106 protein-coding genes, 1 tRNA gene and 1 other RNA gene (1 of these 108 cut by a window edge) are annotated in these 115,343 nt (G+C 44.4%); 39 read left to right on the top strand and 69 right to left on the bottom strand.

Annotated elements, in window-relative coordinates; genetic code table 11:
• Window positions 1-6 precede the first annotated feature (6 nt).
• Together ABD943_RS11410 and dnaX are read right to left on the bottom strand one after the other, a co-directional pair.
• Complete coding sequence (locus ABD943_RS11410; protein ID WP_345293310.1) at window positions 7-336, bottom strand: YbaB/EbfC family nucleoid-associated protein; 330 nt, start codon at window positions 334-336, stop codon at window positions 7-9.
• A 50-nt stretch (window positions 337-386) separates the two neighbouring features.
• The gene (gene dnaX, locus ABD943_RS11405; RefSeq protein WP_345293309.1) at window positions 387-2,702 is read right to left on the bottom strand and encodes a DNA polymerase III subunit gamma/tau; all 2,316 of its coding nucleotides are present in this window, start codon (window positions 2,700-2,702) and stop codon (window positions 387-389) included.
• A gap of 245 nt (window positions 2,703-2,947) precedes the next feature.
• Here dnaX and ABD943_RS11400 point away from each other — a divergent pair, with 245 nt between their 5' ends.
• Window positions 2,948-3,457, top strand: a complete 510-nt coding sequence (locus ABD943_RS11400) for a hypothetical protein (protein WP_345293308.1) — start codon at window positions 2,948-2,950, stop codon at window positions 3,455-3,457.
• Between the two features lie 121 nt (window positions 3,458-3,578).
• On the opposite strand, the gene ffs is transcribed toward ABD943_RS11400, so the two are convergent.
• From ffs to ABD943_RS11380, 4 genes are all read right to left on the bottom strand, one after another.
• Window positions 3,579-3,675, bottom strand: an RNA gene (gene ffs / locus ABD943_RS11395) — signal recognition particle sRNA small type.
• 99 nt (window positions 3,676-3,774) lie between these two features.
• Window positions 3,775-4,239, bottom strand: coding sequence for a hypothetical protein (locus tag ABD943_RS11390; protein WP_345293388.1), 465 nt, complete (start codon window positions 4,237-4,239; stop codon window positions 3,775-3,777).
• Between the two features lie 163 nt (window positions 4,240-4,402).
• Window positions 4,403-6,049 carry an alkaline phosphatase gene (locus ABD943_RS11385; RefSeq protein ID WP_345293307.1) on the bottom strand — a complete coding sequence of 549 codons (1,647 nt, stop codon included), beginning with the start codon at window positions 6,047-6,049 and terminating at the stop codon, window positions 4,403-4,405.
• 46 nt (window positions 6,050-6,095) lie between these two features.
• On the bottom strand, window positions 6,096-7,667 hold the full coding sequence (locus tag ABD943_RS11380; protein WP_345293306.1) for an alkaline phosphatase: 1,572 nt from the start codon (window positions 7,665-7,667) through the stop codon (window positions 6,096-6,098).
• Window positions 7,668-7,909: 242 nt separating this feature from the next.
• On the opposite strand from ABD943_RS11380, the gene rimK reads away from it, so the two are divergent.
• From rimK to ABD943_RS11355, 5 genes are all read left to right on the top strand, one after another.
• A complete protein-coding gene (gene rimK, locus ABD943_RS11375; protein WP_345293305.1) occupies window positions 7,910-8,824 on the top strand; it encodes a 30S ribosomal protein S6--L-glutamate ligase in 915 nt (304 codons plus the stop codon).
• A 33-nt stretch (window positions 8,825-8,857) separates the two neighbouring features.
• Window positions 8,858-9,271 carry an ATP-dependent zinc protease family protein gene (locus tag ABD943_RS11370; RefSeq protein WP_345293384.1) on the top strand — a complete coding sequence of 138 codons (414 nt, stop codon included), beginning with the start codon at window positions 8,858-8,860 and terminating at the stop codon, window positions 9,269-9,271.
• Window positions 9,272-9,557: 286 nt separating this feature from the next.
• Window positions 9,558-9,648: transfer RNA gene (locus ABD943_RS11365), tRNA-Ser, on the top strand.
• A gap of 286 nt (window positions 9,649-9,934) precedes the next feature.
• Complete coding sequence (locus ABD943_RS11360; RefSeq protein ID WP_345293304.1) at window positions 9,935-10,975, top strand: helix-turn-helix domain-containing protein; 1,041 nt, start codon at window positions 9,935-9,937, stop codon at window positions 10,973-10,975.
• 139 nt (window positions 10,976-11,114) lie between these two features.
• A complete protein-coding gene (locus ABD943_RS11355; RefSeq protein WP_345293303.1) occupies window positions 11,115-12,641 on the top strand; it encodes an amidohydrolase family protein in 1,527 nt (508 codons plus the stop codon).
• A gap of 178 nt (window positions 12,642-12,819) precedes the next feature.
• On the opposite strand, the gene egtD is transcribed toward ABD943_RS11355, so the two are convergent.
• The 5 genes from egtD to cysG all read right to left on the bottom strand — a co-directional run bounded on the left by egtD (window position 12,820) and on the right by cysG (window position 18,507).
• Entirely contained in the window at window positions 12,820-13,755 is a 936-nt protein-coding gene (gene egtD / locus ABD943_RS11350) for an L-histidine N(alpha)-methyltransferase (protein WP_345293302.1), read from the bottom strand.
• Between the two features lie 9 nt (window positions 13,756-13,764).
• Window positions 13,765-15,078: an ergothioneine biosynthesis protein EgtB gene (gene egtB / locus ABD943_RS11345; protein ID WP_345293301.1), complete on the bottom strand. Its 1,314-nt coding sequence runs from the start codon at window positions 15,076-15,078 to the stop codon at window positions 13,765-13,767.
• A gap of 42 nt (window positions 15,079-15,120) precedes the next feature.
• Window positions 15,121-15,915 carry a PhzF family phenazine biosynthesis protein gene (locus ABD943_RS11340; RefSeq protein ID WP_345293300.1) on the bottom strand — a complete coding sequence of 265 codons (795 nt, stop codon included), beginning with the start codon at window positions 15,913-15,915 and terminating at the stop codon, window positions 15,121-15,123.
• Window positions 15,916-16,059: 144 nt separating this feature from the next.
• Window positions 16,060-17,025 (bottom strand): cysteine synthase A, encoded by a 966-nt coding sequence (gene cysK / locus ABD943_RS11335; protein WP_345293299.1) that lies wholly within the window; start codon window positions 17,023-17,025, stop codon window positions 16,060-16,062.
• 3 nt (window positions 17,026-17,028) lie between these two features.
• Window positions 17,029-18,507 carry a siroheme synthase CysG gene (gene cysG / locus ABD943_RS11330; RefSeq protein WP_345293298.1) on the bottom strand — a complete coding sequence of 493 codons (1,479 nt, stop codon included), beginning with the start codon at window positions 18,505-18,507 and terminating at the stop codon, window positions 17,029-17,031.
• A 166-nt stretch (window positions 18,508-18,673) separates the two neighbouring features.
• Here cysG and ABD943_RS11325 point away from each other — a divergent pair, with 166 nt between their 5' ends.
• Window positions 18,674-19,684: a LysR substrate-binding domain-containing protein gene (locus tag ABD943_RS11325; protein ID WP_345293297.1), complete on the top strand. Its 1,011-nt coding sequence runs from the start codon at window positions 18,674-18,676 to the stop codon at window positions 19,682-19,684.
• A gap of 90 nt (window positions 19,685-19,774) precedes the next feature.
• Here ABD943_RS11325 and ABD943_RS11320 read toward each other — a convergent pair whose 3' ends face one another.
• From ABD943_RS11320 to ABD943_RS11285, 8 genes are all read right to left on the bottom strand, one after another.
• Window positions 19,775-20,488, bottom strand: a complete 714-nt coding sequence (locus ABD943_RS11320; RefSeq protein WP_345293296.1) for a phosphoadenylyl-sulfate reductase — start codon at window positions 20,486-20,488, stop codon at window positions 19,775-19,777.
• An 18-nt stretch (window positions 20,489-20,506) separates the two neighbouring features.
• Window positions 20,507-22,216, bottom strand: a complete 1,710-nt coding sequence (gene cysI / locus ABD943_RS11315) for an assimilatory sulfite reductase (NADPH) hemoprotein subunit (protein WP_345293295.1) — start codon at window positions 22,214-22,216, stop codon at window positions 20,507-20,509.
• Window positions 22,216-24,090: a diflavin oxidoreductase gene (locus ABD943_RS11310; RefSeq protein WP_345293294.1), complete on the bottom strand. Its 1,875-nt coding sequence runs from the start codon at window positions 24,088-24,090 to the stop codon at window positions 22,216-22,218. Before ABD943_RS11310 ends, cysI begins: the two co-directional genes overlap by 1 nt.
• A gap of 234 nt (window positions 24,091-24,324) precedes the next feature.
• On the bottom strand, window positions 24,325-25,101 hold the full coding sequence (locus ABD943_RS11305) for a ferredoxin--NADP reductase (RefSeq protein ID WP_345293293.1): 777 nt from the start codon (window positions 25,099-25,101) through the stop codon (window positions 24,325-24,327).
• A 179-nt stretch (window positions 25,102-25,280) separates the two neighbouring features.
• Window positions 25,281-26,219: a methylenetetrahydrofolate reductase gene (gene metF, locus ABD943_RS11300; protein WP_345293292.1), complete on the bottom strand. Its 939-nt coding sequence runs from the start codon at window positions 26,217-26,219 to the stop codon at window positions 25,281-25,283.
• Window positions 26,219-28,633 (bottom strand): bifunctional aspartate kinase/homoserine dehydrogenase II, encoded by a 2,415-nt coding sequence (metL, locus tag ABD943_RS11295; protein ID WP_345293291.1) that lies wholly within the window; start codon window positions 28,631-28,633, stop codon window positions 26,219-26,221. Before metL ends, metF begins: the two co-directional genes overlap by 1 nt.
• The gene (metB, locus tag ABD943_RS11290; protein ID WP_345293290.1) at window positions 28,626-29,813 is read right to left on the bottom strand and encodes a cystathionine gamma-synthase; all 1,188 of its coding nucleotides are present in this window, start codon (window positions 29,811-29,813) and stop codon (window positions 28,626-28,628) included. Before metB ends, metL begins: the two co-directional genes overlap by 8 nt.
• The gene (locus ABD943_RS11285) at window positions 29,782-30,873 is read right to left on the bottom strand and encodes an alpha/beta fold hydrolase (protein WP_345293289.1); all 1,092 of its coding nucleotides are present in this window, start codon (window positions 30,871-30,873) and stop codon (window positions 29,782-29,784) included. The genes metB and ABD943_RS11285 overlap by 32 nt, the downstream gene beginning before the upstream one ends.
• A gap of 230 nt (window positions 30,874-31,103) precedes the next feature.
• Between ABD943_RS11285 and metJ the strand changes: the two genes are divergently transcribed.
• Window positions 31,104-31,406 (top strand): met regulon transcriptional regulator MetJ, encoded by a 303-nt coding sequence (gene metJ, locus ABD943_RS11280; RefSeq protein WP_345293288.1) that lies wholly within the window; start codon window positions 31,104-31,106, stop codon window positions 31,404-31,406.
• Between the two features lie 145 nt (window positions 31,407-31,551).
• Here metJ and ABD943_RS11275 read toward each other — a convergent pair whose 3' ends face one another.
• The 4 genes from ABD943_RS11275 to ABD943_RS11260 all read right to left on the bottom strand — a co-directional run bounded on the left by ABD943_RS11275 (window position 31,552) and on the right by ABD943_RS11260 (window position 36,122).
• Window positions 31,552-32,460, bottom strand: coding sequence for a class I SAM-dependent methyltransferase (locus ABD943_RS11275; protein WP_425559472.1), 909 nt, complete (start codon window positions 32,458-32,460; stop codon window positions 31,552-31,554).
• A 37-nt stretch (window positions 32,461-32,497) separates the two neighbouring features.
• Complete coding sequence (gene nadA / locus ABD943_RS11270; RefSeq protein ID WP_345293287.1) at window positions 32,498-33,553, bottom strand: quinolinate synthase NadA; 1,056 nt, start codon at window positions 33,551-33,553, stop codon at window positions 32,498-32,500.
• A 158-nt stretch (window positions 33,554-33,711) separates the two neighbouring features.
• Window positions 33,712-34,839, bottom strand: coding sequence for a M14 family metallopeptidase (locus ABD943_RS11265; RefSeq protein WP_345293286.1), 1,128 nt, complete (start codon window positions 34,837-34,839; stop codon window positions 33,712-33,714).
• 95 nt (window positions 34,840-34,934) lie between these two features.
• Window positions 34,935-36,122 carry a TonB family protein gene (locus tag ABD943_RS11260; protein ID WP_345293285.1) on the bottom strand — a complete coding sequence of 396 codons (1,188 nt, stop codon included), beginning with the start codon at window positions 36,120-36,122 and terminating at the stop codon, window positions 34,935-34,937.
• A 340-nt stretch (window positions 36,123-36,462) separates the two neighbouring features.
• Between ABD943_RS11260 and ABD943_RS11255 the strand changes: the two genes are divergently transcribed.
• Window positions 36,463-37,152, top strand: a complete 690-nt coding sequence (locus tag ABD943_RS11255; protein WP_345293284.1) for a winged helix-turn-helix domain-containing protein — start codon at window positions 36,463-36,465, stop codon at window positions 37,150-37,152.
• Entirely contained in the window at window positions 37,152-38,582 is a 1,431-nt protein-coding gene (locus ABD943_RS11250; protein ID WP_345293283.1) for a sensor histidine kinase, read from the top strand. The genes ABD943_RS11255 and ABD943_RS11250 overlap by 1 nt, the downstream gene beginning before the upstream one ends.
• On the opposite strand, the gene ABD943_RS11245 is transcribed toward ABD943_RS11250, so the two are convergent.
• Genes ABD943_RS11245 through dapA form a run of 3 tightly spaced genes read right to left on the bottom strand, consistent with a single transcriptional unit; the run spans window position 38,579 to window position 41,301 of the window.
• Entirely contained in the window at window positions 38,579-39,343 is a 765-nt protein-coding gene (locus ABD943_RS11245; protein WP_345293282.1) for an MBL fold metallo-hydrolase, read from the bottom strand. The two genes, ABD943_RS11250 and ABD943_RS11245, sit on opposite strands and share 4 nt — an antisense overlap.
• Window position 39,344: 1 nt before the next feature.
• Window positions 39,345-40,436 carry an NlpB/DapX family lipoprotein gene (gene bamC / locus ABD943_RS11240; RefSeq protein ID WP_345293281.1) on the bottom strand — a complete coding sequence of 364 codons (1,092 nt, stop codon included), beginning with the start codon at window positions 40,434-40,436 and terminating at the stop codon, window positions 39,345-39,347.
• Window positions 40,420-41,301, bottom strand: a complete 882-nt coding sequence (gene dapA / locus ABD943_RS11235) for a 4-hydroxy-tetrahydrodipicolinate synthase (protein ID WP_345293280.1) — start codon at window positions 41,299-41,301, stop codon at window positions 40,420-40,422. The genes bamC and dapA overlap by 17 nt, the downstream gene beginning before the upstream one ends.
• A 254-nt stretch (window positions 41,302-41,555) precedes the next feature.
• Between dapA and ABD943_RS11230 the strand changes: the two genes are divergently transcribed.
• Together ABD943_RS11230 and ABD943_RS11225 are read left to right on the top strand one after the other, a co-directional pair.
• Window positions 41,556-42,023 carry a peroxiredoxin gene (locus ABD943_RS11230; protein ID WP_345293279.1) on the top strand — a complete coding sequence of 156 codons (468 nt, stop codon included), beginning with the start codon at window positions 41,556-41,558 and terminating at the stop codon, window positions 42,021-42,023.
• Window positions 42,024-42,061: 38 nt separating this feature from the next.
• Complete coding sequence (locus ABD943_RS11225) at window positions 42,062-43,486, top strand: PhoH family protein (protein WP_345293278.1); 1,425 nt, start codon at window positions 42,062-42,064, stop codon at window positions 43,484-43,486.
• A gap of 73 nt (window positions 43,487-43,559) precedes the next feature.
• On the opposite strand, the gene ABD943_RS11220 is transcribed toward ABD943_RS11225, so the two are convergent.
• Window positions 43,560-44,669: an AI-2E family transporter gene (locus ABD943_RS11220; RefSeq protein ID WP_345293277.1), complete on the bottom strand. Its 1,110-nt coding sequence runs from the start codon at window positions 44,667-44,669 to the stop codon at window positions 43,560-43,562.
• A gap of 150 nt (window positions 44,670-44,819) precedes the next feature.
• On the opposite strand from ABD943_RS11220, the gene ABD943_RS11215 reads away from it, so the two are divergent.
• Window positions 44,820-46,298 (top strand): M48 family metalloprotease, encoded by a 1,479-nt coding sequence (locus tag ABD943_RS11215; RefSeq protein WP_345293276.1) that lies wholly within the window; start codon window positions 44,820-44,822, stop codon window positions 46,296-46,298.
• 2 nt (window positions 46,299-46,300) lie between these two features.
• Here ABD943_RS11215 and ABD943_RS11210 read toward each other — a convergent pair whose 3' ends face one another.
• Window positions 46,301-46,762, bottom strand: a complete 462-nt coding sequence (locus ABD943_RS11210; RefSeq protein ID WP_345293275.1) for a TlpA family protein disulfide reductase — start codon at window positions 46,760-46,762, stop codon at window positions 46,301-46,303.
• Window positions 46,763-46,905: 143 nt separating this feature from the next.
• On the opposite strand from ABD943_RS11210, the gene ABD943_RS11205 reads away from it, so the two are divergent.
• On the top strand, window positions 46,906-48,495 hold the full coding sequence (locus ABD943_RS11205) for a hypothetical protein (protein WP_345293274.1): 1,590 nt from the start codon (window positions 46,906-46,908) through the stop codon (window positions 48,493-48,495).
• On the opposite strand, the gene ABD943_RS11200 is transcribed toward ABD943_RS11205, so the two are convergent.
• Complete coding sequence (locus ABD943_RS11200) at window positions 48,451-49,659, bottom strand: YihY family inner membrane protein (RefSeq protein ID WP_345293273.1); 1,209 nt, start codon at window positions 49,657-49,659, stop codon at window positions 48,451-48,453. The genes ABD943_RS11205 and ABD943_RS11200 overlap by 45 nt on opposite strands.
• 47 nt (window positions 49,660-49,706) lie before the next feature.
• Between ABD943_RS11200 and arsC the strand changes: the two genes are divergently transcribed.
• From arsC to ABD943_RS11185, 3 genes are read left to right on the top strand one after another with little or no spacing between them, the layout of a single operon-like run.
• Window positions 49,707-50,060: an arsenate reductase (glutaredoxin) gene (gene arsC / locus ABD943_RS11195; protein WP_345293272.1), complete on the top strand. Its 354-nt coding sequence runs from the start codon at window positions 49,707-49,709 to the stop codon at window positions 50,058-50,060.
• A gap of 8 nt (window positions 50,061-50,068) precedes the next feature.
• Entirely contained in the window at window positions 50,069-50,674 is a 606-nt protein-coding gene (wrbA, locus tag ABD943_RS11190) for an NAD(P)H:quinone oxidoreductase (protein WP_345293271.1), read from the top strand.
• A 7-nt stretch (window positions 50,675-50,681) separates the two neighbouring features.
• Window positions 50,682-51,083 carry a DUF2069 domain-containing protein gene (locus ABD943_RS11185; RefSeq protein WP_345293270.1) on the top strand — a complete coding sequence of 134 codons (402 nt, stop codon included), beginning with the start codon at window positions 50,682-50,684 and terminating at the stop codon, window positions 51,081-51,083.
• A 61-nt stretch (window positions 51,084-51,144) separates the two neighbouring features.
• Here the strand turns inward: ABD943_RS11185 and aroC are convergent, their stop codons facing one another.
• The 26 genes from aroC to ribF all read right to left on the bottom strand — a co-directional run bounded on the left by aroC (window position 51,145) and on the right by ribF (window position 79,773).
• The gene (gene aroC, locus ABD943_RS11180; RefSeq protein WP_345293269.1) at window positions 51,145-52,239 is read right to left on the bottom strand and encodes a chorismate synthase; all 1,095 of its coding nucleotides are present in this window, start codon (window positions 52,237-52,239) and stop codon (window positions 51,145-51,147) included.
• Window positions 52,240-52,264: 25 nt separating this feature from the next.
• The gene (gene aroA / locus ABD943_RS11175) at window positions 52,265-53,551 is read right to left on the bottom strand and encodes a 3-phosphoshikimate 1-carboxyvinyltransferase (RefSeq protein WP_345293268.1); all 1,287 of its coding nucleotides are present in this window, start codon (window positions 53,549-53,551) and stop codon (window positions 52,265-52,267) included.
• A gap of 48 nt (window positions 53,552-53,599) precedes the next feature.
• Window positions 53,600-53,842: a hypothetical protein gene (locus ABD943_RS11170; RefSeq protein WP_345293267.1), complete on the bottom strand. Its 243-nt coding sequence runs from the start codon at window positions 53,840-53,842 to the stop codon at window positions 53,600-53,602.
• Window positions 53,843-53,883: 41 nt separating this feature from the next.
• The gene (gene trpA, locus ABD943_RS11165) at window positions 53,884-54,705 is read right to left on the bottom strand and encodes a tryptophan synthase subunit alpha (RefSeq protein ID WP_345293266.1); all 822 of its coding nucleotides are present in this window, start codon (window positions 54,703-54,705) and stop codon (window positions 53,884-53,886) included.
• A 13-nt stretch (window positions 54,706-54,718) separates the two neighbouring features.
• A complete protein-coding gene (gene trpB / locus ABD943_RS11160) occupies window positions 54,719-55,936 on the bottom strand; it encodes a tryptophan synthase subunit beta (RefSeq protein WP_345293265.1) in 1,218 nt (405 codons plus the stop codon).
• A gap of 9 nt (window positions 55,937-55,945) precedes the next feature.
• The gene (gene trpCF / locus ABD943_RS11155) at window positions 55,946-57,337 is read right to left on the bottom strand and encodes a bifunctional indole-3-glycerol-phosphate synthase TrpC/phosphoribosylanthranilate isomerase TrpF (RefSeq protein ID WP_345293264.1); all 1,392 of its coding nucleotides are present in this window, start codon (window positions 57,335-57,337) and stop codon (window positions 55,946-55,948) included.
• Window positions 57,330-58,337 carry an anthranilate phosphoribosyltransferase gene (trpD, locus tag ABD943_RS11150; protein ID WP_345293263.1) on the bottom strand — a complete coding sequence of 336 codons (1,008 nt, stop codon included), beginning with the start codon at window positions 58,335-58,337 and terminating at the stop codon, window positions 57,330-57,332. Before trpD ends, trpCF begins: the two co-directional genes overlap by 8 nt.
• A complete protein-coding gene (locus ABD943_RS11145; protein ID WP_345293262.1) occupies window positions 58,321-58,935 on the bottom strand; it encodes an anthranilate synthase component II in 615 nt (204 codons plus the stop codon). The genes trpD and ABD943_RS11145 overlap by 17 nt, the downstream gene beginning before the upstream one ends.
• Complete coding sequence (locus ABD943_RS11140) at window positions 58,932-60,500, bottom strand: anthranilate synthase component 1 (RefSeq protein WP_345293261.1); 1,569 nt, start codon at window positions 60,498-60,500, stop codon at window positions 58,932-58,934. Before ABD943_RS11140 ends, ABD943_RS11145 begins: the two co-directional genes overlap by 4 nt.
• Window positions 60,490-61,524, bottom strand: coding sequence for a 3-deoxy-7-phosphoheptulonate synthase (gene aroF / locus ABD943_RS11135; protein WP_345293260.1), 1,035 nt, complete (start codon window positions 61,522-61,524; stop codon window positions 60,490-60,492). The genes ABD943_RS11140 and aroF overlap by 11 nt, the downstream gene beginning before the upstream one ends.
• A 385-nt stretch (window positions 61,525-61,909) precedes the next feature.
• Window positions 61,910-62,620: an AAA family ATPase gene (locus ABD943_RS11130; RefSeq protein WP_345293259.1), complete on the bottom strand. Its 711-nt coding sequence runs from the start codon at window positions 62,618-62,620 to the stop codon at window positions 61,910-61,912.
• 88 nt (window positions 62,621-62,708) lie between these two features.
• On the bottom strand, window positions 62,709-65,678 hold the full coding sequence (locus ABD943_RS11125; RefSeq protein WP_345293258.1) for a PilC/PilY family type IV pilus protein: 2,970 nt from the start codon (window positions 65,676-65,678) through the stop codon (window positions 62,709-62,711).
• 16 nt (window positions 65,679-65,694) lie between these two features.
• Window positions 65,695-66,252 (bottom strand): pilus assembly PilX family protein, encoded by a 558-nt coding sequence (locus tag ABD943_RS11120; RefSeq protein WP_345293257.1) that lies wholly within the window; start codon window positions 66,250-66,252, stop codon window positions 65,695-65,697.
• 4 nt (window positions 66,253-66,256) lie between these two features.
• Window positions 66,257-66,997 (bottom strand): PilW family protein, encoded by a 741-nt coding sequence (locus ABD943_RS11115; RefSeq protein ID WP_345293256.1) that lies wholly within the window; start codon window positions 66,995-66,997, stop codon window positions 66,257-66,259.
• Window positions 66,994-67,593: a type IV pilus modification PilV family protein gene (locus ABD943_RS11110; protein WP_345293255.1), complete on the bottom strand. Its 600-nt coding sequence runs from the start codon at window positions 67,591-67,593 to the stop codon at window positions 66,994-66,996. The genes ABD943_RS11115 and ABD943_RS11110 overlap by 4 nt, the downstream gene beginning before the upstream one ends.
• Before the next feature lie 177 nt (window positions 67,594-67,770).
• A complete protein-coding gene (locus tag ABD943_RS11105) occupies window positions 67,771-68,169 on the bottom strand; it encodes a type IV pilin protein (RefSeq protein ID WP_345293254.1) in 399 nt (132 codons plus the stop codon).
• A 19-nt stretch (window positions 68,170-68,188) separates the two neighbouring features.
• Complete coding sequence (locus ABD943_RS11100; RefSeq protein WP_345293253.1) at window positions 68,189-68,686, bottom strand: GspH/FimT family pseudopilin; 498 nt, start codon at window positions 68,684-68,686, stop codon at window positions 68,189-68,191.
• Window positions 68,676-71,723, bottom strand: a complete 3,048-nt coding sequence (locus ABD943_RS11095; protein WP_345293252.1) for a pilus assembly protein — start codon at window positions 71,721-71,723, stop codon at window positions 68,676-68,678. The genes ABD943_RS11100 and ABD943_RS11095 overlap by 11 nt, the downstream gene beginning before the upstream one ends.
• Window positions 71,724-71,733: 10 nt before the next feature.
• On the bottom strand, window positions 71,734-72,276 hold the full coding sequence (locus ABD943_RS11090; RefSeq protein ID WP_345293251.1) for a pilus assembly PilX family protein: 543 nt from the start codon (window positions 72,274-72,276) through the stop codon (window positions 71,734-71,736).
• A 14-nt stretch (window positions 72,277-72,290) separates the two neighbouring features.
• A complete protein-coding gene (locus tag ABD943_RS11085) occupies window positions 72,291-73,031 on the bottom strand; it encodes a PilW family protein (protein ID WP_345293250.1) in 741 nt (246 codons plus the stop codon).
• The gene (gene pilV, locus ABD943_RS11080; RefSeq protein ID WP_345293249.1) at window positions 73,028-73,642 is read right to left on the bottom strand and encodes a type IV pilus modification protein PilV; all 615 of its coding nucleotides are present in this window, start codon (window positions 73,640-73,642) and stop codon (window positions 73,028-73,030) included. Before pilV ends, ABD943_RS11085 begins: the two co-directional genes overlap by 4 nt.
• Window positions 73,643-73,790: 148 nt before the next feature.
• Window positions 73,791-74,726, bottom strand: coding sequence for a 4-hydroxy-3-methylbut-2-enyl diphosphate reductase (gene ispH, locus ABD943_RS11075; protein ID WP_345293248.1), 936 nt, complete (start codon window positions 74,724-74,726; stop codon window positions 73,791-73,793).
• Between the two features lie 105 nt (window positions 74,727-74,831).
• Complete coding sequence (gene fkpB / locus ABD943_RS11070) at window positions 74,832-75,281, bottom strand: FKBP-type peptidyl-prolyl cis-trans isomerase (RefSeq protein WP_345293247.1); 450 nt, start codon at window positions 75,279-75,281, stop codon at window positions 74,832-74,834.
• Window positions 75,282-75,310: 29 nt separating this feature from the next.
• Entirely contained in the window at window positions 75,311-75,856 is a 546-nt protein-coding gene (gene lspA / locus ABD943_RS11065) for a signal peptidase II (protein ID WP_425559477.1), read from the bottom strand.
• Window positions 75,857-75,958: 102 nt separating this feature from the next.
• On the bottom strand, window positions 75,959-78,754 hold the full coding sequence (ileS, locus tag ABD943_RS11060; protein ID WP_345293245.1) for an isoleucine--tRNA ligase: 2,796 nt from the start codon (window positions 78,752-78,754) through the stop codon (window positions 75,959-75,961).
• Window positions 78,755-78,789: 35 nt separating this feature from the next.
• Window positions 78,790-79,773 (bottom strand): bifunctional riboflavin kinase/FAD synthetase, encoded by a 984-nt coding sequence (gene ribF, locus ABD943_RS11055; protein ID WP_345293244.1) that lies wholly within the window; start codon window positions 79,771-79,773, stop codon window positions 78,790-78,792.
• A 190-nt stretch (window positions 79,774-79,963) separates the two neighbouring features.
• On the opposite strand from ribF, the gene ABD943_RS11050 reads away from it, so the two are divergent.
• Window positions 79,964-80,563 carry a hypothetical protein gene (locus ABD943_RS11050; RefSeq protein WP_345293243.1) on the top strand — a complete coding sequence of 200 codons (600 nt, stop codon included), beginning with the start codon at window positions 79,964-79,966 and terminating at the stop codon, window positions 80,561-80,563.
• 52 nt (window positions 80,564-80,615) lie between these two features.
• Here ABD943_RS11050 and murJ read toward each other — a convergent pair whose 3' ends face one another.
• Window positions 80,616-82,151 carry a murein biosynthesis integral membrane protein MurJ gene (murJ, locus tag ABD943_RS11045; RefSeq protein ID WP_345293242.1) on the bottom strand — a complete coding sequence of 512 codons (1,536 nt, stop codon included), beginning with the start codon at window positions 82,149-82,151 and terminating at the stop codon, window positions 80,616-80,618.
• Window positions 82,152-82,375: 224 nt separating this feature from the next.
• Here murJ and rpsT point away from each other — a divergent pair, with 224 nt between their 5' ends.
• Complete coding sequence (gene rpsT, locus ABD943_RS11040) at window positions 82,376-82,636, top strand: 30S ribosomal protein S20 (RefSeq protein WP_345293241.1); 261 nt, start codon at window positions 82,376-82,378, stop codon at window positions 82,634-82,636.
• Between the two features lie 87 nt (window positions 82,637-82,723).
• Here the strand turns inward: rpsT and ABD943_RS11035 are convergent, their stop codons facing one another.
• Window positions 82,724-83,152 (bottom strand): MarR family winged helix-turn-helix transcriptional regulator, encoded by a 429-nt coding sequence (locus tag ABD943_RS11035; protein WP_345293240.1) that lies wholly within the window; start codon window positions 83,150-83,152, stop codon window positions 82,724-82,726.
• A 206-nt stretch (window positions 83,153-83,358) separates the two neighbouring features.
• Between ABD943_RS11035 and ABD943_RS11030 the strand changes: the two genes are divergently transcribed.
• Complete coding sequence (locus tag ABD943_RS11030; protein ID WP_345293239.1) at window positions 83,359-84,699, top strand: DUF1329 domain-containing protein; 1,341 nt, start codon at window positions 83,359-83,361, stop codon at window positions 84,697-84,699.
• Between the two features lie 142 nt (window positions 84,700-84,841).
• Here the strand turns inward: ABD943_RS11030 and cgtA are convergent, their stop codons facing one another.
• The 3 genes from cgtA to rplU all read right to left on the bottom strand — a co-directional run bounded on the left by cgtA (window position 84,842) and on the right by rplU (window position 87,028).
• The gene (cgtA, locus tag ABD943_RS11025; protein WP_345293238.1) at window positions 84,842-86,047 is read right to left on the bottom strand and encodes an Obg family GTPase CgtA; all 1,206 of its coding nucleotides are present in this window, start codon (window positions 86,045-86,047) and stop codon (window positions 84,842-84,844) included.
• Between the two features lie 135 nt (window positions 86,048-86,182).
• The gene (gene rpmA, locus ABD943_RS11020) at window positions 86,183-86,437 is read right to left on the bottom strand and encodes a 50S ribosomal protein L27 (RefSeq protein WP_345293237.1); all 255 of its coding nucleotides are present in this window, start codon (window positions 86,435-86,437) and stop codon (window positions 86,183-86,185) included.
• Between the two features lie 3 nt (window positions 86,438-86,440).
• Complete coding sequence (gene rplU, locus ABD943_RS11015) at window positions 86,441-87,028, bottom strand: 50S ribosomal protein L21 (protein WP_345293236.1); 588 nt, start codon at window positions 87,026-87,028, stop codon at window positions 86,441-86,443.
• Between the two features lie 347 nt (window positions 87,029-87,375).
• Between rplU and ispB the strand changes: the two genes are divergently transcribed.
• Both ispB and pckA read left to right on the top strand, forming a co-directional pair.
• Window positions 87,376-88,344: an octaprenyl diphosphate synthase gene (gene ispB / locus ABD943_RS11010; protein WP_345293235.1), complete on the top strand. Its 969-nt coding sequence runs from the start codon at window positions 87,376-87,378 to the stop codon at window positions 88,342-88,344.
• Window positions 88,345-88,603: 259 nt separating this feature from the next.
• Entirely contained in the window at window positions 88,604-90,205 is a 1,602-nt protein-coding gene (gene pckA, locus ABD943_RS11005; protein WP_345293234.1) for a phosphoenolpyruvate carboxykinase (ATP), read from the top strand.
• 81 nt (window positions 90,206-90,286) lie between these two features.
• On the opposite strand, the gene ABD943_RS11000 is transcribed toward pckA, so the two are convergent.
• Together ABD943_RS11000 and ABD943_RS10995 are read right to left on the bottom strand one after the other, a co-directional pair.
• Window positions 90,287-91,180 carry a TolB-like translocation protein gene (locus ABD943_RS11000; RefSeq protein WP_345293233.1) on the bottom strand — a complete coding sequence of 298 codons (894 nt, stop codon included), beginning with the start codon at window positions 91,178-91,180 and terminating at the stop codon, window positions 90,287-90,289.
• A gap of 2 nt (window positions 91,181-91,182) precedes the next feature.
• Window positions 91,183-92,910, bottom strand: a complete 1,728-nt coding sequence (locus tag ABD943_RS10995; protein ID WP_345293232.1) for a pentapeptide repeat-containing protein — start codon at window positions 92,908-92,910, stop codon at window positions 91,183-91,185.
• 143 nt (window positions 92,911-93,053) lie between these two features.
• Between ABD943_RS10995 and ABD943_RS10990 the strand changes: the two genes are divergently transcribed.
• On the top strand, window positions 93,054-93,422 hold the full coding sequence (locus ABD943_RS10990) for a carboxymuconolactone decarboxylase family protein (RefSeq protein ID WP_345293231.1): 369 nt from the start codon (window positions 93,054-93,056) through the stop codon (window positions 93,420-93,422).
• On the opposite strand, the gene hda is transcribed toward ABD943_RS10990, so the two are convergent.
• The 3 genes from hda to ABD943_RS10975 are packed head-to-tail and all read right to left on the bottom strand — an operon-like array spanning window position 93,419 to window position 95,869.
• Window positions 93,419-94,114: a DnaA regulatory inactivator Hda gene (gene hda / locus ABD943_RS10985; RefSeq protein WP_345293230.1), complete on the bottom strand. Its 696-nt coding sequence runs from the start codon at window positions 94,112-94,114 to the stop codon at window positions 93,419-93,421. The two genes, ABD943_RS10990 and hda, sit on opposite strands and share 4 nt — an antisense overlap.
• Window positions 94,115-94,132: 18 nt before the next feature.
• Window positions 94,133-94,750, bottom strand: coding sequence for a CDP-alcohol phosphatidyltransferase family protein (locus ABD943_RS10980; RefSeq protein WP_345293229.1), 618 nt, complete (start codon window positions 94,748-94,750; stop codon window positions 94,133-94,135).
• Window positions 94,751-94,768: 18 nt separating this feature from the next.
• Window positions 94,769-95,869, bottom strand: a complete 1,101-nt coding sequence (locus ABD943_RS10975; protein WP_345293228.1) for a DUF2066 domain-containing protein — start codon at window positions 95,867-95,869, stop codon at window positions 94,769-94,771.
• A gap of 237 nt (window positions 95,870-96,106) precedes the next feature.
• Here ABD943_RS10975 and ABD943_RS10970 point away from each other — a divergent pair, with 237 nt between their 5' ends.
• From ABD943_RS10970 to ABD943_RS10935, 8 genes are all read left to right on the top strand, one after another.
• Window positions 96,107-96,679 carry a hypoxanthine-guanine phosphoribosyltransferase gene (locus ABD943_RS10970; RefSeq protein WP_345293227.1) on the top strand — a complete coding sequence of 191 codons (573 nt, stop codon included), beginning with the start codon at window positions 96,107-96,109 and terminating at the stop codon, window positions 96,677-96,679.
• A 172-nt stretch (window positions 96,680-96,851) separates the two neighbouring features.
• Window positions 96,852-97,517 carry a YiaD family glycine zipper/OmpA-like lipoprotein gene (locus ABD943_RS10965; protein ID WP_345293226.1) on the top strand — a complete coding sequence of 222 codons (666 nt, stop codon included), beginning with the start codon at window positions 96,852-96,854 and terminating at the stop codon, window positions 97,515-97,517.
• A gap of 200 nt (window positions 97,518-97,717) precedes the next feature.
• Window positions 97,718-98,755, top strand: a complete 1,038-nt coding sequence (purM, locus tag ABD943_RS10960; RefSeq protein ID WP_345293225.1) for a phosphoribosylformylglycinamidine cyclo-ligase — start codon at window positions 97,718-97,720, stop codon at window positions 98,753-98,755.
• A 14-nt stretch (window positions 98,756-98,769) separates the two neighbouring features.
• Complete coding sequence (gene purN, locus ABD943_RS10955) at window positions 98,770-99,417, top strand: phosphoribosylglycinamide formyltransferase (protein WP_345293224.1); 648 nt, start codon at window positions 98,770-98,772, stop codon at window positions 99,415-99,417.
• On the top strand, window positions 99,341-100,135 hold the full coding sequence (locus tag ABD943_RS10950) for a DUF3108 domain-containing protein (RefSeq protein ID WP_345293382.1): 795 nt from the start codon (window positions 99,341-99,343) through the stop codon (window positions 100,133-100,135). The genes purN and ABD943_RS10950 overlap by 77 nt, the downstream gene beginning before the upstream one ends.
• 26 nt (window positions 100,136-100,161) lie before the next feature.
• Entirely contained in the window at window positions 100,162-100,572 is a 411-nt protein-coding gene (locus ABD943_RS10945; protein ID WP_345293223.1) for a hypothetical protein, read from the top strand.
• Between the two features lie 94 nt (window positions 100,573-100,666).
• A complete protein-coding gene (locus ABD943_RS10940; protein WP_345293222.1) occupies window positions 100,667-101,218 on the top strand; it encodes a LemA family protein in 552 nt (183 codons plus the stop codon).
• Window positions 101,211-102,962, top strand: a complete 1,752-nt coding sequence (locus ABD943_RS10935; RefSeq protein ID WP_345293221.1) for a DUF2207 domain-containing protein — start codon at window positions 101,211-101,213, stop codon at window positions 102,960-102,962. Before ABD943_RS10940 ends, ABD943_RS10935 begins: the two co-directional genes overlap by 8 nt.
• Before the next feature lie 82 nt (window positions 102,963-103,044).
• On the opposite strand, the gene ABD943_RS10930 is transcribed toward ABD943_RS10935, so the two are convergent.
• The 3 genes from ABD943_RS10930 to apbC form a co-directional block, all read right to left on the bottom strand.
• On the bottom strand, window positions 103,045-103,632 hold the full coding sequence (locus tag ABD943_RS10930) for an outer membrane beta-barrel protein (protein WP_345293220.1): 588 nt from the start codon (window positions 103,630-103,632) through the stop codon (window positions 103,045-103,047).
• An 88-nt stretch (window positions 103,633-103,720) separates the two neighbouring features.
• Window positions 103,721-104,287 (bottom strand): dCTP deaminase, encoded by a 567-nt coding sequence (dcd, locus tag ABD943_RS10925; protein WP_223577881.1) that lies wholly within the window; start codon window positions 104,285-104,287, stop codon window positions 103,721-103,723.
• Between the two features lie 169 nt (window positions 104,288-104,456).
• Window positions 104,457-105,545, bottom strand: a complete 1,089-nt coding sequence (gene apbC / locus ABD943_RS10920) for an iron-sulfur cluster carrier protein ApbC (RefSeq protein ID WP_345293219.1) — start codon at window positions 105,543-105,545, stop codon at window positions 104,457-104,459.
• A gap of 411 nt (window positions 105,546-105,956) precedes the next feature.
• Between apbC and metG the strand changes: the two genes are divergently transcribed.
• Window positions 105,957-108,029 (top strand): methionine--tRNA ligase, encoded by a 2,073-nt coding sequence (gene metG, locus ABD943_RS10915; RefSeq protein ID WP_345293218.1) that lies wholly within the window; start codon window positions 105,957-105,959, stop codon window positions 108,027-108,029.
• A 90-nt stretch (window positions 108,030-108,119) separates the two neighbouring features.
• Window positions 108,120-108,662 (top strand): hypothetical protein, encoded by a 543-nt coding sequence (locus tag ABD943_RS10910; RefSeq protein WP_345293217.1) that lies wholly within the window; start codon window positions 108,120-108,122, stop codon window positions 108,660-108,662.
• A gap of 4 nt (window positions 108,663-108,666) precedes the next feature.
• On the opposite strand, the gene ggt is transcribed toward ABD943_RS10910, so the two are convergent.
• Window positions 108,667-110,391 (bottom strand): gamma-glutamyltransferase, encoded by a 1,725-nt coding sequence (ggt, locus tag ABD943_RS10905; protein WP_345293216.1) that lies wholly within the window; start codon window positions 110,389-110,391, stop codon window positions 108,667-108,669.
• Window positions 110,392-110,618: 227 nt separating this feature from the next.
• Here ggt and rsxA point away from each other — a divergent pair, with 227 nt between their 5' ends.
• The 6 genes in view from rsxA to ABD943_RS10875 are tightly spaced (at most 8 nt apart) and all read left to right on the top strand, a layout consistent with a single transcriptional unit that may run on beyond the window.
• Window positions 110,619-111,200: an electron transport complex subunit RsxA gene (gene rsxA, locus ABD943_RS10900; protein ID WP_345293215.1), complete on the top strand. Its 582-nt coding sequence runs from the start codon at window positions 110,619-110,621 to the stop codon at window positions 111,198-111,200.
• Window positions 111,201-111,208: 8 nt separating this feature from the next.
• Window positions 111,209-111,775, top strand: a complete 567-nt coding sequence (rsxB, locus tag ABD943_RS10895; RefSeq protein ID WP_345293214.1) for an electron transport complex subunit RsxB — start codon at window positions 111,209-111,211, stop codon at window positions 111,773-111,775.
• A complete protein-coding gene (gene rsxC / locus ABD943_RS10890) occupies window positions 111,775-113,415 on the top strand; it encodes an electron transport complex subunit RsxC (RefSeq protein ID WP_345293213.1) in 1,641 nt (546 codons plus the stop codon). The genes rsxB and rsxC overlap by 1 nt, the downstream gene beginning before the upstream one ends.
• The gene (gene rsxD, locus ABD943_RS10885; RefSeq protein WP_345293212.1) at window positions 113,415-114,509 is read left to right on the top strand and encodes an electron transport complex subunit RsxD; all 1,095 of its coding nucleotides are present in this window, start codon (window positions 113,415-113,417) and stop codon (window positions 114,507-114,509) included. Before rsxC ends, rsxD begins: the two co-directional genes overlap by 1 nt.
• Window positions 114,499-115,158 (top strand): electron transport complex subunit RsxG, encoded by a 660-nt coding sequence (gene rsxG / locus ABD943_RS10880; protein WP_345293211.1) that lies wholly within the window; start codon window positions 114,499-114,501, stop codon window positions 115,156-115,158. Before rsxD ends, rsxG begins: the two co-directional genes overlap by 11 nt.
• A protein-coding gene (locus ABD943_RS10875; RefSeq protein WP_345293210.1) for an electron transport complex subunit E crosses the window boundary here: on the top strand, window positions 115,155-115,343 show its 5' portion. 513 nt of this gene lie beyond the right edge of the window; the window shows 189 of its 702 coding nt (coding positions 1-189); the start codon lies at window positions 115,155-115,157; its stop codon lies off the right edge, out of view. The genes rsxG and ABD943_RS10875 overlap by 4 nt, the downstream gene beginning before the upstream one ends.

The raw sequence follows: 115,343 nt of genomic DNA, 5'->3' as shown, positions 1-115,343 counted from the left end.
CTTTAATTAAAAAGGTAAGTTCATACCTGGTGGAAGATTCATCCCCTCAGTCGCTCCCGCCATCTTCTCTTTCGTCGTCTCTTCAACCTTACGCACCGCCGCATTAATTGCTGCAGCAACGAGGTCTTCAAGTAACTCTTTCTCGTCGTCCATTAAGCTAGGATCAATCTCCACACGCTTAACATCATGGCGACCAGTCATCGTGACTTTAACCATTCCAGCACCGGCTTCACCAGTGACTTCTAGCTGAGCAATTTCTTCCTGTGCTTTCTGCATTTTTTCTTGCATTTGCTGGGCTTGCTTCATCATGTTGCCCAAACCACCTTTACCAAACATGGCTCTACCTCAATAATTAATGAATATGTCTTAGCTAATGCCTTGTGACTTTAGCTGTCTAAATAAGTGACCGACTGATGATCGATTTTTGCACCAAAATGTTGCTGTAACTGCTGACTAAACGGGTGTTGATTTAAATCTTCACACGCTTTTTGCAACTTCAGTTTAGCCTGGTGCTGCCAAATCTCTGCCGGAGTTTCAATGCTTGGCTGTTTTAGTTGCCACTCAATATTGATCGGCTTCCCTAAACACGCAGCCAAGGCATTATTAACATTATCTTTTGCGCTAGCAGTCAACAATACTTCCTGCTCTGGAGCTAACTCTAAGATTACATCCTGCTCAGAGCTCCAAATAGCACAACTGGACTGTGCTATTTGGTGGTAAGTCCCCTGTAATTCAAGCTTTTGTACTAAATTTGCCCATGCCATGGCCTCTTCAGGGACATCAAGCTCTGGAACAAACTCCAGTTCATCTGCCGTTGAAGCGCTTACTCCGCCTTGAGGAGCGTTCGGGCGCTCAGTTTCTTCAAAGTGTGCAGTGGCTGGCTCATTGCTTGACTCGTAACTTGCCTGCATTAAACGCTCAATGTCGCTGTCATAACTCTCAGGCCCCTCATAACTGGGACTCGAAGCCTGTTCAGCATTTTGCTCAACATCTATGTTTTCCACTTCTTCCAAGGTGTCAGCTCGTCCAGATTCAGCCACTACTTGGGACTGCAAGCTGTCACTATCTCCCTTAGCAGGCTCCTCTGAAGAACGCTCCTTTGAAGGATGCTCCTTTGGAACTGGCTTTTCTGGCATTTTATCTTTTTGACTAACATGACTTTGCCCATCTAAACTTAATCCAAGCGCTGAATGTAGGCTAGCTAGCGCTTCATCATCGTCGCTATGGTCCTTACTCTCAGGTTGCTCTGGGCTAGGTTTGGCTTGCTCGCTTTCTATCGGTGACTGACTATCAGCCTGATGATAAAAGTCAGAAGAGTCGTCTTCCTCACGGTCATCTTGTTGCATAAATTGCTCATAACCCGCAAGCTCTGGTTCAGAGCTTTTGGTCAAAGCAACTTCTGAAGTATCATCTTTAACTGGTTGTTTTTCCGGTTCTTTCGCCGTTTTGTTTGATTCAGCGCTTACAGGATGGTGCCCGGCCTCTCGCTCAGTCTCATTTAAAAAAACTTGAGTTTCAGGAGAGGTAGATTTCGCTTCCTCGGATTGATTCCGAGGGCTTGAGACGGTATCTGAGTTTAGATTAACTTTTTTTTTTGGCGTTGGGTTTGCCTGAGACGAGCCGGTATCCATTTGGAAGGCAAGCATTCTCAATAAGGCCATTTCCAGCCCCTGCTTTGCTGATGGAGCCCACTCCAAATCGCGACGAGCGTGTAACCCTAACTGATAGTACATTTGAAGATCAGCTGCATCGAAAATATCTGCAAACTCAGGGATATATGACGCTGCCGCATCAAGCATAACTTCGGTGGCTTGATAAACGGCAACCTGGTGGAGGCGACTCAGTAGTTCTTTCAGCGCGTCTGCAAAGTCCACCGGATAATGACTCATATCATGAACCGCTTTAATCGCCATTACGCTATCTTTACTGGCTAGAGCTTCTAGTAAGCGCACCATGAATTTATGGTCAATAGTGCCCAGCATGGTACGGATATCGTCTTCTAGGACTTTACCCTGGCCATAGGCAATAGCCTGATCAAGAAGGCTCAGAGCATCACGCATACTGCCTTCGGCAGATTGCGCAATCAGGCTTAGTGACGGCGCCTCAAACGCTATGGATTCCTGCTCAAGGATAAACTGAAGATGATTCGCAATCGTCTCTTCATCCATGTGCTTAAGATGGAACTGCAAGCAGCGAGATAAAACCGTAACCGGAAGCTTTTGCGGATCGGTCGTTGCCAATAAAAATATTACGTGCTCAGGTGGCTCTTCTAATGTTTTTAACAGCGCGTTAAAAGAGCTGTTAGAGAGCATATGAACCTCATCAATAAGGTATACCTTATATCGACCACGAGTTGGTCGGTACTGAACATTTTCGAGAAGTTCACGAGTATCATCGACTTTGGTTCTAGAGGCTGCATCCACTTCAATCAGATCAACAAAGCGACCTTGATCAATTTCTGAGCAGCTGCCACATTGTCCACAAGGTGTGGCTGTGACGCCTTCTGCTTCACAGTTCAAACACTTCGATAGAATCCGTGCGATGGTCGTTTTACCGACACCGCGTGTCCCGGTGAAAAGATAAGCATGGTGCAGTCGACCGCTTTCGATAGCATTGACCAAAGCACGACTGACGTGCTCTTGACCACGAAGTTCTTGGAAGTTTTTTGGGCGCCATTTGCGGGCGAGCACTTGATAGCTCATAAATTAATCAATATAGAAATGCTTATCGTTTTAGTGCAGAAACCATAGCACACTTTAAACCGATGGAAAATCTATTTGTCACAAACCGGCAGTGTATGCAAAACATTTAATTCATAAAAATCAAATAGATAGGCTTTTACCCAAGTTTTCCCAAAGACTCCCTCTTTTGCCCTAGATAACAATCGCTTCGGCCTTCGCCTCGCTCTACACTCAGTAACTGAATATGACAACAACGAGGCTTTCTAATGAAACACTTAAAAACAATCTTGATAACAGCAGCAGCCGTTGGCTTGGGTGCTACTAGCATAAACTCCTCTGCAGCATCTAACTGCGCGACTTGTGGCGGCTGGTTTTACACGGCACAACAGTATACGGGTAACTATAGCTACAATTATGACTCTCGGGGGCCATTCAGTACTGAAGAAGCGTGTAACTTAGCTCGAAACGCTGACTTTGGAGATGGCGACACTTGGTTACCGAGTGAGTCACTTGGAAATGGCTGCTCATGGCGCTTTGAAACCGATTATGCTGCTTATGAAGAAATTTTCGACTCATACAACCTAGCCTCACCGGGCGGTAATGGTGGTACTGGTTATGGTGACACCATTGGGGCGCTTATCAGCGATAAAGAATTGATTCGTGATATCACGACGTTACGCGACGTTTTCGAAGTTGATGCATATGAATCGAAATTGGAATCCATGATTGTCGATCCCAATAATGATGAAGACAGTGCTCGTGAACTAAAGCGCTAAGCTAGAGGGTTAAGTTCCTTTTCTTAGGGTAAAGAAAAAGCCGCTCAGTGTTTCCACTAGCGGCTTTTTTTAAATCTGACTCGGTCATCTAACGATGCCCTTAACCTATTGATGGTTAAGGCCCAGCTAGCCACACCCCGGCACACGAGTCGGCTGCTACCGTTGCTCCCTTCCGGGCCTGGCGGGATTCACAACGTATCGTTGCGGGGGGACCAGCTGAGTTGCGCGCATTATCGCTCAAAGCCTTGCAATAATAAAGCCCTAAAAAGGAAAAAAGTTAGTGCTTCAAAATGCGCATCGTTAGCGATAGTCCTGACTTAAAGCGCTCGAATAAATCCCTGCTGAATTAATTTACCTAGCATCGGATCCGCTTCATTGTCTCCAATGTCTGCATAGTCATAGGTTTTATAGTCACTCCACTGCTCCATGTGTTGTTGTACGGTTAACCCTGATTCGAGCGATGCCAGCTCAAACTGTTTAGCGTTAATCGCATGACTATCAACAAAGTTTCCGTGACTGATCAGTTGCTTCAGATCATCTAAAACCGACTGCATGTCCTGGCTAGCAAAGCGATCGAATTCAATGCGATAGCCAGCCTCAGAGTAGACTTGATAAAAACTGGGGTTATTGGTTTGCCATAAATGCCACACACCAACTTTGTTAGAGTCTTGCGGTGAAAATGCGAGCGTTTCATGGTCAAACCAAACGGTTAGTAAAGATGACGCAGCGCCTTTAGTCACAACAAACTCCGCCTTCTTGGCCGAGGATGAGGGTTGTGCCATGGATAAACTTGATAAGGCCAGAGCCATAAAACATAGTATGGCAGTTAGAGTAACGAGCTTATTCATTTGAAACATAATGTTCACTTCATACATCTGCTTTAGCTTTAATAATGTGGCACCCTCTTCCCAGTCAGAGAGTTAAGGGTGCCAATAAACGTGCTAACTATTGAGTTGCTTCAGCCTTTCCTACTAAATCAGCGATATGATTCATAGCATGGAAAATGTTGCTTTGCTCATGAGTACCACGCAGTAACTGTGCCCCAGGGCCAATGGCATAAATGCCCACATCTTCACCCGAATGAGTCTCAGAACCCAATGGAATCAATGCCTCTTGGTGGAAACCTGTTGACTCAGTATCAATACCTTCAAGGTCATGACGATGGGCAGCGGCTGGATCACCGTATCGCTGATCACCACCATTCCCGTCACCATAGTCGGCAAAGCCTAAGCCATTAGCGTAACCGACGGTGGTGTAAGGCATATCATCTTTAGCCATCACAGCTTCATCGTTAGGGTGTCCCGCCCCATCATTACCTTTGACCACGCCCAAAATTGGGTTGCCTCGCGTAGGATAGCCAGCCAAGGTAAATACATGACTATGGTCAGCAGTAACAATTATCAAGGTCTCGCTTAAATCAACTTTGTCGACAGCGGCTTGTACCGCTTGTGCAAACTCAACAGCATCTTCAAGCGCACGGTAAGCGTTACCAGCATGGTGACCATGATCAATTCGGCCTGACTCCACGGTTAAAAAGAAGCCTTTGTCATTTTTGCTTAAGATATCTATCGACTTTGACGTCATCTCGCTCAACGAAGGTTCGCCCGCCGTATCATTAGCGCGATCTGCTTCATACTCCATGTGCGATGAGTTGAACAAGCCAAGAACTTTGCTTGAATCAGCGCTCAAGGCATCAAAGCCAGCTTGGTCGTAAACATAACTACCTGAGGCATACTTTGCTTTCCATGAATCAATCAAGTTAACGCCATCAGTACGCTTTCCTGACTTTCCTTCTTCATCGGTCACGGTACTTGGAATAAAGTGACGACGACCGCCTCCCATGACCACATCAATACCATCGCCGTATGAGAAATCGACAAGCTGAGTGGCGATATCTTTACAGCCGTTTGCTTTTGCTTCGTCAGTCAGCTTGTCATCGCTTTCCCAGTTGCGCTCAGGAGACTTTGCGTAAGTTGCTGCTGGCGTGGCATGAGTGATACGTGCCGTCGAAACCACTCCAGTAGCCATTCCAGCCATTTCAGCTAACTCAACAGCAGTCACCAACTCATTTCCCTTCGCTGAACCACAGTCCGCTCTTAGAGCGCTTTCTGGATAACCGATCACCCCAGCTTTGGTTTTAACGCCGCTAATCATTGCGGTCATAGTGCCCGCTGAATCTGGCGTTTGCTGGTTGGTGTTATAAGTTTTCGCAAAGCCCGCCACTGGAAATTTATCAAAGCTTAGCTGATACTCTTCCCCTGTGTGACCTGCTTTTTGCCCTGCAAAAATACGAGCGGCTGTGACCGTCGAGACACCCATACCATCACCAACAAAAAGAATCACATTCTTCGCTGAACCCTTTACCAAAACTTCTTCAGTTTCAAGAGCTGCATCAACACGCGTTTTACCTTGATTAAACCACTGATTGGTTTTCGTCCAGTCCACGCTGGATACGGGTGGCTCAGGCTCTGGCGCCGATTCATCATCGTCATTATCACCGAAACATGCCGTTAACAATGTCGCTGATATCAAGGCACTTAATAGTGTGTAAGCATGCTTTTTAGAGTGCTGCTTTTTTTCAAAAATACTCATTGCTTTATCCTCAAATTAAATTCTGATCGCTGTTCATGACAAGCGCCTATTGATAAGCCGCACCACCAAGTTCCGCCGCTTGGTTGATGACGTGGAAAATAACGTTTTGTTCGATAACGCCTTGTAATAAGTGCGCACCAGGGCCGACAGCATGAACCGTAATATCTTCGCCCGCATGAGTTTCAGAACCTAAAGGCACCAATGCTTCTTGGTGGAAGCCTGACTGAGTCGTATCAGCGGATGTTAAATCAACACGGCCTACATGAGCATCGTCGCCATAACGTTGATCACCACCGTTACCATCCCCATAGTCGGCGAAACCTAAGCCGTTGGCGTAACCAACAGTTGTATAGGGCATGCCGTCTGAGGCTAAAGAAGGTTCTGACTTGGGTTGGCCGCTACTATCGGTAGATTTCACCAAACCCAAAATAGGATTACCGCGTTGAGGATAACCAGCAATGGTAAACACATGACTGTGATCAGCCGTTACAAGAATCAAGGTTTCCTCAGGATCCGTGTTATCCATCGCATACTGAACAGCGTTAGCAAACTCGATGGTGTCATCCAAAGCCCGGTAAGCATTGCCGGCATGGTGTCCGTGATCGATACGACCGGACTCAACCATCAAAAAATAACCCTTGTCATTCTTTTTAAGTACGTCCAAAGCACCTTGAGTCATTTCGGTAACCGTCGGCTCACCACCGACATCACTTAAACGATCGGTGTTGTATTGCATGTGCGAGGAATTAAACAAGGCTAATAATTTATCCGTATTGGCCAAATCCAAACCAGCGAAACCGGCTTGATCTTCGACATAAAAGGCCGACTGATCACTGTAACGCTCCAGCCACTCATTGGTTAAGTCGCGTCCATCCGTGCGCTTTCCGGTTTTTCCTTCCGAGTCAGTAACTGTCTCAGGAATAAAATGCCGACGACCACCGCCCATAATCACATCAATACCATCGCCAGCGTCCAATTCAACCAACTGGGCAGCAATGTCTTTGCAGCCAGTAGCTTTAGCCTCATCACTTAACTTATCGTCACTTTCCCAGTTACGTTCAGGCACTTTGGCATACGTCGCGGCTGGCGTTGCATGAGTCACGCGAGCGGTCGAAATAATGCCGGTTGATAACCCTTTTTCTTCCGCCATTTCCAGCGCTGTTTTAAGCTCATAACCGCTCGCTGTATCACAATTAGCACGGTCAGTATCTGGAGCGATGTTTATCACACCGGCCTTTGTTTTAACGCCAGTCATCATCGCCGTCATAGTGCCCGCTGAGTCAGGCGTTTGCTGGTTGGTGTTATAGGTTTTTACTTGTGCACTGTAAGGCATGGTTTCGAAGGAAAGTAAGTTCTCTTCACCGCTATTACCCAGACGCTGTCCGGCTAAGATACGTGCCGCGGTGATCGTCGACACCCCCATACCATCACCAACGAACAGGATGACATTTTTCGCTTTAGACTTTGGAGTTTGATTGAGTTGCTTCTCAATCGCAGCCTGACCATCGGTGAACCAAGGGCTGTTCGACTGAACTTCTGGAAGAACGGCAGAATGCGCGACAGAAACCAATCCGCATGATACCGCCGCAGCTATTATAGTTTTGCTTAGGCGTTGCATAAAATTTATCCTCAATGGAGTTTGTTTATTAAACGCCTATAGAGTATTTGTGGAAAATGACGCTCTGATGACAAACAAGAGTCATTCAGATTGCACCTTGATGACAATCGGGTTGCTCAAGGCCAGGCCGTGAAGCATGTCACTTTTGAAAGTGGAGACTATTTGCTATAAGGTTCTAATAAGCCTGTGTTATATTAAGTGCCATAAAAACACAATCCTCATAAAGCAAACCAAGGTATCCCATGAAAATCGGTATTCTCTCTCGTAACTCTAAACTCTACTCAACCAGCAGGTTAGTAGAAGCAGCTAAAGAACGCGGTCACGAACCTCAAGTGGTCGATGTCTTGAAATGCTTTATGAATATCACAGCCAACCGCCCCACGGTACACAGCAAAGTTAAAGGCGAAGTCACCCAGCTCAGTTTTGATGCCGTGATCCCTAGAATTGGCGCTTCGATTACCGCATACGGCACAGCGGTATTGCGTCAGTTTGAGGTTGGTGGCGTTTACTCGGTTAATGAATCCATCGCCATCACGCGCTCTCGAGACAAGCTTCGCGCGCACCAATTATTAGCGCGTAAAGGTGTTGGCATGCCAATCACCAGCTATGCTCACTCCGTTGATGCGACCGATGAAATTATCCAGTCGGTTGGCGGTGCTCCGCTGATCGTGAAGATCATAGAAAGTACTCATGGTAATGGCGTTGTGTTGGCTGAAACCAATAAAGCGGCGGAAAGCTTAATCAATGCTTTTAGAAGCCTCAATGCAGACTTTTTAGTACAAGAATTTATTAAAGAGTCGGGCGGCTCAGACGTTCGCTGCTTTGTTGTTGGCGATAAAGTTATTGCCGCCATGCAGCGTAGCGCAAAAGAAGGAGAATTCCGCTCAAACCTTCACCGCGGCGGTAGCGCTGATGTGACCAAGCTTAAGCCTGAAGAAAGAGCGTTAGCAGTAAGAGCTGCAAAAGTCATGGGGTTAGACGTGGCAGGCGTCGACCTACTTCGCTCAGCTCACGGCCCTCTCGTGATTGAGGTTAACTCGTCACCCGGACTCGAAGGTATTGAGAAAGCCACGGGCAAAGATGTTGCCGGTGCCATCATCAGACACATTGAAAAAGATGCTCTAAAAGGCCCGAATAAGCCTAAAGGCAAAGGTTAATTGGCTCACGCGAGGTAAATCAGAGTGACAAAAATGACGGTCGGCTGGAAAGAAGAAGCGAAACTTTCTGAGCTAAAGATAGATCCAATTAAAGTGAAAGTGGATACAGGGGCCAAGACCTCAAGCTTGCATGCGTTTGATATCCACTCCTTCGAAAAAAACGGCGTAAGCTTTGTCGAATTCAAGACTTGCCCGGACAAACGACACCCGAAAAAGGTTATTGAGTGTCACTGTGAAGTCATCGACTACCGCAAAATAACCAGCTCCAACGGGCAGACGCAGCTACGGTATGTCATTCGCACTCCCATTACTATTGGTGATAAGACCTGGGACATCGACATCACATTAGCTGACCGTAAGAAAATGCGCTATAAGATGCTTCTTGGACGAGAAGCCATGAAAAACCTTTTGGTCTCACCTCATAAGTCCTACCTTCAGTCCGACTAAGAGAAACTTGCCAACGCTGTAACTTTCCGCTATCTTACGCGGCCTAAAAGCACTCTTGTGCTAAAAAACTTACGGTGACGTGGCCGACGACTGCATGGAGGCAGGAGTTAGAGTAATTCAGGAGCAATTACCGAGTGGCTGACAAACCGCAGGTTTGAGTGCTGGAGCTTCGCGACAGCAACCCGGAGGGCGAGAAAGCGTCAGCTTTCGAGTAACGCGCAAGCAACAGTGCGCCGATTATATAAAGTTGTAGATGTCATAAAACATCTCAAAATAAAAAGTTTACGGTGAAGTGGCCGAGTGGCTGAAGGCGCACGCCTGGAAAGTGTGTATACGTTAGTAGCGTATCGAGGGTTCGAATCCCTCCTTCACCGCCAAACAATAAATACCCGCCCTGTGCGGGTATTTTTTTATCTGTGACCATAGGATATTCTGTCATGAATTGCGAAGCTTGGTTCGATAAAATCGTCAGAAGCGATTTTGAGCAGCAAAGCCAGTGAAAGGTAAAACACATGTCTGTTTTCAGTCAATTCAAATCGACATTAGAACCCTCAGTGGATAGACTTATCTATCCAGGTACTTTGAACTAAAACAAAAACAATGCTCTCACAAACTCAAACTTTTGTACTGGCCATTGGCGCGTTTCAAGGGTTTCTCTTGTTCATGCTTCTAATAAGTGACAAGCGAGTCAATTACGCCAGTAAACTACTGGGGCTACAATGTTTATTTATCGCCACCACTTTTGTCTTACCACTGATAGTAGCCGATGATCCTAGTAACTTTTCATGGCTGGTAGGCTTTTTAGTTTTTTTACCCGCCAGTTATGGTGCGCTAATTTACTTATACTGCCGAACTGCGATAACTGGTTCGCCCCTTAAATCAACCGACTTCTTGCACGCACTGCCGTTGTTGATTTGCTACTCACTCAATTACGACATCCTACTGTCCCCTGAAAAAGCACTAAGTTTTGTGCAAATGCCTGAAACAACACTTATTAGACACAGCATCACAAAGATCGTTTTTTACGGTCAAGCTCTGTTTTACTCGGTGTTATTGCTGAGGATGCTCAGTCGTTACCAAGCTCAAGCTAAACAAACACTGTCTTCCTATAATCCTGATATCTTTCGATGGCTCTGGAGCCTCGTCGCATTCACGGTTTCGATATGGACTTTAAAAGTCGCTTTCTACTTTTTAAACCTATCATCCGCTGTAAATACTCTTGCTGATTTGCTTCTGGTATTAATGGTTTACTTTATCGCCATTATTCAATGGCGTAACCCGAGTTTGTTTCACATTAAGCAACTCACGGAGCAACTAGAACAACAAGAGCCGCCACAAGCACAAGAGCCATCTCGTGGCTTATTAGACCTTGAAATGCGTTCGAATATTTTGCAATTGGTACAGGAACAGGTCAAAAAGGAAGCATTATACAGAAATAGTGAATTAACATTATCAACTCTAGCAGAGAAGGTAGGCGTTAGTGTGCATCAATTGTCCGAGACACTAAACCAATACGGTGGCAAAAATTTTAATCAATTTATCAACGAGTACCGGGTAGCCGAAGTTTGTCAGCGTCTTGACCAAAAGAGTGAGCAAAAGTTAATAGATTTAGCCATGGATGCGGGGTTTTCGTCTAAAAGTAGTTTCAATGCAATATTTAAAAAAGTCACAGGACGAACACCGAGCCAATACCGTTGCCAGTGATCTTACGCTTCTGTTTTGTTCATTTTTTAATCTATAACAGGTGTAAAACCAATATTGTACGTCTAATGTTATAAAACTGGACGAGTCAGCACCCCTTAGGTGTTGAAATTAGGCCATCATTAATTGATGGAATCTAAATATGTTAAAAACAATTTCTAAATGGCTTTTGGCCCTTATCTCAAGCATTGCGATACTGGCGACCGCCTATTTACTGTGGTTTAAAAACGGCGTCAACTTTATTTACGGTGCACACACTGAGTTAGTTGATCACACTGCTTTCGCCTCACCTATTGAGCTTACAGCCATTACCAACGTGAATGTGCTATCACCAGATGGTCAGTCGATGCTCTCTAACCGAACCGTAGTTATTGATGGCAAGGAAATTATATCCGTTACTGCCGAAGGTTCTGTTCCTGCCAACGCAAGAGTAATTGATGCTCGAGGAAAGTACATGATTCCAGGGTTAGTTGATTCTCATACTCATATTCTTAAGAGTCCCAACGACCTGCTGCTTTATGTTGCCAATGGTGTCACCCATATTCGTGACTTGGGTGGTCCCTCAAACCGCCTTGAAATACGCGAAGAGATCGAGCAAGGCCGTGTTGGACCAAGAATGTTCGTCGCCTCACCACCAATTGACTCGATGGATTTTCTGCAAGGTGCCTTTTGGGAGCTCATTACCTTCCATAAGAATACTCATGACGTTGAGCACGCAAAAGCCATGGTCAAAGAGTTTGCCGAACAGGGTTACGATGCCATTAAAATCTACCATCTAGATATGCCCACTTACCGAGCTGTAAACCAGTTAGCAACTGAGCTAAACATTACCACTACCGGCCATTTCCCTTTATCCATGGAGTTATCAGAACTTGCAACAACACAACAAAAGGAGGTGGCACACCTTGAGGAAATTGTTCGTGTACTCATTCGGGAGTTTGGGTCGATCAATAATAAAGGAACTGCGGCTTTTTATGCTCATGTAGAAGCCCGTAGCGATGAAATAATAGATGACCTTTTAGCTAACGAAATTACTGTGAACTCAGTGTTATGGTTTATGGAAAGTATTCATGACCAGTTCAGCGATCTTGAAAATGCTTTAAAGGAAGTTCCTATTGAGTATGCTAACCCCGGAATTCTCGAAGGAACCAAAGACTCTGAAGAATTCAAAGTTGGCTGGCTCCCAAGCTATAATCAATTTGAGGCTACCAGCAATCCTTCTGAAGAAATATATAGTAAAAACGATATTTTTTGGGCAGCTCGAGAAAAAGCACACCATATTCTTTTAAAAGCTATGATTCGACGAAGCGTTGATATTGTTGCTGGGACTGACTCTGGGGCCAATTTGGTTGTACCGGGATTTTCCCTACATGATGAACTGGAATCTCTTAATAACGCCGGCATGACCCCAGCTCAAACGCTTGCTAGTGCGACGATAAAACCTGCAGAATTAATGAATAGTAATGCTGGAATTATCGAAGCTGGCCGACGCGCTGACTTACTAATATTAAATAAAAACCCACTCATTAATATTCGTAACACTCGTACTATCGATACAGTGGTACTCGCTGGCCGCGTCATTGAACGCAATCAACTAGACGCAATGCTTGCCGCTATAAAAGAGGCGAATGAGAAAAGCCGAAAAATTAATATCGATAAGTATCTATAAGTCATAGCACAAGTCTTGTGGAGAAAGTAACACCAGAAGATATTATGTATCCACCGACTTTCTCAAAAGCCTTTTAAATAGGTACTAGAACATACCCTAAACAAAATACCCGCCTTTGCGGGTATTACTATAGTGACCTCTTTCTTGTAACACTTGGTTATTCTTACAAACCGTCAACTCAAACCGATTGTAGATAGTTCACGCTAAACAATTCGTTTTCATCAAGCCAGCTATGTTCCAAGGTAAACCCCGAAGAGTTTGCCAGTTGCCGGATACCGTCAATAGTATACTTATACGAGTGTTCAGTATGAATGAGCTCTCCCTGTTCAAACGTTATGAGCTCACCTAAAACTCGGTACTCTTGTGGCTCAGTGCTTTTTAAGTACATTTCAATCCGCTGTTTTTGTGAGTTGTACAAAGCCATATGTTCAAATTTTTGAAGCTCAAAGCCGGACGATAAAATATCGTTAATATGCGATAACGTATTAAGGTTAAACTCAGCGGTTACGCCTTCTTTATCATTGTAAGCTGCATGGAGGATGTCATTATCTTTATGCAAATCTACCCCTAAAATCATTCCACCACTATCACCAACCAGCGTTCTCATTTGCTTTAAAAACTGTAGCGCATCCTCGGGTTCAAAGTTGCCTATGGTGGAGCCTGGGTAAAAAGCATATTTACGGTACTTCCTCAGTCTCTCAGGGATGACAATCGGTTCGGAAAAATCACTAGCTACCGGCACTACATCAAGCCATGAATAGATCTCAGAAAGTCTTTGTGCGGACTGTTTGAGAAACTCTGCGGATACATCCTGTGGAACATAAACTTTGGGGTGAAGTGCTGGTAATAGATATTCGATCTTTTTGCAGCTCCCTGCGCCCGGTTCTACGATTAAAGCATCTCTTTCAATAAGGTTAGCAATATCTTCCGCTCTGGATTGTAAAATGCCACGCTCTGTTCGTGTCGGGTAATACTCATCAAGCTGGGTAATTTTTTCAAACAGCTTTGAGCCATGATGATTATAAAAGTACTTCGGGTTGATGTATTTTTGTTCAGCTTGCAACCCTTCCATGATTGCAGCTTGTTCTTCATTTAAAGTTAGCGACTTAGTCACAGAAACTCCTTAAAGGTCTTTCGCTAAGCGAATACCTGAAAACTGCCAACGGGCGTCAGGATAAAAAAAGTTGCGGTAGGTATGGCGCAGGTGACTTTGTGAGCTCACGCAAGAGCCTCCACGCAACACAAATTGGTTAGCCATAAACTTACCGTTGTACTCACCAACAGCTCCAGCTAAAGGCTGATAACCGGGATACGGCGAGTAACTGCTTGATGTCCACTGCCATAACTCTCCATACATCTGCGTAACGGCATGCCCTGTTTTTTCTGGTTGGGAAGGTGAATAGTTTTCCGACTCTAAGAAGCTACCTCTGACCTCCTGCTCCTTAGCAATTCTTTCCCACTCCTGCTCAGTTAATAGTCTCGCCCCTTGCCATTCAGCGAATGCCTGAGCTTCATAAAAACTCACATGAGCAACAGGCTCCTCACCAATGACTCTCTCAATACCATTGAACGTAAAGTGATACCACTCACCATTCTTTTTGAACCAGTACAGTGGAGCTTGCCAATCTTTGTGTTTCTTAGCCTCCCAACCATCGCTAAGCCAGAGTTCGGAAGCTTCATAACCACCCTGCTCAATAAATTCAATGTACTCTTCATTCGTCACTAAACGGTTAGCCACTTTAAAGCCGTTAATGAAGTGCTGATGTTGTGGCGTCTCATTATCGAACTTAAAACGAGACTGGTCACTCAAGTCGGCGCCAATAGAGCATAGCTCTGAGCCGAATTCAATCCACGCCATCTTTTCTGGCTGGCTCTGCTTTGCTTTGGATGGTGCTTGAGACAAGTAGCTTGGGTACAGTGGATTTTGATAGAAATTATACTTGAGGTCGGTTAAGAGTAGTTCTTGATGCTGCTGTTCATGATGAATACCAAGCACGATTAACGACAGCAATTCTACATCATACCCTGCACTAGGCTCTGCATCAGACTCAGCTCCCGACAAAGCTAACAGTTGATTAACTGCCTCAGTGACTTTTTGGCGATAATCAAAAATTTGCCCGACAGTTGGCCTAGATAGCAAGTGACGCTCAGGACGCCGAAACTGTTTACCCACAGCGTTGTAGTAGGAGTTAAATAAGTACTCAAACTGTGGGTGGTATGGCTCAAAGCTTTTAGCATAGTGTTTCAAGATGAACGTCTCGAAAAACCAAGAGGTATGGGCAAGGTGCCACTTCACTGGGCTGGTTTCTGCGATAGCCTGTAGATTGTAGTCTTCAACATCAAGACTTTGGCATAAGCGTTCGGTTAACTCTCGGGTTGAGTTGAATTGCTTTACAACTTCCCCTAGCTGAGTATTTGGCCTAACCTTGTCCAACATTCAACAACCTTATGTCTGTTTAAATGATTTGTTAATACTATATTACCGCTGAATATCAACATTACCAGATATCCAGACGTCCCCATTAACTACACGGCCAACTAATTCAGCGCCTTCTTTAGAGTATTGCCGTGCTTTAAAGTTACATTGATTTAATTGCTGGTGCCAATAACTCAGCAACACTCGATGCGCCGAACCTGTCGCTTTATCTTCGATAACACCATGCTGCGGTGCGAAGTAGCGAAAACCATAATCATAACCTTCAACCTGGCTTTTCTGAGTAACTATCAATGCGCGCTGAGTATTTTCAACCAATACTCTGGAATTAACGTTTAATTGGTCTAGGGCCGTAGATTGCGGCCAGCGCATAACCCAATAGCCGCTGTCTGGGCCAGCAAGGGAAGCTGCTTCAGGCGGTATATTAAAACAATCCTTGGCCCAAAGCGGGATATCAACGGCGTAGGATGGCAAGGCATCGAGTTGTATTTCTACACGCGTATCTTCTTGACTGACGTGCGCTTCAACTACGGTTTGCGGAGTATCTAACCTAAAACTTAAGGCATTATCGTATTCAGCTAAAACCTTAGCGCAAGCCAGTAAGCCATGGCCGCAAAGCTGTATCTCATGCGTTGCGTTGAAAAAGCGGACGTTACATTCTTGAGCAGAAACTTGATGAATAAAGCATGTTGCTGGGGCTTTGTCATTGCTTGCTATAGCTTGCATGTCAGAACTGGATAGGCTTTCATCAAGCCTATAAACGACAGCTGTTGTACCCTCGAGATCAGGAGTTGCAAATACTCGAACCAGATGTCTTGTTAATGGCTTTATTGGAGGCACAAAATCACCGCTAATACATGTGTGAATTCATTATGCTGAGATTGTTCTCGAAGTTCAAATGGTGACCATAAAAAAGCCCGCGGCACTATACAGTTTAGCGGGCTGGAGAGTCTCATTGGTATGACCCAATGATAGGCAAAGCTCTTAAGAGTTTAACGTTGCTAAAATATCGTCATCAGAACCTTCGTCAATATCATCAAACAGGAAAGTACTTAAGTAACGCTCACCAGTATCCGGAAGCATGGCTAAAATATTTGCCCCCTCTGGCGCATCTTTAGCGGCTTCAAGAGCAGCGGCGAAAGTCGCACCCGATGAAATACCACAAAAGATACCTTCGCTACGTGCTAGTGCCAATGAGGTATCACGTGCGACCTCATCCGAAATTGGAATCACTTGATCATAAACATCGCGGTTCATGACATCGGCCACAAAGTCTGGTGTCCATCCTTGAATTTTGTGGGGCTGCCACTCCTTACCTTGTAATAAGGAAGCAACTTCAGGCTCCGTAGCAATAATTTTGATATCTGGACGTGCAACTTTTAGCACTTCACCAACACCGGTGATAGTTCCTCCTGTGCCATACCCACTGACAAAATAATCTAATTTTTGATTGGCAAAAGCTCGTAGGATTTCTGGCGCGGTAGTATTGCGGTGATACTCAGGGTTAGCCAGATTTTCAAACTGTCGCGCTAGGAACCAACCGTTTTTGTCAGCCAGTTGTTCAGCCACTTTAACCATTCCCGTACCACGCTCAGCGGCAGGCGTCAGTACAACCTTTGCACCCAGCGCACGCATGATTTTACGTCGCTCAACTGAAAAGGTTTCCGTCATGACGGCGACGAAAGGATAACCTTTGGCAGCGCAAACCATTGCCAGAGCAATGCCGGTATTACCAGAGGTCGCTTCAACCACAGTTTGTCCCGGTTTTAACAAACCACGCTTCTCGGCATCATTGATGATTGCGAACGCTAAACGATCTTTAACCGACGCTAGCGGATTAAAATACTCCGCTTTGACAAACAAATTAACGTGCTTAGGGCCTAAGCGGTTAATTTTGACGATCGGGGTGTTGCCAATCGTATCTAAAATGGAATCATATATCCTAGTCATTCTCTATACTGCCTCTTTAACTTTTTCTTCAAAATTCGATTGCTTCTTCGTCTTTGCAGTTAAGTGCCTTACCGCTGAAGAAGCATCATTACAATGTTCCGCCGGAAGCAATTTGCTGTGCTCAAACCAGCTGAGTTTATTGGCCAGCGCTGTTACCTCACCAATAACGATGATTGATGGCGAAACAACCTGATGTTGTTTCACCAGTGATGGTAAATCCTGCAACCGTCCTGTCACTACCCGCTGCAACGGCAAGGTTCCATTTTCGATCACTGCAATCGGCGTATGGCCAGCGCGACCATGCTTCATTAATTGTTCGACCAATACCTCATTACGCAACAACCCCATATACACGACAACGGTTTGCTGCTCTCTCGCTAAACTTTTCCAGTTGAGCGTATCTTCTGATTGCTTACAGTGTGCGGTAATGAACATCACTGTTTGCGAATGCTCTCTGTGCGTCAAGGGTATACCCGCATAACTCGAACAGCCGGATGCTGCTGTAATGCCGGGAATTACTTCGTAGTTAACTGAGGCAGCTACTAGATGTTCAAGTTCCTCACCGCCACGGCCATAAATAAAAGGATCACCACCTTTTAGACGCACCACCGATAATCCCTGTTGCGCATAGTTAACCAATAGCTGGTTTGTCTCTTCTTGCACTACGCTATGTTTTTTTGCTCTCTTGCCCACGTTAACCAAAGTCGCATCACGACGCACTAACTCTAAAATAGCCTCTGACACCAGCGCATCATGCAACACAATATCCGCTTTTTGTAAGACTTTCAGCGCTTTTAAGGTCAGTAACTCGGGATCGCCCGGACCTGCACCGACAAGATAGACTTTGCCTCTATCGTCCGAAATACCTTCATAAGTCGCCACTGTTTCATCAAAGTCACGACTTAGGGTGTCCGGCTTCTCGATAGCATTTTCAATGTACCACTCTGAAAACGTTCGCTTAGCTTTTAAGTCTCTAAATTTTTTTTTTACTTTTGGCCTAAAATCTTTTAGCCGTTGCAATAAACCTCCTAAATTATTAGGCAAGATCCATTCAAGCTTTTCACGAATTTTACGCGCCAATACCGGCGACACGCCACCCGTCGATACCGCCACCAATAATGGAGAGCGATCAACGATTGCTGGCATGATAAAAGTGCTTAACTCAAGATCATCCACCACATTAATCCATATATTGTGCTGACGAGCTAAAACACTGACTTCACGATTAAGTGCGTTATTGTCAGTCGCAGCGACAATGAGGTAATTCCCTTTCACCAGCGATTCATCAAATGGCTGCTGATATAAAGTGAGCTGATGCTCTTTTGCTAACTCTCGAACTTCCGCATTAAACTCTGTGGCCACCAAGCTGACTTTAGCATGCGCCTTGAGTAAGCTTTTAAGTTTACGTGACGCGATCTCCCCACCACCCACAATGAGGCACTGCTGCTCTTGAAGTCGAACTGTTATTGGGAAATATTCCATAACGCTAACCACTGACCGTTTAGATGGCTATATCTAAACATTTATCCCCCTTTAACCAGAAATAATCTTTCGTCGCTTCCTTATAACTCAATGGAATAAGAAGGTTGCTTTTAGCCATCCATACGTATAACATCGGCTCTTTAAGGGGTTACAGAAAAATACCGTTATGAAGTTACAGCAGCTTAACTACCTGATTGCCATTGCTGATAATAATCTAAGCATTACTAAGGCAGCAGAGAAATTATATACCTCTCAACCAGGTATCAGTAAACAATTGCGCTTATTGGAAAGCGAGTTAGAAACCAAGATTTTCGAGCGTAACGGCAAACAGCTGGTAGGAATCACTGAACTGGGTGATGAAATACTGAATCGTTCTCGTAAGATCGTGCACGAAATTAATCACATTAAAAATATCACCAGTGTTGCGAACCAAAGCGACTCAGGAAACTTTTCTATTGCGACGACCCAGACCCAAGCACAATATGTGTTACCTAAAGTCTTTGCGAACTTTCATAAGCGTTACCCCAATTTAACCATTGATCTCCAGCAAGGGACTTCTGATCAAATTTTAACTCAGCTACAAAAACAAGAAGTGGATTTTGCCATCGCCTCTGGCAATATCGATCTAGGCGCTAATATCGTTAAAATCCCTTGCTTTCAGTGGGATCGGACCATTCTGTTCCCTCATGAGCACCCACTAGGCGACCTGAGAAAAATCGAGCTAGAAGATCTTGCGAAGTACCCTATCGTCACCTACCCCTTTATTGGTAGCGCCAAGAACTCAAGCCTTACCAGCGCTTTCAGGAAAGAAAAGCTGGAGCCCAATATTGTATTTACAGCGCGCGATGCTGACGTTATCAAAACCTACGTCCGAAATGGGTTTGGTATCGGCATTATCGCAAGCATGGCTTTTTCACCACAGCAAGATAGGGACTTACTGGGTTACTCGACCAAAGATATATTACCTCGATGCACAACTTGGTTAGCTTTCAATAAGAATATTTTTCTCAAAAAATACATGAAAGACTTTATCAATTATTTCGCGCCGCACATAACGAGTGAGCAGTTAAGTCAATATATCCATCAAGACTATACCTCTTCACTACAGCTGGCGAATAGTATTGAGGAGCGTGAAAGAGAAAAACCACTCCCGATGCATCAGATGTGGCACATCTAGCCGACATATAACCAATCAATATAAAGACCAACAAAGGCAGCCCTAGAGCTGCCTTTTTATATCACTATCCACAAATACTGTACTCGTCTGTTAAAGACCTGACAGCGTATCGACATGTAACCCACACTCACGAACTAGGCCACCAAAACGAGTATCCTCTTCTGACATGTCCTCGGTGATGGGCGTTGTGCTGTGTGTATCACCAATCGAGACATAGCCTCTGTCCCATAGAGGATGATACGGGAGTCGGTGTTTTTTTAGGTACTGGTGAATGTCTTTATTGCTCCAGTCGATAATCGGGTGGACCTTGATACGCCCTTTAAACGCCTGTACTACTGGTAGCTGATTTCTGGACTGAGATTGCTGGCGGCGCAGCCCAGAAAACCAAGTGCTAACGCCCAACTCATCAAGAGCTCGCTCCATAGGCTCAACTTTATTGCGCTGATTGTAAGCTACAATTCCCTGCTTACCCTTTTCCCACTCCTTACCATAACGAGCCTCTTGCCAAGCTGGACTTAGCTGACTTCTATAGACCTTCAAGTTTAAGTCCAACCGTTCGACTAGCTCATCAACAAACTGATAAGTTTCTGCAAACAGATAGCCGGTATCGACCAAAATCACAGAAATGTCAGGTTTAGCCTGCGTCAGTAGATGTAAACTGACTGCAGACTGGGCACCAAAACTTGATGCTAGGGCAAAGTTATCGGGCAAGTGTTGCAGAGCATACTCAATTCGCTCCTGCGCACTAGAGTGCCCTAACTTTTGGTTGACCTGCTCAACCCAAGATTCATTTAGCAAAGACATCAATACTCCATTACCTTGCTAGAAGCTGTGAAAGTCTGCGCCATTATGAACCGCATTGACAAAGCCTTGTCGAATCACAAAGTCGCCGAAGTGTTCGCCAGAGTCACGCTCAGCAGCATAAGCCTTAAATAATGGGTCCAGTGCTTCAAGGATTTGCGCCTCGTTAATATTTTCACGATACAGCTTGTTAACACGATCGCCTTGGTGGCTCGCGCCTAGGTAAAGGTTATATTTTCCAGGCGCTTTACCGACGAAACCAATCTCACCTAAATAAGGACGTGCGCAACCATTTGGACAACCCGTCATTCGAATATTAATCGGCGTGTCCGCAATACTGTACTTTTGAAGTTTTTCTTCAATCAAATCCATCAAGGTTGGCAAGTAACGCTCCGCTTCGGCCATCGCTAAAGCACAGGTCGGGAATGCAACACAAGCCAGCGAATTTAAGCGTGTTGGCGTTTCAGTTTGACCAATACTGATGCCGTGCTGCTCGATAATTTTTTGTATGGTGTCTTTATTATCGTCAGAAACATTGCTGATGATAATGTTTTGGTTTGGTGAGCAGCGAAACTCACCATCATGGATATCGGCAATAGCCCTAAGTCCACTAAAAGTCTGAGACTCTTCGGTATCTTTAATTCGCCCACTGTGAATGTACAGGGTCAGATGCCAATTGCCATCATCGGTTTGTGTCCAGCCGTAGCGATCACCATTATGCTCAAACTCAAATGGTTGTTCTGGTTGTAAACTATACCCCAAGTATTCGGCCAAGATGTCCTTGAAGCCATCGACAGTCAAGCGGTCGACCGTATACTTCAAGCGCGCTAACTTACGCACTTCACGATTACCATAATCACGCTGAACTTTTAAAATATTTTCAACCACAGCGATGGTGTTTTCGGGCTGACTAAACCCAATAACTGTCGCAGCTCTTGGGTAAGTGTCTGGGTCATTGTGAGAACTTCCCATACCACCGCCGACAAGGATATTAAACCCTAATAATTTATCTCCATCAGCTATTGCTACCAGACCGATATCGTTCGCATAAATATCGACATCATTATAGGGTGGAACCGCGATGGCAATTTTAAACTTACGAGGCAAATAGGTTTTTCCGTAGATGGGCTCTTCAGAAGTTTCGACCTTTTCTCCATCTAACCAAATTTCATGATAAGCATTAGTGCTGGGCAATAGGTGTTCACTGATCTTCTTTGACCATTCATAAACCTCTGTTTGAAGCTTTGAGGTTTCATACAACGGGTTAGCCATGACATTGCGGTTTACATCACCACAAGCAGCAATTGAGTCGACCAAAGTCTTATTGATACCAGCAATGGTATTTTTTAGATCACGCTTAAAAATGCCATGCCATTGAAACGTTTGTCGTGTGGTTAAACGCAAACTGCTGTGTCCATACTGCTGAGCGATATCAGACAAAACCTTATACTGCTCTGAGGTCGCAATCCCCCCCGGTAAACGTGCACGGATCATAAATGAATACAAAGGCTCAAGCTTTTGTTTACGCCGCTCAGCGCGCAAATCACGGTCGTCCTGCATGTAAGAGCCATGGAATTTAATGATCATTTGATCGTCATCAGCAATCGCACCAGTGACTTCAGCCTGTAGGCTGTCCTCTAACGTTCCGCGTAAGTAATTACTGTTAACTTTTATCGTTTCTACTTCAGAGTGACGCTCTGCATCGTATTGCGTTGGTTTTACTTTGCTCATTAGTAAATATCCCTCTGGTAACGATTATCTAACTTCAATTGCTTTAAATACTGCTTCGCTTGCGCTTCGCTTTTACCACCTTGGGTTTGAATAATGCTTAACAAGGCTGTTTCGACATCTTTTGCCATACGGTGCATATCCCCACAAACATAAAAGTATGCACCTTGCTCTAACCACTGCCAGACTTCTGCCGACTTCTCCAATAGCTTTTGTTGCACATAAACTTTATCGCCATTTTCAGCGTCTCTTGAAAAGGCCAAGTCAAGCTTAGAAAGTGTTCCTGATTTTAAGTAACTCTGGATTTCAACCTGATAAAGAAAATCTGTATTAAAATAAGGGTTACCAAAGAACAACCAATTCTTTCCCGCATTATCGGTGGCATCACGATGCTGTAAAAAGGCTCTAAACGGAGCAACCCCTGCACCTGGCCCCACCATAATGATCGGTTTTTCGCCAAGCGGTAGCTTAAACTTTGGATTTTTCTCGATAAAGATACCAACGCCATCACCTTCCTCTAAACTTTGCGTTAGAAAGTGACTGGCTAACCCATAGCGCTGCCCCAACCGATTGCTTGTGACAACATGATTTAAGGTCAGATGAACGTCATCAGGCGTTTCTTCTAAGCTTGATGAAATCGAGTAAAGCCTGGGGTTAATTGGCTTTAGAAGATCGACCAACTGTTGCGCCGTGATAGTAGGTTTAGCAAGATGAAGCAAGTCCACAAACTGGTGGTTTTCTATAAAACCGCCAAAATCTTCGTCATGAATTTTCTGCAACTCGTCATTGGCTGATATTTCTAATAAAGATTTGACTGACTGCTTATTGACTAAAGTCAGTTCAGCTTTTTCAGTTAAAAAACTCTGTAACGTGGTTGGCTGGCCTTTGTAAGTGACACTTTCAGAAGCCTCCAAACTCAGTAAGCTTAACACCTCCGCAACTAGCTCAGGCTTATTGTGTGCAATAATCCCTAGTGAATCACCCGGTTCATAAATAATACCTGAGTCCGAAATATCAATTTCCACATGATAGGTTTCTTTCGGTGACCCTTGTCCGGTAATACGTTGAATCGTTTCCACTGTCGCGGTGAACGGATTATTTTTATCGTAAACTTGCTCAGAAGATTCGCTTTGAACCGCCAGGGTATTTACCGCGCCATCAACTACGCTGCCGCTCATCGAGCTTAGGTAATCTTTTAAAGAGGCTGTTACCTGAGTCACCCAAGCATCGGCCGCTTCGTCATAATCAACGTCACACAGCACCGGCTCCAGCAAAGCCACTGAACCACTATCAGCTAAAGCTTGCTCAAAATCTTTGGCCGTTTGGCAGAAAAACTCGTAACTGGAGTCGCCCAGCCCCAACACGGCATGCTTAACATCATCCAGTTTGGGTCGCTTCTTAGCACCTTTCTTGCTGGTTAAGGCTTCATGGAATTCGATAGCATCATCCGGAGGCTCGCCCTCACCATGTGTCGAAGCTGCCACCAACACCGCAGAATAATGAGTAAGTTCTTTAACCTTGATATCCAGAGAGGATTTCAAGATTGTTTCGATACCATTGGCTGATAAACTTTGTTCAAGCTTCTCAGCGATATTTTGCGCATTTCCTGTTTGTGAGGCGTAAAGTACCAATACGGGTTTTGTTTGCGTCGCCTCATCTGTTGCCGTAACAGCTGATGTTGCGACGGAACTCGACGAGACATCGACACCTGTCCCCTTTCTATGGTCTAGCAGCCCCATACAATAGCCACTGAGCCAACTCAGTTCTTGAGTATTTAGGTTTTGTATCTTGCTTATCAGCTCTTCACCAATAACTTTACTGGCTAAGCCAATAGGTTGTTGTTCTTTCGCAGTCACATCACTAGGTCTTTTAATCACTATGACCGCTATTATTGGCGTATAGACGTCTATTCTCTACAAATTAACCACTATAAAAGTATGCGATATGGTTATAAGGACTCTTGAGAAAGCACGGAAAGTTATATGGACAAAAAAAGCCCCGCAAAGGGGCTTTTAATGGAATGAAGTATTTATGATGCAGCGCTATTCTCTAGTCACTTTATTATTCTCGTTGCTATTTTCTACTTATTTCTAATCGAGATAATTCCTCAGCTACTCGACGAAAGCTCGTTCAATAACATAATCACCTTGAATCCCCATCTTGGGACTGATCTCAAAGCCTTTGTCATTCAGTAACCTCGATAAGTCATCAAGCATCGCTGGACTGCCACAAATCATGGCACGATCGTGTGCAGGATCAAGTTTATCTAGGCCTAGTGTCTGCTCAACCTGCCCTTCCTCTAAGGCATGGGTTAAACGCCCCTGGTTTTGATAAGGCTCACGAGTCACCGTGGGGTAATAAAATAGCTTTTCTGCAATCATGTCACCAAGGTATTCATGGTTTGGCAGATCCTGCATGATCATTTGCTGGTAACACAGTTCGCTGACATAGCGTACACCATGACACAGTATCACTTTATCGAATTTCTCATACGTTTCAGGACACTGGATAATGCTCAAAAATGGTGCTAAGCCTGTACCCGTAGCGAGTAAATATAAATTACGACCATTCTTCAAATCATCAACAACTAAAGTACCCGTAGGCTTTTTACTGACCATAACTTCATCGCCAGGCTTGAGGTGTTGCAAACGAGACGTTAGAGCACCATCAGGCACTTTGATGCTAAAAAACTCTAACTTTTCTTCGTAGTTTGGACTCGCAATGCTGTATGCCCGCATCACCTTCTTCCCACCCTCAAGGGGTAGACCGATCATAATAAACTCACCATTTCTAAAACGTAAGCTTTGATCGCGCGTGGTTTCGAAAGTAAATAGGGTGTCATTCCAGTGTTTTACTGATAGTACTTTTTCAATATTCAAATTACTCATGAGTTCCACCATTCGGAGGATTTGCCCGAATTATATAAGAATAAATATTATTTGCAAACGGTTCTCAATAAGGTGAGCATACTTTTGTCATAAGCCAGAGTTATCCGAGCCTGTAGCGCCTCCTTTAAGTATAACCGTTGGGCGACTTTACGATATTTATATTGCCTTTGCAATATTATTTATGCAACAGATGGCAGTGCTCGTTTCCCCAGACTGTGGCAGATGGCATAAGTGAGATCAGCACGATTAAGCGTATAAAAGTGGAAATCACTAACCCCTTCTTTGACCAACAATTTTACCTGTTCAATCGCAATATGTGATGCAATCAACCGGCTAGTATCAGGGTCATCCTGCAACCCTTCGTAGACCTTATACATCCAAGAAGGAATATCAACCTGAGTAAACTTGGCGAACTTTTGTAACTGTGGAAAGTTAGTCACCGGCAGAATGCCAGGCGTTAAGTCAATCGCAAGCCCCTCCGTAGTACAGTCGTCACGAAAACGTAGAAATTTTTCGGCACTGAAAAAAAACTGGCTAATGGCACGACTGGCACCTGCGTCAATTTTACGTTTAAGATTCTGTAAGTCTGCCGTTGCACTTTCTGCTTCAGGATGAACCTCTGGATAAGCAGCAACGCTGATTTCAAAGTCATGCAGTTGTTTTAATTTAGCAATTAAATCTGTTGCATACTCAAAGTCGCCAGGGTTCGCATCATCACCTAAGTCGCCTCTTAGGGCGACGATGTGACGTACCCCTTTTGACCAGTAGTCTTCAGCTATATGCTCTATTTCAGCTTCTGACGAACCTATACAGGTTAAGTGAGGGACTGCAGTCAGCTCTGTTTCACGAATGATTTTAGTGATCACGTCATGCGTTCTCGAGCGGGTGCTTGCAGCAGCACCGTACGTCACTGACACAAACTCGGGGCTCAAAGGCTCAAGTTTTTTAATACTTGACCATAGTGTCTGCTGCATGTCTGGAGTATTCGGTGGGAAAAACTCAAAGGAGACATTAACCTTACCGTTGAGATCCGCGATCTGCTGATTCAAAAACTCAGCAATTCGGGCCTCCTCGTAAGAAGGTCTTTCTTTAGCAGAACGAATAACCGGTGATGACATTAGTGCCCCCTCAACAAATCGCATAAATCATTTAGCACGCCACCCGCCGTAACTTCTCGCCCTGCTCCAGGGCCTTGAATAATTAATGGATTGTCTTTGTACCATGCACTAACAACCTGAAACACATTGTCGCAGGGGTTTAGTGACGCAAAAGGATGTGACCTGTCGATAACCTCAAGTTTAAGCGACAACTTTTCAGGGGACAGCGTTGCGATATAACGCAATAAACCGTCGCTCTCATTAGCTCGATCTAATAACGCTTGATAATACTCGTTGATGGCAGATTCCTTTTGCCAGAATGAACTCAGTTCCCCCTCTAACAAGTCATCAGAAATAGCCGGCTCAAAATCCTCAGGCGCATCCTCAAAGCCAAGTTGCTGGGCTAAAATACGGATTTTGCGGATGACATCATTACCCGATAGATCCTCACGCGGGTCTGGCTCGGTGTAAGCATTGTCTTGAGCGACTTTTAATAATTCAGTGAATGGTTTAGAACCATCAAACTGACTAAACAACCAAGACAGCGATCCCGAAAATATACCACTAAGCTCTTCAATCTGATCGCCCGACTCATACAAGTTTTTTATGCATGCTTGAATCGGTAATCCCGCACCAGCCGTCGTATTCTTTTTCCAGATCCGCCGGTTATTGGTAAGAACTGAGTCCACTTCTCGAGCAAACTGTTTGTCCGATGCCGCGATTTTGTTTGCAGAAATAATATGCCACTTATTGTTGGCAAACTCTTTATAACGTTCTGATATTCCTTTACTGGCGGTAGCGTCAACGATAATCAGCTCACGACCAGCATATTGCTCAAGCCAGTTAAAAATTTGGTCATTAGAGTTTGTCTCTGCAATGGTTAACTTTTTATCGATTTCAGACAAGTCCAGACCATTAGTATCAAAGATAAATCGCTGGCTATTAGCAACAGCAAGTACCTGCAACGTGCGGTTTAAACTTTTCCCTAATCGCTCTCGACCATGATGAATAAGCTCAATAAACTTTTTCCCAATATTACCGAAGCCAAGGACAACAATCGGCACGGTTGGCTCTTGATGGAAGAAGCTAGTGTGTAGATCTTTGAGTAAACACTTTGCATGTTCATCATCAATGATGACAGATAAACTATGACTGTTATTAGGATAATGGATTTCCTGAGTATCAAATGCACTGAGACGTCTAATAAACCGCTCGATGATACGTTTATCTTGGCGTATATTTTGACCCACTAGAGAGATCAATGTCATATTAGACAGTAGCACTGACGGATAATGCTGCATTGCTTTTATTGCCGAGGTGACGGCAAAAACATCACTTTTCTCGATATAAAAAGTCAATTTATGCTGTGTAATATCGTAACCATTAACATAACTAGCAATACTTTTTTCAGCTAACTTCTTTTGAATTCGACGGGCTTGTAATTCATCAATTGAATGAACACAGACTTTGTGAAGTTTCTGTTTAAAAGTAATGGTTTTGACGCGATTAGTCGGTGTAATGTCTTGCGACACTAGGGTTCCAGCTTTATCGGGATGATTAAAGCTTTTAATGTGAACACTCCCTTTATAAGACAGTAAAGGAAGAACGGTTTTTTCATGCAGTACATTGGCTCCTAGCTCGGACAATGCCTGTGCTTCACATAATGTTAAGCTTTCCACCAGTAAAGGAGTCGCAATAACTTTTGGATCAGCGGTGTAGATACCGTTAACGTCAGTCCAGATCGTAATGCTGGGGGAATTAATTAAATAGCCTAAAGCTGTCGCCGAGAAATCGCTTCCGTTCCTACCCAGTGTGGTTTTTTGAGCTTGTGCGTCTAATGCAATAAACCCTGTAACCACGAAAATGCTATCAGCATGAAGATGGTACAGTTGATCTAGTGCCGCGTCAGCAAAAGCTTGATCAAAGGGGTATTGATAAGTATCGGTGTTTAACTTTAAACATCGACAACTGTCAATCGCTTGCGCTTTGCATCCCTCGTTATTTAATAGATCCGACAAAATCAATGATGACCAAATTTCACCATACGATAATATGTCGCTTGATGAGTGCTTATTGATACGCGCTGCTTCTTCAATCGTTTTGATATCAGACTTAATTTGATGGAGTATTGTTTGAGAAAAACGTGCTTCTTGCTGTAGCTCTGAAAAATACTCAGCTAAGATACTGCCATCAGGAACTCCTCCCTCAATTAACGCCAGCAACCAATTGGTGACGTTACCATTGGCAGACACTACAACCATGTCGCCTGGCTGTGCTTGAGTTTTTAAAATCTCTAACACGGCATTTATTGATTCAGAGGTAGCAAGACAGGTGCCGCCAAACTTGTGGACTTTATGCCCGCCCGTTGTGTAGCTTCTTACGGTGTTATCCGTAACATCACACACGGTCTCAGCTGCTATATGCTCATCAGCCATGACTCACCTCCTTTTCAAACTTTGAGTCAACAGACGAAACTTTGGCAAAAGCATTGCTTAAGTCGCCCAGCAGATCTTCGACCTCTTCAATACCCACTGATACTCGTAATAGCCGAGGCGTAATACCCGCCTCTAACTGCGCCGCCTCGTCCATCGCCGCATGAGTCATGGTTGCGGGGTGACAAATTAAGCTTTCAACACCACCCAGAGATTCTGCCAAAGAAAAGAGTTTTAGCTCTTTAATAAAGCGGCCTAAGGTTTGTTGATCAAACTGAGTGGTAAAGGACAGCATCGCACCAAAGCCTTTTTGTTGCTTACGCGCAACTAAATGCCTCGGATGGTGCTCAAGCCCCGGGTAGTAAACCGTTTCAACCAAAGGATTGTTGTCTAAAAACTCGGCTACAGCCTGCGCATTTTCTTCGTGTTTTTTTATACGGATGCCTAGTGTTCGCACACCACGTGTCGTAATGAAACTATCAAACGGCGACGCTGTAATCCCGATACAATTCGCCCACCAAGCAACTTGCTCATAGAGTGTTTCACTTTTAGCGATCACAGCACCACCCACAACATCGCTGTGACCATTAATGTACTTGGTGGTTGAATGAATCACTAAGTCTGCGCCAAGGCTTAGTGGCTGTTGCTGAATAGGCGATAAAAAAGTATTGTCGACAACCTTGATAACGTCATCTCCGGCTTGCACACATAATTTTTCAATATCGACAATTCGCAACAGAGGATTGCTCGGTGTTTCAATCCAAACCATTCGTGGCTTTTCTTTGAGCACCTCCACGTAGGCGTCATAGTTACCTTGATCGACAAACTGCACACGGCAACCACCTTTCTGAGCTAACGATGTGAATAAGCGGTAAGTTCCGCCATAACAATCATGCGGCACAACGACCAAATCACCAGGCTCCAGTAACTGTGTTACTAGGTGAACAGCAGACATTCCGCTAGAGGTAATAACTGCTCCTGCACCCCCTTCTAGCTCTGTCAAACAATCGGCTAAAACATCACGTGTCGGATTCCCTGAGCGACTGTAGTCGTACTTTCTAGGACTCCCCAGCCCTTCAAAAGTGTAATTACTCGATAAGTAAAGTGCAGGAGTCACCGCACCATATTGCTCATCCGTTTCGATGCCGGCTCTAACAGCTTGCGTAGCTTGTTGATGGCTCATCATTTTCTCCTAAAATCTTTTTCAATAAACTTGTTAATTGCTGACATTCTTTTAAAAATGCGTCATGGCCATAAATAGACTCAAGACGATAAAAGTGGGATGTTCCTTTGACCTTATGCGCAAGCTTGCGCATCGACTCATAACTAACAAGACGATCTGTAGGAACTGCAATAAAGTGACACTCACTAATGATTTTGCACGCATCTACCCGGTGTGAATCTATCGAATCTAGCAGGGATTCGTACCGAGGAATGGTATTTCTATTGGCGAACTTTTCCCCTTGATGACTCAAGTAGCTATAAATAGTTTTTTCGTAACCGACCACGGATTTACTGGGTTGCAAAAACACAGGATCCGTAAATTGCGTATCAAAGATTTCATCGGTTCGATAGAACAGAATAGATAGTTGTCGAGCTAACGATAACGCTTGATGCTTTTCTTGTGCGTTACTCGCTAGCTCAAAAATGCCTCGTTGAATCGACCGAATCGCACGAGCAGTATGGGTACTTTTATCGCTCGCAGAAATACAAATAAGCTTTTTCAATGCTTCAGGGTATTGTTCTGCATAGCTCAGCCCCACCATGCCGCCATAGGAGCTGCCAACAATAGTAATTGCTTTATCGATTCCTAAAGAGACCAACAGAAGGTTAAGAATGCATGATTGATCAGCAGGCGTGAGATTAAATACTGAGCTATGACCGTCAATTGTTTCTAACTTTAGTGCGCCCAAATAATTTAACGAAATGACACAGAATTCATTGGTATCAATTGCTTTCTCGTTTCCAACGAGTTCGTCCCACCAACCTTTAGCTCTAGCATCGTGTGCCGCATCTTCAGTTTCAATCTTGTCCCCATCAATCAGGTTCCTGCTGGCGCTGATTCCTCCCAGAACGACAATCACTGGCTTGTCCAAGCTTCCATACACAGAATATTCAATCCCAAAGGGCTCAATCACATTCCCTGTAGCTAGACGTACTGATTCCGTGACAGCAATACGATCCAGCACAGCTGTCACAGGCTGGGGACTATCTTTAGTTGTAGTGTGGCTTAACGTCGTCATCAGTATCACTCAGTATTAATATATAACCTTATGGAATATAAGTGTTTTTTCGCTTATGATATGCACTCATTGTGTGCAATGAACTTTGCAAAAACACAGAGCATCTAAATATTTATACGTTTAGACGTCTAAACGTATATGCATAATAACGCCATGACGATAAAAGTCAAGATGTTTAGGCGTCTGAATATGTGTATAATTTTTGCTGACTAATTAACTTCGAGGTGAACATGAGTAAAAAGTGGAATGGGGAATTTATTAACCCCTATGTGGAGCATGGTGAGAAAAAAGATAAAGTTAAAAAAATAACTGTCTCCATCCCCTTTTCAGTACTGAAAGTGCTGACCGACGAACGCACTCGCCGTCAAGTCAACAATTTGAGGCATGCGACCAATAGCGAGTTATTATGTGAGGCTTTCTTGCATGCTTATACGGGGCAACCTTTGCCAACTGACGAAGATCTGCAAAAAGACAAAGATGATTATGTAAATGAGATGATCGAGCTCAGCAAAAAAGTCTCTGCATCCGAGTAAATCTTTTTACAATCGGTGATGGTGATTAAGCTGAGTCGACGATAAAGTAAAAGACTTCTTCCATGTGTGTCTTTGCTTCAAAGCGCTTCTACAAAAAAGGCTCCATCAGGAGCCTTTTTATTGCAGTGTGTTGAGATTAACCTATTTACTTGGTTGCTGGTTTAACAAACTTTAGTGTCATCCGGTCACTTTCGCCAACCTCAAGATATTTTGCACTACCCTCTTTTCCCAAACGCAAGCTTGGTGGTAACGTCCAGACACCCTTTGGGTGATCAGCTGTATCTTTAGGATTTGCATTGATTTCGGAAGTTGCAACCAATTTAAAACCTGCTTCCTGTGCAACATCAATCACAAACTGCTGATGCATATAACCACTTGAGGCTTTCTCATCTTGCTCCTGAGATTTAGGCAAGCGGTGCTCAACAACACCTAATACACCGTTAGGCTTCAATGCTTTATACATTGCTTTAAAACTATCTACCGTTGCTTCACGGCCATTACGCAACCAGTTGTGGACGTTCCTAAAGGTCACGACAGCATCAGCAGAGCCTGCTGGAGCTATATCATAAAATTTAGGCGGCTGGAAAGTTGTTATTTCAACATTACCGTAAATTTCAGACTCAACGTCCATTTTACGTTCAAATTTAGCGCGACCATTACGGTAATATTCAACGTCACTGTTTGGATCAAAGTGAGCAGCATAAAGTTTACCTTCAGGCCCAATGTAAGGAGCTAGGATTTCTGTATACCAACCACCGCCTGGTGCTATTTCGACCACAGTCATACCTGGCTTAATTCCAAAAAACTCTAATGTTTCCTTAGGGTTACGGTATTGATCTCTTTGTTTATTTTTATCAGAGCGATGCCCCGAGGTAAGTATTTCTTCCCACAGACTAATCCCATCTGACTGATCGACTACGGCATCAACAGAAGCTTTTATTTCCTGTTTCACTTCCGTTTTAGCTTCTGCCTCAGCCTTGCTCTTCTTCTCTGCTGCGTCAGTGCAGCCAGCGACCAATAGTAAAGCTAAAGTGCTGAATGTCAGTTTTTGCATGATTTGACTCCTAGTGACTTCTTAAAAGATGTATTGACTAGATGTTGCTCTTTACGTCCGACTGTATAGTCTTAGCGAAGTTAACCATCTTTTCAAGGGGAATCAGTGCTTTTTCGGCTAAAGCTTGATCTACAAAGATTTCCTTATCTGTTCCTTCAAACACCTCTGAGAGTACGTGCAGAGCATTCATCTTCATCCAAGGGCAGTGCGCACAGCTGCGGCAAGTTGCACCTTCACCGGCGGTAGGAGCAATGATCAGCTCTTTATCAGGTGCCTTCTGTTGCATCTTGTAGAAAATCCCTTTGTCAGTGGCAACAATCATTTTCTTATGAGGCAGTTCATTAGCGGCCTTAATAATTTGTGACGTCGAACCAACAAAGTCTGCTAAATCAACCACACTCTGCGGAGACTCAGGATGAACCAGTACAGCTGCATCTGGATGCAATGCCATGGTCTGCTTCAATGCCGTGGTTTTAAATTCATCGTGGACAATACAAGCGCCTTGCCACAATAGCATGTCAGCCCCAGTTTGCTGCTGAATATAACGTCCCAAGTGCTTGTCTGGGCCCCATATAATTTTTTTGCCTTCGCCCGCTAAATGATCTAAAACATCCACCGCAATACTTGAGGTAACGACCCAGTCAGCACGCGCCTTGACCGCGGCCGAGGTGTTGGCATAGACCACTACTTCACGGTCAGGGTACTGATCGCAAAAACGACTGAACTCTTCGATCGGACAGCCCAGATCAAGTGAACAAGTAGCCTCTAACGTTGGCATTAAAATTCGCTTCTCTGGGCTCAATATTTTGGCTGTCTCGCCCATGAACTTAACACCTGCAATGATCAAGGTATCGGCCGCATGACGCGCACCAAACTTAGCCATTTCAAGCGAGTCCCCCACGAAGCCACCCGTTTCTTCAGCTAAAGCCTGAATCTCAGGATCAGTATAATAATGCGCAATCAATACCGCATTATGCTGCACTAGCAAATCTTTAATCTTTGCTTTGTGACTGTCTTTTTGTTCAGGGCTTAATTCAAGCGGAGGTTTTGGAAATGGAACGTCAATGTCCACAGAGGTAATTACGTCGGTCATTGCTGCCAATAAGTATTAGATCGTTAGAGTATTATATAACACTTAACACCCAACTGATAAGGAATTCTTAGTCTACTGACTTACTAACACTAACACTTATCGTTTTGCACATCTGAAAAAAAGCGTCCGGAGACGCTTTTCATTGGAATATCATTCACTTATCGTAGCTTATCAACCAACTGGTAAAGTGGATTCAGTAAAGTTTGTCCTAATAAATAACTACGTTCACCCGACCAGCCTGTTTCAGCGTTAGGTAGGTTCGCGTTTTCTTTGAAAGGCATTTCAAGCGTGTAGGACAAGCACTTAAACTCTTCACCTACCCATGAATTAGCTACGGTTAAGTTTGCCTTACCCGGCTCATCTTTATCGTAACCATACTCATCTTGGAAGTCAGGATTCACTGCCATCAAAATTGACTTAAACTCTTCTTCCAGCGACTTCACTTCGTCAGAATAGCTTGGCACGCCCTCAGTTCCCGCAACGAAGACATAAGGCAAGGCTTCATCACCGTGAATATCTAAATAGGCATCAACACCTGTAGACTTCATCATTTCACGAACATGGTAAACTTCAGGGCTTTTCTCTAAAGAAGGGTTCTGCCACTCACGGTTCAAGTTAGCACCCGCAGCATTTGAACGTAAGTTGCCACGGTAACTACCGTCAACATTCATGTTAGGAACAACGTAAAGCACTGCCTTTTCCAACAAGCTTCGGGACAATGCATCGTTAGGATCAAGCAAACGCTCAACCAATCCTTCTGCGCACCATTCAGCCATGGTCTCACCTGGATGTTGGCGAGCCGTAATCCAAATTTTACGCTCTTTAGATTCATTGCCAATAACCAGCAAATCCATATCACGTCCATCAACAGTCTGCCCGATCACTCTATGCTCAGCAATATCGGACAATTGCGCTGCCTGAATCAGGTTCAAATGACGCTCGTAAGAATAAGGCTCAAAATAAGCAAAAAACATCGTCGCCTGCTCAAACTGATGCTTAAACTTTAATGTTTTATCTGCGGTAAACTCGGTATCGACTCTGAACCAGTACTGTCGATCATAAGATGCCACAACTTGATAGTTTTCCCAGCCATCAACATACGAGCAATCTTTAGCATTAAGAATTTCATAACCATAAGTCTTACCAGCTTCACCGTGCGCTTTGAAATGAAACCACTGCTTAAAATCACTGTTAGAATCCGTTCTCACATTCAGTGTAATGTTAGAAGGGTTGTCGGTTGATACTACTTCGATGTTGCCACTATCAAATGAACTATTAATTCTCATAAGCCCTCGAATATGCTTGTGCAAACTTTGAAAATGATTGAGACATGATAACAAAAAGGGGCCCATAAGGCCCCTTTGAGACTCAATCAAGCATTCTACATTTGTGGTGCCGGAATTGAAATACTTACTGTTGTTTTAAATGTTTCACCAGGTAAGTTCTCTGGCATTGCAGGGAAAGGTACTGAATCGAATAGTGCATTCATAACAGCATCATCAAGAATTTTCTCTCCTGAACTGCTAACTAAGCTACCTCCGACTAATTGGCCTTCTCTGTCAACTTCAATACTGATTGAAACATCACCATGAGTTTGCCCCTTTCTCGGTCTCATTAAAGACGACTTGCCATGGCGGCGTAAAATATCTTGCAGTGGGTATTCAAAGTAAGGCACATAGTGAGCGCCCAAAGCACTTGAATATTGATTCCTCATTTGCTCAATTTCTGCTTCAGTCGGCCCTTGAGCCTCTGCTTCTTTTTGCTGCTCAGCCAATTGCTGCTTAGCTTCCTCTAGCTCACGTCTTAACCGCTCAGCCTCTGCCTCTTCTTCAGCTTTTTGATTTGCCTCTGCTTGCTTTTTTTGCTCTTCCAGTTGCTTCTGTTGTTCTTCAAGTTTCTTCTGCTCTTCCAAAAGCTTCTGCGCTTCAGCTTCACGCTGTTTACGCGCTTCTTCTTCGCGCTGTTGGCGCTCTTCCGCCTCGCGCGCTGCGATTGCTGCTTGGTCGAATTTAGCAATACGCGCTTGAGTAGGCTGAGTTGCTTGGAAACGAGCGACTAAGTCTGAACGTTGCGCACCTGAAATATCGCCCAGAATCGCATCTTTAAACTCCGAACTGGGTGGTCTTTCCCCGACCCAAGTCCGCAAGATCAAAGCGAAAGCCTCTGGCGCAGTGCGCCCCACTTCAAAGCCATTGATGCTAATCACGGTAGCATCTGAAGGAATTAAATCGATAGTTATCGAGTCACCAGTGACTAAATCTTGATCCATCAAAGTAGCAAAGTCTCGAACGGACTTAGCATTAGCAAGAACATTACTTGCTTCATTGTTATTTTTGATGCGCTCAATCCAGAATCGCTTCAGTCGACGTCCTGATAAGTTATCAGCCAAAACCCTGATTTCCATGCGCTTTGCGCCTGGGGCAGTGACCGCTTCATCAGCATCATCAGTTTTGTTGGTTAGGTACAAACCATTTAAGAACCATTCATTCCTAAGCTCACTATGAACACCAAGCCCATTCAACTGCAGTGTAGAGCCTGCAACTGTCGTTTGCTCAGCAGCTTTGCTCATTCCGGTCAAACCCAAAAGCACAAGAGCAGCTGAGATGTAAGATATCATTTGAAAAAGTTTTTTCATTAGAGTGCAGCCATCGTTGTCGAACCAGTTATAATTGTCAAAAATTATGACACAGTTCATATTGTAAGAGTTTAACAGTTAATTGCAAGTTTGAATTACGGCCATAAAGTACTGATTTTTTAGGGTTTTTATTATACTGTTAGAAACTTACAAAAACACTTACTGTTAAAATATTAACCAATTCCATAACTATAATACCCCTTAACCATTGACCTTGACAAAGAAATAAGGCAATTTATCTGACCTCCTAGGTATTTCCAGATAAGTTTTGTTTATGAACGATACTATTCTTCTCGTTGAAGATGATGAAAAACTCTCGAGTTTGATTGCGGACTTCCTTCGCTCACATAATTTTAATGTGAAAGTAGAAAGCCATGGCAACCGTGCCATTGAGTTCATCGAGCAAAACCAGCCTCGTGCGGTGATTCTGGATGTTATGCTACCTGGTGCTGATGGCTTTACCATATGTCGTACCGTTCGCCCAAAATATCACGGCCCTATTCTCATGCTGACCTCATTAAGCGACGAGATCGATGAAATTGCTGGGTTAGAGAATGGCGCTGATGATTACTTAAGTAAGCCTGTAAAGTCGCATGTCTTGCTCGCTCATCTTCGTGCACTATTGCGTCGGATTGAGTCCGATGAGCCTCTGCAAAATCAAGATAAAATTATCAATGCTGGTAATATCGCCATCAATGCGCAAAATCGCAGTGTTGTCTGTGGCGGTCAAGAAGTTCACCTCACAACCGCAGAATACAACCTCCTTTGGCTATTGGCCGAACGCTCAGGAGAAGTTGTTAGTCGCGAAGAATTACACCGGAAAACCTTTAAACTTGAGTATGACGGTACTGACAGAAGTATCGACTTAAGAATCTCAAGGCTTCGCCGTAAGCTTGGAGATGACCCTAAATTGCCTTATATTATTAAGACGATCAGGGGTGAAGGTTATCTCTTAGCAATATAATGAAACGCAGCTTTGCTCTCCTAGCTATACTGGTGGCCGTTAACCTTTGCGGCTTTATAGCCATGTATTACGTTTATTTTCCTTGGATGGAAAAGCTTGATACCACTGAGCAGCAAGAATCAATACTCTCGGATATCCGTTTTTTAAACTTTAGACTGTCCTTGCTAGATTACAGCTACTCGCCACAAACGATCGCCAAAGCCGAGCACGAGCTAAACGTTAAAATCGTCGCAAAAACTCGTGAACAACTTGGTATGGAGCCAAGTAACTTTGAAGCACTAACGCAAAATCGTTATGGCATCAACATGGATAGACCCGAAGGTCCCCTAGCCTATCTTCTACTCAATGATAACAAAACCATTCTGACGGCTGGGCCTTACCCTAAAATTGATAACTCAATTCGGCTAAGAGATTGGCTGTTTTACTTGATTGTTCTCATGGTGTTTAACGCAATAGCTGTGCTCATTGTCTATCGTCATGTCAACGAGTACCTCAATGTGGCGATCCGAGCAATCCGAGAGATCGATCTGTCTGGGCTGCGCTTAAAACCGATTAAATCACCGCTCACAAATATTGCCGTGAACACGCCAAGAATTGTCAACCATATCAATGGCTTGAGCAAACAGCATCAGCAGAGCCTATACAACCAGCGAGACCTTATGCACGCCGTTGCACATGAATTTCGAGGCCCCATGGCAAGACTGAGCTTTGCATTGGATTTATTCGCGCAAACAGAATCAAAAGACCGGCAGCAAGAACTTAGCAGCGACATGGATGAAGCATTAAATGAGCTCGATGATTTGGTTAAAGAGGTGTTAGGCTACTCTCGACTCAAAGATGGTCGCTTCCCGCTAAAATTAGAGCACTTTGATCTGAAAGAAATCACCGCAGAAACCATAGAAAAAGTGAAAACCATTTACTCAGATAAGCAGTTTATACTCTACTCTGAGCCATCAAAATCTATTCCGCTCTATGCAGACTGCAACTTGATTGAACGGGTCATGATAAACCTGATACGAAATGCAGCTCGCTTTTCTAACAAGCGAGTTAAAGTGGCCTTAATACGTTTTAAAAATAGCATTGAAATTCGAGTAGAAGATGATGGCCCAGGGATACCTCCTGGTAAACGTACCCGTGTTTTCGAACCTTTTACACGACTAGATTTTAGTCGAAATCGAGACTCCGGAGGCGCTGGGCTTGGTTTGGCAATTGCAAAAGGGATCATTAATCGTCACCAAGGCACAATCTGGGCAGAAGACAGCCGAGAACTTGGTGGCGCCATGTTAACCATTCATATGCCTCTCAAACAAAAATCGCCGGTCATCGAAGCTGAAGATGCGCTTGAGCAGGATGATAGCGGTGAAGCCGCTAAAAAAAGTTCAGCCTTTGATAAGTTTAGAAAGAAAAGACGAAAAATTGACAAGCGTTAACTAACCGCTAACCAATCAAATCCTTTATCTTGTTCGGCAATAATTACGTCACCTAACGGCCAATCGATAGCAGTCGCTACTGACCTTTGAACTAAGTCAGGGCAGTTATTTTGCTCACTAATATGGCTCGCAATCAGCAGTTTCAAATTATCATCAATAATACTCTGTAAAAGCTTAATTGCTTGGCTATTACTCATATGCCCCAAAGGCCCGCCTACTCGTTGCTTTAGTGAGTAAGGGTATGGCCCATTCCACAACATGTCTTCGTCATGGTTACACTCGAGTAAAAGACCATCGCAAGACTTTAAAAGCTCAATAATTTCAGGCGTATAGGAACCCAGGTCAGTGAGTACAGCCAACTTTTTATCGTCAGCGTTGAACAGGTACTGGCAGGGCTCGCGGGCATCATGGGGTACCGAGATGGGCAACACATCAATGTCGCCAATGATAAAACGGTTAAACCCTTCTATCACCGAGTAATTGGATAACTTTCCACATTTACCAGAAAGCAGAGAACCACGGGTTGACCAGACAGGAATATCAAACTTACGACTAAGCGGCCCTACACCACTGATGTGATCTTGGTGCTCGTGCGTAATGAGAATAGCATCTAAGGCGCTAGGCACCACATTGAGACGCTCTAGCCGTTTAAGCGTTTCTTTTAAAGTAAAGCCACAATCAACCATGATCGTGGCTTCCTCTGTAGCGATGAGTGTTGAGTTGCCTTTGCTTCCAGAACCCAGCGAAGCGACTTTTAACACCTTACTTCTTGCCTCGCTTAGCCTTGCCACGCTTAAACTCGGCAGAAAACTCAGGATAGATTTTGGTGACAGTACTAGAATCTAACAACTCGCCTTCTGCACCATAAAAACTTAAACTAACACCACCCGCATTCAACTCGGATAGTTTTATTTGATAATTGCCGGGTTCAAGATCAACTTTTGCAGTGACCTCATCATCGCCAAACCAAGACCAGAAGCCAGTCTCAGGCTCATTCACTTTGAAGTAGTAAGTCTGTTCCGAACGATCTCTATCCGTCACTTCTAGATTCAATGCTTCAAGCACGCGAGGCATTTGATCCCAAACCGCCAAGAATTCACGCTGGCTAACTAGCGCCAAGGCGCCTTGATCGTTATAACCTAATTCGACCTCGATTTTGGCTTCTTGCAAAATTCGAGCTCTCGCTTCACGCGTACGCTCCGAGTCATAATATCCAATAAAGTAGTTCAAAAACTGTTTTGCGACTCGGCTGGAGGTGTCAACATTAACCCATTTATCATTAATTAATTGTTGATATGCTTCATGCTGTGCTTGAAGAGCAACTTCGTTCGGCTTGGTTTCGACAATAGTTAAAGCAAACTTATGACGCTCCCCTTCGAGCGAATAGGTCCCTAGATGCTCCGCTACTTTATTGTCATCGTCATCACTAATCCAGTTTGTCTTAACGGAACTAGAGGTTGGCTCTTGATGACTCATTTGTTGCGAATCCATAAAGCGGACAACATAGCTTATTAGTTCTTCGCTACTAGAGCGTACCCAAACAGTTGGCTCGGCCCTTTCTTTATCTTCCCAAACACCATCACCTGCCACTAACAGCAATTGAGGTGGATCAAGGCTTAACTTCTTGCCCTTAGGCTCGCGTTGGGTAATGACTAAACCTTCAGGAACACGATAGCCATCATTGACCTTAACTTCTGAAGTTTCAGGAGGAAGCTGTAAGTCTGGGCCGTGCTGACTGCGCATATAGCGGTCATCAATATCTTCCGTACCGTCCGTAGTTGCGCACGCTGCTAGCAATAAGGCCGAGCTAACTGATAAAGAAATAATTTTAATTGTTCTAAGATAATTCAACATTCGCCTGTTCCAATGCTTCGATAACTTGTGAGTGGAAACTTTGATCCAACTCTGTCAGCGGTAACCGAATACCGCGACCCATTTTATTCATTCGATAAAGCGCCCATTTTACTGGGATAGGATTTGCCTCTAAAAAGAGTTTTTCATTTAACCCCATCAACTTATCGTTTATAAGAGCTGCTTGCTTCCAGTTTTCTGCAGCAGCGAGTTCGCACATCTTACTCATCAAGCCTGGCGCAACATTCGCTGTTACCGAAATCACACCGTGACCACCAAGCTTCATAAAGTCGTAAGCCGTTGCGTCATCGCCACTTAATATGCTGATTGGAGCTTCAAACAGTCGATTTAGTTCCGTAACTCTAGTGACATCACCTGTTGCCTCTTTGATAGCCACAATATTATCCAGCTTCGCCAACTGAGCAACCGTTTGAGGCTCTAAATCTACCGCCGTTCTACCTGGTACGTTGTAAAGTATGATAGGTAGATCGCAAGCTGTAGCTACGGCTTTGAAATGTTCGTAAAGTCCTTTCTGAGAAGGTTTACAGTAATATGGCGTCACCACTAAGGCACCATCAACACCCAGTTTCGCGACTTCTTGGGTCAGTTTTATGGTTTTGTCAGTGCTCATCGCACCGCTGCCAGCAATTACTTGGATTTTGCCAGCAGCTTGTTCGACAACGGCTTTTATCGAAAGAAAATACTCTTCTTCCGTTACCGTGCCTGACTCACCCGTGGTCCCCATGACAACGATGCCTGAGGTGCCCTGTTCTATATGCCAGTCGACCAGCTTGCGTAAAGCCTCTAAATCAAGCTGACCAGCGTCAGTCATGGGCGTCACGATTGCTACAATACTGCCTGAAAACATCTTTAAATCCTCTAATTACGCGTCGCTATGTTAGCCAGCAATAGCGGTAAACACAACCTAAAAACGAAAAATCAGTGGGATAACTTGCGACAATAAAAATTCTAACGTAAAGTGATATCAAAGGTGATGATAACGTTCATCTGACTTCAATAAAAGAACGTTATTGTTGTTAAATATCATTAGATTGGGCTGCTATCTCAACAAGTTGCTCAATAAACAAACAAATAGTATAAAAAGCATACAGGAGGCTGAACTTGAGCCAACCGCAGCTGAATAAAAAAGCTCCGAATTTTGATTTACCCGCTACAGGAGATCAAAACCTCTCCTTAAAAGATTTTAAAAACAAAAACCTCGTCATTTATTTTTATCCGAAAGATAACACTCCAGGCTGCACCACCGAAGGCCAAAATTTCCGTGATTTATATAAAGAGTTCCAAAGCAACGACACAGAAATCCTTGGAGTTTCTCGTGATAGTGTTCGAGTTCATGAAAACTTTAAGAAAAAACATGAGTTTCCTTTCGACCTATTGAGCGATAAAGAAGAGGACATGTGCCATGCCTATGATGTCATAAAACTTAAGAAGCTGTATGGCAAAGAATACATGGGTATCGAGCGAAGTACTTTCTTGATCGACAAAAGCGGTAAGTTGCGACAAGAGTGGCGCAAAGTAAAAGTTAAAGGTCACGTCGATGAAGTTCTAGAAGCTGTAAAGTCACTCTAATATAGCTTTATTTTAAGGAGCCTAAAGAAGGAGCCCAAATGGTAAAACCAAAAATTGATGGTAAACGTCTTTTTGTTTTAGATACCAATGTGCTAATGCACGATCCTACCGCCCTCTTTCGTTTCGAGGAACATGACATACTTATTCCCATGGTAGTCCTTGAGGAGTTAGATGCCGGTAAGAAGGGCCTCTCGGAGGTGGCCCGAAATGTTAGGCAAGTCAGCAGATATCTCGATGACCTTCTCTCAATCGCCGAGGATGACAAAGATCCGATGAAAGAAGGCATTCCAATCGGGATGCTCCCACAAATACAAGACGCCTCAAAACATGGCAAAATTTACTTTCAAACCAAAGATCATATCGATCGTCTGCCAGATTCACTTCCCAGCAGCAAAGCAGACAACACCATCCTTAATGTTGCTTTAGCACTTCAAGCCAAAAATGATGATAAAACCGTCACCCTTGTTTCGAAGGACATAAACCTTCGTATCAAGGCCAATATCGTTGGCGTACACTCCGAAGACTACTACAACGATAAAGTACTCGATGATGTAGAGCAGCTACATACCGGCTACTACGAACTGCCTGAAGACTTCTGGGATACCCACAGCCGCGATATCGACTCATGGCAAGAAGAAGGCCACACCTTCTACAAAATTAAAGGCCCATTGGTTAGTGAATGGTTCATCAATCAGTGCCTTTATCAACCCAGCGATAACTTTGAAGCCATTGTCAGAGAGCTCGAAGATGCTGAAGGCGACCACCCTACCGCTTTAATTGAGCTGCTGGTCGATTACCGCAACGATAGTCATAATATCTGGGGCATCACCGCGAGAAACCGTGAACAAAGTTTTGCGTTGAATCAACTGATGGATCCAGAGATTGATTTCGTCACTTTACAAGGTCCTGCCGGTACCGGTAAAACCTTATTAGCCCTTGCTGCTGCTTTGGAGCAAGCGATTGAAATGAAGCGCTATAAGGAAATTATTGTCACTCGTGTCACGGTGTCCGTGGGTGAAGATATCGGCTTCCTGCCGGGAACTGAAGAGGAGAAAATGACGCCTTGGATGGGCGCCTTGATGGACAATCTGGAGGTGTTATCACCCACCGATAATGATGAGTGGGGCGTTGCCGCAACTCACGACCTACTGAGAAAGTGGATCAAAGTGCGCTCCTTAAACTTCATGCGTGGCCGAACCTTCCTCAATAAATTTATCATTATTGACGAAGCGCAAAACTTAACCTCGAAGCAAATGAAAACTTTGATAACACGTGCAGGACCTGGCACTAAAGTTGTGTGCATGGGGAATGTTGCTCAAATTGATACGCCCTATCTTACCGAAACGACTTCAGGTATCACCTTTGTGGTGGATAGGTTTAAAAACTGGAGACACTCAGGTCATATTACGCTTAAACGCGGTGAGCGCTCACGCTTAGCGGACTATGCTTCCGAGTTACTCTAATAAACACTTACCTTACAAAACATTAGAATGTAAAAAAGGCTCCTCAAGGAGCCTTTTTCATGAGAGAGAAAACTTACTCAGCGTCTACTGGCTGGTGCTCTATTTCAAGTTGCTCGTCCTCAGAGCTGGTTTGCTTTTTGTGCTCTTTTACCGCATCTAACGTTGCATTGACCAACACTGCTAGAGGAATTGCGAAGAATACGCCCCAGAAGCCCCAGAGGCCTCCAAACAGTAATATCGCGCCAATGATGGCCACTGGATGCAAATTCACAGCCTCAGAGAAAATAAGAGGCACTAAAACATTACCGTCTAAAACTTGGATAATGAAATAAGCGACCATCAAAATATAAAAATCTTGTGCTAGACCCCACTGGAAAAAAGCGATAAGCGCCACGGGGATCGTGACCAAGGCCGCCCCAACGTAAGGAATCAAGACGGACAAACCAACACACACACCTAAAAGTAGTGCATAGTTGAGGCCCATAATGGCGAAGGTAACATACGACACAACACCCACGATAATAATTTCGACCACTTTACCGCGGATATAGTTACCGATTTGTCGATTAACCTCAACCCACACTCTTTCAGCCAAATGCCTTTCTTGCGGTAGCCACTGGCTGCACCAGCCGAAAATCTTGTGGCGGTCTTTAAGGAAGAAAAAGACTAAAAGCGGCACCAGAATGATATAAACCAATAAGCTCGCGATACTGACTAAAGAGCTAAATGATGCACTGAGTAAAGCCTCACCTAAACTTCCAAGTTCGGAGTTAAGACTATTAATAAACCCATCCACCTGCTCTGTTGAGACAAAATTTGGATATTTGCTTGGAAGCTCAAGAACTTGCTCTTTCAACTTAAGCATAATGTTCGGTAACTCACCCACTAGTCGCGAACCCTGCTTCCAAATAAGCGGCACTAAGCCTAGAAAAATCACGATTGAAAGACCAATAAAACCCGCAAAGACTATAAGAACTGAAGTTAACCTCCCCACGCCTTTCTTTTGTAACGCGGTAACAGCCCACTCTAACAAATAGGCAATCACCAAAGCCCACAGGATTGGTGCTAAGATATCCCCAACCGTCAGAATAATGACAAATCCGACGATAATCAGCATGGTTAGCACAATAGTTGCAGGGCTAGAGAAGTTTCTTTGAAACCATCGAGTAAAAATTGACGTCATGAGCCACTCACGAAATATTTAATGATAGACAAGCCGAGCAGGTTAATTTTTATACTACCTCAGAGCTTGTCTGAGTTATACTTGCTAATGATTGAACTTTTACCACACAAGCCCCATCATATACAGTAACTTAACATTTATTTTATCAGAATGAGCAAAGGCATCATAAAACCGATAGTAACGCTTATCGCCAGTGGCTTGGCGGCTGTAAGCATTGCTATGACTGCGCAGACAAGTATTGCTGCAAGTGTCGATCTACCCAAAATCGGTGAAACTGCCGGCTCGACGTTATCCATCGCTAAAGAGCAGCAGATCGGCGATGACATTATGCGGCGTATCCATCGCAGCGAGTTTCTGATGAAAGATCCTATCGTCACAGATTACATCCAACATCTGGGCTATAAGCTCGTTGCCGCAAATCCAGACGCTCTAGGTAGGCAATTTCACTTTTTTATTATCCAAGAAAATTCGATTAATGCGTTCGCACTACCTGGGGGATATATTGGCATTCACTCAGGGTTGATTGAATCATCGCAAAGTGAGAGCGAGCTTGCTTCGGTATTAGGGCACGAGGTTGCGCACGTCACTCAACGCCACCTTGCGCGTCGACTTGAAAAACAAAATGAACTGTCCTTACCCAGCATATTAGGCATAGTAGCGTCAGTGCTAGCAGCGACCCAAAATCCTGAAGCCGGAATGGCCGGTGTCGCGGCGACACAAGCTGCTGGACAGCAAAGTATTATTAACCACACTCGAGAAAACGAAAAAGAAGCCGATAGGATTGGGATCACGATGCTGTCTGAGGCGGGCTTTGACGTTAGAGCTGCAGCGGATTTCTTTGAAACACTTCAGCAGGCAAGTCGTTATACCTTTAAGCCACCGGAAATATTATTGACGCACCCGCTGTCAAGAAACCGTATCGCTGCGGCAAGAGAGCGTGCTGATTTGTACCCTACAGTCGAACACCAAGACTCGCTAGATTACGAATTAGTCAAAGCTCGCATTCGAAGTAAAAGTCTTATTAACGACAGAGATGCCTACCGATCTTTTGAGGCCAAGCACAATAATAAACAACTTCAAAAGGCAGGCGAACGCTACCTTTTTGCGGAGCTCCTTAAGCAGCGTGGTCACTACAATCAAGCGATAGAGATAACCACAGAGCTTTATGAAGAACACCCCGACAGCCAACTATTACTGTTTAGTTTATCAGAAGCACACCTAGGCCGTGGTTCGGGTGAGAAAATGTTACCGTTACTGGAGAGCCAACTCAGCAAAGCGCCCGACTCAACCAAGTTGATTTTAGCCACCTCAGAAATCTATTTAAAAGCTAAGCAGCCCGAAAAAGCTGAGAGTTTGTTATTGCGGTACGTGGATGTGAATCAAAACAATCCTAACTACCTTAAATTATTGGCCAAAGCTCAAGCAGAGTCAGGACACACGCCAGAAATGTACGAGACAACTGGGCAATATTTACTCTTACTTGGTGACCTAAGAACCGCAAAAAAGCACTTTGAGTTAGCCTTACACGCAACGTCCGAAGACCCATATGCTCAAACCAGAATTCAAGCTCGCTTGGAAGACGTTAAGCAAAAAATCAGAGCCGACATTGAATCTCAGTCTAAGCGGTAGGCTTAGTCGCTTCCCTCAACTTTCGCTATTATTTGCAGTATTTTGGTGCGATCAATTTTTCCTAATATCGGCCCCATTGTTTGACCGCTTGGGCTGATCAAGTAGGTCCCTGGCAAACTTTGTGGTTTAGCGACTGGAAGATAAGGCATAGGCTCTGTTGCTACTATCGGATATTGTATGTCTAATTTATCAACTAAGCCCTCCAGTTCCTGATTGCTTAGTTTATCAAAGCTCACACCAATAACATTGATCTCAGGATTTTCAGCGACAAGCCTGCCCAGCTCCGGGATTTCTTCAAGACATGGAGGACACCATTCAGCCCAAAAGTTAATCACTAGCCACTGACCGCGATAATCTTCTATTGTTTTCTTTTCACCAGAAAGTAAGTAAAAGCTATTTTGGTTAGAGCATGACACTGCAAAGATAGCAGCAAGCGCTAAAAGAGATAAATAAAGTTTCCGCATAAGATATCAACTTAATCAAGTACTTAAACTCAGTATTGCCTACAAAAAAGTAGACTATGTCACATAATTTAGGCATATTATACAGACAAAGTTTTATCCGCTGAAAGAAAGTTTTCAAAAGATTTATTGGTAAAGGACGTTTGATGGACTCAATACAATTAACATACCCCTCAACCCAGCAAGGCCAAACGTTTATGATGGATCATAAGCCAAGCGCCGTAAAAAGCTGGTTAGCCGATCTGACTTTTACCGATACCAATAAATCGCTCGACCAATTACTACAGGCGGCTCGCACCCTAAATCGCACCGAGCAAAAAATTAGCCAGCGTGAAGACAATCTAGAGACCTTAGAACAGGGTTACCTTCAAATGGAGCGTCACTTCCGTCAGCATAACGACAAGCGGCTGGTGGTCCCAACCGAACATCAAGCCCAGCTGCTCAGTAACCTCACAACCGAAATGGCTTATGGTTATAAAAGAGTCGTTCATGAGTTAGCAGAACAAAAAGTTGCCCTCAATAAGCAAAAGCGTCTCGCACATGCGGTAAATCAAGCACAACATTATCTTGGACTGCACTTAATTGAACATTATCAACAGTACGCACCAATCCCCAGCTACATCTGGCACGAGCTTCATAAGCTTTTCCATTTTGCCGAGCAACAGCAGCTACTAAAGCTCAAGTTGAATAAACAAACAGATAGTTTGTTAGCCCTAGATACTATTGAAAATACCTATAAAAGAAACTGCCTTATGGCAGTTATTAACCCCTATCACGTAGAAGGGAATCAACATTGGCATCTATTTAAGTACTTTGGTCACTGGGCTCACCTGACGTCACTTTCTAGTGACTTAAAAAACTTTTCGGATAGTGAATGTTTCGTTATAGACTTGACCAGCGGCAAGCGTCCTGAATACGCCGCCTCGGAGAACGAATATGAAACACACCCTTTCTACCGTCTACTTATTACCTCTACGCTGTTAGAAAAGCTGAGTCAACAACTGCAACAGTTTGACGACAAAAATACGTTACCAACCCCTGGTTTCTACGACGTTATAGAGCCCAGTATTGGCTATAAATTACTGCAACAAATATATGCTTATTGTGATCACCACATCAAACGTAAAGATGCACGTTATCCCGTTGTTGGAACTGCTAGTATGGTTTGGGGGCTTTCAAGTATTGTAAAAGTCTTAAGGGCAGACACTCACTCTATAGAGACGAGAGAAGCGCTTAATGAAGAGCTTGGCTCAATTCTTGAAAGCAATTACGCTCAGCAACTTCACTGGCAAACCGTCAACTACAGTAACGGCGGTCTGTGTGTGCGACACCCCAAAGAAGACGTCACTCAGTTAAACGTAGGCAACCTGGTTCTACTAAAACGTCATATTAATAACCAACCGCAAAGAGCTTGGCAACTAGGCATTGTCCGTTGGCTAAATGGCCATAAAAACACAGGCGCGGCTATGGGAATAGAATACTTTCATGGCGAGAAAAAGTTAGCGCTATACCTAACGAAAAACCATTACAATGAAACGGTGAAACATACTGTATTAATGGTGTCTCCTTTCGACAGCCATGAAACACTTCTTGTGACACCCAAGCACCTTATAGGAGAGCGCAAAACCATCAAACTAGAAGTAGATGGAAAAGCGACTCAACACTATATAACAGCTTCCGTTGAATCAAACTCACTCATTGCCGTCTTTGAGGTCTCCACCACTTCGAATGATTGAGACATCAAGAATCTCGTTGATAGCCTCGTTCGCTTTTTCAACATGCTTTGAATATAAATGACTGTTATCCACTTCTAATGCTTGATTATTGTTAGGTAAGCGCCACGGGCCTTCTCTATAGACTCTGCCAATTGTCAAATCTTGTGCATTCAACTGTAAGCAGTACTGACCATTTTCAAGTTTAGCCAAGTAACTCAAGTTCAATAACTGCTCGACAAGGTAACGTAATGTTTGTCCGTGCAGATAAGAAAACTTGCTTCTCAACTGGTCAATGGTTAGCGAGCTTTCGTTCGACTGGGCGTGTGAGAAAAACTGTAGAATTTTCAAAATTGAAATAAATTCATGCTCCGTTTTTTCCCGTTTCATTTCAAATCGATGCAAGGCAAAACAAATGACAGCGCCAAGTATCAAAATAATCCATGACAGAAATACCCATAAAAAGAACAGTGGAATAGCTGTAATAGCGCCATAAATCACTTCATAGGTCGAAAACTTAGCGACGAATAAGGCAAAGCCATACTTCGCAAGTTCAAACAATAACGCCGTGATGGTTGCCGCAGTAACGGCTTTGCGAAACTTAACATGGCTAAAAGGCGCCACCATGAAAAGCGCTGTAAAAGCTAAAACAATAAGAATGAAAGGCAAGCCGAAGGTCAGAATACCACTAATGCTTGAGACCAACGGTAATGCTGCAAAATAGGACGAAACAGCTAAACTGGCAGCAATTAAAATTGGCGCCATTGTCAACATTGCCCAATAAGAAATCCATTTCTGAATGCCCCGTCTGCGATTCTTCGTTTCCCATACCGTGTTAATCGCCCGATCTATCGCTCGCATCAACATCATTGATGTCAAAAACAAAAAAGCAAAACCAACCGCTGAGAGGTTTTTAGACTTAGCTACATACTCGTTCAAGTGATCCTGAACGGCCAAACCTGTCTCAGGCAAAAAGTTTTTAAAGATCAGCTCCTGAACTTCAACATTTAATTTTTCAAAAGCTGGAAAGATTGCCATTAGGCTAACAGCAACCGTCATCAGCGGCACCAAAGCCAACATGGTATTTAAAGTTAACTCAGCCGCCATCGAGCTGCTATTTTTCTTGGCGAATTCGCTGAAGACAAACTTAGCGAAAGCTTTTAGCCATTTAATCCTTTTTTCTAACATCAATTATGCCTAGAATAGTCGCATGAATTTATAAATCTGACACTATTATGAGCGATTTTAACATTTTACATAACCCTCGTTGTTCAAAATCTCGTCAAACTCTAGAATTACTTCAAGAAAATGGCGTAGAACCAAACGTTGTAAAGTACCTTGAAACACCGCCATCTGAGAAAGAAATCAGCAGTATCGTTAAGTTACTTGGCGTCAGCCCTCGTGATATTCTGCGTAAAAAAGAAGCCGAATACAAAGAGTCTGGTCTTGATAATCAGGATTTAAGCGATAAAGAAGTGATTCAGCTAATGGTAAAATATCCAAAAGTTATTGAACGTCCGATTGTCTATAGCACCAAAGCGGCAGCCGTTGGACGTCCTCCGGAAAACGTTCTTGATATCATCAAGTAAGACAATACATGAATACCATTTTAGTACTTTACTATTCTCGCTCTGGCAATACACGCGCCATGGCGAGACTGATTGCGCGGGGCATTGAGCAGGTTGATGGCTGTGAGGCCATGCTGAGAACAGTACCGCCGGTCAGTGCGAATCATGAGGCTACCGAAGAAGCCATTCCATCCGATGGTGAGCCTTATGTGTCGCTGGATGATCTTGAGCAATGCTCTGGCTTAGTGCTAGGTAGTCCGACTCGGTTTGGGAATATGGCATCACCACTAAAGTACTTTTTGGAGCAAACATCGTCACACTGGCTTTCAGGCACTTTAAGCGGCAAGCCGGCAAGTGTGTTCACCTCAACCAGCTCAATGCATGGAGGTCAAGAGTCCACCTTATTGACGATGATGATACCGCTACTGCACCATGGCATGGTGATTGCAGGACTTCCCTACTCGGAAACAGAGCTGGTCAAAACAAAAACGGGGGGAACTCCCTATGGCGCATCTCACCTTGCTGGCGCTGAGAGCAATTATGATATTACTGAGTCTGAAAAAGCCTTATGCATTGCTCAAGGCAGGCGCATGGCAGAACTCAGTAAAAAACTAGTCGCAGGAGAAGACGGGTAACACAACAATGAATATTCACTTAAAAAAAGCTCTAAGAGCCCGACTCATTGCCGTAGCCAGTTTCTTGGCCATTGTTATTATCTTGCCAGTTTTTATTTGGTTAAACCATGAAAAGCCCGCTTTACGCTGGGTATCACTTGCAATTTGGTGGCTTCCACTATTGTTAGCAGTGCCTGGCATGTTTAGAGGCAAAACCTATACCTATGGCTGGACGGGCTTTATCATTTTGCTGCCCTTCTTTTATGCATTCTTCTATATCATGGAGCCGCAAAAGGTAGTTTGGGCGTCGGTTATCGTGGTGCTCTCGGTAATTTACTTCCTGATGTCTGTCAGCTACGTTAAACAATTCGCACTATCCCAAGGCGTAAAAACTAATGCTGATGCAAAAAAAGCTAAGGGTATAGAATAAAAAACTGGATACTTAACATAAAAAAGGCTGGTATAAACCAGCCTTTTTTGTCAGCTTTAAATTATACATCAAACAGGTTTTTATAAGCCCGAAAGCGTAGAAAGTGATCACAAAGCACTAACGCCGCCATCGCCTCAACAATGGGTACTGCTCGAGGCAGAACACAAGGATCGTGACGTCCGCGACCATGAAATACCACATCCTCGCCCTTAAGGTTAACGGTTTCTTGTTCACGGATAATGGTTGGTGTTGGCTTGAAAGCCACCCTAAATATCACAGGCATACCGTTTGATATACCGCCCTGAACTCCGCCTGAGTAATTGGTCTTAGTACTGACTGAACCATTATCGTCAAAGAAAACATCGTTATGTGTCGAACCTTGCATCATGGTTCCAGCAAAGCCAGAACCAATTTCAAAGCCTTTGCTCGCATTGATCGACAGCATGGCTTTCGCTAAATCAGCTTCCAGCTTATCGAACACTGGCTCACCCAAGCCGACCGGAACATTGCGCAATTGACATTCCACCACCCCACCGAGCGAGTCTCCAGCTTTACGCGCGGCTTCAATTTTTTTAACCATACGCTCAGCCAACTCCGTATCCGGACAGCGAACTAGATTGGCTTCAATTAAGTCAGCATCAATGGCTTCCGGCTCAACCTTCAGCTCTAAGTCTTGCACACTTTTAACGTAACCAATGATATCAACACCCAGCGCTTCCGTGAGTACTTTTCGTGCCACAGCACCCGCGGCAACATGTCCTGCCGTCACACGAGCAGAGCTTCGTCCGCCCCCTGCAACATCGCGAATACCGTACTTTTGTTGGTAGGTATAATCCGCATGGCTGGGGCGATACAGCTTCGCCATTTCGGAGTAGTCTTTGCTTTTTTGATCGTTATTGCGGATAAATAAGGTTAACGGGGTGCCAGTCGTCATTCCATCAACAGTACCCGACAAAATCTCCACCGCATCCGCTTCATCACGTCGCGTGGTAATAGAACTTTGACCGGGACGACGTTTGTCTAAATACGGCTGAATATCCTCTTCTGAGAGCTTTAGGCCAGCTGGGCAGCCTTCAACGACCACACCGATGCCTTTACCGTGAGACTCGCCCCAGTTACTGATTTTAAATAATTTGCCGAAGCTATCGCCCGCCATTTTTCTATCTCCACATTTTTCTATGCTAAGAAGCTGTTGCCACGACTTGTGTTTCTACACCAATTTGCTGCAAAAACTCCCAGTACCGTGGAAATGATTTCTCTACTGCCTGAGCATCTGTGATGGTAATGCCCGGTAACTTGATTCCAATTAACGCAAAACTCATGGCCAAACGATGATCATGACAACTGGAAAGCTCGGCTAAAGAAAGCGTCTGACCACCCTTCACACGGATACTGTCCTCATCATAATCAATGTTTGCTCCAAGTTTATTAAGCTCATCACAAAGGTCAACAATACGGTTCGACTCTTTAAAAGCGAGGTGAGCGATATTGGTGATATGTGTTTCACCCTGTGCAAACATCGCCAAGACCACTAAAGTCGGCACCACATCCGGCATATCACCCATATCGACGGTAATGCCGCTTAGCGGCCGCTGATAGCTTAGGAACAACTGACTGTCATGTCGCTCGACTGCAGCGCCCATTTTTTCCAGTACTTGATAAAACTTTGACTCCCCCTGTGGTGAGTCAAAGTCAAAGGCGTTTAAAGTTACGCTGGTTTCTGCAAGCAACCCTGCTGCCATGAAATAACTGCTGCTGACCACGTCGCTGGCAATATTAATATCAGCCGCTTTCAGTTGCTGATTCGCAGGAACTTTCAGCTGAGTACTCGATACTTCCTCGACCACACCACCAAACTTCTCAATCGCATTTTTGGTTAACTGAATATAGCTCGATGAGACGGTCTTACCTTTTAGCATCAGCACCGTCTCAGTTTCGGCTTTTAAGCATGCGATCAACAAGCCGCTCAAGTATTGACTGCTGCGGCTGGTATCCAGCTCTACCTCGCCACCCTTAATCGGCCCTTTAAGCGTGATGGGTAGCCTATTGCTATCGACGGAAACACCAAGGTCACGCAAGCTTTGTGAGACTTCTCGCATCGGTCTTTGGCGCATCTGCTCGCTGGCGTCAACCACCACCTCAGAGCTCAAGTTACTCGCCACGGCCGTGATAAAACGACTCAAAGTACCACTGTCACGACAGTTAATATGAGCCGTATCACTTAAACTGTAATGCGTGATACCTTGAATCTCAACAACCCCAGGCTCGATATCAGTCACCACAGCTCCAAGCTGGCTGATCGCCTCTAACGCCGCTTCAATATCATCATTTTGCGGCAAGTTACTCAGTCGAGTCGTTCCAGTTGCTATCGCAGCCAATGCGATATAGCGATTGGCTAAATACTTACTCCCTGGAACCGTCACCGTCGGCGAATCGATGGTATGGGAAACAACTTGTCTCTTTGGCATAGTCTTTATTACTTTTAGATCATTGAGGCCTAAAAGCCCTTATTTCTCTTAAGGTTGTAACTCTTCAATTAATTCAGATAGCAGCTCAATATCACGATCACTCAAGCCATCTGACTCTACTGCGTCCTCAACGAATAACGCAAACTCAGCAAACCATTGCTCGTCTGTTAAATCGTCCACCGGAATTAAATCCACCATCGGGATGAGATACCCCACTAAAAACAACTTTTCTTCTTCAACTGTTTGCTCAAGATGTAATAACTTTTGCTTAATTTGCTCAGCAATCGGCATAACCCACTCTCTTCTTCAACATAATTAAGACCAGACCAGCACTAAGCTGTGTTGGCGTGGTCTGTGTGTGCAGCTTGAGCAATTGATCGTACATAGTCGCCAATCTGCTCTAGCATGATTTGAGGGCTATTATAATGTTGATTGATCAAGTTAACTATGGCTGAGCCGGTAATAATTCCATCGACGCCAGCATTCGCCGCATCAAATACGTGTTTCGGCTCTGAAATACCGAAACCTTGTACCAACGGCGGACTATTAAAGGCTTTTAACTTACCTAAGAAGTCGGTTTTTGCTTGAGTTGCCGCCACTTCAGTACCGGTAATGCCTTTTCGGCTGAGTACATAGGTGTAGCCTTTACTATGCTCAGCAATCTGGCGTAACGTGTCATCACTCGCATCTGGCGGGGCAATAAAAACCAGCTGTACACCGCATGCATCAGCTTTAGCAGCGAATAACTGCGACTCTTTCACCGGGCAGTCTGCCACTAGCACTGAGTCGATACCGACCTCATGGCATTGATTAAAGAAGCTTTCAATGCCTTGTGCAAAGACCAAATTGGCATAAGTTAACAAGCCAATGGGTAACTCTGGGTATTTAGCTCGAACTTTACCGATTAGGCTTAAACCTGATTTGATCGAAAAATGATTTGCCAACGGCCTCAGAGCAGCCTGCTGGATGACAGGTCCATCAGCCACAGGATCTGAAAAGGCCAAACCTAGCTCTAACCCATCAGCACCATTTTCAACCAGCTGATCAATAATTTGCAGCGACAGTTCTTCGTTAGGATCACCAACAATAACAAACGGGATGTAAGCCAGATGATTACTGGAAGACACTTTATTGAACATATTTTGATAACGCATATTCGCTCCCATGCTAGGCCTCTTTACCCTGCTCTAAAATACTCATGACGTGACTTAAATCTTTATCACCACGCCCCGACAGGTTTACCAATAACACCGTGGGCTTGGTCATTTCCTCACTTAATTTTTTCGCATACGCCAAAGCATGCGACGATTCCAGTGCTGGGATAATTCCCTCTGCGTGCGATAAATCCTGAAACGCCTGCAACGCTTCCTCATCCGTAATTCCAACGTACTCCGCTCGCCCACTAGTCATAAGGTGCACATGCTCAGGACCCACTGCAGGGTAATCCAGTCCAGCAGACACCGAGTGAGACTCACGAATTTGCCCTTCCTCGGTTTGCAGAATATGCGTTCTGGAGCCATGAATAATACCTTCGGTACCTCTTAACAAGGTTGCACCATGGGCATCCGAATCCAAGCCATGTCCTGCCGGCTCGACACCAATCAACTTAACCTGCTTATCTTTGATGAAGTCAGCGAAAATACCAATCGCGTTAGAGCCTCCACCGACACAAGCAATAACCGCATCCGGCAGTTGCCCGGTTTGCTCTAGCATTTGCTTTTTAGCTTCCTCGCCAATCACTTGCTGAAAGCGCTTCACCATTTTTGGAAAAGGGTGTGGTCCCGCGGCTGTCCCCAGCAAATAGTGGGTATCATCATAACTCGCCGCCCAGTCTCTCAAGGCTTCATTGATTGCATCTTTTAAACTCGCGCTGCCGTTATCCACAGGAATCACCTCGGCACCCATCAAGCGCATTCTGAAAACGTTTGGGGCTTGGCGGTCACAATCTTTCTTGCCCATGTAAACCGTCACTTTAAGACCGAGTAGCGCACAGGCAAGCGCTGTCGCTACGCCATGTTGACCGGCTCCAGTTTCAGCAATGATTCGTGTCTTACCCATCCTTTTTGCCAATAAAGCTTGTGCTAACACTTGATTGGTTTTGTGTGCACCACCATGCAATAAATCTTCGCGCTTTAGGAAAACTCGGCAGTTTTCAGTTCGGCCAAAAGTTTTACATTCGGTCAGCGGTGTCGGCCTTCCGGCATAGTTACTCAAAAGCTGATTCAGCTCATCTAAAAACGCCTCATCAGTAATCGCACTTTCAAAAGCTTGTTCTAACTGCTCTAACGCTGGAACTAAAATCTGTGGAACAAACTGTCCCCCATACTGCCCTATGTAGGCACCGTTATATTCAAACTGTGTTGACTCATTCTCTTTTAATGACATCGTAAACCTCTATACCGTTTCTGGCTGACTGCCGTTATGACGGCTTCGTCCAGATATTGCTCTAGCATTCGCAAAGAGCTGCTTTATTTTTTGCGGTGACTTAACGCCGGGAGAATCCTCAGTGCCACCACAGACATCAATAGCACTTACTCCGCGTGACTTGAGCTCACCAATATTATCAGGTGTAACGCCACCAGCGATACGAAACTTGAACTGGGGGTACTGTTCCTTTAACTGCGAAATTATCGACCAATCAAAGGTTTCTCCGGTTCCCCCCTTGACGCTACCCACCTGAGTATCCAGCAAAATTTCATCCACGGCATACTCAGGTATAACCGGAAGACTAGCTCCGGCCTGAACAGAAACCACTTTCGATACAAAGCAGCTTTCTGGTAACAGTGGCTTTAATTCCTCAACATACTCCACAGACTCATCACCATGCAATTGAACTCCTGACAAATCATATTGCTCAACAAAGCTTTTGACTTGCTCGGTTGAGTGGTTTTGAAAAACACCGACTAGCGGCTGCTTTGTAGCCACTTTCTCACTGACTTTCCGTGGAGACTTCTCAGCAAAAATCACACCCAATGTAGACGCAGGCATTTCTTTAACGATATTGGCAGCCGACTGGTCTTTAACACCGCAAATTTTAATATCGCCATACACTAACTGTTTTGCCGCACGATCTAAATCGCGCTGACTCATTAAGCTACTACCAACTAAACAAGCGTCAGCAAGCGGCGAAAGCGTCAACACATCGTCATGAGTCGAAATACCAGACTCAGTCACTACCACTGTTTCACTAGGAATTCGCCCCACTAAACGCGCCGTATGACTCAGGTCAATGCTTAAATCTTTAAGGTTGCGGTTATTAACGCCAATGATTTTTGCACCGAGTTGTAAGGCTCGCTCAAGTTCTTTTTCGTCATGGATTTCCGTTAAAATATCGAGATCATATTTTTCCGCTTCTTTTTGGCAAGCCTTATATTCATGGTCATTAAGTACTGAAAGCATTAATAAAATCGCATCAGCGCCATAAAATCGTGCCTGTCGAACCTGCTTAGGCTCTAAGATAAAGTCTTTGCATAAAACGGGTTTATCCGTATGCTCGCTGACATACTTTAGGTTTGCGTAACTGCCGCGAAAAAAACGGTCTTCCGTGAGGACTGAAATGGCATCAGCATACTGATTATAAATTGGCACAATCTGTTCAAGGTTGAAATCCTCTCGAATCAAACCTTTTGAGGGCGATGCCATCTTGCATTCCATAATAAAACCAAAGTGAGGCTGCTTCAGCGCATCATAAAAACTTTTGACGCTAGGCACTAAGCCAGTCACGTCAGGGCTATTAGCTAGAGTTTCACGGCGATGCTCCACAATGGCTTGTAACACATTAACCATTTGATAGCTCCTTAATTGTATTCAGATGACTCAAGCCTTGACCACTTTGAATAATGTGTTTTGCCTTGGTGTAACCTTCTTTAAAGTCTTGCGCGAGACCATTAAGCACTAATAGTGCGGAGCAATTAACCGCAACCATATCAACATGGGCTTCTGGCGCGTCACCACTCAAAAGCTGAAGAGCCGCCGTAACATTATCGACGCCTTCAGACACTTGAATCGCCGCTAAATCATGGCGCTTAGCTGAAAAGTCTTCTGGCGTAAGCTCAAAGCTTTCTATCACACCATGATTCAATGATACGGCTTTGGTTGGACCGTGGACTGCAATTTCATCCAAGCCCGAGCCATGAACAATCAAAGCTCTCTTAGTACCCAGTAAATCTAGAATCTTTGCAAACGGCTCCAAATACTGCTCATCATACACGCCAAGCAACTGGGTATCAGGTAAGGCGGGGTTTGCCAGAGGGCCAATCAAGTTGAAAATAGTACGGGTTTTCAGTGAGCGTCTAACTGGCATCACATGCCTTACTCCTTGGTGATAATCGGGCGCGTACAAAAAGCAAAAGTTTGCATCATCAAGCAACGCTTTACTTGTGGCAGCATCCAAATCAATTTTGACACCGAGCTGCTCCATCAGGTCCGCAGAGCCACACTTTGAAGATACAGAGCGATTACCATGCTTGACAATTTTAACGCCTGCACACGCAGCTACAATCGCTACTAGGGTAGATACATTAATTGTGTTCAACCCATCGCCGCCGGTACCACAACAATCGCTAACTGAGTATTCGCATGGAGGGAAGTATTGAGCTTCCTGACGCAAAGCTGCGGCAGCGCCAGCAATCTCTTCAACAGTCTCCCCTTTCGTTTTTAGTGCCGCTAACATTGCTGCAACGACAGGTAGTTCTATATCACCCTGCAATACTTGTCGGAAAGACATGCTAGCCTGCTCAAAGTTCAGGTGCTGACCTTGATACACATTCTCAAGCAAATTCAGCATACGACACTCCTTCCTTTTTGATTTTTTTGTTTAATGCCAAATCAATAAAGTTATTCAGAATCTTAGTCCCGTCACGAGTCATAATACTTTCTGGATGAAACTGAAGACCAAAAACATGATGCTCAATGTGTGATATCGCCATAACTTCATCATCACTAGTAATAGCATCGACTCGCAAATCATTGGTCAGCTCTATTGCGGCAAGAGAGTGGTAGCGAGCCACCGTGATCTTTGCCCCCAACACATCCAGCAAACCAGACTGAAAAGACTGTAAAGTCGCCGCTTTGCCGTGAACGATTTCTTTAGCTGTGCCAACCTTTCCGCCAAATGCTTCAATGATGACCTGATGGCCAAGGCAGACCCCTAAAATAGGCTTCTCACTGGCAATTTCTTTAACCAGTTTGATGCAGTGACCTGCTTCACGCGGCGTTCCTGGCCCCGGAGAAATAACCACGGCATCGACCGACTTGGTCAGCTTTAACAGATCGCTGTAAGGTATATCATTACGACAGACAATGACTTCGCCTCCAGCAAGCTCTAGTTCATATTTAAGGTTATAAATAAACGAATCGTAGTTATCGATAAGCAATGTTTTCATGACAGTAACTCCGATTGAGGCGGTTGAGAACGGCAAGCATCAATCACAGCTTTCGCTTTATTGACCGTTTCTAAAGCTTCTAAATGTGGCTCAGAATCATGCACAATACCAGCACCAGCGGTTATTTTGGCCATTCCGTCTGCGACTACAGCGGAGCGGATAATAATGGCGCTATCAAATTCATCATTGGCGTTTAGAACACAAACGGCTCCACCATAATACCCTCGCCCGACTTCTTCTTGATGGCGAATGATCTCCATAGCTTTTATCTTTGGTGCCCCGGTTAAGGTTCCCATGTTGGCGCAGGCGCGGTATGCAATGATGGAATCAACACCTGGCTGCAACACACCTTTAATTTCCGAAACCATATGTTGAACGTGTGAGTACTTTACGATTTGTTTTAACTGAGTAACTTGGCGCGTTCCAGGGACCACCACTTTGGCTAAATCATTCCGTGCCAAGTCGACCAGCATCATATGCTCTGCAGATTCTTTTTCGTCTTCGAGCAGTTCAAACTCAATTCGCGAGTCTTGGTCATGATTAATCTCACCTGTACAACCATCAATCGCCCGCTTGCGAGTACCGGCTATAGGATACAGGTAGATATCACGCTGCTGATTAACTTTTAAGGCGCTCTCAGGACTGGCGCCAAAAAGCTCTTTATCACCAAAATTAATGAAATACATGTAAGGTGAAGGATTGGTTAAGCGTAATTTTCCATAGGCTTTGTAAGCATTTGAACAGGTAACATTAAATGTTCTAGCTAGTACCACCTGAAAGATATCGCCTTTGATAATTCGTTTTTTGGCAGATGCGACAAACTCATAATAATCATTATCAGAGATATTCAGCGCCAAAGTGGCGGCTTCGTGGTTATCATTAAAGCTTAGAAGGTCACTAGACGACTGAGTGACTAAGACATCATAAATACTTTCTAGATCCACGCCTAAACGAACCGTGTTATCAGCGTTAGTTCCAAAGCCTTTAACCACGATTTTTGCCGACTGACTATCACGCTGCTGTATTACCAGCTGATCCGCCACATAAAAGCAGTAATCTTCTTGCTCTTTCTTGACCTCAGGCAAGTCTTCATACTGATCCACCAGCTCATAGCTAAAAGCACCGATGAGCATCGAGCTATCATTATCAGCATGGCTATCGTTTTTGAGCAGATCCCGCAAGTACTGTAGAACCGACACCGTCGTGGTTTGAGAAAGTCTCAGAGTTTCATCATTAAGGGATTGGGCTTTAGTAAGAGTTAACTCTGTTACATGACTACCCTTAATGACCTCAAAAGAATGGTTAAGAGACTCTAGCTCATTGATTGTCTTAAGTAGCTCCTGCCCATTTGGGTTTAAAGCCGTCAATGTCACCTTATTATCCAGCGCTTTGATTTGGAGTGCCGCTGACACCATGATGACGCTTTTTTGGTGTTGATGAGTACCCGCTTCGGCTGTTTCTAATAATGCAGTATGCTTAATCTGCCCCTTATCGGCTAAGACGCCGTAAACCTGAAAGGGGCTTAAACTCAGCGGAAGCTTACGAGTTAACGTATTAACTTGCATTGAGGGCCTCCTGATAGGTTCTACCGCTCGCTTTGATAAACGGAATCAGCTGCTGCATTAATTGAGCAAAATCATCTGGCGATAAAGCCTGTGCTGCGTCTGATACAGATTCGCGAGGATTGCGGTGAGACTCAATGATTAAACCATCAGCCCCGCAGGCCACACCAGCTTTAGCCATAGGACCGACTAAAGTTCTAACACCTGTACCGTGCGAAGGATCGACGATAACCGGCAAGTGGCTTTTCTCTTTGATATAAGCAACAGCATTCAAATCTAAGGTATTGCGTGTGGCTGTCTCAAAGGTTCGAATTCCACGTTCGCAAATCATGACATAAGGATTGCCCGTAGCAACAATATACTCCGCCGCTAAAAGTAACTCTTCTATAGTCGCTGACAAACCTCTTTTTAGCAGCACCGGATGTTTGGTTTCACCGACAGCTTTAAGAAGAGTGTAGTTCTGCATATTGCGAGCGCCAATTTGGAAAGCCGAGGTGTAACGAGCAACATCATCCAAGTCATTCACATCCATGATTTCAGTGATCGTATCCATACCAACTTCTTTACCGACCTGCTCCATGATTTTAAGTCCTTCAACACCTAAGCCTTGGAACGAATATGGGCTGGTGCGTGGCTTAAAAGCTCCGCCACGCAAAACGGTTGCTCCTGAAGACTTAACTTGTTTGGCGGTTTCAAGTAGTTGTTCATAGCTCTCGATAGCACATGGCCCGGCCATAATCGTAAATTGATCACCACCCACTGGAGTATTACCAACATTTACAACTGTGTCATGAGGATAAATTTCACGACTCACCAACTTATATTTACTCAGTACGGGCTTTAAATGCTCAACCTGAGGATGGTTATCGAAGTGCAGCGACTGTAAAATACGTTCATCACCCAGAGCGCCAATAACCGTCCGTTCAACACCTGGCATATGTAGCGGCTTAAGCCCAGCCTCTTCAATCTGATTTAAGATTTCTTGAGCGTCTGCTTCAGTAGCTGTTGGTTTCAAAATAATAATCATGGTTCATTTCCTTTTAATATCAATATTTAAATTCAAAATTTTATAGACACAAAAAAACCCGCACGAAGGCGGGTTTTGTCATATTTCATAGACAATAACCCGCCCTAGCAGATCCACCACCATTGATGTTGACTTGATGTTTTAGCTAAGCTGATTATCGTCATGTTCGTTTACCTTGGTTTTATCTATCAAAAAGTTATAAAAAATTAGGCATAAAAAAAGCCCGCACAGTGCGGGCTTTAGAAATTCTATTTTGCTTTTGTAAAAAACGCAAAGAAGCCCGCTACTTAAGTAACGTGCCACCACCAAATGTTTTTTACATATAAAGTTTTCATGGGTGTTAACATAATTCAATTGTTATGCTGGGTCAAGCATTAATCCATACTTATTTTGATTTAACAAACTTATCAACTTGGGCTTCTGTCTTCATCCGGTTCGATTTTTGCGAAGCCAACAAGCGTTCAATGCTTGAGGTTAGCGCCCAGATTTCAAGTTTTGCAGCAGGATCGTGCCATTCGGCAACCGTCAAACCATCTGCAAAAGAGTCTAAGTAGGCTACACGATTACCTAACTTCGTCTGAAAGTCATCCAAACCAAGCTCTTTTTTAGCCACAGCAACGACATCTTCAGCTGAATTAGTCCTCACTCGATAACGGTTCCAGCAAATGCGTGCTTCTAAGTTCTTATGCTGTTGTTTCGCTTCATTAATGATGTCAGCCAAGTGCTTTGTGGACCACACCTCAACTTTAGACGGTGCCATTGGAATTAACACCATATCGGAAAGCATGATAACGGCACGGGTAAGGTTAGTAATTCTAGGGTGACCGTCAATAAGGATATAGTCGTAATCATTGACATTATCACGGACCAGTTTTTGAAGGTGGGCAACGTTTTTTGCAACTAAAACATTAAGATTTTCAATAACATAGTTTTCATTTCGAATATCAAACCATGTTTGCAAAGAGCACTGAGGGACATCCGTATCAATCATCAGAACTTTACCGGAGTCGGACAAAGTCGATGCGATATTGGTACATAAGGTGGTTTTACCAGCCCCGCCCTTCATCTGAACAAAACTTAATACCTTTGCGCGCACAGTATAGCTCCTTATATCTCGTTTTGAATAATTTTACATGACATAAGGCATTACGCAAGAGCCCCTCATTTGAGGGGCTTTAGCATCATCAGTTATTCTTGATCTTATTAAGTTCTTCTCCCGTCAGCTCTCGCCACTTCAGCGTCGTCAGCTGATCAAGGAAGTCACAGTCGGTCCCACTACAGATAGTTTCTAAAGCAACCAAGCCTGCTCGATCACCTGAATTGCCACTTCCGTCAATTGGATAATAAACTGAAAAAGTTGGGGCAATTCCTTCTGTGTTCAATGTCATGGCCCTAACAGTCTCTATTGTACCGTTAGCTTGTGTTTCTCTAAAAAATGCAGCTCTTCCATCGAGAACGCTAACAGCATACAGTTTATTGCTCCCGGTCGATGCACCGCAGGTTGCAGGAGTATTATTGCTTCCAGTAGGAGAGTAGGTCGTTATAAAGAGCCTATAATTGATGGTACTGGAGTCGGATAAAACTTTTTCACCTTTCGCTAGGCGTAAATACCAGCCATTATTTTTTGTTTTGTCGGATAAAATATCAAAAATGCTGACAAAACGTTTCTTAGTTTGGCCCGTATTAGGATTTGTGTCATCAATTTTTTCAGTCACATCATACAGGGTATTTTCCGTGATGACGTCGTCTTCAAACTCTCTAGTCATGACCTTCTTATCATAGAATAAGTAAAAACGGTCGTTAATATCCTCATTCAGTGGATGTGCGCGATAACCGGAGCCCAGCGCAATCATTCCCATGGTACGGTTTTGTATTTTGACAAAAGAGATATCGGGCTTGGTAAAGAACCTCCGATTACCAGCCACGCCTGTTCCTTGTATGTCTGCTAACTTAGCACCTTGTATGGTTGTCTGCTGCGAGGTCTTTTCTTGAATGACATCAAAACGAAAGACTTGGCCACCGGTATCAGATGCATAAAAATGCTCGATAGTTCCAGTACCTCTTAAGTCACCAGCAGCAATATCGGACGGGAAGCTGTTGGTTAACAATGCATCAAAGTTACCTGGTCGCATGTGAGTTGTATCACCTTGAGCGTTCCAAAGCATTTGTCCGGAAACGGCATCTGCGATAAAAATATTATTACCGACAGTATCTTCCTCGCCAGCCTCTAAGTTTTCATTATCTTGGGTCTCTGAGTCATAGCCACCACCGAATATCATGACCAGCTTTTTTCCGCCTCGCCATTTAATATGTCCGATATAAGGCTTAGACCAAGTTTCGCCAAGGCCTTCATAATAATGTACTGAGTCCCAGCTTAGCCCAGCTGTAACTTCATTAGCAGTGTCCTCGTCACCGGTGATAGTAAACATAAGTTGAGGTTTATTAGGTAATGAGATGTCTAGTCCGTAATAATTACGTCCGCCTCTTCTCATTCCAACATAAAGATAAGCTTTGTCTCCGTTATTAACAATGCCGTCTTTATTTTTATCCTCATGATAAACCGTAATATCACCATCCAATCCATAGATACGATCTTCGACTAATGCTAAACCACTGTTGTTATACAGCTGGGAAGTATTTTTAAGTAGCTGCCTAGGGATAAACGCCCATTCTTCTTTACCGCTATTATCTGACGTGTTGATGGCATGTAAATAACCCTCATTATCGCCTACATAAAGAAGACTCTTCCCCTCATATTGAACAGTAACGGGTTGAGAATGTAGAAGATCACCAAAACGGTTGACTGTTACTGTTGTATTGTTTTCGGCATTGGGTTTGTAGTCATACTGATGATTGATTAGCCATGAAATATGTTGCGTCACCTCAGTATCAGTAGCTCCAGATGACAACCCTAAATGTTGGCTCTCTATTTTATTATTTGTATCTTCAATCTTGTTCTTATTAGTCCACAAGTTTTTCTCTAAAATATTGGAGTAAACATTCCTTGGTAAGTCCATGTTTTGAGCAACACCACCTAGGGTGACATCATTACCATCTGACGAGCTCCACGCACTCGAAGCAGTTGACACGAACTCACCTTTGGTTGTTGTAGCCGCTGAACCATTTTTATCGACAATAACACCATTTTTTAAATAGTATTTTTTTAGATTCCCAGGCCACAGCTGCGTCTGTACTGGCTTAAAAAGTGCCAAGAACAGCTCATCGCTGGTACTTAAACGGTTGCTTTGACTTAAAGGAACGCTTGGCGCCACCAGCATGCTTTGCTCAATATCGGCTTGAATAGAAGTTTTGAACGCGTCAACTAGTTGCTCTCTATCGCCCGCTTCATTGTAGGTCCCCTTTCCCTCACTAGCCACTTCCTCTAAGAACGTTTTTGAGGTTAAGTCTCTCGCAAAGGCAATGGTATGAGTTTTTACGCTTGAATCAGCAACACCTGAAATCTGTAAGTTATTCGACATGAAGTTTGCTAATTTCTTGGTACAGTCTTTGCCATCCGTTTCTTTATCACAACTAGCATTAGTCTCATCTAACAAATCTTCGATGTCGTTGTAATACTGCCAACCATTTGAGTTTAAACTGTTAGGTTCTCCATCGGTTAAGAAAACGATGTTGCTAGCACTTCCGCAGTTACTGTACTTCTCTATAGGTGACTGATAATCACCATACTCACCTCTAAAGTACAATGCGGCATCATATATTGCCCCAGCTGCTAACGTCCCGCCATCAGCCTGTAAGCCATCAACACTGGTCAATAAATCATTTTTATGGCTGCCTTCCTCTAACCCTCTAACCTCATGTAACAGATTAATATTATTAGCCGAAGAGTAAGTTAAAATTCCAATTTTAGCATTTGAAGGTAGATCATTAATAAAGTCATTAAGAGCATCCTTCATTACTTCTAATCGAGACTGCTGTCCGCCACTAGGATAACAGCTGTTTTTGGGACGCCCCCATCGATTGTACTCACAAGCATCCATATTAAAAGCCATAGAGCCAGAGACATCTAGAACCAATAAAACGTTGACTGGTTTTGGCTTGCCGAAGTAAATTTCTGTGTCATCTGCTTGTACACTTCCAAATAAAAAAGTGAAAATAAAGACTGACAGCAGCCATATTATAAATTTCTTGTTCATAAGAATCACACTTCCCCTACAATGACTTGTTGCAACTACGGACGACACTCACCCACTCTTCAACGTGGGTTCTTGCTTCTCCAGTATCTGCAACATCATTCTGACTAATATCAAGGTGTCCCTCTCCAACTAACTGGAATGTATGACATCCAAGACCATTGTTGTCCCAAGAATTTCCTAAGCACTTTAATGCTGACGTTTCGCAGCTATGATAAAAAGCTTCAACTTTTGCTTTTACCAGCCCATCTGACTCGATACGTGGGTTAGGAGCGCATGGCACTAGTGCTCCTTTATCATCAACACAGCGCGTGTAACCTGTTCGAGGTACAGTCAACTCATCCCAATAAGCATCTTCGGCGGTATTAAAAAGGTGCTCTGTCCCGTATTGATAGCTACTTTTATATGAGCCGTTAGCGGACTCAGCCGCGTGAAAAACCACTGCGTCTTGCTCTTTTGCTGAAGCGTTTTTCTGAGATGTAATACCCGACGACATCATAGTGACACCCAGCGTTGCCAATATACTCAATATAATTAGAGCAACTATTAATGAAAACCCTTCTTGATTATTCTTCATATTTTTACTCCGACACTAACAGTTCTGCTGGAGGCAGACCGCCAGAGTTATTGATGACGACGGTGTTGGTAAAAACCTGCCTATATCGACCATCGGTGAAGGTATATGGCCCTTCATCCAAGACCTCGTCAACAGTAACCGTTGAGTTTGAAGTCACGCTTTTTTGGTTAGAAGCTACGGTAAAGCCTACTTCAACAGTTTTGATAATACTTTCATTAGTCAAAGCCTCAGAATTGATATACCTAAGACCCTGCTGAGTTAAAACACCGTATCTAATCTGAAAACTTTCAACATTGCTAAGAAGCGTCACTCCATTACACTGAAGCTCCGATAGTTCAGCTCCAGGAACTAACCGATAAGTGTTTTCAATGATTCCACTCGAAGGTGCAGCTGCACCAGTACAGTCCGTATCATCGTAATACCTTACCGTTATGGCATCGGAATTAAGACCGCCAGAAACAGACTGGTTGTTGAGCAAGTTAATCAAAGGCTCATTCAAAGCATAGCCTTCACTAGGTACAACATTGGTATTTACCCAACCAGCTTTTTGGATATCTTTAACCAAATAATTAATGGCAAATCGACCGTTATCATGAACATTCACCATGTTTGAACCAAGGTTAAATGTTTGCTTATTAGATAAGTAGACAACATAAACACCGGCGATGATGATTAATCCAATAAGCATTGCCACCATCATTTCAATCAGAGTGAAGCCCTTTGCCACAGTTTTCTTTAGTTTCATGGCACAAGCTCCAGTTGAACACAAGAATAGTCGGAACCAAGCCCCAGCTCCTGTTGGCAACGAGTATTTTGCGCATACGCGGCTTTACCGCTGACATCTTTTCGCTCAACACCTTGCCAAGACATGTAAAGGGACAATCTTGAGCCATAACTGCATGAATCAGTATCCGTGGTATCGAGATCAAAGCAGGTTGCGCCTATTCGAGCAGCAGGGAATTTGGTATTTTCAAGTGAGCGACAGACTTCATAGATATCTTGCTTTGCTAACTTGTCGCCCGAGCAGGCATCACCCGCACCGCACTCGGCTTCAGGAAAACTATTGTTTTGCGTATCACACCAGGTGTAAGGAGTTCCTGACGCTTGATTTCCAACATAGTGATTAGGAGAGGAAAGGCTATCTGTGCGTAAGTACTCGGTATTATTACCAATACGTGCAGCTGCATTTTCTAGGAGAGTTGTTGCCTGGGAACGTGAGAATGAGTCTACAGAGCTATTTAAAGCCCCCATTTGTAATGCAGCATACCCCAATAAGCCAATGCTAATGACCAACACTGTTATCAATGCTTCTAACAGTGAAAATCCTGATTCGTTATTCATAACTAGCGCAATCCCTAAATAAAAGGTGACGTATTCTAACAAAAGCGCGTATTAAAAACGTGATATTTTAGATATAAATACGATATTTTTACAATTTTGATACAGATTGATACAAAGTATCAATCCCAATAAAAAAGGGCCGTTAAGCCCTTTTAAAAATTTTGGTTATCCAGCGAGTTAATCTGGCCACTTAGTGGCACCCTTATAGGTTTTTTCTCCCGCTTGATTAATCGTCAAATTACCGTCACCAGCCATACTCCCGGTTGCTGTCGCAGTAATCGTGTAAGTTGTTGCGTCAGCAGCTATAGACAAATTGTAATACGCTGCACCGCCATCAACAGGTACTTGAGTACTAAAGACACTACCTAAGTTTCCATCCAAGCCTGCATAAGAAAAGTTTGCTGCTTTAAAGCGCTCTGCAGCTTCTGATGCTGCTAACAGGGCTTGCTTCGCATCATTACGTTTAGCTTTCTCAACGAAATGGCTGTAGCTAGGAATTGCAATAGCTGCCAAGATCGCCACTATTGCAACCGTAATCATCAACTCCATTAGAGTAAATGCTTTGTTTTTCATCATTTAGTTAAACTCCGCTTATTTAACAACCGCCAACATCGATTTTTGTCACAGACACTATTCCAGCACCAGCTACATTAATACTGCGTCCAGCACCACGATCGTCACACATTTTCAAAGTACCCCAACCTCCAAGGTTCTCCATTGTCCCTTTAGAGTTGAAAGTTAAGTTACTTCCAGGAGCAGAGTTCACTGATAAAGACTCGGGATATGCGTCTACTGACTTAAGTTTTTCTTCACCATTATCATAGCTACCATTAGCATTGCTATCAACAAACACCAACCAACCATCAGACCAGTCACCGCCGTTTGGTTCAACCGCCACTGACTGCCTTGTCGAAATGGCTTCATTTCTCGCCGCTGATACAGAGCTAATCATATCATTTGAGAAAGCCGCTAAACGGTTATTGAGGATCATGTTCCTCAACGAAGGAGTAGCAATCGCAGCCATTACAGCCACAATTGCTACCGTTGTCATCAGCTCGATTATAGTAAAAGCTTTTACTTTTCTATTCATCATCTGGTTTTTTCCGCCAATTTACCCTGATTACACCATCATATCCTTTGGTCAAAGCTTTAGTAAAGTCATCCTGAATTACCTCATTACCTACTAAACCGATAAATGAAGCAGTCGTTGTATCAGCACTACCGCCGCTTGTGTAAAGCAACTGGAAGACTGGAGGTATACCGCTACTAATCAAATCGATCACTCGGGTATTTTCATCAAAGAACGATGAACCATCAACCACATCCACACCGTACAGTTTCGCACTACCAATTACTGGCGCACACTGCAGTTTCGTTAAATCAACAGTAGGAACATAACTTGTAAACACTACCTTACCAAATAATATACGGGCTTCTGAGATAACTTTCTCACCAGCGTAAGTATCTGTGACAGTGTTCCCATTTGCGTCTGTGGTATTGATTTCACCATTTAGCTCAATAAACCATCCGCTTTTCTCGCCTGATACAATAGCATTCCTCGTAGTAGTATTACTTGAAACCGTATCTGTTACGTTTAATAGTTGCTGCTCAGCATCTGGATTTGTTCCGTTAAAGGCTACATCGTTGAATGTCTTCGTAGACTGAAGAACCCCTTGGTCTTTTACCATAAAGAAGTAATCATCAATTTTGGCATTCAACGGATGGGCTCTATACCCCGACCCAACAGCAACAGCGACGAATGACTTGCCTTGAGGCTGTGGTATAAATGCAACAGAAGGTGCATAGAAGAAACGGCGATTCTCAGACTCCGAGTTATTGCCACGAGCTTTAAAAATTCGACCAGCTTTAACATCCATACCAGTCTCTGTTGGATATAAATCAAAACGGAAGATCTGTCCCCCCGTATCAGCTACATACAAGTGCTCTGCGATAGCGATGTTTGTTTTAAGTGACAAGGCTCTAATTGCTCCAGGCACACTATTGATTTGGCCTTTTACAGTTTGTAATGCAGAGCCTTGTAGATTCCACAAGACCTTTTGGTTGGCGATATCGTAAATAAAGACATCATTACCAATATCATCTTTTACAAATGTCGTTGCATCATCTTGATCTTTGTCATAACCGCCACCAAAAATCGCAACGGTTTTGGTACCTTCACCAAAGTTGATGTTTGTTACCGTGACAGGTGACCAGGTATCGCCTAATTGACTGAGGTCTCCGATTCCTCCGCCCTGTATTCTGAATAAGAATTTAGGACTACCAATATCACTAATATCTAGTACATAGTAACGGTTACCACCACGGCGCATACCGATAATAAGCAAGGCTTTCTCGCCTTCATCCACTAATATATTGCCATTGCTATCTCCGTGAGCGATGTGGATTTCCCCATCCAAACCATAGTTATGAAGAGTAGGATCACCACCAATTTTAACGTCATCCAAGAACTCCTGCATTTTCTTCAACATTTCTTTAGGAACATAACCCCAGTTTTCAACACCGGTATCTAAATCGACAGCATGTAAATAACCTAGGTTGGTGCCCATAAAGCCTACTGACTTAGTGCTATCACCAACTTTATATTGAAGAACCTTAGGTACGCTATGCAAAGGATCGCCCATTAAACGGGCTGGCTCTGCCACATTCTCGACAATAACTTCGGTGCCGTCGTCTCTGGTTACGGTGACATCTCTTAGGCTATACCCTAACGTTTCAGTAAAGACGGTCTCGAATGCTTGCTTCTCTTCTTCTGTAGACACAGGCATATCAAAGTCAGCGGCAGTTGCTTTCGTCGCAATTGGCGATAACACATCACTAGAATCAAAATATAAGTTACGGCTGTATGAAGCAAACGTTTGATAGATGGTTCCATCAACTTCCTGAGGCGTTGTCTTTAAAAATCCATCAAGACCTTCCAGTGTCCCACCGCGCTCTACTTGGTTGCCATCAGCAATTAAGTTGCCATTCCCATCTTTAGGAGCCCAGAAGCTAGTCGAGTTTGTAATAAAACCATTCGCATCTCGCTCTTCCAAAAACAAACCAGTATCAGTATCAACAGCTGGTTTTTGATTAACATCAACTAACTGACCGCCATCAATTTTGTATTTTTTCAAGTTGCCAGGCCAGCGAGCAATATCATCAGCCTGAAACTGTGCAAAATATAAATGATTATCATGGTTTAAACGGTTTTGTTGACTCACAGTCACACCCGCTTGAACAAAACTGGTACCTTGGCTTGAGACTTCTTCAATGACTTTCTTTAGAATGGCACACAAACCAACGGGATTACCTTCTGCATCGACCGCATTACAGTCAGTCTCATCGTTCCAATCAAAAGCTTTCTCAGTGCCACCGGCATTTGCCCAGTTGTCTAGATTTTGTTTGTTATTACCGGATGAGCCAGGACTAATGGTATAAGTATCAACGTCATGAGTACCTTTCATGTATGAAACCATCTCAGTATCCGTGCTTGAACGCCCTACAATGGATTGAGTTGCATTTCTCCACTCGTTACCATTGATTTGACCGTGAGCAAGTACTACTAACGCCTTTGCAGCACAGCCTGATGTGTCAGAAAAGGCGTATCGCGAGTTGCTCACAGCAGAGGGGTGTGTTGAGCTGGAGTTCCAGTAGTAAGGAGTTCTATTTAAGAAGTAGCGATAGGCTTCCGACATGCCTTCGATCGTCGGCGTACTACCGGGTACGGTACCTTTCAAGCTTAACAATGTAACTACGGTACTAAAGTTAGGTAACTCCGTTGCTGAGTTAAGTTTTGCGATAGGGTAGTGTACAGTTCCTTCAGCTTTAATCGAACCACTTCGGCTTTTTGCAAAAATAGCAAGACCGAAGTCTACTTCAGAGTTCACTTCGGGATCATTAGCTAACTGAAGCAAAGCTTGTTGAATTTTTGCTAAGCGTCCACCACCATTCATTGCAGAAGAAAACTCCAGCAACAACATTACTTTTGGACGGCCTGTATCAATTTTACTGCCGTCAAAAAAGTAAACTTCGGTATCATCAGCTCTGGCGGTATTAGCAGCCATTAAAGGGATTGTTAGATACAGTCCTAATAGAACCCCTTTCATCATTTGTGTGAAAAAATTTCTCATAACAATCACCTTAAAGTGTTAAATCTAAACTTTTGCCAGCTGAAAAGCAGCCACCAATTTTCGTTACCCAGCTTTGCACCGCAACATTGGTGCGCTCTGCAACCGTGCTGTCACCGGTTATTTTCCAGGCATTACAGCCAATACTTGGCGATACCCCTAGCTCAAAGTTGGGACAAGTACCACAACCGAGATACTCAACTCTAGCGAAAGCGATAACGTTAGCATGACCTTCAAAAGCCGTTGTACAGCTCGCGCCATCGTCAATAGCGGCTAAAGTACCGTTATCACCAACACAGTATTCCTGTCCAACCTTGGTTTCTGCTGTTGCGGTTCCGTACAGTGCCTCACCTTCAATCTCATCCCAGTGAATCGCTGCACTCACAGCGCTTTCTGCGGTATGAAAGGCCTCGTTTTCTAAATAAATATTAGTAGAAGATTTTTGCTGGATAATTGAGTCGGACATACTCGCAACACCAAGTACTGTCAAAATCAACAAAAACACTAAGACCAGCGCTAAAGTAGCACCTTGGTTTTTTTGTATCTTTAATTGCATCTTATCCAACCTCACTAACTTGAAATAATAAACGCCGGTTTATTAGGCACTGAAACCGTCGTTGTGAAAATTTTACGAGCCTTACGATCCGTTATCGTCAATGTCCCTTCATTTAAAACCTCAAACTTTTGCTCTTTATCTGTACTATGGACATTGCCATCTGAGGCCAATACTAAAATAATCTTTACAGCGGATATCGACTCTTGCTCAGACGCCGCCACATCACTCGCTTTAACAAACTTGTTCGGTGCACTGTTACCATCAGTATCAATACCGTATAAGAAGTGCATTGCATCAATATTGCTAATCAACGGCTCTGTCCCACCGCTGCTTCCGGTACACTTCAACTGGTTATCTTCAACGAAATAGCTATTCTCAACGATCCCTGTAGAAGCTCCGCCGACACAATCTGTATCATCAACATATCTCACCGTAATTCTGTCGCTGCTGCCAACGCTACCACCATCTGAACTAGCTGTTGCTCCAGCGAATTGAAATGCAGGTGATGTATATACACCATAACCACTGGTTTCTACGTTTGCCCAGCCGGCATTTTGAATATCATCACTCAAAAAATACAATGCGAAGCGACCGTTTTCTTGAAGTGATGAAATGGCTGATTGAGTTGTAGTCGACTGCTTCATCCCTAAAAACAGGTAAGTCAATCCAGCCAATAAAATTAAGCCGATCGTTATCGCGACCATATACTCAATAAGTGTAAAAGCTTTTTGTTTACTCGCTAATAATATCTTCATGGCATAATATCCAAAATAATACAGTCATAATTGACACCTGGGTCGTCTGCTAAGTTAGCACATCGTTGATTACGAATAACCGTAGCATCTTGCCCCACATCGTCTCGTAAAGCCCCTGTTTGCCAATAAGTAAAAATACTCAAGGTCGATCCCGGAGAACAACTATCACCATCAGCAGCGCGATCATCGCATGTCACAAAAAGTTGTCCATCAATCAATAAGTCTGAATCAGCGGTAGCAGTATTAAAACCAGCTTTAGACTGGCATACCTTGTACACGTCAAACTGAGCTTGCTCTTCATCAGTACAGTTTGCTGCAGCTCCCGTACATACTGTGGCTGGTAACGCTGAGCAGCTGTTATAGTCACCATCGACATAAACATTGCCAACATTAGCAGTGCCATCACCTTGATTAATGTATGCTCTGTTAGCACGAATTGATGCCGCTAAATCTTGTGCAATAAGGTTCGCTTGCGACCTTGCCATACCCTCTTGGTTTGAGTTGATAGATGCAAGTTGCAAAGAAAGGTACCCTAAAAGGCCTATCGCGATGACCACCATGGCGATTAAGACCTCCATTAGAGTAAAGCCTGAGTTTTTACTTTTTCCCATTTGGACTCCGAAACCAAATTATCAGTCATTACGTTATATAACGATTTAATTCAAATTGCTTGGGAGTTTAGACAAACGGTATAAAAAAACCGATAAGCGGTCACTTATCGGTCTTAAGTAATTCATTATAAAGGGTTTTAAGGAGAGTTTAGCTTGGTCGTAACTCACTGGGTAGGACGAAAACGATGTTTTCTTCAACGCCGTCAGACTCTTGTGTGTTAGTGCCGCCTTGGGACTCTAGGTAAGCAATGACGTCTTTAACCAGCACTTCTGGTGCAGACGCTCCGGCGGTAACGCCGACCTTGTTAACACCTTGCAACCAGCTGGGATCAATCTCAGTGGCATTATTGATAAGGAAAGAGCGTGTTCCTTCATTTTCGGATAATTCTTGAAGGCGACTTGAGTTCGAGCTGTTTTGAGCACCAACCACCAAAATCAAATCACAATCCACGGCTAATTGTTTAACCGCATCTTGGCGATTTTGTGTTGCGTAACAGATATCGTCTTTCTTAGGGCCTTGAATTTTCGGGAATTTATCTTGTAAGGCCTTCACTAAGCGCTGCGTATCATCCACCGACAAGGTGGTCTGGGTGACATAAAAAAGCTGCTCAGGATTCTTGACCTCAAGTTCTTGCACATCTTGCTCATCTTCAACTAAATAGATCCCAGAGTCAGGGTTATCATACTGCCCCATTGTCCCTTCAACTTCAGGGTGCCCTTTGTGTCCAATTAAAATACATTCCTCATGGCGACGGCTATGACGCGCGACCTCCATATGCACCTTGGTCACCAGTGGGCACGTGGCATCAAAGACTTTTAAATTACGCGCTTCAGCATCGCGTCGAACTTGCTGCGACACACCATGAGCACTAAATATCAGCGTTGAATCTCTTGGTACATCATTTAAATCTTCAATGAAAACCGCCCCTTTATCGCGCAGGCCATCAACCACAAACTTGTTATGAACGACTTCATGTTTGACATAAATCGGCGCCCCAAACAGCTCAATGGCTCGATTCACGATCTCAATCGCTCGATCAACACCGGCACAGAAGCCACGGGGGTTTGCTAATACTATTTCCAAGAGATTACCTACTAGATTCGTCATTCCCGCGAAGGCGGGAATCTGTATACCCTATCAACAACTAGGATTCCCGCCTTCGCGGGAATGACACCTTATATACTTGACCTATTGTCTCACTTCGACAATTTCAATTTCAAGGATTATATCCTGATCTGCCAACGGGTGGTTAAAATCGACCTTCACAGAATGCCCTTTCACTTCTCGAATCATACCAGGCACAGTACCACCCATCATATCTTCGAAAGCGATAATCGAACCTTCTTCCAGCTTTACATCAGCAGAAAATTGACTGATATCCATAAAGTGCACATCATCAGGATTCGCAGGCCCGAAAAAGTCCGAACCATGAATCTCTAATTTTTTTTCGTCACCAGCTTTCAAGCCAGTCAATGACGTTTCAATAACCTCCGTCAAGCTACCATCACCCATGATAAACCACACCGGTTTACCGTTCACGCGAGTACTATCCGCCGCGGAGCCATCTTTTAACAAAACATTAAAATGAACTAATGCTTTAGAGTTAGCCTCAATAGCTAAGTTGGTATCAGTTGTCATACAAGCCTTTTAACGTTTAAAAGTCAGTATTAAGCAGCTTTTTTGCTGGCCTTTTTTGAGGCTGCCTTACCACTTTTCTCATCGGGGTTTTTAAAGGTATCGATAATTAAAAGCCCCACACCAATCAAAATAACACTGTCTGCGATATTGAATGTCGGCCAGTGATAACCGTCTTTTGACACGTACCAATCAATAAAATCAATCACATAACCATAAGCCAAGCGATCATACAAATTGCCAATAGCCCCGCTCAGTATCAATGCCATACCGATATTCGGCAACTTATCGCTTTTCGGTGTTTTATACATCCAAACTAAAAGAGCGACACTAATACCCGCAGCGATAGCCGTAAACAGCCAACGTTGCCACCCTCCAGCATCGCCCAGAAAGCTAAACGCGGCGCCATAGTTATAGGCCAAGTTCAAATCAAAGTGAGGCATCACCTCGATCACAGGCCCTCCGTAGACAGGCGCTAAGTTGGTATTCGCCCAAATTTTGGTCACCTGGTCGAGTACTAACAAAATGATCGTAAGCCACAACCAAACCAGTCCAGATTCTGTTATTTTTTTCAAAATATATTCTCTATCTGTTTTATTATTACAGTCATCCCCGCGAAAGCGGGGATCTTTCATCATCTAATGACTAGATTCACGCTTTCGCGGGTATGACGTACTCGCTTATGCGTAATGACGAGTTTCGCCATCACCCACCACGTTCTCAACACAACGATTACAAATGGTCGGATGCTCATCGTTTGAACCCACATCCTCGCGGTAATGCCAACAACGCTCGCACTTTTCAGCTTCAGAAGCGGTAATCGTCAACTTTAAACCTTCGATATCGGTAGCTTCCCCACCATCATCTTTAACCAATTTCGCCTGCGAAGTAATAAAGACAAAGCGTAGTTCATCTTCCAACTTGCTCAAAACAGAATACAACGTCTCATCGGCATGAATGGTTACTTCAGCCTGTAGTGAGCCACCAATAGCGCCATCTTTACGTTTAACTTCAATCGCTTTATTAATCGCGTCTTTGACGTTAGAGATTCTATCCCAATCTTCAGCAGTAATGGTGGCATTCTCCATTGGAAACAAACCGTCATACCATTCTGAAACAAAGACTGTTTTCTCACGCGCACCATTCGCTGGTTGCGGCAATAACGGCCAAATTTCATTCGCCGTAAAGCTCAAGATAGGCGCGATCCAACGAACCAGCGCTTCGACGATATGATACAGAGCCGTCTGACAAGAGCGTTGTGCGTTAGAGCCACGCTTTGCTGTGTACTGACGATCTTTAATGATATCGAGATAGAAGCTACCCATATCAATAGAACAGAAGTGATGGATTTTCTGCGCCACCACCCAGAAGTTGTAGTTATCGTACGCATCAACTATCGCTTCTTGCGCCTGATAGGCAGCATCCACAGCCCAGCGGTCGAGTGGTAACAAGTCATCTTTAGCCAACAAGTCTGTTGCCGGCTCGAAACCTTCAAGGTTTGCCAGTAAGAAACGTGAGGTATTACGCAAACGTCGATAAGTATCGCCCGTGCGCTTCAAAATTTCTTCTGAAACCGCCATTTCACCACGGTAATCTGCAGATGATACCCACAAACGCAGAACGTCTGCGCCTAGCTTGTTGATCACATCGTTTGGCGCCATGACGTTGCCTTTCGACTTCGACATTTTTTCGCCTTTACCATCAACCACAAACCCATGAGTTAAACAGTGTCTATAAGGCGCATGACCATGAATACCCACAGATGTTAATAACGATGATTGGAACCAACCACGGTGTTGATCCGAGCCCTCAAGGTACAAGTCAGCCGGTTGACGCAAATAGTCTCGTGCTGACAGCACGCAATAGTGAGTCACGCCCGAATCAAACCAAACGTCCAAAGTATCATCAATTTTTTCATACTTGTCAGCGTCGACAAAGTCAGAAGCATCTAAGTCATACCAAGCTTGAATTCCCTTCTCTTCAATCAAGAGAGCAACTTTTTCCATTAACTCAGCAGCATCAGGGTGCGGCTGACCATCCTTCTTATCGATGAATAAACATAACGGCACGCCCCAAGTTCTCTGGCGTGAAATACACCAGTCTGGACGATTTTCGACCATCGATTCAATTCGCGCCTGGCCCCAGTCTGGTACCCACTTTACTTTTTTAATCTCTTCCATCGCTTGCGGCTGCAAGTTATTTTGCGTCATGGAAATAAACCATTGCGGCGTCGCACGGTAAATAAGAGGCGTCTTAGTTCTCCAGCAGTGCGGGTAGCTGTGGCGAATTTTATCTTGATGCAACAACTTTCCACTTTCAACCAAATGTTCAACAATTGGTTGATCCACTTTATAAACATGCTGCCCATCAAATAATGGCGTGTCATCTGAAAAAACACCGTTAGCCATAACGTAATTCAATAAACCAATGCCGTACTTTTTAACCACTTGGAAGTCGTCAGGGCCATGATCTGGCGCCGTATGTACCAAACCAGTACCGGCGTCGGTCGTTACGTGGTCACCAATGATCACAGGCAATGTTTTATCATAGAAAGGATGATGGATTTGCAAGTTTTCAAGCTTAGCGCCTGTCGTCGTCGCGATAACTTCATAGTCGCTAATTTCAGCCTCTTCCATCACCTGCTTATACAAGTCTTCAGCTAACACGAACTGCTCGTCGCCCGTTTTCACTAGCACATAACGGAAGTCCGCATGCACTGTAACCGCTTGGCTTGATGGTAGCGTCCAAGGCGTTGTGGTCCAGATAACCACTGAGGTATTGCTGCATGAGGCCCCGTCAAAAGCCTTCTCAAAGCCATCAACGTCCGCAAGCGGATATCGCACATAAATCGAGAACGAGGTTTTATCTTGGTATTCAACTTCAGCTTCCGCTAACGACGAACCACCAACCACACTCCAGTACACAGGCTTCTCGCCTTTGTGCATGTGACCGTTCTTTACCAGCTTCGAAAGTGCACGAACAATGTTTGCTTCAAAGCTAAAATTCATCGTTTTATAAGGGTTGTTCCACTCGCCTAAAACGCCCAGTCGAACAAAATCCTTCATCTGCCCTTCAACTTGCTTTTCAGCATAGTCGCGGCACTTTTGACGGAAATCCGCGTGAGACACTTTCTGCCCAGCTTTACCAACTTTCTTTTCAACCACATTCTCAATAGGCAAACCGTGACAATCCCACCCAGGAACATACGGGCTGTCAAAGCCACTGATGGTTTTACTCTTAACCACGATGTCTTTTAAAATTTTATTAACAGAGTGACCAATGTGAATATTACCGTTGGCATACGGAGGGCCATCGTGCAAAATAAATTGCTCACGGCCAGCACGTGCTTTACGGATTTCGCCATACAAATCGTTCTTTTCCCACTCGGCCAACATTTTTGGCTCACGGTTGGGTAAGTTCCCGCGCATTTCAAACTTAGTCTTCGGTAAGTTTAAGGTGTCTTTATAGTCACTCATCGAAATGATTACTCTGTTTTGGTTAATTCAAACGTTTAAATCTTATGAAAAATTTCTCGTGCAGCTTCTATATCTGCTGCGATTTGTGCTTTAAGCTCATCCACCGAAGCAAACTTATGTTCACCACGTAACTTTGCGATAGGCTCCACTCGTAAGCGCTGACCGTACAAGTCGCTGTTGAAGTCTAAAAGATGAATTTCTAATCGTTCAGGGCTGTGTTTTAGCGTTGGTTTATGACCAACATTTACTACCGCAGGCAATCTCTTCGAAGAAAGCCCCTCAAGCCCTTTACTCTGCGCCAAACTAGCACTTATACCATACACCCATACCGCATACACCCCCTTTAACGGACTTTTCAGTCGTTTCAGCGGGATATTCGCAGTGGCGAAGCCAATCTCACGGCCCTGCTTGTCGCCATGGCTAACTTTCCCTTCAATATAATAGGGTTTATCGAGAAAGCGCTGCGCTAAATCAAAGTTATTCTGCGCAATAGCATCACGTACTAAGCTGCTGCTAATTCTCTGGTGCTGCCCCTCAACCGCCAAGGTAACCGACTGATTTGCTTCAACCGTGAAATGCCCCGCCCCGTGTGCTTTCAGCATCTCAAAGTCACCCCGACGCTGGTACCCGAAGCGGAAATCATCGCCAATAAAGAGGTGCTGCACATGCAACCGCTCGACTAAAACCCGGCGGATGAAATCTTCCGCTGTTAATTCGGCGAACTCTTGATTGAAGCGGAAGCACAACACATAATCGACTCCAAGCTTTTCCAGCGCTTGTACTTTATCGGTTAACTTGAAGAGTCGAGCCGGAGCAGCCTCAGGACGAAAATACTCTTGGGGGTGCGGTTCAAATACGATAACCACACTGGGTAAGTCGAACGCTTTAGCCTTTGTGGTTAAGCGGCTAATAATGGCTTGATGACCGCGGTGGACGCCATCGAAATTACCAATGGTCGCCACACAGCCCTGCGCAAACAGTGCTTTAGGACAGTTATATAGGCCACGCAATAAACGCATTATGTCTCAGTAATTCCGCTGGGCTGGTGCCAAAGGCGGCAATTATAGCGGACTATGGCCTAAGAATTAACCATAAATCATTGATTGGGCTCATAGAAAACATAAATCCTGCAATAATAACAAGTTAGCAACTTGCCTATCGCTCAAAAATCAAGCAGGATGAGAACACCTTTAAGCCACCAGATTTGTCATGACATTAACCATGAAACCAACATTTAAACCGATCATCAGCGCCCTTCTAGCCAGCCTCATAACAGCTTGCGCCTTTAACAGCAACGCGCCAGCAGCTCATACCGAAGTAGCACTCTCGAAACAAGAAGCTAACTTTTTCAAGCGCCTAGAGTCCATGTGTGGCGAAACGCTAGTCGGAACAACCGTTTACCCTGACGATCCCAGTCATGATTTTGCCGGTAAAAAACTGATCGCTACGATTAGTGAATGCAGCGATCGAATTATCCGCATTCCATTCACCGTTGGTGACGATAAATCGAGAACTTGGATTATAAAGGCGACGGGGCAAGGCTTATTGTTCAAGCACGACCACCGCTATCCTAATGGCAAACCCCATGCAGTCACCAACTATGGTGGCTATGCTGGAAGCTACAAGAATGCTCATGGCACCGAAACCAAACAATTTTTCATAGCGGATGAACATACGGCAGATATGATTCCCGAAGCTAAAAGTAACGTCTGGATGCTGGAACTTAAGCCCGAAACTAACGAGCTTATTTACTATTTAGAGCGTCACCAAAAACCTCGTTATAAGGCTGTTTTGACGTTACAGAACTAAGAAGTCGTAATTAAGCCCCCGCTCTCGCGGGGATTTCTGTGCCAAAAACACTTTAACGCTGAATTTTGAAGTCTCTTGGGCGTAGTCCCATTACACCTAACAAGGCCCCGTAGACAAAGACCGTAGCGACAATAATGACGCTAACCATACCAATCGCTTCAAAGCGTGACCATGATTGCCATTGATCGATGCTGAAGTCGGTATACCAAAGGCCAACTAACAACAAACCGCTAGCAATCACCAACTTGAGGATCCACACCTTACTTTTCCGCGAAAGTTGCAAGTGCTGCTCTTTATGCAAGTAACGGTACAGGAAAATCGCGTTGATAAACGCTGAAATACTAGTGGCGATCGCCAGTCCAACATGGCCAAAGGGTTTAAACAACGCCAAGTTTAGGACGATGTTACTAACGATGGCGAACAAAGCAATTTTGACGGGGGTTTTGGTGTCTTGACGCGAGTAATAGCCCGTCAAAAAGACTTTGACCATCATAAACCCAATCAAACCTATCGAGTACGCCTGCAAGCTCTGCCCTGCTTTGAACGAATCTTCTGCGGTAAAAGCACCATGCTGGAATACGCTAATCATGATAGGCTCTGCTAACCAGAAAAGACCTATTCCCGCTGGAATGCCGATCATCAGCACCATCCGTAATCCCCAATCCAAGGTGCCCGAGAAGTGCTCCATATCCTTTTTCGAGAAGAATTTTGACAGCGTTGGTAACAATACTGTGGCGATAGCAATGCCGAAAATACCTAGTGGAAACTCCATCATACGATCGGAATAATACAGCCACGAAATACTGCCCTCTTCAAGAAATGAAGCAATCTGCGTATCGATCAATAAATTAATCTGACTGGCGGATGCACCAATGATGACAGGTACCATCAATTTGATAATGCGCTGGACCGCTGAATCTTTCCAAGCCCACTGTGGTTTAGGTAGATACCCAGCTTTCCATAAGAAAGGAAAGTGTAAGAAGAGCTGCAAAGCACCAGCAATAAATATCGCCCAAGCCAGCGCAACGGTTGGTTGCTCCATAGTTGGCGCCCAGATAATAGCAGCGGCAATGATGGATAAGTTTAATAAGATTGGCGCAAAAGCTGGTACGGCGAACTTATCCAGTGTATTCAGTACCGAACTATACATGGCCACCAGCGATATAAAGAAAATATAGGGGAATGTGATTTTTAATAAGTCACTGCCTAACTGAAATTTCTCAGGGTCGGCGATAAAACCGGCACCAAATAAAGCGATCACGCCCTGCGAGCCGAGCACACCTAAAACGGTAATAACGGCAAGTACCACGCCTAAGGTGCCTGACACTTTGCTTAATAGCGAGACAGTCTCAGCTTTGGTGCGATTCGAGTGGTATTCTGAAAAGACTGGCACAAAAGCAGTGGCAAAAGCGCCCTCGCCAAAGAGTCGCCTTAGGAAGTTAGGGATTTTCTGAGCCACTAAAAATACATCTGCTTGACCGCTTGCACCTAACAAGTTTGCTAGAACAACATCTCGAGCCAACCCCAAAAACCGGGACATCATGGTCCAAAAACTAACGATGGTACTGGAACGTAAAAGACTGCCCATAATGCTGAAATATCTTCCTAAGTAGTGTTAGAATACTGTTCTTATGGGTCGCAAGTTTAAGTCAAAAACCGGCTCGTCACCATAGATATGCTGGAAAAGCCCTAAAATTGACAGAATTCTACTGTTTTTCGCTGTTTTCACTTGATACGACGCGTTAAAACAGGTATATTTCGCGACCTTAAATTTGTGATTATTGTTTATTAACCAGTTGTTAGGAGTTCACCTTGGCTAACATTAAATCTGCCAAAAAACGTGCTCGTCAAGCTGAAGCTCGTCGCCAGCACAACGCAAGCCGCCGCTCAATGATGCGTAGCTACCTTAAGAAAGTTGTATATGCCATTGATGCAGGTAACAAAAAGGATGCAGAAGCTGCATTCCAACGTGCTGTATCTGTGATTGATAAAGCTGCTAACAAAGGCCTTATCCACAAGAACAAAGCTGCACGTCATAAGAGCCGTTTAAACGCTCGCATTCAAGCGCTATAACACCCGCTTGAAGTAGCACAGATTCTTGAAGCCGCTGCTGAAAAGTAGCGGCTTTTCTGTGCTTGCCCACCGAAAAATATTAAAAGTTTACTTACCCGCTGATTTAACCTCACATAATCGCTCGACAGCCTTTGCTATCTGCTCTACCTCTTCGCTGGACTTCCCCTGCAATAACCCCTCTATGTATCTCTGCTGTTTTAGCCGCAACGCTTCAATAACCTGCTGGCTTTTTCGCGTTGGTGCAACAAAAACCACCCGCTGGTCGGTTTTTGAGCGAGACTTGATAACGTAGCCATGTTTCTCTAACCCCTTGATGGTTCGGGTAATCGCAGGCGCACTCACTTGCTCTTGCTCAGCGAGTTGATTAATGGTTTTGGGCCCTAAGGTCACTAACTGACTCAATATTTCGAGTCGCTCTTGGGTTAAACCGGTTTCCTTTTCTAAGGTTTTAGAGTGGGCGTGAAACCCAGTGAGTAACTGATACAGTTTTTGAGCGGTATCTTGCTGATAATTCATGACTTATTCTATTCAATCGTTGAAAAATATAGTACCCCTTATAACTTAACACCTATTAATCATTAACTAAACTAAAGTATTATCTTTGTGCTCATAACTTGTACTATTGGTCAAATTACAAACTCTGGTTGTACCAGTTGACACTAGTGGTCTGATGTGTAAAATGCGCACAACCTTAATGAGTGAGCATGTTTGGAAAGGTGACCATGAAACCAATTATCATCGTACCAATAATCTTAGCAGGGCTTCTTAGCTCTACAGCGCAAGCAAAAGTAACGTCAAAAGAAGCTGCAAAATTACACCTCGAACTGACGCCCATGGGTGCTGAGCGTGGTGGCAATAAAGAAGGGACTATTCCTGCTTGGACTGGCGGTATTCAGCAAGTACCACAGGATTACAAGCCCGGTGAGCATCATATCGATCCTTACGCTGATGAAAACCCTATCTTAACGATAACGGCTAGCAACTATCAGAACTACGCTGATAAACTGTCAGAAGGACAAATTGCCCTTCTTAAACAATATCCTGACTACAAAATTACAGTATACCCAACACACCGCAGCGCATCTTTCCCGCAGAAGATTTATGATTTCAGCGTGAAAAATGCCACGACAGCAGAGTTAACTCAGGACGGCGCGGGGTTACGTAACGCAGCCGTTGGCGTTCCTTTCCCTATTCCACAGAATGGCTTAGAAGCGATTTGGAACCACTTAACGCGCTTCCGTGGTGAAGCCATTAAGCGTGAATATGTCCAAGTAACGCCACAAGTTGATGGTAGTTTTAACCCAGTAAAATTCGAGCAAGAGTCACTGCAGTATTATGCTCAGGAGCATCCTGAAAAGGAAAACTTCTTGTTCTTATACAAACAGCGTATCACCTCCCCTTCAAGCATGGCAGGCGAAGTGTTGCTAGTACACGAAACCTCGAATCAGGTTATTGATCCTCGCCGTGCATGGCGTTACGACCCAGGTCGTCGTCGTGCGATGAGAACGCCGACTGTCGCGTATGATGCGCCAGCGCTGGCGTCTGACGGCTTATCAACAATCGACAATTTTGACATGTTCAGCGGCTCACCCGATCGCTACAACTGGACGATTAAAGGCAAAAAAGAAATGTTTGTGCCTTACAATGCTTACCAGCTACACAGCGATAAGTTGACGTATGAAGATATCATCAAGCCAGGCCATATTAACCAAGACTACGCACGCTACGAGTTGCACCGAGTATGGGTTGTGGAAGCCACGCTTAAAGAAACAAAAGAAAATGTATACAGCCGCCGTACTTTCTACTTGGATGAAGACAGTTGGCAAGCACTTTTGGTTGACCACTATGATCAAGATGGCGAGCTATGGCGCGTTGCTGAAGCACACGCACTCAACTACTACGAAGTTCCAGTTTTGTGGTCAACCCTGGACGTGATTCATGACCTTCGCGCAAAACGATACATCGCTTTTGGCTTAGACAACCAAGAAGATATGTACGACTTCTCTGAGAAAATGAATTACAGGCAGTTCACGGCCTCTGCATTGCGTCGTGAAGGTCGATAAGGATGAAACCTGAAACCCCTGTGTGATATTAGCCACTCATTGAGTGGCTTTTTTTTAGCTTGGAGAAGATAGGAGTTTTTCCTGTAGCATTAAAAAAGCCGCTAAAGGCGGCTTTTTTATAACGTGTTAAAGCTTCGTGCGACTACTTCTTATCATCTGGCACTTGGTTAGGATCGACATAGACAACTTCTACGCCGTCATCTTCCATATCTTCAACCCACTCTGGCTCCAAACCTTCAAATGGATCCTCCTCGGCTTCATCCATAGAACCTGGTTCTGGCCAGTGGAAGTCTTCTTGGGTCTTTTCCGCTATAAACTTACGGATTTGGGGATGTTCAATGAGGTAATCCATAATCGAGTTACAGATTTCACGTGTACCTTCTTTCTTAATCGCCGACATTTTAAATACCGGGCCATCCCAGTCCAAGCGCTCTAACACATCGTTCATCTTTTCCTGTGTTTCTTCTTCACTCATCAAATCCGTTTTATTGAAGACCAACCAAACAGGTTTGTCTTTTAAAGAAATGTCCTTGCTGTCACTGTATTTATACAGCTCGTTCATAATCCCTTTAAAGTTCTCAACGGGATCGGACTCATCATAAGGCATTAGGTCAACGATATGGAGTAAAATCCTTGTGCGCGCTAAGTGGCGCAAAAAGCGAATACCTAATCCAGCACCTTCTGCCGCGCCTTCAATAACGCCCGGGATATCCGCCACAACAAAGCTCGATTCCGTATCAATACGAACAACGCCAAGGTTAGGAATTAGTGTCGTAAAAGGGTAATCGGCAACTTTAGGCTTAGCCGAAGAAACCGCGCGAATAAAAGTCGATTTACCAGCGTTTGGTAGGCCTAACAACCCAACATCCGCCAATACTTTTAGCTCCATACGCAATTCACGCATCTCACCAGGAGTACCATGGGTCGCTTTACGGGGAGCACGGTTGATCGAACTTTTAAAGCGTGTATTGCCTAAACCATGGAAACCGCCTTTAGCCACTAAAAGTTGTTCACCGGGTTTGGTTAAGTCACCCACGATCTCGCCCGTCTCTTTATCCGTAATTTGCGTGCCGATAGGGGCTTTCAAGACTAAATCTTCACCTTTGGAGCCGGTCATATTGCGCCCTTGCCCATTTTCGCCACGGGTCGCCTGATAAAAGCGAACATAACGATAATCGACTAAAGTGTTCATCTCTTCATCAGCAACAATATACACATTACCGCCGTCACCGCCATCGCCACCATCAGGGCCACCTCGGGCTACATATTTCTCACGACGGAAGCTGACGATACCGTTACCACCATCGCCTGCTTTTACTTTTACTGTTACTTCATCTACAAATTTCATAGGTCTATTGTGCCATAGTTTGATGGATAGTCACTTCTAACCATCAGAACGATCAAATTTTATTGCAGATACGATGACCTACAATACAAAAAAGCCCCAGCAAAGGCTGAGGCTTTTTCTAAAACTCAAGCTTGATTAGGCTTCGATTGAAACGAAACGACGCTTCTCTTTACCTTTAACTTCAAACTTAACTTTACCATCAACTTTTGCAAAAATTGTATGGTCACGGCCAAGACCAACACCGTTACCAGCGTGGAACTTAGTACCACGTTGACGAACAATGATGCTACCCGCGCTTACTTCTTCACCACCAAAGCGTTTTACACCAAGGCGTTTACTTTCGGAATCGCGGCCGTTACGAGTACTACCACCAGCTTTCTTATGAGCCATCGTTTACTCTCCTTTCATCAATTCTTTAGCTTGGTCAATCCAGTTTTCACGCTCGATACGACCTTTAAAGCTTAATTCTTCGTCAAAGTGTTCTACGTCTTTAGCAGTCCACTCAGCGATTTGTTTGAACGTAGTGATACCAGCTTCGTTTAGTTTCTTAACGATAACTGGACCTACACCTGATAATTTCGTTAAATCATCACCGTCTGTTTTCTTTGCTGCAGCTTTTTTCGCTGGAGCTTTTTTAGCTTCTGCTTTCTTCGCAGGCTTTTTAGCGCCATCAAGAGCAATACCGTTGATTTTCACTTCCGTGAACCACTGACGGTGACCTTGACGCTTCATGTGATGCTTACGACGCTTGAACTTAATGATGTTCACTTTCTTAGCACGACCGTGGTTAACAACCTCAGCTGATACCACAGCACCAGAAACAACTGGCGTACCTAAAGTTACGTTATCGCCGTCAGCGACCATTAAAACGTCTTCAAAATCGATTGTTGCACCAGTTTCCGCCTCGATCTTCTCAAGACGCACTACCTGGCCTTCTTTTACGCGGTGTTGCTTACCACCACTTTTAATTACTGCGTACATATTGATTCTCCGGTTATAGACCCTCTTATATATCTCAACAAGAAGGTTAATATGTATTGCTCAATGGCTTTCATATTTGAGGGCGCGAATTTTAAGCCAAATTCAGTTGTAAAGCAAGGCTTTGAAAGGAATTTACTCCGGCTCCCATCAATTTTAGCTAATTTTGCTCATAAACTCGCCAAAAGCGCCTTAAGTCATCGAAATATCACCAGAAAAGCTTGACCGCAAGGACAAGCCTAACTAGGATTGCCAAGCAATTATTATAAAGCAGTTGGCAGTTGTAGCGTGATCCAAGTCATAGGATACCAACGTTTCTTCGCCTCTGACAGTACATTTTAAGGTAGACAATGACTCTCGACGATATCCGAGCCTTGGTTGACAGTGATTTCCAAGCAACAAACCAGATGATTCTAGACCGACTCAAGTCAGATGTGGTACTGGTGGATCAGGTCGGGCATTATATTGTCGCCGCAGGGGGTAAGCGCCTACGTCCAATGCTCGTTCTGTTGGCTGCCAAAGCCTTAGGTTACCAAGGCCAAGACCACGCTAAACTTGCCGCGGTTATTGAGCTTATTCATACCTCAACATTACTGCATGATGACGTGGTGGATGAATCCAGTATGCGTCGTGGTCGTGAAACGGCTAACGAATTATTCGGCAATCAAGCATCGGTCTTAGTCGGGGACTTCTTATACAGTCGCTCCTTTCAAATGATGGTCGAAGTCGACAACATGAAGGTCCTCAATATCTTAGCCGACACCACCAATGAAGTGGCTGCTGGCGAAGTGCTGCAGTTGATGAATATCAACGACCCAAAAGTATCAGAGGACTCTTACTATCAGGTCATCGAGCGTAAAACCGCTATTCTGTTTGCTGCGGCAACCCAGCTAGGTGCAGTATTGTGCAACGCATCTGCTCAAATAGAACAAGGCTTACGTGATTACGGCTTACAGTTAGGTATTGCATTTCAACTGATTGATGATGCGCTTGATTATGCTTCCAATGCTGAAGACATGGGTAAGAACGTTGGCGATGATCTTGCCGAAGGTAAACCGACTCTTCCATTAATTTATGCGCTAACTCAATCTAACGACGACGACCAGGCAGTCATCCGTAAAGCGATTGAGCAAGGCGGCCTTGATGATTTAGAGCGTATTCTTGCGATTGTAAACTCAACCGATGCCATCGAATACACCTACCAAGCGGCTGAGAAAGCTGTCAAACGAGCAATAAATGCCTTAGCGCCGTTACCGGATAATGAGTTTAAAGTGGCTTTGATCGAACTTGCGAAACTGTCTTTAGCAAGAAGCGCTTAAACGCGACTAAAAAACTGTAAATCACTGTATTGTCGGCTAACGTTGTTAATTATCCACCCAGAGTGAAATGGTCTTAATTCTAATATGTACGGCACCATAACAGGCTTGTAATAAAAACTGATGAAATATTGCAAATAAGTTTCATTTAGCCTCGCCAGTACACTATTTTTTTGGCATAATTACGTGCAATTTTCAAATAGCAAATTGTTATTAAACTATTGCAGCGCAAAGCCAAACTTTGCAAACGAGGAGTACCACCATGTCTCGCGATGTTGACTTGAGCCAATATGGCATCCATTCAGTCCACGAAATCGTTTACAACCCTTCCTACGACACATTATTTGAAGAAGAAACCCGAGATGACATTAGCGGCTATGAACGCGGCACTGTCACTAATATGGGTGCGGTAACGGTCGATACAGGTATTTTCACCGGTCGTTCGCCTAAAGATAAGTATATCGTTGAAGATGATATTACACGCGATACTGTTTGGTGGTCTAAAAACGGTGTTAATGATAACAAACCCATCACTCCAGCTATTTGGGATGACCTTAAAGAAACGGTCACTGAGCAATTATCTGGCAGTCGACTGTTTGTTGTTGATACTTTTTGTGGCGCCAATGAAGATACGCGTCTTAAAGTTCGCTTTATTACACAAGTTGCGTGGCAAGCTCACTTCGTCAAGAACATGTTTATTCGCCCTTCTGACGAAGAGCTGAAAGACTTTGAGCCAGACTTTGTGGTAATGAATGGCTCTAAAGCTGTGAATGATAAGTGGCAAGAGCATGGGTTGAATTCTGAAAACTTCGTTGCTTTCAATTTAACTGAAAAAATTCAACTGATCGGCGGTACTTGGTACGGTGGCGAGATGAAGAAAGGCATGTTCTCGATGATGAACTACCTACTGCCATTGAAAGGTATTGCGTCGATGCACTGTTCAGCCAATGTCGGCAAAGAAGGTGACGTTGCGATTTTCTTCGGCTTATCAGGCACAGGTAAAACAACACTCTCTACCGACCCTAAGCGTGCTTTAATTGGTGACGATGAGCATGGCTGGGATGATAATGGTGTCTTCAATTTTGAGGGTGGCTGTTACGCCAAAACCATTAACTTGTCTGAAGATAATGAACCTGATATCTACCGCGCGATTCGTCGTGACGCTCTTTTAGAAAATGTCGTTGTCGATAAAAAAGGTAACATAGACTTTGATGACAACAGCAAAACTGAGAACACTCGCGTCTCATACCCGATCTATCACATTGATAACATTGTAAAGCCAGTCTCTAAAGCCGGGCACGCGAAGAAAGTCATTTTCTTAAGCGCTGACGCCTTTGGTGTATTACCTCCAGTGGCTAAACTAACCCCTGAACAAACTCAGTATTACTTCCTGTCTGGCTTTACAGCGAAATTAGCAGGAACTGAGCGCGGCGTTACAGAACCAACACCAACCTTTTCGTCGTGCTTTGGTGAAGCCTTCTTGAGCTTACACCCGACTCAATACGCGGAAGTGCTTGAAAAACGAGTTCGTGATGCTGGTGCAGAAGTGTATTTGGTTAACACTGGTTGGAATGGCTCTGGTAAGCGTATCTCAATTAAAGATACTCGCGGTATTATTGATGCCATTATGGATGGTTCCATTGAAAGCTGCGAATTCTCTAACCTTCCATACTTCAACTTAGCGATTCCAACAGAGTTGAATGGCGTCGATACAGGTATCTTAAACCCGCAAGATACTTACAAAGACCCAAGCCAGTGGGATACTAAAGCCAAAGAGCTTGCCAGCATGTTTATTGATAACTTTAACCGCTTTGCTGATAACGACAAAGCAGAAGAGCTTATTAAAGCAGGTCCTAAAGTTTAAGCAGCCTACTCAGCAAAAAGCCGCTCTAGTAGCGGCTTTTTTATGGCGTGTATATTTCTCTTAAAGTAGAGTCACCGAGTATTACGGCCGATTATACACAAGTGCCAGTTTCGTTTTGTCCGGGCTAAGCGCCAACCGACTGATGCCATTGACCTGTAAAGATGCCAAATCAATGAGTAGCTCACGCCCTTTCGAGCTGACTAATTCTAGTGCTGAATTGTTGCCGACAATCACTGTCTCATCATCAAGCCAAACGTAATCTTGAACACCTTTGGGTAAACTTATGTCCAAAGATTGAAGTTGATGCTCTTGGTTAAGTTGATAAAGCTGATGTACACCATCTCTTTCCAAGGTAAGAGTAACATCACCACTTGGCAGTCGCTCAAAGCAACGACCAATATTCGACGCCAACACATCGGGCTTAGCGTCTGACTCAGTGTCTAGAACCTGCAACGTCATCACGTCACCTAACACGAACACAGCAGCCTGAGTATCAGTCATCCATGCATGGTAACCTACTGGCTCGATATCGGTCCTTAAAGATTGATGTTTCTTCGTGTCGAGATTAACCAGCCGTAAATGCTGTTGTCCCGCTGGGTTAACCCCAATGATCGAAATATGGGACTTATCGTACGGCGTCGCAGAATACTCACTATGCTCTTCCGTTTCCGTAAGGTTTGATAGCTTGCCGCTACCGAACTGATAACGATAGATATCAGTTTGCGCTTCTGATGCTTTATCGACTCTTGGCTGCATTCGCGTAAAAAATAGCGACTGCCCATCGTGACTAAACTTGGGTTGATTATCATAACCTTCGCGATAAGTGATATGCAGTGGTTCAGCGGCGATGTGATAACTACCGGCATCATCTATAGAGACTGGCAGCACCATAATGTCTTGTGATTCTGCGTGGCTTACCTTCCACAAACTCAGCCCCAATAAAATGACAGCAACACGTTTAACGTACGTCACCATGACTAATCCTCGAGTGCACTTTTCGAACTGTAGCAGACGATAGTATCACCCGCTTGTTTATCACCAACCGCTTTTTTCAGCGCTAAACGATGCTCTGTAAAATTAAAAGGCGCATCAGACTGAATGGCGTAATGTCGAACATTCTCAGACACCAGCACCTGCCCGGAGTCAGCCATGGACTCCAGTCTTGCTGCAAAATTAATCGCATCGCCTTCAATGTCTAATTGTTCGGTAATCTCGTTGTGGGTAATTTTAACTTCGCCAATGTCCAAACCAATGCGCAATGAAAAACCCGCTCCGGCTAACACACGTTGCATCATTGCCGCACAATGGAGTGACTGCTCGACTGACTGGAACGTAGCTCGAAGTGAGTCCCCTTCCATATTGGGGTAACTGGCGTTCCACTTTTTAAGTACCGGTTTTAACAAGCCTCTAAATAAAGAAAGTTTGTCTGTTCGCTCCTCTTCATTCCAATTGGAGAAGCCTTTTAAGTCAGTAAAGAGAACGGCCAAGCGACGTGTTTTCGCATCACTGTCGATCTCAGATAGCTCCAGCAGTTTTGGCCAATACTTATCTTTAATTGCCTGTAACGACTCTCGAATTTCAAACTGCAACTTGCGCTCAGACTGTAAACTGATTTGAATCGATTGAAGTTTATCAGCCTCATGCTGCAAACTGCTTTCGAGCACCGAGGGATTCAGTCCACCGGTGTCTTCCACCACCAGTATGGCGCGAGTATCGCCAGGCTCATTGCGAATATCACGAATTCTCAGTTTACAGCCCCAATAACTCGCCTCTAAGTGCTCGATCAAAAACGGCAAGGTCGCTAGATCCTGGTAGGACAACATGCGTTGGTAGCGCAGTATAAAGGTAATTTTATCCGAGAATAGTTTCTCAAACTGATGTGGCGAATAGTGTGTAAAGTCGCGACCTCGCTGATCCCAGCTGGCATGCGAACACTCGATATTGCGGATAGACCAGCCTTTTGTTTGCACCTGCCACAACTTACTCGAACTCAATTTCGCACCATCTAAATTCGCTTTACATAAGTTCGCACTTCGCAGGTCCGCACCCTGAAAATTAACTTTGGATAGATTAAAGCCCGCAAGATTTTGCGAGGACAAGTTCACATTACTTAAATTAGCACTTTTCAAGGTGACGCCGTCAATATTACAGTTCGACAAATCGACATCCGATAAATCAGCACCGTTCAAATTGGTGTCTCTAAGATTAACGCGCTCCATTTTTGAGCCAATCAACTTAGCCCCGTGCATATCCAAACCTTCAAGGTTTTGCCCACGAAGATCGGCACCACTTAGGTTGGCTTCACGAAGATCTTGACCACGCAGATCATGATCGCGCAAATCCACATTCGACAAATCGGTTCGGTGGCAAATGGCCGTTAAAAGGTTGGCATGAAGTAAATTTGCATGGCTCAGGTTAGCTTGCTTTAGGTTTGCCGCAATCAGCTTCGCATTGGACAGGTTACAGTAGCAGAGATTGGCATCGGTTAAATTACTGGCGATTAACACCGAGTTTTTTAAGTCTGCGTAAGCGATATTGGTTCCAACAAAGCTCGCTTCGGATAAATCACAGTCAGATAGGTCCAGTCCTCTTAGGTCCAAACCATCAAATATAATGTCTTCTTTAGAGTTTTCCTTGCGCCACCGATTCCAAGTATCGGCGCCTTGAACCAATATATTGTAGAGTTTTTCTTTGTTGTCACTCATACGAGCAATTTTCCTCATAGCTCTCCCAGACCACTCCCTTTTATACCATAGATAAGTACTTGAAAACAGAGCACAACTTGGTTTTACTTGTGCTTATAAATCAACTTTGTACAATGACTTTTTTATGTTTTGGATGAATCAATATGTCAGACAATAGCAAACACCCATTTGAGGTATTTAGAGCCGAGCGCGAAGCGGGTAATGAAAAGGCTTTGGATACCGATAGCCTTCTCATTAAACGCTTCTTTGGTTTGGATAAAACGGCTTACGGTGAAGGTCACTTGGACAGTAAAACAAAGGAGTTACTGGGCTTAGTCGCTTCCATGGTTTTACGCTGTAATGATTGTATCGACTATCACCTAGAGCAAGCGGTTAAGCAAGGCTGGAATAAGCAGGAAATTGATGAAGCGATGGGCGTGGCGATGCTGGTTGGTGGTTCAATAGTTATTCCTCACCTCAGACACGCAAAATCCAGTCTTGAGTTTTTGTTTGAAGAAAAAGAAAACGCTTAAAGTTCTAAGACTTGCTTAACGAAAGGAATCGTTAAGCGACGCTGCGCTTGTAATGATGCTTGGTCAAGCGTTTCCAGCATTCCCAACAAGTGTGGTAAGTCTCTTTGTTGACGAGAAAGTAGGAAATTAGCGACCTCATCGCTTAACTCCAGCCCCCTTTCTTTGGCTTTTTTCTGGATCAACAGCCGCTTATCATCATCCGACAATGGTTGAATCGCATGTATCAGCATGGCACTGAGGCGCGACTTGAGATCAGCTAAGGTAAGCTTTAAGGCTTGGGGAGCTTCTGCTCCAGAGATGATCAAGGTTTTGCCTTGCTCTTTAAGTTGGTTATAAAGATTGAATAAAGCTGTTTCCCACGCCTTATCGCCAACACACCGCTCAAAACCATCAATACAGACAGCATCAAAGCCACTTAAACCTTCAACCATATCCGGCACTAATTGACTATTCTCCAGCGGCAAGTAAGCGACTAACGAATGAGGAAGGTTTTCAGAGTAATGCTGAGTAAAAGCTTGTAATAAATGTGAGCGGCCGGTCCCCGGCTCACCATAGAGGTAAATAAAATCTGCCTCGCCCTGAGCCGCCGACTGCAAACGTGACAGCAACTGAGAGTTACCATCACTACCGGTGACAAAGTTATCGAAAGTAGCATCAGCCTTGAGCTCTATATCCAGTGGTAGTTGTTGCATAATCCCTAATATCCGCTGCTAAGAGCTTTTCTCAGCAGTACTTTCAGCCACGTGTCTTTTGTCCTTAGCCTGAGGCTTCAGGGAGCTGCCTTTTCCACGAGAACGGTAGTGGCAAATGCCGAGCCAGATGTAATGAAGGCCACTGATAATACAGGTAATAATGACACCGACTTCAAGGCTACTTAAGAGCTGGGACGGTAACGCAAACCAAGCAAGATCGACCAACACCAACAGAACCAGCAGTATTAATAAAGCAGTATTCCATTTCGAGATTAAGGTCGGTCGCATTTCATAAGGCTCAACCAAGTAATGGTAAGCCGTTGCGCCACCGACAATAAAGAGATCCCGACCTGTAGAAATCCAAAAGAGCGTCCAAGAGAGCTGCCCTTTCATCACCAACAACAAAATGGCTACAAATAAAAGAACCTTATCGGCCAATGGATCCGTAATGGAGCCAAAACGACTTTGCCAGTTAAAGCGCTTCGCCAAAAGCCCGTCGAGACCGTCAGAAAGCCCCGCAATTAAGAATATGACAAGCGCAGGGACATAATCCTGTTGCCACATGAAATATGCGAATGGTGCAATCAGCATCACTCGCAATATCGTAATAATGTTTGGAATCGTACTTAAGCCCATGTTTTTATTAACTTATTTTTATAGTCCAGGTTGTCTCCAGACAAAATGGAAGTCACCTGTAAGTTGCTCGCCAACGTTACTGTAGCCATAACTAGGCTCAGACAGCTGGAGATTATTCCCTAATTTTATCGCTTCGATCAAGCTTTGTGGAGCAGTTAATGACTCAACCTTAAACAAGACTCTGTCTTGAGACACCTCGATCGCACTTGCTGAGCGCACCATGCCAAGCGAGTTTAAGAACTTTTGAACGCTCGCATAAGACTCAAAGTCGATAATGTTTTCCACAGAAATCATGATTTCCTGAGCCTGATCCGATAAAACCACAGCCAATTTGCCCGCTAGAATATCAGCGATTCGGTTAACACCGCCCTGCATCGCTTCATACGAAGTCAAGCCACTGGTAGAAAAGCTTTGTACTTTACCATACAGCTTCACTTTCCAAGTCGCTTGCCATTGGCTCGTTTCCTTGGACATGCTGACAGCGACCCAATAATCATTAGCGTAGCGCTTACTGGCAGCTTCAATCGGCGTTTCCAAACGCGACCAGACATCCGACGTTTCCAGCGCCATCTGATCGTCAATATCCACTAAAGGCAGTGTCACTGGAAGACCGCGACTTTGCGCAGCAATTTCCAGACCCGCAGCCATCAACTGAGTTTGCTCGCTAACAATACGTCGTTCTTGTCCATTATCAAAAGCAATCCAGAACAACCCTGCCGGTCTGTCTTCGCTCCAGATCGGCAATGAAGCAGACTTAAGCAAACTGACGATCGATTGCTTATCAAACGTTGCCTTGAGCAATAAGGGCTTCTCATAAATCATTTGCTCGGACGCAGACAGCCGTTGATATGAATAACGACGCAGGTAAGACTCGGCATCTGCCAGTGCAGACTGAACCGCCGGCGAACGTGCAACATTTCTGCTGCCACTCGCTCGAATGAGCGCTTGCTGCAAACTGTTTCTGATCGCTTGAGCGCGTTCCGATGAAGACTGACTAGCCACCGGCCATGTCGCCGTATATAGATCGGTCAACCGCTCCGCTTTAGCCGCTGAGCTCAAAGCGAAGGCTGTGATAAATGCTACAACCATCAACATCAGCTTGAAACGAGAATCTGTCATATCCGTTACCCTAGCGCTCTGTGTATATTCAAGCCTATGAAAACTGGCTAATTCATTGAATTAGTGAATAAAATAAGCTTAAGACTATAAATTTACCGGCTATTTTATCAGCTTTTGAAATTGACGCTAGGCCATGCCATCCAATCTTTTGATATATTATGCTTTCTAACATTTTAAAAGTAAGCTCATCGCTATATCATGGTGCCTTACTGATCTTAACCGTATAAGTCGTTGCCATTGAACCAATTTACCGAGCCGAGCTTCAACCTCGAGACAGATGCTGAAGTTATTATTAGTCAAAGTCATATTGACCAAGCTATCCAAACATTAGCAGATGAGCTAAACCGTCACTACTCCTCAGCTGAGTATGATGGCTCGCCGATTAAGGTTTACTGCATTATGAATGGTGGTCTCTACTTCACGGGACAGCTACTCCGCTACCTGACTTTTCCTTTACAGCTCAATTATCTGCATGCAACCCGTTATGGCCACCATACGTCGGGCGCAGCCCTCGAGTGGAAATGTCGCCCAGAAACCAAGGATATACGAGGCCATCATATTTTATTGCTCGATGATATTTTTGATGAAGGCTTGACCTTAGAAGCTATTGATAGCAAGTGCCGTCAGTGTCACCCCAAAAGCGTTCACTCCGCTGTACTGACCGACAAGCTCCATAAGCGAAAGCCCACCTCAGGATTTAAGCCTGATTTTATTGGCTTAGCCGTCGAAGACCGTTACCTATTCGGTTGTGGAATGGATTATCAAGGCTTGTATCGTAACTTGCCGGCAATCTACGCTCTAAAAAGCTAACTTCTTGAAATTGTGTAAATTCGGGCCACTCTTTTGTGCTATACGTCACATCTAGCTGGCTATTACTACATAAAATTCACGGGCTATTGATATAGTGTTGCTAATTCAGTTTGCATTCACTTAATCTTTTTATAATGCAATCAAACTTTGGGGAAATATGAGGATATTACCGATGAAAAAATTGACCTCTGTAAAGAAAACATTAGCAACAGCAACTTTAGCAGCACTATTCGCTTCGGGTTGTACAGTACTTGACCCTTATACTGGTGAAGAGAAAACCAGTAAAGCGGTTAAATATGGTGCCGTAGGCGCCGTAGTTTGTGGCCTGATTGGCGCAACAGAAAACAGTAAACATGCTCGTAACGCAGCGTTAGGTTGTGGTGCGATTGGCGCCGGTGTTGGTGCCTATATGGACCACCAAGAAGCCGAGCTTCGTGAAGAACTAGCCGGTACAGGCGTAGGCGTTCAGCGTGATGGCGACAACATTCAGCTCATCATGCCAGGCGATATTACGTTTGATACTGACCGTCACGACGTTAGCGCAAGCTTCTATCCGGTCTTAGACTCAGTAGCAAAAGTGCTTTATAAGTTTGTTGATACTAACTTAGAAGTTGCTGGTTTCACGGACTCAGTAGGTTCTGACGCTTACAACCAAACGCTATCTGAAAAGCGTGCTGCGAGCGTTGCAAGCTACTTGCGTCAACGCGAAATCCAAGCCGGTCGTTTACACGTTAAAGGCTATGGTGAGCGTTACCCTATCGCTTCTAACGAAAACGCAAGCGGCCGCTCTAAGAACCGTCGTGTTGAGTTGACGATTATTCCTCAACAGCCTCGTTAATACAGGACTGTCGAGACAGTAACAACAAGTAAAGCTTACGAAAGTCACTGATCTCCCCCAGACTTTCACCCAAAAGCGGCTTCGGCCGCTTTTTTTATACCCCTTTTTACCTATCTTTCTTGTTATCCGGCTTTCTATAGCAGCCCGCTTCTAGTAAAATTGCGACTTTAATCTTCTAGTCATCAGTTTTAGGATTTTCAATGAGCGACAAAAAGTCACTAAGTTACAAAGATGCGGGCGTTGATATTGACGCTGGAAACGCGTTAGTTGACCGTATCAAAGACGTTTGCAAAAAAACACACCGTCCCGAAGTACTCGGAAATATTGGTGGTTTTGGCGCTCTATTTGATTTGCCACGCGGCTATGAAGAGCCTGCTCTCGTCGCTGGAACTGATGGTGTTGGCACCAAACTACGCTTAGCACTGGACTTAAACAAGCATGATACCGTCGGCATCGATCTAGTTGCTATGTGTGTTAATGATTTGATTGTTCAAGGCGCTGAACCTTTGTTCTTCCTAGACTATTACGCCACTGGCAAGCTTGATGTTGATGTTGCAGCTGATGTTGTTACTGGCATTGCAGAAGGCTGCCAGCAATCTGGTTGCTCCTTAATTGGAGGCGAAACGGCTGAAATGCCCGGTATGTATGAAGGCGATGATTACGATTTAGCTGGATTCTGTGTGGGTATCGTTGATAAAAAGAAAATTATCGATGGCAGCAAAGTTAGATCTGGTGATGTGTTGCTAGGACTTGCGTCAAGCGGCCCTCACTCAAACGGGTATTCATTGATTCGTAAAATCCTAGAAGTCAGTGATGCGGATATCAATGAAGCGTTTGATGACGGCAAGACGTTGGGTGAAACCTTGCTTGAGCCAACCAAAATCTACGTCAAACCCCTCCTTCGCCTGTTCAAAGAAGTCGAAGTTAAAGCACTGTCACACATTACCGGCGGTGGTTTACAAGAGAACTTGCCTCGCGTGTTACCTAAGCAAGCTAAAGCTGTGGTCAATACTAACGCTTGGAGCATGCCAAAAGTATTCCAGTGGCTTCAACAAGAAGGCAACGTTGACCGTCTAGAAATGTACCGAACCTTTAACTGTGGTATTGGCATGGTGCTAGTGGTTGGTAAAGACAATGCCGAAAAAGCCAAAGATATGCTTGAGATGATGGGCGAGAAGGTCTATACCATAGGTCATATTGAAACACGCGAAGACGACGAAGACTCTGTCATCCTTTAACGGGTAATTATCTTTTGTCATCTAATAACACTCGCTCCGTGGCAACGAAACGGATCATTGTCCTCATTTCTGGCAGTGGCTCTAACTTACAAGCATTAATCGATGCTATCGAGCTCGGAGCGATTAACGGTGACATCGTCGCCGTTATCAGTAACAAGCCCGATGTGCTTGGCCTAGAGCGCGCAGAGCGAGCGAACATCCCCACTATCGTCATCGACCATCGACAATTCGATGGTCGTGCCTCATTTGAAGCTGAACTCTCTAAAGCCATTAACGAGCTTAAGCCTGATCTAATCGCGCTGGCTGGCTTTATGCGTATTTTAAATTCAGAGTTTGTTCAGCCTTACGAGGGTAAGATGCTCAATATCCACCCTTCTCTACTACCAAAATATAAAGGCTTGCATACTCATAGGCGAGCATTAGAGAATGGTGATAAGGAACATGGTGTCAGCGTTCACTTTGTTACCGCCGAACTTGATGGTGGTCCAGTGATCGCTCAAAGAATAGTTGAGGTGGAAGACAGTGATACTGAGCAAAGTTTACAGCAAAAAGTTCAACGACAAGAGCACCAGCTCTACCCAGAAGTTGTCGCTCGATTCTGTAACGATCGACTCGATTACCGAGACGGCAAAGCTTTCATCGACGGTAAGCCTATCCAATAAAACGCTATATCTACTCGTTAACACAATACTGCTTGTTATCGCACTATTGATTACGTCACCACTCGCTGCTGAAGAGCAACAATTTTCCGCGCTAAAACCCTACTCTATTACCTACGAAGTGCTTCATGAAGGTGATGACGTTGGTACAGCTTCCAGGCAGCTGACGCAGCTGAGCAACGGCCAGTGGCAAATATCGATGGAGTCTGATATCAGCTATTATTTCTTATCAGACAAGCGCCGAGAAACAAGCCGCTTTATGATTGATGCTGAACACATCTTACCGCTCGTCTATCAGCGCCTTTCCGAAACCAGTCTCCGCTCAGATACGACCCTGCTGCAGAACTTTGACTGGAGCAATCTTACTGAGCAAGGTTCCTACAAAGACGCCAAATGGACACAACCACTGAAGATTGGTTATCTGGATCAGTTGACTCAAGTCACTATGATTCGTGAGCACCTGATGACCCAAAAGCCTATACCACCGATTGATATCAGCTATCGTGGCAGCATTCGACATCACGAATTCAAAGTCATTGGTGAAGAAATCATCAAAACTGGCAAAGGCGACATCAGAACAGCCAAGGTTCAGCTCAATGAAAAAGATCGAGACCGCAAAACTAACTTTTGGTTTGCGTTAGAAGACAACATGCTTCCCGTACAAGTCCAAAGAATTAAAGAGGGTGAAGAGCAAGCCAAGCTTGTTGCCCAGGACTGGTAATTATCATTTAAGGAGAAGGAACAATAATGAAAAAGGCACTACTCACTGCATTGATATCTCTAACGTTTTCCACCGTATCTCACGCCAAAGACTACGAGCGTGATGCACTTACCATCGACAAAAGCGTGAATCAGGATATCGAGTTTCAATTTCCTAATGACGATAACCGTTATCCAGAACTCAGTGACTTTGAGGTCGTCAACTATGTCACCATGAGCAACGAGTATGGTGATCGAAAGGTTGTGGTGACGTTGCGCAATAACTCGTCTGGAAACCGAATTTTTGTGAGCGACCAAATCATGGCTCTCTATGCCAATGGCCAAAGAATATCGCCCTACGAAACAAAAGTTAGCTTCAAAGGTAGAGAAACCCAAACCCTTACCCTCAGCTTTGACTCAAGCAAATTTCCAATATTGACGATATACACCCGCGACTAACCGTTTAACTCAGCATAACTTGGCGGATTCATCGAGTTGAAATCCGCCACATATCCACTTATCATCATTTAGAGTTTATTAGGGACGAATCTAGATGACGATAATAATAACCACTGCCGCCGCACTGATCATTCTATGGGGCTTATTTTCTTACAACAAAATCATAGCGCTTAAAAACCAAGTCAGCTCCGCATGGAGCGATATTGATGTTCAGCTTACGCGACGACATGACTTAATACCTGAGCTGGTCAAAACGGTTAAAGCCTACAAGGATTATGAAAAAGAGACGTTGGAGCTCACAACCCTCATCAGAAGTGCCGAAGAAAGTCACTCACCCACTCAGCAACAGCAGCTTGAAACCAAAATTAACAATCGGCTGGATAAGTTAATACTACTTCAAGAAGCTTATCCCGAGCTCAAAGCCAATAGCTCCTTCCTCCAGTTGATGCAAGCTCTCACTGATACTGAAGATAAGCTTCAGTACGCTCGACGCTACTACAACGGCAGCGTCAAAGTGTATAACACAAAGCTTCAGCAAGTTCCCGATAACCTTATCGCCAACCTTTTTCGCTTCAAAGACGCAGAGTTTTTTGAGTTAGATACCCCTGAGATGGCAAAAGCCATTAAGGTGGACATGAATGACTAAATCATTATTGGCTAGCTTAATTCTTATCATCGCCACTCTTGCTACTTTCCAAGCAAGCGCTGACGAGCGGATCTTAGAGTTTCATAGTGATATCACAATCCACCAAGATTCAAGCCTAACCGTTATTGAAACCATTAATATCAGATCAAAGGGTCGCCTAGTCCGTCGAGGTATCTACAGAGACTTTCCCACAACCTACCAAGACCGACTGGGAAATACCTATCAGGTGGGGTTTGATATTCAAAGCATCACCAAAGATGGCAGGCTAGCGCCGTGGTTTACTCACAACTTAAGAAATGGAGTTAGGATTTATATTGGTGACAAACACCAACTCCTTCGAGATGGCCTGCACACATACACCATTGCCTATAAAACCAGTCATCAGCTTGGGCACTTTGAGGAATATGACGAACTCTATTGGAATGTTACGGGTAACGACTGGAAGCTTCCGATCAATTACGCGACCGTGACTATCCACTTCCCTTCTGACATTTGGCCAAGCGATGTTAAGCATCAAGGCTACACAGGCTATTTCGGTGAAACTGGTAAGAGTTATCGGCTAGTGGAACATACAAAAAAGATGATAAAGTTTGAAACGCTAAGCGAGCTTAAACCAGCCGAAGGCTTTACCATTGGCGTGGGCTGGCCCAAAGGGCATGTCACAGTTCCAACAGCGTTAGAACGCTACCAAACATTACTGGGCCAAAACCTTCATTTAATTATTTTTATCGCAGGACTACTGGTGGTCTTGGCGTATCATATTATTGTCTGGCTAAAAGTAGGCAAAGATCCCAAGTCTGGCGTCATTATCCCGATCTATGATCCGCCTCAAAAAGAATCACCTGCGGCGATGCGGTATATTTTGCGCAATTATTATGATCACAAGACCTTCACTACGGCTTTAATTTCCCTTGCAGTAAAAGGCTATCTGACTATTGATGAGGATAAGTCTGAAGACAAATTCATATTTACTCGAACAGGAAAAAAAGTCGACTTCTCTGCTGGTGAAGAAGCTATTGCCGATAATCTTTTTGCCAATAATGCCTACCAATCGACCGAGGAAGCCGATAACGAGGTTTTTGTTGACGCTCTGTATGCGCATAAAAAATCCCTGGAGAAAGATTACAAGAAGAAATACTTTAACCTTAACGCCAGCTACTTGGTTATTGGTATTCTGCTCTCTGCGGCAAGTGTGTTTCTTGGGGTTATCTTTAAGGATCCTTTTGCTAATATAGCGTTACCAGCGATCATCGTGATTGGACTACATTTAGCTATAAACTTCATTTTTGGACTCTTTATTAAAGCTCCAACAGTTGTTGGTCGGAAGTTCATGGATAAAGCTGAAGGCCTCAAACACTACCTGACCATCGCCGAAACCGATCAATTAAGACAGCAATATCCGCTAACCAAAACTCCAAGCAATTTTGAACGTTATCTTCCTTACGCCTTTGCGCTAGATATCGAAGAAACTTGGGCTGATTATTTCGGTGATCGACTACAAAACCAGTTTATACAACAAGATGGTCCAGCCATGTCAAAACCTACTTGGTTCAACGCTACCAATAATCATATAGGCATTAATACCATGACCTCGCAGCTAAGCACTCAGGTGTTAAGCAGCGTGGTAGCTTCTGCGACACCGCCAGGCTCTACTTCAGGTAGCGGCTTCAGCTCTGGTGGTGGCTTTGGCGGCGGAGGCTTCTCTGGAGGCGGTGGTGGCGGTGGCGGAGGTGGCGGCTGGTAAACGTTACTTTCATCTACGTTACTCACAAGTTCAAGATACAAAAAAAGCAGCCGAAGCTGCTTTTTTTTGAACTCAACATCTACTAGAAGTCGAAACGGGCTTCTAGAGCATAGATATTAACATCGCTTTCAAATTTACCTTCTAAACCTAATGAGAAGTTCTCAGTAAAGTGATAACGACCTTCAAGGTTTACGAATGTCATTGAGTCGTCAAAATCCATGTGTTGAACTGACGCGCCCCACTCGAAGTTGTCCGTAGCCATGCCTCGGAAACCAACTAGCGCATTGGCTGCGCCTTCATCTTCAGAAGCTGTAACACCGCCAAAGCTTGCCTCAACATCAGATCTTGCATAACCCAATTCTGCGATAAAATCAGTATTAGCTGACATTGCCGTATTGAAACCTAAGTTTACTGTTGCCAGATCCATGTCTAAGTCAACACCAGACTCTTCACCACTTTGTCTGGTCGCATCAAGCTTCAGGTACCAGTTGTTGGCAAGGTCAAAAGATAGGCCACCGCTAATACCGTCTAGATCCAAGTCAGAACCACCGTCTACATCAAAAGTCGATTGGCTCCAGCCAATGCTCGCGTTGTTATAAGACACATCTTTTGCTGCGGCACTGCCAGCAAACGTCGCTGCGACTACAGCTGCTAATAATTTAAGTTTCATATTATTTTCTCCATAAATTAACTGAACCATTCAGTAGTTGCTATTATGGCGAAGTTACATGAATGAAAACTGAATTTAGCAATGAGTTTTACGTTTTTGGTAACGTCACTCCGCGCTGGCCTTGGTACTTACCACCTCGATCTTTATACGAGGTTTCACAGACTTCATCCGACTCATAGAACAACATCTGAGCGACACCTTCGTTTGCGTAAATCTTTGCAGGTAATGGTGTGGTGTTTGAGAACTCAAGCGTCACATGCCCTTCCCACTCAGGCTCTAGCGGCGTAACGTTAACGATGATACCGCAACGTGCGTAGGTGGATTTACCTAAACACACCGTTAGCACACTACGTGGAATGCGAAAATACTCGACGGTACTGGCTAGTGCGAAAGAATTCGGTGGAATGATGCAGACATCACTTTTGACATCAACAAAACTATTTTCGTCAAAGTTTTTGGGGTCAACCACGCTCGAATGAACGTTGGTGAAGATTTTAAAATGATCCGAGCAGCGTACATCGTAGCCATAACTCGATGTACCGTAAGACACGATCTTTTGATCATTAATATGACGAACCTGCCCTGGCTCATACGGCTCGATCATCCCCTCATTTTCCGCCATACGACGGATCCACTTATCTGATTTTATGCTCATAATTTATCTACTCTATTATTAATCTTTTTCTATAACTGTATTATTAAAAAAATGTGAATTTTTGCATCTAGAACGCGAAAGCGACGCACGGAGAGCAGGAGTGTATGTGAAATACATGACTGCTCGAGTACGGAAAGCTGACAAAGTTATAGCGCAAAAAGGCCATTTTCTATGTATTTTCTATCGATATGCTGGGAAAACTCGCCTTAAAATCCTTCGCCTCTAGCGAAAGTTTCGCAGCCATACGCTGCGCAATATCCACATATCGCTTAGTCACCTCTGACTCAGGCTTTTTCACCACCGTCGGTTCGCCAGCATCCGTCTGCTCACGGATATTCAGCGATAAAGGCAGACTCCCTAGTAGCTCAACCCCGATCTCTTTTGCCAGCGCGTCACCACCACCTTGCCCAAAGATATGCTCTTCGTGACCACAATTTGAACAGGTATGCATGGCCATATTTTCTACCACACCTAACACCGGAACGGAAACTTTATTGAACATGGTCACGGCTTTACGCGCGTCAGCTAGCGCAATATCTTGTGGCGTGGTCACGACCACCGCTGCGGTCACGGGTATTTTTTGTGCGATCGTCAGCTGAATATCGCCAGTTCCCGGTGGCAAGTCGATAATCAAGTAATCGAGATCTTTCCACTGAGTATCGTTAATCAGCTGTTGCAACGCCCCGCTCGCCATTGGGCCGCGCCAAACCATCGCTTGTTCAGGTTTAACTAGGTAACCGATCGACATGGATTGTAAGCCATGGCTCTCAATCGGTAGTATCGATTTTTTATCGATGGTTTCAGGGTTCTTGCCTTGCATACCCAGCATGATCGGCATACTAGGTCCATAAATATCGGCGTCCAGAATACCCACATTGGCGCCTAAAGCACTCAAAGCTAGAGCCAAATTCACCGATGTGGTCGACTTCCCTACACCACCCTTACCAGATGCCACAGCGATGATGTTCTTCACATTGGGCATAGCCTGTACTTTTGCTGGGTGCACGTGAGCATCCACACGCCAACTGACGTCTAGCTTAAAGGAGACTGTAGGTTCTTTGGCCGCTAAAAACTCACCAAGCTCAGTCGTCAATTGTTGCTCATACTCTCCTAGCGGGAAACCCAGTTTCAAGACAATTTCGACCGTTTTCTCGCCTATCTCTATACTTTTCAGTACTTTAGCATCAACTAGATCCTCTTTTAGGAAAGGGTCTCGATATTCAGAAAGGTATTCGCGGACTTGTTCTTCAGTGACCATAAACTCGAAGTGTTCGATGTTTTAATAAAGTGACTCAAAGTCTAAGTCTTTTGGGTCATAAAACCAAGACTGCTAGGGCTAGTTTATGATTATTTTTCACTTTTGCAGTAGTTTGTTTGGGTTTTATACAAGGCATTGTGTTAGCTGTGTAGCCAACCTACACGCTTAACACAATAACGCCGTAGAAAGGCCAAACAAGCACTGCCCTTTGGGTTCAGCCGCAAACCTACTTGTTATGACAGGTTATTTGCAAGCCATAGCTGTAGATGATGGGTTAACACCTGCCTTCTTGAACAAGAGGGAAAAATAACCATAAACTAGCCCTAATTAGTTAATGAAAAATCGGCTTAAAACCAGTAAGATTCACCGCTATAACTGTAATAAACCACTCGAAACGACGAAGTATTGTTCATGACTGCTGAAAACCAACAGAAGCAACGAAAAATTTTAGTCACAAGCGCCCTGCCGTACGCTAATGGTGATATCCATATCGGGCACTTACTTGAATACGTACAAACCGATATTTGGGTGCGTTTTCAAAAGTCTCGTGGTCATCAGTGTATCTATGTTTGCGCTGATGATACCCACGGTACGCCAGTCATGCTTCGTGCACAAAAAGAAGGCAAAACGCCTGAAGCGTTCATCCAGGAAAGTCACGCAGCTCACGAAAAAGACTTTGCTGATGCGCTGGTTGGTTTTGATAATTACTACACCACACACAGCGAAGAGTCGAAAGAGCTGACTCAGGGCATTTATCTCAAGCTCAAAGAAAAAGGTCATATTAGCTCTAAAACCATTAATCAGCTGTACGATCCTGAAAAGAAGATGTTCTTGCCGGATCGTTTTGTAAAAGGCACCTGCCCTAAGTGTGAGTCAGAAGATCAATACGGTGATAACTGTGATAATTGCGGTGCGACTTACACCCCTGCCGATCTTAAAAACCCTAAATCAGCGGTTTCGGGCGCAACCCCAATCACTAAAGAGTCAGAGCACTTCTTCTTTGACTTAAAAGAATTCGAAAGCTTTTTGCGTGAGTGGCTAAGTACTGGAACACGCGAAGGCGTACCACACGTCCAAGCCGAAGTTCAGAACAAAATGAACGAATGGCTAGACGACTTGCGTCAGTGGGACATTTCTCGCGACGCGCCTTATTTCGGCTGGGAAATTCCTGGTGAAGAAGGAAAGTATTTCTACGTATGGCTCGATGCACCAATCGGTTACATGGCCAGTTTTAAGAATCTATGTAGCAAGCGTGATGACCTTAACTTTGATGATTTCTGGGGTAAGGATAGCGATGCTGAGGTTTACCACTTCATCGGCAAAGACATTATCTACTTCCACACCTTATTCTGGCCTTCGGTCTTGAATGGCGCGGGCTACCGCACACCAAGCGCGGTCTGGGCGCACGGTTTTGTGACGGTTAACGGCAACAAGATGTCTAAATCAAAAGGCACCTTCATTAAGGCCAGAACCTACTTAGAGCATTTCCGCCCTGAGTTTTTGCGTTATTACTATGCTGCGAAGTTATCAAGCCGTATTGATGATTTCGACCTCAATCTTGAAGACTTCGTACAACGAGTAAACTCTGACTTGGTTGGTAAGTTAGTTAACATTGCTAGCCGCTGCTCTGGATTTATCACGAAGCAATTTGATGGCACGTTAAGCAACAGTATTATCGAGCCGGACTTAATGAAAGAGTTTACCGACACTTCCGTAGAGTTGGCTCAACATTACGAAAATCGTGAGTTTGGTCGTGCCATAAAACACATCATGTCATTAGCCGACAAAGCCAACGCTTACATTGCCAACGAAGAGCCTTGGAAACTGGTCAAAAACGACGAGACAAAAGAGCGCGCACACCAAGTATGCAGTCTTGGTATCAATATGTTTAAAGTGCTAGCAACTTATTTAGCGCCAGTATTGCCGGAGCTTGCGGGCAAAGTACAAGACTTCCTCAAAGTGGATAGTCTTGACTGGGCCAGCGCTCAAGACGTACTAACTGGCCATGAAATCAATAAGTTCAAACCAATGATGCAACGTATCGACATGAAGCAGGTTGAAGCAATGATCGAAGACTCTAAAGAAGATTTACAAGAAGAAGCCCAACTTGATGAAAAGCAGGTTGATGAGCCACAGTTAGATGACCCGATTAAAGATGAGATCCAGTTCGGTGATTTCGATAAAATTGATCTGCGTATCGCTAAAATTGCCAAAGCGGAACACGTGGAAGGCGCTGACAAATTATTAAAACTTCAATTAGACCTAGGCAAAGGCGTCACCAAGCAAGTCTTCGCGGGAATTAAATCTGCTTATAACCCTGAAGACTTGGAAGGCAAATTAACCGTGATGGTGGCGAACCTAGCGCCACGCAAAATGCGCTTTGGAATGTCAGAAGGCATGGTCTTAGCAGCAGGCCCAGGTGGTAAAGACCTTTGGATTATGAATCCAGATGATGGTGCTGAGCCGGGAATGCGGGTAAAGTAAGAGAAGTAACAAGCAGCAGAGTACGCCCTGTATTCTGCTGTGTCATGACATGAACCCGTTGAAAAGATAACGAGAACGAAGATAGAAGCCATGATTAATGATTCAAATGAACCAATGCAACTTGAAGCTAATGCTGTTATTACCACCTTTGAAAATTACGGGGCAGCATGGGGACTCTATATTGGTTTAACGTTATTATTGGCGGCGTTAGCATGGTTTACCTTTCGCAAGCAACACTTCTTAATTAAATGGTTTTTAGCTTCGATTATTTTGGCAGGTGCATTATGTTTTGGTCACCCTGCTGAGGATATCGACACTTACTCCCCCCTTATTCTCAACACCATGGTCGAGTTATTTGACGGGAATGTTGAGCAGTTCACCAGTGATATCGCTTTCATAGCAATGGTTTGGGGAATTTTGTTTATTGTTGGTGTTGGTACTTGGCTACTAATTCGCTATCTGCGCAAAGATAAGGGCGACGCTGGAAAAGCTAAAAAATCGCCACAAAAACCAGCTAAATCTAAAAAAGAACAAGTCTCAAAAGATGCTTCTAATAAAGACAAGCCAATGGAGACCGAAGGGAATGCCCGTGGTGCTACGCCTGTCGAGCCAACCATCGGCGATGATGTGTAGTTAATTAATACCCTGCCGCTTCAGCGTTGGGTCGTCTAGGGTCAGCTGATCCATAAATATAGTCTTCAATCTGAATAGATTGGGTCGCACCAATTGTTCCGCTGCGCTTCACTTTATAGCCCATGTTTTGTAACAAATCGACTGTGTCTTGATTAAGTTCTGGCTCGACAAAGAGGACATCAGGCAGCCATTGATGATGGAAACGCGGGGTATGCGTCGCTGACGCAATATTCATATCATGGTCAATGACATTGCTAACAATTTGCAGCACCGCCGTGATAATACGACTTCCGCCTGGACTGCCCGTTAGTAATTTCAATTTTCCATCTTTGAATACCATGACCGGCGTCATGGAGCTGAGTGGACGTTTGTTCGGCTCAATTGTATTTGCTTCACCACCAATCAGGCCGTAGCCATTTGGCGTACCAGGTTTCGCTGAAAAGTCATCCATCTCATTATTCAGTAAAATTCCCGTACCTTCTGCCACCAAGCCCGTTCCAAAGGAGTAGTTTAGAGTATATGTATTGGAAACCGCATTCCCCCACTTATCGACCACGGATATTTGAGTGGTTTCAGGGCTTTCTGGCGCAGCAGGAATGCCTGGCTGAATATCGGTTGAAGCTGTTACTTTGTCCAGACTGATGCTTTTAGCAATGTTGCTGCCATACTTTTTGCTGGTAAGCCACGCCACTGGCGCATCATAAAAGTCACTATCGCCTAAATGTTTACTTCTATCAGCGTAAGCGTATTTCATACTTTCGGCCATCAGGTGGATGGTTTTTGCGGTGTTTGATCCCAGCTCAGCTAGCGGAAAGTGTTCTAGAATGTTGAGCATTTGAATGATGTGTACGCCGCCAGAACTTGGCAAAGGCATCGCGACAATATCATGTCCACGGTAACTTCCTCGAACAACCTTTCTCACGCTGGGTTGGTAAGCCTTAAGATCTTGCTGTGAAATAATGCCACCATGTTTTTTCATCGCGGCAATCAGCTTTTCGCCTACTTCGCCCTGATAAAAAGCTTTTGCCCCGTGTTTTTGAATCTGCTTTAAGGACCATGCTAAATCTTGCTGCACAAATTTATCACCCAGCTTATAAGTCGAACCATCCTCTTTATAAAAGACTTTCTTGGTCGCTTCAGACTGGCTTAAGTGGGTACGACGCGTGTCTAGCTTAGTCGCCAGATCCCAGTTCATGATAAAGCCATCTTCAGCTAACCGAATCGCTGGCTCCACTAAATCTTTCCACGGCAGCTTGCCGTACTTTTTATGGGCTAGTTCAAAACCTGCTACCGTCCCCGGAACGCCGACCGACATATAACTGAATCGAGCTTTTTGGCGATCAACGTTACCCTCAGCATCTAAATACATATCTTTATGAGCTTTGGCGGGTGCTTTTTCACGATAATCGATAGCAATCGTTTCGCCTGATTCAGCATCATGAACCAACATAAAACCACCACCACCAATATTTCCCGCAACAGGTAACACTACCGCTAAGGCAAAACCAGAAGCAATGGTTGCATCTACCGCATTACCGCCTTTTTGCAGAATATCTCGCCCTACTCGGCTCGCTAAATATTGACGAGTCACCACCATGCCATGTTCAGCAACCGTCGGATGATGACTGCTTTTATAGTCAATGATGCTCGGCAAGCCACTACCGGTAGCTGCCTGGGAGCTCAGACCCACTAACAGGGCGCTGCTCAGACTTAACAATAATTTTTTCATAAATAATATTTCAGAGATTTAGCGTGTCCATTAGTCTAACCAGCTCAAGGTTAAAATTCATCCTCATTATAAGGATTATGCTCACGCACCTAGTTGGTAAGTCTTTCACAATTGGAGGATCTTCAGTTGCGGTTGTTTCAAGCGGCGCTATCTAGCATAATATAAGGACTTTAGAGACCTATTTAGATTTTGCAAAAAGTCTAGCAAAAACAAGGCTTTTACTTTTCATGGGCGACTACTTACTGCTCTTTATTGGTACCGTTTTAGTCAACAACTTTGTGTTGGTAAAGTTTTTAGGACTCTGCCCTTTTATGGGTGTGTCTGGGAAGCTTGAGACCGCTATTGGCATGTCTGTCGCTACCACTTTTGTTTTAACCCTCGCTTCAGCACTCAGTTATATCGTCAATACCTACATTCTCGCGCCCATGGGAATGGAATATTTACAAACTCTCTCCTTTATTTTGGTCATTGCTGTGATGGTGCAGCTGACGGAAATGATCATCCATAAAACCAGCCCCATTTTGTACCGCTTACTGGGCATCTTCTTGCCATTGATTACCACTAACTGTGCCGTGTTAGGCGTCGCCTTGCTCAACATTAACGAGCAGCATAATTTTGTACAGTCTGTAGTGTATGGCTTTGGTGCTGCGGTCGGCTTTTCGCTAGTTCTGATCCTATTCGCTGCGATGCGTGAGCGTTTAGCTGCGGCAGACGTGCCAATTCCTTTTAAAGGTGCTTCTATCGCCATGATTACTGCTGGACTAATGTCACTAGCCTTTATGGGCTTTTCCGGCTTGGTTAAGTTGTAGGGCTGGCCATGGACTTAATTACCGCGGTTATCATTCTCGCAGTACTCGGCCTTGTCTTTGGCGGATTACTCGGCTTTGCCTCCATTAAATTCAAAGTCGAAGGCGATCCGATAGTTGAACAAATCGATGAAATCCTACCACAAACCCAGTGCGGCCAATGTGGCTACCCGGGGTGTAAACCTTACGCCGAAGCGATTGCCAATGGCGATGAAATCAATAAGTGCCCACCAGGCGGGGAAGCTGGCGTCAAAGCTTTGGCGGAGCTTCTTGGGCGCGAAGTCATTCCGCTGGATGAAGAGCGTGGCGAAGAAAAACCTCCTAGCGTTGCCTATATTCGTGAGGACGAGTGTATCGGTTGTACCAAGTGTATTCAGGCCTGTCCTGTGGATGCCATACTGGGCGCCCCCAAATTAATGCACACGGTGATTATTGATGAATGCACGGGCTGTGATCTATGCGTTGAACCCTGCCCTGTAGACTGCATTGATATGATTGAACTGCCGCAGACGATTTCTAGCTGGAAATGGCAACAACCTGATCAAATGATCCCAGTCAAGCAAGTGGAGGCAAACTAATGGAGCGCTCCAGCCCTACGCCTAAAAGTCGTGCCTCTGAAATACCGATTTATGAAATCCCAGGTGGGATTCACCCAGAAGAACACAAACTTCGCTCTAGTCAGCCAGAAATCAAGCGACTGCCACTGGCGAGTGAATTCATTATCAACTTAAAAGGGCAAGCCGGTAATCGCTCGCTACCCATTGTGGAGGTTGGTGATACGGTTCTCAAGGGCCAAGTGATTGCAGAGTGCGATGGTATTTTTAGTGCCTATCAGCATGCACCAACATCCGGTGAGGTGGTCGCGATTGAAAAACGAACCATTGCCCACCCTTCAGGCTTGGACGATCTCTGTATTGTGATAAAAGCGGATGGTGAGGATCGGTGGTGTGAGTTAACTCCTACTCATAGCTTAGATGACATGGACAGAGAGGCGGTACTCGCACAAATCTTTGAAAAAGGGGTTGTCGGTTTAGGTGGCGCGTCTTTCCCGAGCCATATTAAGCTTAAACAACATGAAGGCATTCACACTCTCATCATCAACGCAGCTGAATGTGAGCCCTATATTACTTGTGACGATAAGCTGATGCAGGAGCATGCTAAAGAAGTACTGCTCGGCGCTGAGATTATCAGTAAGCTGTATCAGGATATCGATATTGTTATTGGTATCGAAGATAACAAGCCTCAAGCCATTGATGCGATTCAACAGGCTCGCGAAGCACTCAAGCTGTCCAACATAAAGCTGGGGGTGGTCCCGACAAAGTACCCCAGCGGTGGCGAGAAACAATTGATTCAGCTGCTTACGGGCAAAGAAGTACCACATGGCAAGCTACCTGCTGACTTGGGGCTGGTGATGCATAATGTTGGAACCTGCTACGCTATTCAGCAGGCCCTAAACGAAGGTAAACCTTTGGTTGAGCGCTTGGTAACACTCACCGGTGATAGTTGCAATACTCCGGGAAACTATTGGGTTCCATTCGGTACTCCCGTCAATCATTTAGTACAAGCAACCAAGTCTGAGACACCGAAAAGGTTGATCATGGGCGGCCCGATGATGGGGTATCAATTGCCCAGTGCTGATGTCGGCATTGTCAAAGCCACAAACTGCATCATCATGGCTGCGGATGGCGAACTGGGTCTGGATCAAACTGCTCTGCCCTGCATTCGCTGTGGCGCTTGTATGGATGCCTGCCCAGCATCATTACTACCTCAACAATTGTTCTGGCATGCGCAAGCAGATGAATTCGACAAAGCAGAAGAGTATGACCTATTTGATTGCATAGAATGCGGCGCTTGTGCGTATGTCTGCCCTAGCCACATTCCGCTGGTACAACATTACCGTTATGCCAAATCAACCATTCGCAACAAACGAGTCGAAAAGATCAAAGCAGAAAAAGCTCGTGAACGGTATGAGGCTCGCCAAGAACGTCTTGAGCGCGTGAAGCGCGAAAAAGCTGAACGGCATCGCAAAGCAGCGGAAGCCCGCAAAAAAGCCGCACAAGAAGCAGGTAAAAAAGACGAAAAGAAAGCAGCGGTGCAAGCAGCTTTAGCCCGAGTACAGGCCAAAAAGAAAGCGCAGCAGGCCGAGGGTTCTGATAACAGCGAACCTTCGTCCGACAAGGACAACTCTGACAAGAACAACTCTGAAGGAAATAACTGATGGCATTACTTTCGTCACCTTTTGCCAAAAAGACCAACTCAGTCACCCAGATGATGTTATGGGTCGTGGCGGCGACTCTGCCCGGATTATTTGTTCTGATGTACTTTTTTGGCATTGGTGTTTTAGTCAACCTGATCATTGCTTGCAGCACTGCACTGTTCGCTGAAGCTTTGATACTCAAGCTAAGAAACCGCCCAGTTTTGCCGATTTTGTGGGATGGAAGCGCTTTTGTGACAGCTTGGTTATTAGCGCTAGCGCTGCCGCCACTGCTTCCTTGGTGGATGACTGTTTTGGGAACGGCCTTTGCCATCGTCTTCGCTAAACATGTTTATGGCGGCCTTGGAAATAATATTTTTAACCCAGCCATGGTTGGCTATGTTCTACTCTTAATTTCTTTTCCACTAGAGATGACGACGTGGTTACCACCACAGTCTTTGGCGGAAAATCCCGTCGGTGTTGTCGACGCTATTAGTATCATATTGTCTGGCTCAGCGTCTGATGAAGCCACCGTAAATATGCTCAAGCAAGGCGTTGACGGCTACACTATGGCCACACCGCTCGACCACATTAAAACTGAACTTGCGCAAGGTTATAGAATTCCCGAAGCCGAAGCATCCCCGATCATCAATGGCTTATCAGGTGTTGGCTGGCAGTGGGTTAATTTGGCTTTCTTAGCCGGTGGCTTACTGTTGATGTTCAAAAAAATTATTGGCTGGCAAATCCCTATCGCCTTGCTATTGGGCATGGGCGTTATTTCCTTGCCTCTATTTTTTGTAAACAGTGATCATTATCTATTCCCAATGTTCCATGGCTTTGCCGGCGCCACGATGCTGGGGGCTTTCTTCATCGCTACCGATCCTGTCACCGCATCGACCACGATCAAGGGGCGTTGGATTTTTGGCTTAGGCATCGGCATTATCACGGTGCTTATTCGCACTTTTGGCGGTTACCCGGATGCTATCGCCTTTGCTGTGTTGTTAATGAATATGGCGGTGCCGATGATTGATTACTACACCAAGCCACGAACCTACGGTCATAATAAGCGCCCGACTAAAGATTCTAAAGCGACCAGAGGAGGCTCTGATGCTCAATAAAGTCATCAGTAAAAATGCCTTAATCCTTGCCGCTTTCGCTGCTGTCTGTGTCGGCTTAATTGCGGCAACTTACTTTATTACTCGTGACACTATCGCTGGCGAGATGAAAGCTGCATTAGCAAGAACTCTCGATCAATTGGTGCCAGCCGATCAGTACAACAATGATGTACATCATGATTGCACGCTTATCCCAGCTAACTCAGACCTTGGTAACACCAATCCTCGTCAAGTGTACCGCATGTTTCAAGATCAAGAGCCTGTGGCACTGGTCATGGAAACCGTTGCCCCCAATGGCTATAGTGGCAAAATTAATATGGTATTAGGCATCTATTATGATGGTTCCATCGCAGGGCTTCGAGTTACCGACCATAAAGAGACCCCGGGCCTTGGTGATAAAGTTGATATCAATAAAAGTGACTGGGTAACCACATTCGAAGGCAAGTCTTTAGATAACCCAGGGGTTGCACAATGGAAAGTCAAAAAGGATGGCGGTACGTTCGATGCCTTCACAGGCGCAACTATCACCCCTCGCGCTGTCGTCGCACAAGTTGCAAAAGCCTTAAGCTACTTTAACGAGCACAAAGATTCCCTTTTTATGGCGCCGAGAAATTGCGCCAGTAAAGCCCCCCAACCTGCAGGTGAGTCATGAGCGATACTGATAACAAAACGATCGTCAAGAACGGCTTATGGGACAATAACCCAGCGCTGGTCCAACTCCTAGGTTTATGCCCGCTGCTTGCAGTCAGTAACACTTTCATCAATGGCTTGGGCTTAGGTCTAGCGACGTTGCTGGTACTCGCTGGTTCCAACGCATCGGTTTCACTGGTTCGTAAC

It is taken from the genome of Kangiella marina (assembly GCF_039541235.1).
GTDB lineage: Bacteria > Pseudomonadota > Gammaproteobacteria > Enterobacterales > Kangiellaceae > Kangiella > Kangiella marina.
Note: the sequence above shows the minus strand (reverse complement) of the source record. Positions and strands in the feature narration are given on the sequence as shown.

Excerpts from the sequence above, each read along its gene's own strand:
- ABD943_RS11140 (WP_345293261.1), bottom strand. The coding sequence starts at position 60,500 with ATGCAAGTTAATACGTTAACTCGTAAGCTTCCGCTGAGTTTAAGCCCC.
- ABD943_RS11030 (WP_345293239.1), top strand. The coding sequence starts at position 83,359 with ATGAAACCAATTATCATCGTACCAATAATCTTAGCAGGGCTTCTTAGC.
- ABD943_RS11125 (WP_345293258.1), bottom strand. The coding sequence starts at position 65,678 with ATGAACAAGAAATTTATAATATGGCTGCTGTCAGTCTTTATTTTCACT.
- ABD943_RS11120 (WP_345293257.1), bottom strand. The coding sequence starts at position 66,252 with ATGAAGAATAATCAAGAAGGGTTTTCATTAATAGTTGCTCTAATTATA.
- ABD943_RS10945 (WP_345293223.1), top strand. The coding sequence starts at position 100,162 with ATGAAAAAGGCACTACTCACTGCATTGATATCTCTAACGTTTTCCACC.
- rpmA (WP_345293237.1), bottom strand. The coding sequence starts at position 86,437 with ATGGCTCATAAGAAAGCTGGTGGTAGTACTCGTAACGGCCGCGATTCC.
- bamC (WP_345293281.1), bottom strand. The coding sequence starts at position 40,436 with ATGTTGAATTATCTTAGAACAATTAAAATTATTTCTTTATCAGTTAGC.
- egtB (WP_345293301.1), bottom strand. The coding sequence starts at position 15,078 with ATGTTGGACAAGGTTAGGCCAAATACTCAGCTAGGGGAAGTTGTAAAG.
- ABD943_RS11380 (WP_345293306.1), bottom strand. The coding sequence starts at position 7,667 with ATGCAACGCCTAAGCAAAACTATAATAGCTGCGGCGGTATCATGCGGA.
- murJ (WP_345293242.1), bottom strand. The coding sequence starts at position 82,151 with ATGGGCAGTCTTTTACGTTCCAGTACCATCGTTAGTTTTTGGACCATG.
- ileS (WP_345293245.1), bottom strand. The coding sequence starts at position 78,754 with ATGAGTGACTATAAAGACACCTTAAACTTACCGAAGACTAAGTTTGAA.
- aroF (WP_345293260.1), bottom strand. The coding sequence starts at position 61,524 with ATGATTATTATTTTGAAACCAACAGCTACTGAAGCAGACGCTCAAGAA.
- metB (WP_345293290.1), bottom strand. The coding sequence starts at position 29,813 with ATGAGCCATCAACAAGCTACGCAAGCTGTTAGAGCCGGCATCGAAACG.
- rsxB (WP_345293214.1), top strand. The coding sequence starts at position 111,209 with ATGGACTTAATTACCGCGGTTATCATTCTCGCAGTACTCGGCCTTGTC.
- ABD943_RS11090 (WP_345293251.1), bottom strand. The coding sequence starts at position 72,276 with ATGCAATTAAAGATACAAAAAAACCAAGGTGCTACTTTAGCGCTGGTC.
- rsxD (WP_345293212.1), top strand. The coding sequence starts at position 113,415 with ATGGCATTACTTTCGTCACCTTTTGCCAAAAAGACCAACTCAGTCACC.
- ABD943_RS11225 (WP_345293278.1), top strand. The coding sequence starts at position 42,062 with ATGGTAAAACCAAAAATTGATGGTAAACGTCTTTTTGTTTTAGATACC.
- metJ (WP_345293288.1), top strand. The coding sequence starts at position 31,104 with ATGAGTAAAAAGTGGAATGGGGAATTTATTAACCCCTATGTGGAGCAT.
- ABD943_RS11385 (WP_345293307.1), bottom strand. The coding sequence starts at position 6,049 with ATGAGTATTTTTGAAAAAAAGCAGCACTCTAAAAAGCATGCTTACACA.
- ABD943_RS11095 (WP_345293252.1), bottom strand. The coding sequence starts at position 71,723 with ATGAGAAATTTTTTCACACAAATGATGAAAGGGGTTCTATTAGGACTG.
- rsxA (WP_345293215.1), top strand. The coding sequence starts at position 110,619 with ATGGGCGACTACTTACTGCTCTTTATTGGTACCGTTTTAGTCAACAAC.
- ABD943_RS10965 (WP_345293226.1), top strand. The coding sequence starts at position 96,852 with ATGAAAAAATTGACCTCTGTAAAGAAAACATTAGCAACAGCAACTTTA.
- pckA (WP_345293234.1), top strand. The coding sequence starts at position 88,604 with ATGTCTCGCGATGTTGACTTGAGCCAATATGGCATCCATTCAGTCCAC.
- ABD943_RS10935 (WP_345293221.1), top strand. The coding sequence starts at position 101,211 with ATGACTAAATCATTATTGGCTAGCTTAATTCTTATCATCGCCACTCTT.
- ABD943_RS11260 (WP_345293285.1), bottom strand. The coding sequence starts at position 36,122 with ATGAGCAAAGCTGCTGAGCAAACGACAGTTGCAGGCTCTACACTGCAG.
- ABD943_RS11000 (WP_345293233.1), bottom strand. The coding sequence starts at position 91,180 with ATGGTGACGTACGTTAAACGTGTTGCTGTCATTTTATTGGGGCTGAGT.
- ABD943_RS11390 (WP_345293388.1), bottom strand. The coding sequence starts at position 4,239 with ATGGCACAACCCTCATCCTCGGCCAAGAAGGCGGAGTTTGTTGTGACT.
- ABD943_RS11050 (WP_345293243.1), top strand. The coding sequence starts at position 79,964 with ATGACATTAACCATGAAACCAACATTTAAACCGATCATCAGCGCCCTT.
- metL (WP_345293291.1), bottom strand. The coding sequence starts at position 28,633 with ATGGCTGATGAGCATATAGCAGCTGAGACCGTGTGTGATGTTACGGAT.
- ABD943_RS11305 (WP_345293293.1), bottom strand. The coding sequence starts at position 25,101 with ATGAGTAATTTGAATATTGAAAAAGTACTATCAGTAAAACACTGGAAT.
- ABD943_RS11100 (WP_345293253.1), bottom strand. The coding sequence starts at position 68,686 with ATGATGAATAGAAAAGTAAAAGCTTTTACTATAATCGAGCTGATGACA.
- nadA (WP_345293287.1), bottom strand. The coding sequence starts at position 33,553 with ATGACCGACGTAATTACCTCTGTGGACATTGACGTTCCATTTCCAAAA.
- hda (WP_345293230.1), bottom strand. The coding sequence starts at position 94,114 with ATGCAACAACTACCACTGGATATAGAGCTCAAGGCTGATGCTACTTTC.
- aroA (WP_345293268.1), bottom strand. The coding sequence starts at position 53,551 with ATGCCAAAGAGACAAGTTGTTTCCCATACCATCGATTCGCCGACGGTG.
- ABD943_RS11320 (WP_345293296.1), bottom strand. The coding sequence starts at position 20,488 with ATGTCTTTGCTAAATGAATCTTGGGTTGAGCAGGTCAACCAAAAGTTA.
- rplU (WP_345293236.1), bottom strand. The coding sequence starts at position 87,028 with ATGTACGCAGTAATTAAAAGTGGTGGTAAGCAACACCGCGTAAAAGAA.
- pilV (WP_345293249.1), bottom strand. The coding sequence starts at position 73,642 with ATGGGAAAAAGTAAAAACTCAGGCTTTACTCTAATGGAGGTCTTAATC.
- cysK (WP_345293299.1), bottom strand. The coding sequence starts at position 17,025 with ATGACTAGGATATATGATTCCATTTTAGATACGATTGGCAACACCCCG.
- dcd (WP_223577881.1), bottom strand. The coding sequence starts at position 104,287 with ATGAGCATAAAATCAGATAAGTGGATCCGTCGTATGGCGGAAAATGAG.
- cysI (WP_345293295.1), bottom strand. The coding sequence starts at position 22,216 with ATGAGCAAAGTAAAACCAACGCAATACGATGCAGAGCGTCACTCTGAA.
- ABD943_RS11360 (WP_345293304.1), top strand. The coding sequence starts at position 9,935 with ATGCTTCTAATAAGTGACAAGCGAGTCAATTACGCCAGTAAACTACTG.
- wrbA (WP_345293271.1), top strand. The coding sequence starts at position 50,069 with ATGAATACCATTTTAGTACTTTACTATTCTCGCTCTGGCAATACACGC.
- trpCF (WP_345293264.1), bottom strand. The coding sequence starts at position 57,337 with ATGGTTAATGTGTTACAAGCCATTGTGGAGCATCGCCGTGAAACTCTA.
- ABD943_RS10910 (WP_345293217.1), top strand. The coding sequence starts at position 108,120 with ATGATTAATGATTCAAATGAACCAATGCAACTTGAAGCTAATGCTGTT.
- ABD943_RS11115 (WP_345293256.1), bottom strand. The coding sequence starts at position 66,997 with ATGAAACTAAAGAAAACTGTGGCAAAGGGCTTCACTCTGATTGAAATG.
- ABD943_RS10980 (WP_345293229.1), bottom strand. The coding sequence starts at position 94,750 with ATGGGCTTAAGTACGATTCCAAACATTATTACGATATTGCGAGTGATG.
- ggt (WP_345293216.1), bottom strand. The coding sequence starts at position 110,391 with ATGAAAAAATTATTGTTAAGTCTGAGCAGCGCCCTGTTAGTGGGTCTG.
- ABD943_RS11355 (WP_345293303.1), top strand. The coding sequence starts at position 11,115 with ATGTTAAAAACAATTTCTAAATGGCTTTTGGCCCTTATCTCAAGCATT.
- metG (WP_345293218.1), top strand. The coding sequence starts at position 105,957 with ATGACTGCTGAAAACCAACAGAAGCAACGAAAAATTTTAGTCACAAGC.
- cgtA (WP_345293238.1), bottom strand. The coding sequence starts at position 86,047 with ATGAAATTTGTAGATGAAGTAACAGTAAAAGTAAAAGCAGGCGATGGT.
- ABD943_RS11400 (WP_345293308.1), top strand. The coding sequence starts at position 2,948 with ATGAAACACTTAAAAACAATCTTGATAACAGCAGCAGCCGTTGGCTTG.
- rimK (WP_345293305.1), top strand. The coding sequence starts at position 7,910 with ATGAAAATCGGTATTCTCTCTCGTAACTCTAAACTCTACTCAACCAGC.
- dnaX (WP_345293309.1), bottom strand. The coding sequence starts at position 2,702 with ATGAGCTATCAAGTGCTCGCCCGCAAATGGCGCCCAAAAAACTTCCAA.
- rsxC (WP_345293213.1), top strand. The coding sequence starts at position 111,775 with ATGGAGCGCTCCAGCCCTACGCCTAAAAGTCGTGCCTCTGAAATACCG.
- ABD943_RS10990 (WP_345293231.1), top strand. The coding sequence starts at position 93,054 with ATGTCAGACAATAGCAAACACCCATTTGAGGTATTTAGAGCCGAGCGC.
- rsxG (WP_345293211.1), top strand. The coding sequence starts at position 114,499 with ATGCTCAATAAAGTCATCAGTAAAAATGCCTTAATCCTTGCCGCTTTC.
- ABD943_RS11035 (WP_345293240.1), bottom strand. The coding sequence starts at position 83,152 with ATGAATTATCAGCAAGATACCGCTCAAAAACTGTATCAGTTACTCACT.
- ABD943_RS11220 (WP_345293277.1), bottom strand. The coding sequence starts at position 44,669 with ATGACGTCAATTTTTACTCGATGGTTTCAAAGAAACTTCTCTAGCCCT.
- arsC (WP_345293272.1), top strand. The coding sequence starts at position 49,707 with ATGAGCGATTTTAACATTTTACATAACCCTCGTTGTTCAAAATCTCGT.
- ABD943_RS11205 (WP_345293274.1), top strand. The coding sequence starts at position 46,906 with ATGGACTCAATACAATTAACATACCCCTCAACCCAGCAAGGCCAAACG.
- ABD943_RS11200 (WP_345293273.1), bottom strand. The coding sequence starts at position 49,659 with ATGTTAGAAAAAAGGATTAAATGGCTAAAAGCTTTCGCTAAGTTTGTC.
- ABD943_RS11255 (WP_345293284.1), top strand. The coding sequence starts at position 36,463 with ATGAACGATACTATTCTTCTCGTTGAAGATGATGAAAAACTCTCGAGT.
- aroC (WP_345293269.1), bottom strand. The coding sequence starts at position 52,239 with ATGGCGGGCGATAGCTTCGGCAAATTATTTAAAATCAGTAACTGGGGC.
- ABD943_RS11210 (WP_345293275.1), bottom strand. The coding sequence starts at position 46,762 with ATGCGGAAACTTTATTTATCTCTTTTAGCGCTTGCTGCTATCTTTGCA.
- ABD943_RS11285 (WP_345293289.1), bottom strand. The coding sequence starts at position 30,873 with ATGACGACGTTAAGCCACACTACAACTAAAGATAGTCCCCAGCCTGTG.
- ABD943_RS11085 (WP_345293250.1), bottom strand. The coding sequence starts at position 73,031 with ATGAAGATATTATTAGCGAGTAAACAAAAAGCTTTTACACTTATTGAG.
- ABD943_RS10940 (WP_345293222.1), top strand. The coding sequence starts at position 100,667 with ATGACGATAATAATAACCACTGCCGCCGCACTGATCATTCTATGGGGC.
- ABD943_RS11250 (WP_345293283.1), top strand. The coding sequence starts at position 37,152 with ATGAAACGCAGCTTTGCTCTCCTAGCTATACTGGTGGCCGTTAACCTT.
- purM (WP_345293225.1), top strand. The coding sequence starts at position 97,718 with ATGAGCGACAAAAAGTCACTAAGTTACAAAGATGCGGGCGTTGATATT.
- ABD943_RS11110 (WP_345293255.1), bottom strand. The coding sequence starts at position 67,593 with ATGAATAACGAATCAGGATTTTCACTGTTAGAAGCATTGATAACAGTG.
- ABD943_RS11265 (WP_345293286.1), bottom strand. The coding sequence starts at position 34,839 with ATGAGAATTAATAGTTCATTTGATAGTGGCAACATCGAAGTAGTATCA.
- ABD943_RS11275 (WP_425559472.1), bottom strand. The coding sequence starts at position 32,460 with ATGCAAAAACTGACATTCAGCACTTTAGCTTTACTATTGGTCGCTGGC.
- ABD943_RS11410 (WP_345293310.1), bottom strand. The coding sequence starts at position 336 with ATGTTTGGTAAAGGTGGTTTGGGCAACATGATGAAGCAAGCCCAGCAA.
- fkpB (WP_345293247.1), bottom strand. The coding sequence starts at position 75,281 with ATGACAACTGATACCAACTTAGCTATTGAGGCTAACTCTAAAGCATTA.
- ABD943_RS11325 (WP_345293297.1), top strand. The coding sequence starts at position 18,674 with ATGAAGTTACAGCAGCTTAACTACCTGATTGCCATTGCTGATAATAAT.
- ABD943_RS11185 (WP_345293270.1), top strand. The coding sequence starts at position 50,682 with ATGAATATTCACTTAAAAAAAGCTCTAAGAGCCCGACTCATTGCCGTA.
- dapA (WP_345293280.1), bottom strand. The coding sequence starts at position 41,301 with ATGTTTTCAGGCAGTATTGTAGCAATCGTGACGCCCATGACTGACGCT.
- trpA (WP_345293266.1), bottom strand. The coding sequence starts at position 54,705 with ATGCGTTATCAAAATATGTTCAATAAAGTGTCTTCCAGTAATCATCTG.
- ABD943_RS11170 (WP_345293267.1), bottom strand. The coding sequence starts at position 53,842 with ATGCCGATTGCTGAGCAAATTAAGCAAAAGTTATTACATCTTGAGCAA.
- ABD943_RS11215 (WP_345293276.1), top strand. The coding sequence starts at position 44,820 with ATGAGCAAAGGCATCATAAAACCGATAGTAACGCTTATCGCCAGTGGC.
- trpB (WP_345293265.1), bottom strand. The coding sequence starts at position 55,936 with ATGTCATTAAAAGAGAATGAGTCAACACAGTTTGAATATAACGGTGCC.
- ABD943_RS11105 (WP_345293254.1), bottom strand. The coding sequence starts at position 68,169 with ATGATGAAAAACAAAGCATTTACTCTAATGGAGTTGATGATTACGGTT.
- cysG (WP_345293298.1), bottom strand. The coding sequence starts at position 18,507 with ATGGAATATTTCCCAATAACAGTTCGACTTCAAGAGCAGCAGTGCCTC.
- ABD943_RS10930 (WP_345293220.1), bottom strand. The coding sequence starts at position 103,632 with ATGAAACTTAAATTATTAGCAGCTGTAGTCGCAGCGACGTTTGCTGGC.
- ribF (WP_345293244.1), bottom strand. The coding sequence starts at position 79,773 with ATGCGTTTATTGCGTGGCCTATATAACTGTCCTAAAGCACTGTTTGCG.
- ABD943_RS11370 (WP_345293384.1), top strand. The coding sequence starts at position 8,858 with ATGACGGTCGGCTGGAAAGAAGAAGCGAAACTTTCTGAGCTAAAGATA.
- ABD943_RS11145 (WP_345293262.1), bottom strand. The coding sequence starts at position 58,935 with ATGAAAACATTGCTTATCGATAACTACGATTCGTTTATTTATAACCTT.
- ABD943_RS10995 (WP_345293232.1), bottom strand. The coding sequence starts at position 92,910 with ATGAGTGACAACAAAGAAAAACTCTACAATATATTGGTTCAAGGCGCC.
- ispB (WP_345293235.1), top strand. The coding sequence starts at position 87,376 with ATGACTCTCGACGATATCCGAGCCTTGGTTGACAGTGATTTCCAAGCA.
- trpD (WP_345293263.1), bottom strand. The coding sequence starts at position 58,337 with ATGCTGAATTTGCTTGAGAATGTGTATCAAGGTCAGCACCTGAACTTT.
- apbC (WP_345293219.1), bottom strand. The coding sequence starts at position 105,545 with ATGGTCACTGAAGAACAAGTCCGCGAATACCTTTCTGAATATCGAGAC.
- metF (WP_345293292.1), bottom strand. The coding sequence starts at position 26,219 with ATGTCATCACCGGTTATTCGTTCTGCTAAAGAAAGACCTTCTTACGAG.
- ABD943_RS10975 (WP_345293228.1), bottom strand. The coding sequence starts at position 95,869 with ATGACAGATTCTCGTTTCAAGCTGATGTTGATGGTTGTAGCATTTATC.